Source organism: Mesorhizobium sp. M1C.F.Ca.ET.210.01.1.1 (assembly GCF_004791585.1).
Taxonomy (GTDB): domain Bacteria; phylum Pseudomonadota; class Alphaproteobacteria; order Rhizobiales; family Rhizobiaceae; genus Mesorhizobium.
On record NZ_SRUU01000016.1, the window covers coordinates 55,544 to 142,191 of the forward strand.

An 86,648-nucleotide genomic window follows, 5' to 3' on the forward strand; every position below is an offset into this window, starting at 1 on the left:
CGCGCCGAGATCGCGCGCATGGCCGGCTGGCGCGACCGGCTCGACCGCACCAGCAACTGGTCGATCACGGTCGTTGCCGCGATGCTCTCGGTGTCGCTGTCGACGCCGAGCGCCCATCACGGCGTGCTGCTCTTCGCCATGCTCTTGATCACGCTGCTCTTGTGGATCGAGGCGCGCCGCTACCGCTTCTTCGACGTCTACCGGGCGCGGGTGCGCCAGTTCGAGCGCTACTACTTCGCGCAGATCTTCTCGCCGCAGCCGGACTTCGCCTCCAACTGGCTGGCGATCCTCGGCGAAGGCCTGCGTTCGCCGCGCTTCCTCATCTCGCAACGCGCGGCGCTGATCCGCCGGCTGCGCCGCAACTACATCTTCATGTACACGATCCTGATGCTCGCCTGGGTCTTGAAGATCACCACGCCCAGCCTGTCGCGCGAAGGCTCGCCGATCGGCTTCGGCGCCTCGCTTCTCGACACCTTCCGGGTGGCGACGCTCGGTCCCATCCCCGGCATCGTGGTGGTGTGCGGCGTCGCGGTATTCTATGTCGGCATGCTCGCCGCGGCCTTCCTGATCAGCGCCGACGACGGCGAACTGTCCTTCGGCGATGTGCATGTGTGAGCGGCGAAAGCCGCAATCCAACTCAAACCGGCCGGAATGCCCGTTTTCGCGTGAACCAGGCGCCGCCCGATACGTGCCGGGACAACCTCCGGGCCGGGCCGCCGTTAGCACGTTAATAAGCATTTGGTAATAAAAACCGATGGATGAGAGATAGGCCTCGATCCGCAAACGGAAAAGCACCGCGGCCGGCGCGGCATCGCCATGCGCATTAGGAGCCAGATCATCCTCAGCATGGTCAGCGCCGCGGCGCTGATCGGGCTGGTTGGCGGCGTCGCCATATTCACGCAGATGACGGCGACCAAATACCTCGGGCTGACCGAAGCGACCAATGTCGCGCGCGAGCTCGCCGACACCATCGTCTTCAAGCCGTCCGACGGCACGCCTTCGCTGCTTGATCGGCCCGAGGCGCTCACGCAGTTCCTTGAGCAGCAGCATCGGCGCGCGCGGCGGGATTTCATCGTCGTCGACCGCAACAAGCTGATCGTCGCCCATGCCGCCGACGAGGAACACAAGGCCGGCGACAAGTTCAACCACGACCCCGGAAACGAGGTTGGCCAGACGCTGGCAGACGGCTTCCCGCGCAAGTTCGTCGATCCGAACGAGGTGAACGCGATCCTGGCCGTTCCGATCGAGCAGGGCGAGGACAACATCGTCGGCGCCGTGCTGCTGGAATACGATCCCGTGGTCAACGCCGCCGAACAGCGCACCAATGGCCTGCTCTGGCTGGTCGGCCTCAGCACCGCCGCCGCCATGCTGGTCGCGGCGGGTTTCGCCTGGATGCTGCTCAGCCGTTTCGGCTCCGGCCTCAAGGACATGATGCGCGGCATGCAGGCTTTGGCGCAGGGCGACGCCATGACCCGCATCGGCCATGCCCGCAGGGACGAGTTCGGGCAGCTGGCCGAAGGCTTCAACACGATGGCCGACCAGCTCGCATCGGCGCGGGCGCATATCGAGGACATCGTCGAGACGGTGGCCGAGGGCATCGTGGTGCTCGACGGCGACGGCCGCATCGTCAGCGCCAACCCGGCCGCGACGACGATGATCGGCCGGCGCGCCGACAAGATCGTCGGGCTGCAATGGGACGCGGCGGTGAAGCTGCACGACGCGAAGGGCGGCGACTTCACCGGCGGGACGTCGCCCATCGAGATCGCTCTGGCCACCGGACGCCAGCACCAGGGCGAAGTGCGCCTGGCCAGGCTGGACGGCTCGCAAACGCCCGTCATCGCCAGCTGCAGCCCGCTGAGCCGGTCGGAGGGCGGCCTGGTGCTGACCCTCAACGACATCAGTGAATTGCGCCGCGCCGAAGGCATCGTCAACGAGCGTGCCGATCAACTGGCCATCCTCAATCGCGAGCTGCACGAGAAGTCGGAGACGACGACCCGGCTGGTCAAGCTTGGCGAATTGCTGCAAGCCTGCGTGACCTTCCCCGAAGCCTTCTCGGTGGTCGGCACGGCGATGACCGAATTTCTCGGGGGTTTAAGCGGCAGCGTGCATCTGACCAGCGCCTCGCGCAACCTGGTCGAGGAGATGGCGCATTGGGGCGATGTCCGCTCGAGCATCACCCAATTCGCGCCGGAAGATTGCTGGGCGCTGCGGCGCGGCCAGGAACATGTCGCCGGGCCAGGCATGCTGACGCCGCGCTGCGCGCATATCACCGAGAACGGCAAGAAGGGCTATGTCTGCATGCCGCTGGCGGCGCAGGGCGAGACGCTCGGCATCCTGCACCTATGCGAGCCGAACGCGGCCGAGAAACCGCAATGGCTGGCCGAGCGGCAGCAGATCCTGCGCGGCGTCGTCGACACTCTCGCCCTGGCGCTGGCCAATCTGCGCCTGCGCGAGACGCTCAGGCAGCAGTCGATCCGCGATCCGAACACAGGCCTGTTCAACCGGCGCTATCTCGAGGAAACCAGCAGCCGGGAACTGAGGCGCATGGAGCGCTCGGGCCAGCCTCTGACGATCATCATGCTCGATGTCGACCACTTCAAGCAGTTCAACGACACCTTCGGCCACGAGGCCGGGGACCTTGTGCTGAAGCAGGTCGCGGCGACGCTGATCGAGCATGCGCGCGACAGCGATGTCGTGTCGCGCTACGGCGGCGAGGAATTCGCCTTGGTGATGCCGGGATGCTCGCTCGAGGAGGGCGCTGAGCGCGCCGAAACGCTACGCCAGGCGATCAAGAATCTGCATCTGGCGCATCGCGGCCGTACGCTGGGCACGGTCACGGCCTCGTTCGGCGTCGCGGCCTATCCTGAGCATGGCTCAGGCTGGGCCGAACTCACCAATGCCGCCGACCATGCGCAATACGATGCCAAGGCCGAGGGACGCGACCGCGTGGTCGTGGCCAGGAACACCCCGCCGGGCGAGCGTCCCGCGATCCAGCTGGTGCCGTCGAAGAAATCGGGCGCGCCGACGTAAAGGGCTGAGGCCGCCGGTAGCGCAGGGCTTACCGGGCTGCCCGCCAGTCGTATCCGGTCGGCGATGACCCTGGATGCGCCGCCTGCTCACAATCCCGGCGGCCTGACGAAGCCGTCGGTGAGGCGCGCCAGCGCCTTGGCGGCGGCGAGCAGCTTCATGTCCGAATGGCGGCGGCCGACGAGCTGGGCGCCGATCGGCAGGCCCTCGCGGTCGAGGCCGATCGGAATGACGGCGGCCGGGTGCCCGGTCAAGTTGAAGCGGCAGGCGTGGCTCAGCGCGCTCCAGTATGGCGTCTCGACGCCGTCGACGGGGATCGGCGCGCCCGTCTCGCGGTGGCGGAAGGCGGTGCACATCATAGCCGGGCAGACGAGCACGTCCCAGTCGTCGAAGAAGCGCTCCCAGGCGTGGATGAATCCGTCGCGCCGGTTCAGCGCCTCGAGATAGGCCGAGAGCGAGGGCGAGGCTTCGCGCGGCGCCACGAAGGCCTGCGAGTACCAGGTGATGAGATCGGAGAACAGCGCCCTTTCCGCCACGAAATCATGCTGCGGCAGTGCCTCCCGCACATGCGCTCCCCCGACCTCGATGGCGCCGGCGAAGCCTGCAATTGCCTCGGCGATGTCGAACGCGGTCGGCACGCCGGGGAATTCCGGCGCGAAGGCCACCCGGAGCCGGCCGAGCGGCGGCTCCGGCGCCTCGTCGGCCGCCACCGGCGGTACCTCGGTGTCGAGGCCGTCGGCGCCGGCAATGATACGGTGGGCAAGGATGAGATCGTCGACGTCGCGGGCCAAGGGCCCGATGTCGAACAGCAGGCGGAAGCTGCGCGGCATGTCGGGCGGATCGGCGTAGCTGCCGGTGATCGGGACGGTCGCCTGCGTCGGCTTGAAGCCGCAGATGCCGGTGAGATGCGCCGGCACTCGGACCGACCCGCCGGCATCGCTGCCGATCTCCAGCGGCACCAGCCCGGCGGCGACGGCCGCGGCGGCGCCGCCGCTGGAGCCGCCCGGCGTGCGGGTGACGTCCCAGGGATTGACGGTGCGGCCGAAGATCGGATTGACGGTCTGCAGGTCGCGCAGCCTCGGCGGCACGTTGGTCTTGCCGATGATGATGGCGCCGGCCTTGCGCAGCCTGGCCGCGACGGTGCTGTCGGCAGACGGAACATAGTCGGCCCACGCCGTCAGGCCGACCGTGGTGCGCATGCCGGCGGTGGCATGGCCGTCCTTCAGCGTGACCGGCACGCCATTGAGCGGACCGAGGGCATCGCCGCGCGCGACCGCCAGATCGGCGGCCTTCGCTCCGGCGCGGGCCGCCTCCTCGTCGAGCGTGACAATGGCGTTGAGGAGCGGATTGACCAGCGCGATCCGGGCAAGCTGCGCCTCCATCGCCTCGACTGCGCTGACTTTCTTCTCACGGATCGCCGCCGCCAGTCGCCTGGCGGTCAGGAAGGTGGTGTCGGAGTGGGGCATGGTGGGATTCTCCCTAGGGAATAGGAAGCAGGGAAAAGATCAGACCGCCCACGCATCCCTATTTCCTATTTCCTATTGCCTACCCCCTATTCCCAACGAAAGCGCCGTGCGGAACTCCTTCGTGGTGTTGCGGTTGGGATAGGGCTCGGCCGGCACCGGGACGCCGAGATGGGCGCAGAGCGGCTCCCAGCCGTCGCCAAGCTTGTGGACCAGCAGGCGTTCGGCGGGCACGGACTCGAGCACCGCCTCGACATTGGCCTCGTAGACGGCGATCGCATGCGCGCGGTCATGCGGGCGACCGCCGAAGACCTGATTTGAGACGAGGGAAATGCCGAGCGCCTCCTGATCCTGGATGTTGCTGATCGCCGGTAGGATGGTCTTTGCGAAACTCTCCCACCAGCTTTCGGGCGAGCGCCAGGTGAGGATGACGCGCGCTTGCGGATAGGCTTCGATCAGTTCGCGCCAGTAGTACGCGGAAGGCCAGTCGACGCAGGACTTGTAGCCGGCGAAGAGCCGATCCCAATCCGGCGCCGCGCCCCTGGCGAGCGCCCGCCAGAGCCGCTTCTGCTCGTCATGCGCCATCACCTCCGACATGTGATGACACGGCCCGAAGCCGAGCGTCGTCAGCGCCTCGCGCATCGAATCCGTGCCGGTGCGGCCGAAGCCGGTTCCCATCACCCTGATCGGCATCTTTCCCCTCCCCTCTTCGTCCGTGGGTCCACTGCCGCGCGGTCAACTTTGCCGAACGACGAGCCGCAAGCGATTGCCCTCCGGATCGGCGGTCTCGATCGCGCCACTGGTCCTCTTCACCGGCACGCTGGCGGCGTCGAGCCTCAGCGCCACGGCGTCAAGCTCCTCCGCCGAGGCAAGCTCGACCGTGAAATGGTCGAGGCCGGCGGCATCCGGCGGCGGCTCGCGCAATTCGTCGCGCGCCCAAATGTTGAAGGCGACCATATGCGGCCGGCGGCCGGTGCCGCAGTCGAACATGCCGAAGGTCCTGGACTGGATGTGGGGCCGGAAGCCGAGCACGCCGACATAGAATTCCATGAGCTGCTCCGGCGCGCGCGTGCGCATATGGATATGGCCGATGAAGGCGTTCGCGGCCATCCTTGGTTCGACATGGCCGGAATTGCCGAGGTCGCGCAGCAGGCCCGGGACGTCCAGCGCCTCGAGCCCGGAATGCGCGCTGCCGTCGGTGGCGATCAGCGCGACGCAGCCGTCGGCCGACACTTCCCGGCGCAGGAAACGCTGCGGCGTGTCGAAGCAGATCTCGATGCCGTTGCCGGACGGATCGGAGACGTAGAGCGATTCCGAAATCAGATGGTCCTGGGCGCTGTATCGCAAGCCCGACGCCTTCAGGCGGGCCGCGGCATGGGCAAGATCGCGGCGGCTCGTGACATGGATGGCGACATGGAAGAGATCGCGCGATTTCTGCGGCAGGGGCGTCTGCGCTCCAGCATGGAGCACAATCAGCGTCCGACCGCCGGCGCCGAGCTCGGCGACGGCGTCGTTCTCGCCGATCAATTCGAGTCCAAGGGTATCGCGCCAGACAGTCAATGCCGCCGGGATATCGGTCACCTTGAGATGGACCGGCCCGAGGCAGGTGGCTTGAGACAGCAATCTTTCGTCCATTGTCTTTATCCGATTGCGGTCGCGAACATATTAGCCCTGAATGATATTTCTGTCTTGCGCCAAGTTCGGGTTGACCCCTCCCCGGCGGGCGGCGACTATCGCCAAAAGGCGATTTGTTCTCACGCAATTCCGGACGGAAAGCCGCTGCACTTTTCCTGGAATTGCTCAGGCAGGAGGAATTCAAATGGACGAGCCCGAACGCTGGCGCAACATGGCGAGCGCGCCGAGGGACGGCAGCCGCATCCTGGTCACGGTGCGCTCGTCCGAGCAGGGACCGGCCGAGGTCGACATGGCCTACTGGTCGCGCGCCGACCAGTTCGGCGCGGAAGGCTGGCGGGCATCCGATTCCTCGCCCGGCCGCGTCGTCGAATATGCCGAGCCGGAGCTCAGATGCTGGATGCCCCTGCCCACGGCCGGACGCGGGACGATGCCTACACCGTGGGAAGAGGATGAGGTGCCGCTGGTGGATGGGGAAGGGATTTAGGCGGGTCGCCCTCTCCCTCCGCCGGCGATTTCGCCAATCGCCATAGGATTCCTACCCCACCGCCACCAACACCTCCCCCGCCTCGACCTTTGCCGGATAGGTGCGGAGGTTGATGCACGGCGGCAGGCGCTTGGCCGCTCCGGTGCGGTAATCGAAGGCGCCGGAATGCTTCGGACATTCGACCTCGTAGTCCATGACCAGGCCGTCGGCGATGTGCACGGCCTCATGCGTGCAGAGTCCGTCGGTGCAGAACACCTCGTCGTCGGGGGAGCGGAAGACGGCATAGGTCTTGCCGCCATGGTCGAAGCGGCGGGCGCCTTCCTGTTCGATGTCGTCGAGGCCGCAGGCCCTGATCCAGCCGGTCATGTTTCTCACCTGTAAGTGCGATTGCGGCGAGCCTCCGGGGCTTGCCCGGAGGCTCAGTCCTGGGTCAGTTCTTGCCGAGGTACTCTGCCGCATTCGCGGGCGTCACCAGCTCGAACGGCACGTAGACGACGCGGTCGACCTTCTCGCCCTTGGCTAAGGCAAGTGCTGCATCGACACCGCCGCCGCCCTGCCCCTTGGCATTCTGGAACACCGTCACCGAAAGCTCGCCGGCCTTCATCGACTGCAGGCCGTCCTGCGTGGCGTCGATGCCGCCGACCACGACGTTCTTCATGTCGACGCCATTGGCCTTCAGCGCCAGGATGGCGCCGATGGCGGATTCATCGTTGTTGGCGATGACGGCGTCGGGCGCCGGACCGGCGGTCAGCCAGTTGGTCATCAGGTTCTGCGCATTGTCGCGCGACCATTCCGACGACTGCTTGTCGGTGACCTTGATGAAGCTGCACATGTCGGTCGAAAAGACCTGCTCGACATCCTTGGTGCGCTGGAGCGCCGCCTGGTGCACCAGGCTGCCCATGACGATGTAGGCACTGGCGCCGGAGGACTTGCCTTTGGCGCGCAGCATCTTGCACACCTCGAAGGCTTCCAGCGTGCCGGACTCGACCTCGTTTGAGCCGACATAGACCTGTTTCTCAGGCAGCTTCGCCATGTCGACCGGCTCGAGATTGACGAAGACCAGCGGAATGCCGGCCTTGGCGGCCTCTTCGCTGATGGTCTTGGAGGCATTGGTGTCGACGAGGGTGACGATGATGGCATCGACGCCTGAGGCGATGAAGTTCTTGACCTGATCGAGCTGCTTGGCGACGTCGTTCTGGGCATCCTCGACCTGGATGTCGGCGCCCTTCTCCTTGGCGCGGTCCTGCATGCCGTGCATCAAGAGCGTCTGGAAATTGTTGTCGAAATTGACGATCGAGACGCCGAGCTTGGCGGCGAATGCGTTGGTCGACATCAGCGCAGCCAAAGCCGTCGAGATGAGAAGTTTCTTCACGGGGTTCCTCCCTTTGGACTGGAGCGCCGGGTCACTCCGCTTCTGATTTTCCGGCCCTTTCGGGATGGCTTGGGTGGAACGCCGAAGGCGTTCTCACCGGGTGGAAGGCCCAAGGCCTTCTCACCGGTGCACGGCCGAGGCCGCTCACATGGTCTGTCGGCGTCATTTCGCAGCCGCGTTGGCGCGCGCCTTCTTCTTCTCGTAGCGGGCCTGCATGCGCGCCTCGCCGTCCTTGCTGCCGTCGTGGAAGGTGCCGAACCAGCGGTCGAAGGGGATCAGGCCGTCGCCGTAGTTCACCTCGAAATATTTGTGGTGGAGGTAGTGGATGTAGGCGTGGCTATCGACGGTTCTGTCCTCGGTCAGCTCGATCTTGTCGAAGCCGACATGGCCGGGAATGGCGCCGAAGCCCGCATAATGGAGCTGGTAGAGCGCCAGCAGCGGGTTCGACGGGATGATGAGATGCCAGAACGCCACGCCGAGATAGCCGAGTTGCTCGACCGGATGCATCGACAGGGACGACCAGGGCGACGGGTTTACCGAATTGTGGTGCACCGAATGCACCCATTTGTAGAGCGGCCCCCAGTGGATCGTCCGGTGCAGCAGGAAGAAATGCGTCTCGTGGATGATCGGCACCACAAGCGCCAGCAGGAACAGGTAGAGCGGGTGCTCGGCGAAGGTCAGCCACGGTACATAGCCATTGGCGTAGGCATAGAGGATCGCGACCTCGATCGCTGTCCAGATCGGCATGCCGGTGCCGAAGGTGCGCAGCATGTTGTCGAGGTTCTGGTTCTCGAAGAAGAAGGCCTTGCTCTTCTGCTCCGAAGGCCATTTGCCGTTGTATTTGAAGCGGTTGCCCTGGGCTCTCAAGATGTAGAGCCGAAGCTCGAAGACGCCGAAGAAGGCGAGCAGCGCCGCGCAGTTGACGATGAAGAGGCGCAGGATCCAGCCCCAGGACAAAGTCTTCATCACCTCGACGTCGGGCAGCACGAAGCGCCACCACGCCACCGCCAAGAGCGCGAACAGCAGATTGTAGGGCAGGAAATAACCCGGCAGCCATTTGAGCAGCGCCAGCGGGCGCGGCGGAAAGACGAAGAGTGGCGCGGTGCCGGCCGGTTCGTTCGGCGCCCAGTCACCTCTTTTGTTGCGCGTGCCGTATTGAAGGTCGTCCATGGCTGGTCTCACAAGGCCCCCATTTCACAAGGATTGTGCGAGGGTGAGGAAGCGGTCGTAGGCGGCATCGTCCATATCCACCTGGTGCCTGGCTTCCGGGTAGCTGCCTTCGGCGACGTCACGGCCGAAGGCGCGGAAGGCACTGATGCGCTTTTCCTGCAGCTCGGCCTCCAGCGTGACGAAGTCGGCATAGCGCTTGGCATGGCGCGGGTAGTGGCCGGTGTGCGTCCCCAGCACATCGCAGGAGAACAGGTACTGCGTGTCGCAAGCCGTACCGCAGCCCATGCCCATGGTGATCAGCGGTGTGCCGCGTGTGATGTGCTCGGCGAGGCGCACCGGCACCACTTCGACCTCGATGCAGGCAGCACCAGCATTCTCAAGATCCTTTGCAGCGCGCAGCACCTTGAAGGCTTCCTCCGCCGTGCGGCCGATGGCGCGGAAATTCGTCCAGGTGGCGCGGTTCGGCACCAGGCCGACGTGGCCGGTGACGGGAATGCCCTCGGCCGCCATGGCCTCGATGAAGCGCGGCGAGTGCGAGCAGTAAACCGCATCGGCGCCGCGCTTCATCATGGCGAAGCCAAGCCGCACCGCCTCGTCGGGCGAAGCGACCGCGCCATGCGGCATGCCGACGGAGAGGAAGGCGAAGGGTGCCGCCTGGCGGATGGCTTCCAGATTGTGGTCGGGCTCGCAGGAGAGGATGACGATGTCGCAGGCCACCGCGGCGGCCGCCTCGGCCGGCGTGTCGACGTGCAGCTGCAGCCATTTCCTGCTGCCCTTGGCGTTCCGCAGGTCATAGGCCGTCAGCCGTCTTGTCACTGGTGATCCTCCGTTTTGCGGGCGAGACGATCACGGCTGGAAAAAGTCCCCCTCACCCGGATTGCCACCTCTCCCGGCAAGAAGAGGATGCCGCCGGCGTCGGTGCTGCGCGGCGGCCGGATGAGGGGGAGATTTCACACGCGATCGTCTTCCCGTTCACGGCGAGTTAGCACCGCGATTGCCGCGAAGGCTCGCGCTTCCTTGATCAAATCAGATCAAAGGTTCTCGGCAGTGAAGGTGATGAAGCGGATCGGCGGGTTGTCGACCGGCAGGTCGTGCAGATTGAGCGCTGCCAGCACCAGGTCTATGGCGCGACGCGCCTGTGCTTCCGGCGCCTGGTCGAGCACGACGTCCATCGTGCCCTCGCGCAAGGCCCGCGCGCTGCGCTCGGTCAGCTCATGGCCGACGAAGAACATCTCGCGGCCTCTCACGTTGCGGCGCAGCACCTCGTTCAGCGCGGTGTTGGCGCCGCCGGCATTGTAGAGGCCGGCAAGGTCCGGCCAGCGCACGAACGCCTCGTGCAGTTGCTCGGCGTTGCGGTCGCCGTCGTCATGGCCGAAGAGCGCCGCGACCGGCTCGAAATCGTGGGCCTCCTCGATCAGATAGTCGAAGAAGCCGCGCACGCGGTCGCGGTGCACGCGATAAATCTGGCTGTGGCAGATCGCGGCCACCTTGCCAGGCCGCCGTTGCATCTTCGCCATCAGCAGCCCGGCCATGCGGCCGGCGGCGTAATTGTCGATGCCGACATAGGTGCTCTTGGTGCCGGAGATCTGGGTGACGATCTGCACGGTCGGGATATTCTCCGCCTCAAGCTTGCGCAGCGCCGCGCTCACCAGCGGATGATCGGGCACGGCGAGGATAAGGGCAGCGCGCCGAAGCTCAGGTTCGAGGATGCGCCTGGCGATCGCCGCCGGGTTCGCTTCATCGAGGAAGGTGCGGTGGACGGCGATGGTGCGGTCGAGCGTCGCGGCGATGCGCTCGAAGGCGCGCGACAGCCGCGCGAAGAAGGTCGCGTCCGGCCTGACCAGGATCACCTCGATGCGGATCACGCCGCGATGCGCCTCCGGCAGCCGGCGCGGATAATCGAGCGAGCGCGCCGCCGCCACCACCTTCTCGACGGTCTGCGGCCGCACCCCGCCCCTGCCGTTCAGCACGCGCTCGACGGTGGCCGTGCCGACGCCGGCGCGGCGGGCGATTTCGAGGAAGGTGGGCTTTGGAATGGTGGGGCTCCAGCGACTGACAGCGCGCAAAGCCTACCGGTTCTCTTCCTGCTGGAGAAGGCGGGAAGCCGACCGGCCGCGCGCCAAGCAACCGATTTTAGATACTTGCGACGGAACTAAAATACCCACAGCCGCTTTACCGGACGCCGCGTTGGACGGCCGACCCGCCTGGTAGCCGGCCCGATGCGGAGGGCGGCGGCATGCCGCCCGGACGGGTGGAGGCGGATTTGGCGCTTGAAGATGCGGCGCGGGCGAACAGCGGCATTCGCTTCATGGTCATCGCGGTGGCGGCGGTGCCGCTGCTCTTCGCCCTGAGCGGCCTTGCCATCCGCTATGCCGCATTTGCCTCGGTGTCGGCGGACCCGAGCTTCGCGGCCTATGCCCGCGCGCTCTGCAGGTGGGATTGCTCATGGTATGTGAACCTTTCCGAACAGGGTTATGAGCGTTTTCCTATCCCGAACCACAGCAATGTCGGACGTTGGGGATTCTTTCCGCTCTATCCGATGCTGGTGGCAGCCATCCGCTCGGTTCTCCCCTTCCCCACCATCGTGATCGCGACCATGGCATCGGTGGCGTGCAGCTATGCTTCGTGCCTCGTGGCATGGCCGCTGCTGGAGAAACACATGCGGGCCTATGTGCTCTATTGCACTTTCCTGCTGAGTGGCCCGTTCTCCTTCTACTTCGCCACTTTCCTGACCGAACCGCTCTTCGTGCTTTTGACGTCCTGCCTTTTTCTTGCGCTCAGGCGCTCGAACTATCTTGCCGCTGGCCTATCATGCGCGTTGCTGTCGGCAACGAGGCTCGTGGGCGTCCTTGCGGTCTTCGCGATCGTCATTCGCATGTTCGAGGAGCATCGCCAGAAGGGCGGACCGGCCGTCGCCTTCCCACGCTGGCTGCTGAGCCGTCCGGATCTCATCATCGCCATATTGATCTCGCCTGCCGGATTGTTCGGCTACATCCTCTTCCTGCATGTCACGGTCGGGGACGGCTTTGCCTTCGCCCATGTCCAGCGCGCGTTCGGACGCGTCGCGGGCGATCCGCTGCTGTTCGTGTGGGACGGCCTCTCCTACCATCCGAAGGCCGGGTGGCTGCCCACGGCGCCGCAATGGAGCGCAATGGCGGCGATTGCCGGACTGGCGCTTTCGGGCGTGCTCGCGGTCCGCAGGCAATATGGCGCGGCCCTGTTCTGCGCTTTGGCCATCATCCTGCCCCTGACCACCAATCTGGCCTCCATGGTGAGGTATGTCGTCGGCCTTGCGCCGCTGACGATGTTGACGACCTCCCTGCTGTCGGCATCGAGGCCGACCTTCGTGGCAGCCATGATAGCCCTCCCAGTCGCCTGCTTCTTCATGACCGTCGCCTGGCTCGGAGGCTATCTTGCCCTGGTCTGAGCCAACGCAATCCGCCAGGCCGGCAGTCTTGCTCGGCGGCTACGGGCTGGCGGCCGCTCTTGCCGCGGCCGAACTCGCCATCCTCGCGCTTGCCCTCAATCCAAACGTCAACAACGACTACCGCGCCTATTACATCGACAAGAGCACGACCTGCCTCAACCGCGACGCCGTCGGGCGCTACACGCCCGGCCGCACGGTGTCGTTCCGCTCCGATGGCGCCAGAGAGGCAACCGCCATGATGGTCTGCGGCTGGTCGGGTCCGGTGGCCGACGGCACCCACTCGCTGGGCGAGACGTCGCGGCTTCGCCTCGCGCTGCCGTCGCCGCCCGGCGAGGGTCTCCTGGCCACGCTGCAGATGGCCGCCGTCATCCGCCCGCCGCAGCTCTCGCAACGGGTCGTCATCTCGGCGAACGGCATCCGGCTGCACCAGGCGACGCTGTCCGGTCCCGCGCCGACGACCGTGACCCTCGCCATTCCGCGGGCAGCCCTGCCCGATAGCGGGATGCTGGAGATAGAATTCGACTATCCCGACGGCATCGCGCAGAGCCCCGCCGCAAGCAACATCTACAACCGCTCCATCAAACTGATCTCATTCCGGCTGGATGCGCTTTAAGTCTTTGTTTTATGCATGTCGTTTCCCAAAACCGCTGTACACTTTTGGGCGACATGCATCTGGCTTCACGCGGACGTTTTGTCCCGCCGACCACGCCTCGCGAACACCCATCGGTCGAGCATCAGGAAATTGAGCGCCGGAATGACCAAGCAGGTGAGCAGGACGGGAACGAAGAGCGGCAGTCCGAAAAGCTCGGTCAGCAGCGACGGCGCCGCGTAGGCGACGGCAAGGCCGGTCGCGGTCAGCAGGAGGAAACGCGGCGCTTCCGTCCGGTGCGAGCCGGCCGACATGAAGGTGAAGAATTTGTGGGCCAGGTAGGAAAACACGGCGGCGGCGGCGTAGGCCGCGAGCGAGGCCTTCACGGGCGCAAGGCCGATCCATCCCGATCCGGCAAAGACGGCGACCAGGGCAGCGTAGAGGATCGTCGCGACGATGCCGACCGAGCCGAAGCGCGCCAGGAGCCTCAGGCTGGCGACGAAACGATGCTCAGGCACGCGCGACACAGGCATACTGCGCTCCGAGCGGCAGGCGCGCGAGGGCGCGCTCCAGCTTCCTGGCAAGGTGCCTCGCCGAGGGCAGAAGCAGAAAATGCTCGCAGCGGATGTCGCTGAAGCCTGCTTGCTCGAAAAGCGATGCCGCCTTGCCGGCGCCGAGCAAGACAGCATCCTCGTCGAACGGGCACCTCAACACCGCTATGCGGGTCAGCGGGTTGTAGGGGTTGTGCTCGATGATGCAGGCGAGCCCGCCTTGCCGAAGGACGCGCCGCATCTCGCAGAAGAAGCCCTGCCACGACGCAGGCGGCACGTGGTGGACGACGCAGCTGGCAAAGGCCAGGTCGAACACGCCGTCGTCATAGGGCAGGCGCGAGGAGGTGCACGCCGTGTAGGCGACGCGCGGATTCTCCCGGCCGGCGCGCGACAGCGATTCCTTCGACACGTCGCAGCCGTCGAGGCGATCGAAGGCGTCCTCGAGATAGGGATGAAGCGACCCGACACCGCAGCCGACATCGAGCGCGCGCAGGTCTGCCCGACCCTGGCGACGGCGCTGCTCGAGCGCCAGGCGCCGCAAAAGCTCGGCCTTGGCAAGCAGGAAGAAATCGTGCCGAAGCCCGGAAAACCGGATCGATCCCTGAACCAGCTCGCCGTAATTGGATTTATAGCTGTCGAAGCGTTCGGACATCCGCCGGAACCCCGTTGCCGGACTTGCGGAATGGCGGACGCCTCTCGCGGGAGGCGACGCGCGCAGGCCGGTCGAAGCCGCTCAGCCTGTTGATGACGTAGAGCGGGCGCCGTTTCACCTCGGCATGGATACTGCCGACATAAAGCCCGACCACACCGGTCATGAAGAGATTGATGCCGATGAGCAGCGACACGATCACCACCGTGGACGTCCAGCCGGCGATCACCCCGGCTTCGAAGATCCAGGCGAGGATCGCGTAGGCGCCATACACCACGGCGAGAGCGGAAACCGCCAACCCGGTCCAAAGCGCCAGCCGCAACGGTTGCTCCGAGAAGCCGATGATGCCGTGGAGCGCAAGATTAAGCATCTTCCAGAAAGGGTATTTGGTCTCGCCCAGGGTGCGCGCCGGGCGCTCGAACGGCACCGCCGCCTGCTTGAAGCCCATCCAGCCGAACATGCCCCGGACGAAACGGTCGTGCTCGGGCATGCGCTTGAACGTCTCCAGCGCCTTGCGGCCCACCAGGCGGAAATCGCCGACATCGCGCGGGATGTCGACCGGCGTCATCTTCTCCAGCAGGCGGTAGAAGACGCTCGCGGTGAAGCGCTTGAACCAGGATTCGCCCTCGCGCCTGACACGCCTTGCATAGACGATTTCGAAGCCTTCCTTCCACTTCGCCACCAAGTCGAGAACGACTTCGGGCGGGTCCTGCAGGTCGGCATCCATGACGATGACCGCGTCGCCGGCAGCCGCTTCCATGCCTGCAGTGATGGCGATCTGATGCCCGAAGTTGCGGGAGAGCTCGATCAGCCGGAAGCTCGGTTCAGCTGTGAGCATGCGGCGCAGATACCGCACGCTTTTGTCGCTGCTTCCGTCGTCGACGAAGATGACTTCGGTCTCTCCGTCCAGCCGCGCGACCAGCGCGCTGATCCTCTCGACCAGCAGAGGCAATACTTCTTCCTCATTGTATATCGGCAGCACCAATGAGTAGCGTGGGGATAGCACGTTTGCCCGCGTCCGGATGCCGTGGACAGAGTCTCGCATGTCGTTGAAAATGAAAGATCCGCCACAAAGTTCCATGAGAGATGGCTAATTTAGAAATGTTTTCCTACCGGCGTGCCGATAGCGTCGCCTCGCCGCCTTCTCCCCCACCTGCGGGGAGACCAGCCGTTCCGTCCTGGCTGCGAAATATTAGAAAATCCTAATTGACAGCCCTCCGGAAGCGGCGCTCATTCGACGCAGCAAGGATCGCAGCCAAGGCGGGCGATTTCGACCCGCCGACGCCACGTTGGGAGGCCTCAAATGCCTACGATCATCGGCTATCACGACATCAGCAAAGACGTGAACCATTGGCTTACGTCGCCCAAGCGCAAGGAGCTGTTCGGCCCGCTCGGGATCACCAATATCCGCACCTTCGTCGACCCGCAGAACCCGAAACGCGTCGCGGTGATGATGGACGTTCCGGACATGGACAAGCTCACGGCCGTGATGCAGAGCAAAGCGGCCGCCGACGCGATGGCCTATGACGGCGTGGTGCCGGAGTCTCTGGTGATCGTGGTGGAATCGAACGGGTAGGCGAACGCCCTCTCCTTCTCCCCTTGCGGGAGAAGGAGAGCCTCTTCCTCAGAACAAGAACGCCGCCGTGGCCGGGTCGGGCCCCGTCCGTCCGTCGCGCGCATCCATGCCGCGGATGGTCTGCATGTCCTCGCTGTCCAGCTCGAAACCGAAGACGTCGAAATTGGCGGCGATGCGGTCCTGGCGGATCGATTTCGGGATGACGATCAGCCCCTCCTGCAGGTGCCAGCGGACGATGACCTGCGCCACCGACCTGCCGTGCTTCTTCGCAATCCCCTCCAGCGTCGGATCGGCGAGCAGCCGGCCGCTGCCCAGCGGGCTCCAGCTTTCTATTCTGATGTTGTGCCTGGCGTGGAAGTCGCGCTTGTCGCGCTGCTGGAAGCGCGGGTGCAATTCGATCTGGTTGACGACGGGCGTGACGCCGGTCTCGCCGATGATGCGCTCCAGATGGTCCTGGTTGAAGTTCGAGACGCCGACCGACTTGATGCGGCCGGCTTGCTTGAGCTCGACGAGCGTCTTCCAGGCCTCGACATATTTGTTCTGGCTGGGCACCGGCCAGTGGATGAGGAAGAGATCGATCCGGTCGATGCCGAGCTTTCGCATCGTGTCGTCGAAGGCGCGCAATGCCGCATCGCGCTGGTGGCCGCCATTGCGCAGCTTCGAGGTGATGAACAGCTCATTGCGAGGCACGCTCGTCGCGCGGATCGCCTCGCCCACGCCCTCTTCGTTGCGGTAGCCCTCGGCGGTGTCGATCAGGCGATAGCCGGCGTCGATGCCCCAGCCCACGACCTGCGACGTGATGCCTGGGTCGACCTGCCACACGCCGAGCCCGATCTGGGGAATGGAGGCGCCATCGTTCAAGGTGAGCTGTTCGGGCATGGTGGGATCCTTATGCGGGGTGGGAGGTGCCGACTATGTAGGCTGCGGGTCGGGGAATGCTAGGCGGTGACGAGGGAAAGTGGATCAGCGCCGGCTCCGTTCTCGCAAGGGGCGAGCGCTACCCCCTCGCCCCGAACCGCAGCCCGTCCATCAGGAGCTTCACCAGCCGCCCCGACCGCTCGCGCCAGTCGGGCGTGTTGGGGGCGGAGTAGATGCCGCCCAGCGCATGCATCACATCGGAGGCGTCGACGTCGGCGCGGATCTTTCCCGCGGCGGCGGCCGCCTCGACCAAGCGCCGCATCGCGCCCGAGACGCGACCCGAGGTGTCGGAGAACAGCGTCGAGTTGGTGCTGAGCAGTAGGCGCAGGCTGGTGGCGAGCCCCCGCTTGGTGGCGATGTAGTCGACGAAGCGCTGCATCCACAGCTCCAGCGCGACGTCGGCCGGATGATCGCGGGCAAGCTCCTCGGCCGCCTGGCAGAGCCCCTCCACCTCGCGGCGATAGACCACCTCGACCAGATGCTCGCGCGTCGGGAAATGCCGGTAGAGCGTGCCGATGCCGACTCCTGCCCGCTTCGCGATATCCTCCAGCGAGACGTCGACGCCGTCGGCCGCAAAAGCCTGCGCCGCCACCTCGACGAGCTTGTCGCGGTTGCGCTGCGCGTCGGCGCGCAGCCGCTTCAGCGCCGGCGTTTCCGGCTTTTCGGCGGTCTCTGGCGACTGTCCGGTCAGTTTTTTCTCCACTCTCGCAATATGGGGCTTGAACCCATTGGGATCAGCCCCCACGTAAATAAACGGAGGCGCCTCCGTTTTAGTGGAGTCGTCTTATCATATAATCGGGGGAAGCGGTATGTCACGTGTTCGAGAACGGAAAGCTCACCCTGTCCGCTGGGGAAGGGCGGCGCTTTTCGCGACGCCTGCGAACAACGACTTCGCCCGGAAGCTCGTCATCCTAGGGCGGAGCAAGGAGCGAAGCGACGCGGCGCAGACCCCAGGATCCATGCCGTTACCTGCGAGCGCGGCTGCGGTGCAGAATTCTGGCCCGTTGCGACCCTCGGCGACCGTCACGGCATGGATCCTCGGGTCAAGCCCGAGGATGACGAATGCAGAGGCCGCCTCCTTGCAACCCTATCCCTTGCCCCTCCTCTCCCAAGCCCCATTTCCATCCCCCTAGCGTCCAGCAATTGGAGCCCGACGCCTCATGACAAGTCAGACCCACGCAGGCCAGACCATCATCGATCCTCCCGAAGACGGCCAGTTCAGAAACGGCCAGGCCACCAACGGCTCAACCCCCAGTCCCACCACCCTCTCCCTCCATCTCACCATCAACGGCCAGACCCACGCGCTCGAAGTCGAGCCGCGGGTGACGCTGCTCGACGCGCTGCGCGAGCGGCTCCACCTCACCGGCACCAAGAAAGGCTGCGACCAGGGCCAGTGCGGCGCCTGCACCGTGCATGTCGACGGCGAGCGCGTGCTCGCCTGCCTGACGCTGGCGGCGCAGGTCGAAGGCCGCTCGGTCACCACCATCGAAGGGCTGGCCGGCGAAGACGGAACGCTGAACGCCGTGCAGGCCGCGTTCCTCGAGCAGGACGCCTTCCAGTGCGGCTATTGCACGCCGGGACAGATCATGTCGGCAGTAGCCTGCATCCGCGAGGGCCATGCCGGCTCCGATGAGGAGATCCGCGAATACATGGCCGGCAATCTCTGCCGCTGCGGCGCCTATCCGCACATCGTCGCCGCCGTCCGCCAGGCAGCACAGGAGCTCCGCTCATGAGAGACTTTTCCTACCTTCGCGCCGACAGCGTGGAAGCCGCGCGCAACGCCGCAGCGCTGCCCGGCGCCATGCTGCTTGCCGGCGGCACGACGCTGGTCGACCTCGCCAAATGCGGCGTCGCCGAACCCTCGACCGTCATCGACGTCAGCCACATCGAGGGGCTCAATGCCATCGACGTGAATTCCGACCGCGCGATCATCGGCGCGCTGGCGAAGATGAGCCATGTCGCCGACCATGCCGCGGTGAAGAGCCAATTCCCGGCCGTGTCGGAGGCGCTCTGGCAGGCGGCCTCGGCGCAGCTTCGCAACATGGCGACCATCGGCGGCAACCTGATGCAGCGCACGCGCTGCCCCTATTTCCGCGACCCCGCCAACTTCCCGGCCTGCAACAAGCGCGCGCCGGGCAGCGGCTGCTCGGCGATCGGCGGCATAACGCGCGGCCATGCCGTGCTTGGCACTAGCGAGGCCTGCATCGCCACCTATCCGGGCGACCTGGCGATCGCGCTCGTCGCCTTCGACGCCGAGGTCGATCTCGGCGAAAGGAGGCTGAAGATCGAGGACTTCTTCCTCGCCCCCGGCGCCACGGCCGAGCAGGAGCACGACATCCGCCCCGGCGAGATCATCACCGCGATCGAGATCCCCGGCTCTGCCGCCGCCAGGCGCTCGACTTATCTGAAGGTCCGCGACCGCCAGTCCTACGAATTCGCGGCGGCGAGCGCGGCGATAGGGCTGGAGCTCGAAGCCGACGGCCGCACCATCCGCGACATCCGCGTCGCGCTCGGTGGCGTCGCGACGAAACCGTGGCGCGCGCGGTCGGTGGAAGACGCGCTGAAAGGCAAGGCGCTCGACGAAGCCAGCGTGCGCAAGGCGAGCGAGCTCGCCATGGAGGGCGCCGTCGACCATGGCGCCAACCACTACAAGATCGCATTGGCGCCGCGCGTCATCGCGCGCGCCATCCTCAAATTGGGAGAGACGGCATGACCGTTCATGACATGAAGCACGCAGCCTCCGACAGCGCGCGCCTCGAAGCGGTCGGCGGGCGGCTGTCGCGCGTCGACGGCCCGGCCAAGATCACCGGCAAGGCGCATTACGCTTTCGAGCAGCAGCTCGAAGGGCTGACGCATGCGGTTCTGGTCAGCGCGACGATTGCCGCCGGCAAAGTCATAGGCATCGACACCCGCGCGGCCGAGACCGCGCCGGGCGTGCTCGCCGTGCTGACGCCCGACACCATCATGGTGCTCAAGGGCGCATCGGACTGGCTCGGCAACCCGCCGGCGCAGCCGACCTACAACCCGCTTGCCCGCGAGGTCACCTTTTCCGGCCAGCACATCGCGGCGGTCGTTGCCGAGACCTTCGAGCAGGCGGTGGCGGCGGCCGCGCTCGTCAAGGTCAGCTATGACGAGACGCCGGCCATCGTCGACCTGAGCGACGGCACCGACGGGATCCCGATCGAGGCCATGACCAAGGAATGGGGCAACGCTGAAGCCGCCTTCGCCGCGGCGCCGGTGCGCGTCTGCGCGGCCTACAACACGCCGCGCGAGTTCCAGGCGGCTATGGAGCCGCACGGGCTGATCGCGCGCTGGCAAGGCGATGAGCTGACCATCTGGGAGCCCAGCCAATGGGTCGACGGCATGGCGCGCACCTATGCCGAATGGTTCGGCGTACCGTTCGAGAATGTGCGGCTGGTCTCGCCTTATATCGGCGGCGGCTTCGGCTCCAAGGCGCTGGCGCTTGCGCACAGCGCGGTGGCGGCGGCAGCGGCAAAGATGCTCGGCCGTCCGGTGAAGCTGGTGCTCAACCGGCCGCAGAATTTCACCTCCTATGGCGGCCGCGCCGCGACCCGGCAGACGGTGGCGATCGGCGCCGACAAGGCGGGCCGCATCCAGTCGATCGTGCATCGCGGCGTCAACGAGACGGCCGTCGACGGCATGTGGGTCGAGCCGCTCGGCTCCGTCACCGCGATCATGTACGCCACGCCCAACTTCTCCTCGAAGCAGAACGTCGTGCGGGTGAACACGGTGGTGCCGGGCGCAAAACGCGCGCCGGGCGAGAACCCCAGCGCCTTCGGCATCGAATGCGCCATCGACGAGCTTGCCTATGAGCTGGGCATCGATCCGCTTGAGATGCGGCTGATCAACTATGCCGAGCAGGACCCGCAGGTGAAGAAGCCGTGGTCCACAAGGCAATTGCGCGAGGCCTTCGCCGCCGGCGCAGAGGCCTTCGGCTGGGCGAAGCGTTCGCCCGCGCCGCACTCGATGCGCGACGGCCGCCAGCTTGTCGGCTGGGGCGTCGCGGCCGGCACCTATCCGGTGCGGCGCGCCTATGGCGAGGCGATGGTGAAGATCCTTGCCGACGGTTCGGTCGAGGTCGAAAGCTCCTCCATCGACATGGGCCAGGGCACCTACACGATCCTGGCGCAGACCGCGGCCGAAACGCTCGGCGTGCCGGTGGAGCAGGTAACGGTGAAGCTCGGCGATTCGCTTCTTGCCCGCGCCGGCGTCACCGGCGGCTCGCGGCTTGCCGGCGTCATGACCGGCGCCGTCTACAAGGCCGCAAGCCAGGCGCTCGACGAGCTGGTCGGGCTGGCGCTCTCCGATCCGCGCTCGCCTTTCCATGGACTGCAGGCGAACACGCTTGCCGTGAAGGACGGACGCATCGCCTCGCCGCGCGGCGAAGGGCCGGAGCTGTCGATCGCGGAACTGATGGGCATGCTTGGCCGCGAGCGGATCGAGGCCAAGGGCGACACCGTTCCGGCCGGCTTCACACCGGAGCAGCGCTACAACAACTACACCACCATCGCCATGGCGCTTCCGCACACCGAGGGCGATTATTCGCGCCATTCCTGGTGCGCGCATTTCGTCGAAGTGCGTGTCGATGAGGACTTCGGCACGGTGCGCGTGTCGCGCGTGGTGTCGGCGCTGGATTCCGGCCGGCTCTACAACCCGAAGCTGGCAGAGAGCCAGTGGAAGGGCGGCATCATCATGGGCATCGGCCAGGCGCTGCTCGAAGAAGGCATCGTCGACCGCAGGCACGGCCGCATCGTCAACGGCAATTTCGCCGACTACATGCTGCCGACCAATGCCGACATCCCCGACATCCAGACGATCTCGGTCGGCATCCCCGACCCGCACTCCTCCGCCCTTGGCGGCAAGGGCGTGGGCGAGCTTGGCATCGTCGGCGTGGCGCCGGCGATTGCCAATGCTGTGTTCCACGCTACCGGGAAAAGGGTACGGGATCTGCCGATCACGCTGGAGAAGTTGATTTAACGCCGGCGCTGGAACTGACGATCTCCCCCCTGGGGGGAGATCACTCGCTCGCGCGCTTTCGCCAATCTCGCTATGATCCCGCCGCATCTCAACGGGGGAGCGATCATGAAAACCGCATTGGCGACATTCATCCTGGCGCTGGCAACCACCCTCCCCGCCCATGCCGCGTCCTGCGCCTGGTCGGCCAAGATGGAAGAGGACGAAGGAGGTAGCGTGCTGATGGCCTCGGTCTGCGGCGGGCCGAAGGGCGATGCAAGCCTGATGCTGGCCTGCTTCGACAGGCCGGTGCTGAGCTACGATCTGGGCGGCGCTGGCGGGCAGCTCGAGCCGGGCACCCGCGGCTCCTTCACCTTCAAGGCCGGAGGCAAGAGCGTGACCAAAAACCTCGTGCTGGAGGCGATGTACAATTATTTCACGGCGGACCTCTCCGGCCCCGCCGACCCGCTGCTGGCGCTCTTGCGCGGCAAGGGCGAGGTGACGATCAGCGCCGACAAATATGGCGCGGCGAGCTTCCCGCTGACGGGATCGAGCGCGGCAATCGGCAAGGTGCTGGCCGAGTGCGGCAAGGGTTCGGGCGAGGCGAATTGAAGCTCCCCGATCTCCCTGCCAGGGAAATCTGGGTCAGGGAAATCGGGGCAAGGAAAATCGGGTCAGGGAGATCGGCAGTTTCATCGCTTTCGCCGATCTCCGGCGGCACACTTCCTACCACTCCAGGCCGAACACCAATTTGCCGAAATGCAGGCCGCCTGCGGCCATGTGGGTGTAGGCTTCTGTCGCATCGTTGTGTGAAAACACCTTGTCGACGACCGGTTCGATGCCGGCGGCGCCGATGGCGCGGGCGGCGTCGCGCAGGTCGGACACCGAACCGGTGTTGTTGCCCACCACCTTCAGCGCCTTGATGATGATCGGCAGCAGGTTGACGGTTGCCTCGGCGCCGGTGACGAAGCCGATGGTGAACAGCGTGCCGCCGGGCGCGGTGGCGTTGACGGCGCGCGCGAAGGTGGCGGTGCCGCCGGTTTCGACGACCAGGTCGGCGCCGAGGCCGTTGGTCAGTTCCAGTACCTTGCCGTCCCAGTCCGGCGTCGCGCGGTAGTTGATCAGGTGGTCGGCGCCGAGCGCCTTGGCTCGCTCCAGCTTCTCGTCCGAAGACGAAGTGATGACGACGGTGGCCCCGGCCGCCTTGGCAAGCTGGAGGGTGTAGATCGAGACGCCGCCGGTGCCGAGCAGCACGACCACCGAGCCAGGTCCGACATCGGCGGCGCGGATCGCGTTCCAGGCGGTGGTGCCGGCGATGGGCAGCGTCGAGGCAGCCTCGAAGGAGAGGTGCGGCGGGACCGGCACGACCGAATTGGCCGGCAGGGCGACATATTGGGCAAGCGACCCGGGGAGCGAGATGCCGCGCATCTGCGTCATCTCGTAAGGCCGCGGCCGGCCGCCGATCCAGCGCGGCTTGGCGTGGGCGACGACGCGGTCGCCCATGCTGAAGCCTGTCACGCCCTCGCCGAGCGCGACGATCTCGCCGGCGCCGTCGGCAACCGGAATGAGCGGGAAGACCGGTCCGGGGTAATTGCCGCTCGCGACAGCGACATCGACGAAATTCAGGCTCGCCGCGCACTGGCGTATCAGCACCTCGCCGCGCTGCGGTTCGGGCGTGGCGACGCTGGCGGCGCGGAAGGCGTCCAGCCTGGGCTGGCTGAGTTCGATGGCTTTCATGGGTTCACTCCGTGGTGTCGATTGACGGGTTGAGCGAACCTATCTGCTGCGCTATCAAGCGATAATTATTGAATTTCACATTTTAGTATTGCAAACCATGCAGCAATCCCATGAACCGGCGGCCCTTGCCGAAATGGCGGCCTTCGCGGCCATCGCCGAGGCGCGCTCCTTCACCAGGGCGGCGGCGCGGGTCGGACGAGACGCGACCATCCTGTCGCGCCGCCTGCAGTCGCTGGAGGAGCGGCTGGGAGTGCGGCTGCTTCACCGCACGACCCGCAGCGTCGCGCTGACAGAGGCGGGTGCGGAATTCCTTGTGCGTGTGCGCGCCATCCTCGCCTCGGTCGACGAGGCGGAAACCGCTGCCGCCGCGCATGCCGGCGGCCGGCCGCGCGGGCTGCTCAGGCTGGCGCTGCCCGGCACGTTCGGGCGCATGTGGATCGGGCCGTTCCTGCCGCAGTTCCTCGCCGAGTTCCCGGATATACGTATCGAGGCGGAATTCTCCAACCGCTTCACCGATCTCGTCGCCGAGAATTTCGACGTCGCCGTGCGGCTGGGCAGCCTGGAGGATTCGCGCCTGGTGGCGCGCAAGGTGGCGACGCGGCGCCGGCTGCTGTGCGCCGCGCCCTCCTACCTCGCCCGAAGGGGCAGGCCGGAGACGCCGCAGGCGCTGCTCGAACATTCCTGCCTCGGCTTCACTGGCTTCCAGACCTTTCCGGCCTGGGAGATGACCGACCGCGAGGGCCGGCGCGTGCGCGTCGAGGTTTCGGGGCCGCTGGTCAGCGACGACGCCGAGGTGCTGGTCGAGGCAGCCGTGCAGGGCGTCGGCCTGATGATGAGCACGGACTGGCTGGTCGGGCGCGAGATTGCCGACGGCCGGCTGGTGCCGATCCTGGAGGACTGGACGCTGGCCGACGAGGGCGCGGTCTACGTCGTCATGCCCTCGGCCAAGGGCCAGGCCGCCAAGACCCGCGCCTTCGTCGACTGGATCGGCAAGCGATTTTCGCCCGAGCCGCCGTGGCGGCTCACTTCTCCTGTCCCTTAAGGAACTGGCTGAGCAGATCCACCGGCAGCGGGAAGACCACCGTGGAGGAGCGCTCGCCGGCGATGTCATGCAGGGCCTCGAAATAGCGCAGCTGCATGGCCTGCGGCTCGGCCGCCAGCATGCGGCCGGCCTCGACGAGCTTTGCCGCCGCCTGCTGCTCGCCGTCGGCATTGATGACCTTGGCGCGCCGCAGCCGCTCGGCCTCGGCCTGCTTGGCGATGGCGCGGATCATGCTCTCGTTCAGATCGACATGCTTGATCTCGACATTGGAGACCTTAATGCCCCAGGCATCGGTGCGCTGGTCGAGGATCTCCTGGATGTCGCTATTGAGCTTGTCGCGTTCGGCCAACATCTCGTCGAGCTCGTGCTTGCCGAGCACCGAACGCAGCGTGGTCTGCGCCAGCTGGTTGGTGGCGGTCATGAAGTCCTCGACCTGGATGATCGCCCGCTCGGCGTCGACGATGCGGAAATAGAGCACGGCGTTGACCTTCACCGAGACGTTGTCGCGCGAGATGACGTCCTGCGGCGGTACGTCCTGCACCACCACGCGCAGATCCACCCGCACCATCTGCTGGATAAAGGGAACCAAGAGGATGAGGCCCGGACCCTTGACCCCGGTGAAGCGGCCCAGCGTGAACACCACGCCGCGCTCATATTCCCTCAGGATGCGGATGGCCGCCGACAAGAACATGATCGCCAGCAGCGCGAGGACCAGATAGGCGACATAACCGACTGTCATTGTTTTGCTCCGTCGTTTCCCACACCGCGCCGCCGCACCGTCAGCACGAGGTCGCTGACGGCGGTGACCTCGACGTTGTCCCCGGGCGCCACCGGATCGTCGGCCCTGGCCCGCCAGCGTTCGCCAAGCGCCAGCACATGGCCCTCGCGGCCTTCCCAGTCGAGGATCTGGGCGGGCTGGCCGCGCATCGCCTCGCCGCCGATGCGCGGCGGATTGCGCCGCGCCGCCCAGAGGTAGCTGCCGGCGAGCAGCGCGAGCCCCAGCGTCAGCGCCACGGCAGGGCCGATGACCGCCCACGATATGGCGAAGCCGGGCCCCTCGATCTTGAGCAGCATGGCGGCGCCGAGCAGGAAGGCGGCCGCGCCGCCGACTCCCAGCACGACAGTCGGATTGAAGGCCTCGACGATGAGGAAGGCGACGCCGAGCAGCATCAGGGCAAGCCCGGTATAGTTGATCGGCAAGAGATCGAGCGCATAGAGGGCGAGCACGAGGCAGATGGCGCCGATGACGCCCGGCGCCACCGCGCCGGGGCTCGTGACCTCGAAGACGATGCCGTAGAAGCCGATCAGCATCAGCAGCACCGCGACGTTCGGGTCGGTGATGACGGCGAGAAGCCGGATGAACCAGCCGGGATCCAGCGTCTCGACGGCCAGGCCCTTCGTCGCCAGCACTTCCTTCCTGCCGGCCATGTCGACGGTGCGGCCGTCGGCCAGCTGCAGAAGCTCGGTCGTGTCGCGGGCGATGAAGTCGATGACATGTTGCTGCAGCGCGGCGCTGGCCGAGAGGCTTGCCGCCTCGCGCACGGCCTTCTCGCCCCAGTCGCCGTTGCGGCCGCGCAGCTCGGCGAGCGAGCGGATCAGCGCCACCGCGTCGTTGGTCACCTTGGCCATCATCGCGTCGCCGGCCGGCCGCCCGCTGGCGTCCTTCTGGTCCTTGTCCTTCTCGCCGCCGGGAAGCGAGGGCAGCCCGCCGAACTCGACCGGCGTCGCCGCGCCCAGATTGGTGCCCGGCGCCATCGCCGCCACATGGGTGGCGTAGAGGATGTAGGTTCCGGCGCTCGCGGCATGGCCGCCGGCCGGCGCGACATAACCGATGACGGGAACGCGAGAGGCCAGGATATCGGCGATCATCTCGCGCATCGAGGTGACCAGGCCGCCCGGCGTGTCGAGCTGGAGGATGAGGACCTCGGCGTTGCGCTCTGCCGCGACCTTGAGCGCCTCCTCGAGCTGGCGCGAGCTCGCCGGGCCGATGGCGCCGTCGATCGCGATGCTCAAGGCGATCCTCTGCCCAGCCGTCCCGGCCGGGGAGAAGGGGAGAAGGACCGCGGCGGCCACGAAGGCCGCTGCCAGAAGGGCCACCCGCGCGAGTTTCACGCTCAAAGCTCCTTCGATTCAATATGGGGTTGTGTCGGGCGAAGTCCAATGAGGACGGAAGCAGCGCTACGACCCTCCCTTCTCCCCTTGTGGGAGAAGGAGAGGCGCTTTCGCTCCCCGCACGATTCCACGGCATTTTCGACGCCGGTTCCAACGCTCGCTCCGTCGCCCGTGCCGCATTGTCCGCATCGACGACGCGAAGGAACGCGTCCGCAACCGATGGAGATGACGATGACCACTTTTGACCACGCAACCTGTGAAACCAGCGGCACCGGCTTCACCCTGCCCGGCTTTGCCGGCCGCGCGTTGCGGCTGGCCTACCACGCCATGCGGATGCGCAGCGACCGCGCCGCGCTGCGCGCCATGCCGGACTATCTCTTGAAGGACATGGGGATCAGCCGCTCGCAGATCGAATACTACACGTCCGCGCGCAGCGCGCTCGCCGAAGCCGACAGGACGGACGCCTGAAGCGGGATGACGGCCGGCCGGAAGGCCTGGCGAAAACCCCGGCGTCGCCGGGGTTTTTCGCGTCTGGCCCCCCGCTGACCGGCCTTCCGACGTTGGCTTCCCGCGCCGAATGTCCGCCTCAAATGAAACGGGCGATGCAATTTCCACGGTGGGCGCATCAAAAATTCCACGCCCGCACCCACTCTCGCTCAAACGCCCGACGGTCAAAGAAAGGCCGTCACGGCAACCAAGCCGCAAACCAACCTTTTGGGAGAAGACAAAATGCAACCGAACACCAAACCTGCGCGACTTCCGCTCAATGGCGTCGACACGCCGAACCTGTTGGCCACGATCAATTTCGTCGCCGGCCAGCCGGAGCTGGCGAAGTTCCAGTTCCGCGCCCACAATGAATGGATCGAGGGCACGCACAGCAAAAGCGTCATGCACGGCTTCCACGGCGCCGGCCAGGAGCAGAAGCACGAAAAGCCCTTCTATGCCGACAGCGACCATCCCGCGATCCTGTGCGGCGCCGACAACGCGCCGACCCCGGTCGAGTGGCTGCTGCATGGGCTGGCGAGCTGCCTGATGGCGGGCCTTGCCAACATCGCCGCGGCGCGCGGCATCAAGCTCAGCCGGGTCAAGTGCTCGGTCGACGGCGACATCGACCTGCGCGGCATCCTCGGCATCTCGGACGAGGTCCGCAACGGCTTCCAGAACATCCAGGTTTCGTTCGAGGTCGAGGGCGACGCGCCGGCCGAGAAGCTCCAGCAACTTGTCGAGCAGGCCCGTGCGCGCTCCGCCGTGTTCGATGTGCTGACCAACGGCGTGCCGGTCACGGTCGGGATCAAGACCATCCAGTAAGGCAGGGCTGACAGACGGTCCGGGGAAATCCGGACCGTCTCTTCCCAAGGTTTCGGAACAGAGCCATGAAACATGCTGACGTCGTCATCATCGGCGGCGGGCAGGCCGGGCTTGCGCTCAGCCATTGCCTTGGCCGCGCCGGCATCGACCATGTCGTGCTGGAGCGCGGCCGCATCGGCGAGCGCTGGCGCGCGCAGGCCTGGCAATCGCTGAGGCTGCTTACGCCCAACTGGCTGAACGGCCTGCCCGGCTCGCCCTATGACGGCCCGGACCTCGACGGCTTCAGGACGAAGGACTGCTTCGTCCGGGACCTCGAAACCTATGCCAGGAACTGGCAGGTGCCGATCGAATGCGGCGTCGAGGTCTCCGCCTGCAGGCGGACCGGCAGCGGCTTCACGCTCGCCACCGGCGCCGGCGACTGGACGGCAAAAGCCGTCGTGGTGGCGACCGGCCATTGCGACCGGCCGGTGATCCCCTTTGCATCCGCGACAATGGGCGGGCGGCTCAGCATCCACGCCTCGCAGTATCGGTCCCCCGGCGAACTGCCGCCCGGCGGGGTGCTGATCGTCGGCGCTTCCTCCTCCGGGGTGCAGATCGCCGACGAGCTTAAGCGCGCCGGCCGGCGTGTCATGCTTTCGGTCGGCAAGCATACGCGCCTGCCGAGGCTGTGGCGCGGCAAGGACATCTTCTTCTGGCTCTGCGAGATGGGCCTGATGGCGCAGCCGCTCGACGGCCTCGCCAACCCCGAGAGCGCCAGGCGCCAGCCCTCGCTGCAGCTTGCCGGGCGGCTGGACAAGGCCGATGTCGACCTCGCCACGCTGCAGGCGCTCGGCGTCGAGCTGGCGGGCCGTGTGCGCGGCATCGCCGATCGCGAGGTCGCCTTCGCCGACGACCTTCCGGCGCAGATCGCGGCGGCCGAGGCGAAGCAGGCGCGCCTGCTTGCCGGGATCGACCGCTTCGCCGGCGCCGCGCGGCCGGCCCGCCGCGAGCCGGTGACAGTGCCTTCGGTCCGCCCGATGCGGCTGTCGCTGACGGACGGATCGATCCGCACGATCATCTGGGCGACCGGCTATGCCCGCTCGTTCGACTGGCTGGAGCCGCTGGCGCTCGGCGCCGACGGCGAGCTCGCGCATCAGGGCGGCATCACCAGCGTGCCCGGCCTCTACGGGCTCGGCTTCCGCTTCCTGCGCAAGCGCGATTCCAACTTCATCGGCGGCGCCAGCGTCGACGCGCAAGCGATCGCCGCCGAGGTCTCCCGCTATCTCGACCGCAAGGGCCTGAGGGCCGCCTGAGGACAATGACGATGCCAGACATCCAGAATCGCCCGCTTCCAGCCGCGCCGAAACGCCGCCACTACGACGCGATCATCGTCGGCGCGCGCTGCGCCGGCGCCTCGACCGCGCTGCTGCTCGCCCGCGCGGGGCTGAAGGTGATGGTCATCGAGCGTCGGCCCTATGGCTCCGACACGCTGTCGACGCACGCGCTGATGCGGCCGGCCGTGCTGCAATTGTCGCGCTGGGGCCTGCTCAAGCCGCTCATCGAGGCCGGCACGCCGCTGATCGAGGCGACGACGTTCCACTATGGCGACGAGGAGATCATCATTGCGCTCGATGCCGGGCCGGACCTGCCCGGCCTGATCGCGCCGCGGCGCACCGTGCTCGATCGCATGCTGGTCGATACCGCGCGCAAGGCCGGCGCCGAGTTCCAGCATGACATGGCCGTCGCCGACCTCTTCGCCGATACACAGGGGCGCGTGCGCGGCGTCGAGATCCGCAGTGCCGGCCGCGACGTCTTGCAGGTGAGCGCCGGCATTGTGATCGGCGCCGACGGCATCGGCTCGCTGGTGGCCAAGCGCAGCAACGCTCGGGTGTTGCGACAGGGAGCCGTGTCGGCCGCCCATGTCTACGGTTACGCGCCCGTCGAGCCAGGCGCGGGCTACCACTGGTATTTTCGCGACGGTCTCGCCGGCTCGTTCATTCCGACCAATGACGGGCTGGCCTGCATCGTCGCCTCGGTGCCGACCAGGCTGTTCGACCAGCGCTTCCGCGCCGACCATGCGCGCGCCCGCATGGCGGTGCTGGAAGCGCTCTCGCCTGCCCTTGCCGCGCAGGCCGACCGCGCGGCGAAGGATGCCCGCCTGCAGGCATTTCGCGGCGTCCCGGGCTATATACGCCAGGCGTATGGGCCGGGCTGGGCGCTGGTCGGCGATGCCGGCTTCTTCCGCGACCCGCTCACAGCGCACGGCATCTCGGATGCGCTGCGCGATGCGGCAGGCCTGGCGCACGCCGTCCTCGACGGATCCGAGGCGGCCTTCGCGGCCTGGCAGCGGGAGCGCGACCTCTTCGCCAACCAGATCCTCGACACCACGGACGCCGTTGCGGGCTTCGACTGGACGCTCGCCGACATCGGCGAGCGGCACCGCCGTTTCAGCGCCGTTATGAAGGCCGAGGTCCAGGCGCTCGCCGGGCAGCCGATGCCGGTCCGCGCCTCCGCCAAATACCGGGCGGCGGGCCTAAGGGCGCCGGCAAACGACGCCAATCCACCGGCCGCGGCCGGTTCGATCACGCAACGCAACCGAATGGGGATGAGACCATGACCGCACATATGAAGGACGGATGGATCGGCATCATCAAGGGGCGGCCGCAGGTGGGCGCCTCCGCCGAGCGCTCGCGGCGCACGCGGCCGCAGGATATCGACGCGTTCGCGGACATGACCGGCGACCGCAACCCGCTGCACTACGACAAGGCGCTGGCCGAGGCTTCGGTCTTCGGCAAGCTCATCGTGCAGGGCGGCGTCACCTCGGGCATCCTCAACGCGGTGGTGGCGGAAGACCTCCCCGGTCCGGGCTCGGTGTTCCTGGAAGTCTCATGGAAATTCGTCAAGGCGGTCGGCGTCGGCGAGCTGATCACCGGCCGTGTCGAGGTCACCGAGGTGCGTTTCGACAAGCCGATCACCAAGCTTGCGACCTCGGTGCGCAACGAGGCCGGCGAGATATGCCTCACCGGCACAGCGACGGTGTTCTCCGTGCCGCTGGCCAAAGCTTAAAGGCACAAATGATGGCCGGCAAAGGCCGGGGGTTCCGGCCCGGCTCTCGATCGCTGAGCCGGGCCGAATGCGATCAATAGTCGGAGCCGCTCTCGACCACGACGGGACGGCGGTAGTAGCGGTGATGACGCTCGATGGAGCCCGTGACCACGACGGTGTCCGGGCGGTGATGACGATGCCAGGCGCGGCGGCCGTGATCATAAAAAGCGACCGTGCCGTGTCGGCGATGATGGAGACGCTGGCCTTCGTCATTGATGACGACGGCGGTGCGGTGATGATAGTGCCGGTGGTGCGTCCTGATGACGACATCGGCCTCGGCCGCGGAAGCAACCGCCGGCGCGGCGATGCAAAGCGCCAAGGCTGCAAGAACCACTGTTTTCATTGCGCTATTCCTGATTTCTAAAACATCCCTTCGCCGGATAAACCGCAATCTGCGGCATTGGTTCCGGGCCAATCTTGCGGGGGGCGCCCCGGCGATCGGACGACAGGAAGGCGCTGCGGCCGCTTCCAGGAGTCAGCTCCCGCGCTCGCGCCTTAACGCTACGTATCGGAGGTAAGTCGTGGCCGCGGCGTCACAGGCCCGCCGCGCGGGGCCGTTCGTCTCCAGCATGGTTTTGGCGAGTTTCCTGGGCAGGCCGTATTTCATGGCGAAGAATTCCGTTTCATATGGTTCGTCTTCCGACTGGGCGGCAGGTCTATCCAGGCTCATGTCGGCTCCCCTACGGATTGGCGATGGATCGGCGCGCTGCAAATGCGAAAGCGCGACTTTGGTTGCCGCCTTCGGCCCTCTCCGTCGGCCGTTGAGACTTCAGTCGGATATCGATTTCAGACCGTGGCCTTACCGGTGGAACGAACGTTCCTTGGTCCCGTTTGCCGGCGAGCAATTCGACAACAGGAGCAACGGATATGGACGACCCGCGCAATAGTGTCCTGGAGGCCCGCTGGCTTCTTGCCGTGCCCGCTTCGATGATCCTCACCGTGCTCCTCGCCGGCTTCCTGCTCGCATAGGCGGCCGATGAACCGGCTCCTCTTTGTCGCCGCCGATTTTCTGTCCCGCCCGCCCGGCTTCTACGTCGTCGTCGTCGCGATGGCTGCCTGCACGCTGCTTGTGCCGTTCGGCCTCACCAGTGCGGTGACCTACGCGCTTTCGGTCGCGGCTATCATCATCACCGGGGTGGTCCTCATCCAGGGCTACCGGGACACAGCGGCCATTCACGCCAAGCTCGACGAGATCGTCATCGCCCTGCAGCAGACGCGCAATGACGTCATCGGGCTCGAGCATGCCGACCCGGAGGAGATCAAGTCGAAGCTGATCGAATTGGAGAAAGAAGCGGAGGCCGACGCCTGGCGGCCGGAAAACCTGCGGACTGGCGCGAAAGAGGCCGGCACCACAGCGGGCGGGGGGCGTTGGGGTAGCTGAGGCACCGGCCGGAGGAAGGCGGGATGGGTACCGCCGTCGCTTAAAAATAGACCTGGCGCGCGGCAGCGAAATTACGCGATCGCGGAAGCGCCTACGATCCCGCCGTCTCGGCCATGAACGCCCGGACGTGGGCGATGAACTCGTCGAAGGCCGGCTCGCCCTCGAGCAGGATGTGGTTCTGGCTTTCAAGTTCGAAGAAGCGCGCGCCGGGAATGCCGGCCGCCATGGTGCGCCCGGACTCGACCGGCGCCACGTTGTCCTCCCGCGCGTGCAGCACCAGGGTCGGCACCCGCACCTTCTCCAGCAAGTCGCTGACATCTATCACCGAGAAGGCGCTTTGCAGGCGGAAGGCATCGTCCGGCGACACGGTGCGCAGCATCAATTCGTCCATCCAGGCGAAATGCTCGTGCGTGGCGCCGGGGATGAACATGGAGCAGAAGACCTGGCGGAACATCGGGTTCTGCTTGCCCCAGCCCTCGCGCATCAGCGTTGCGATCGCCTCGCGTGTCGCGATCTCGCCGGCGTCGCCGCGCGCGCGCCAGCCTTTGACATAGCCGCCGTAGAGGATCATGCCCGAGACCTTCTCGGGATGGCGTATGGCGTAGGCGATCGAGACCGCGCAGCTCTGCGACAGGCCAAGCAGGGTGAAGCGATCGAGCCCTGCCGCCTCGACCACGCATTCGAGGTCCGACACCATGGTGTCGAACGAGACGTCGACCACGTGGCGTTGCGACAGTCCGTTGCAGCGCTCGTCGTAGCGTACGAGCTGGTTCTGGCGCGACAGCTCCCTCATCCAGTGCCGCCAGATCGGGCTGTCCCAGTCGAAGGTGAGATGCGACATCCAGTGCGCGGCGCGCAGGATGGGCGCACCGCTGCCGGTCATGGCGTAGGCGAGCCTCGTGCCGTCGCGCGCGCGGCAGAAATGCACGGCGCGGCCGGGATCCTGCGCGGTTGCCGGGCTCTTTGCGGGCGAAGGCGATTGTGCCGGGGCCGCGGCGGGTTGCGGAGAGCGCGACGTCGGCTGGGCGGCCGCCGCCCTCACCTTCTCCTCCAGCGCCTCCATTTCTTCCGCCAGCCCGATATCCTCCGGCAGCAGGCGGCTCAGGCGCCGGGCAATCGGCAGCGCCCGCCTCGGCTCGCCGGCCAGCCGTTCGACCAGTTCGCGCAGGATGCCGAGTTCGGCGAGCTCGACCTCGCTGGCGAGGGCCTTGCGCCAGGCCTCGTATTGGAAGCAGCGGTCGAGCGAGAGATCGGAGAGGAAATCGCCGCGGATCGAACCGGCGACGGCCTCGAGCTCGTCCGTCGGCAGCAACGAAAGATCGCCCTTCACCATCGGCAGCAGCCGGGCATAGTCCGTCTCGACCTTGAGCGAGACGCTGTTGCGGTCGGCGACCAAGGCGGATTCGTCAGCGCCCAGCACCAGGCGGATCTTGGACAGGCTCCAGCGCAAAGCGCCGCGCGGATCGTCGGGAATGTCCCAGAAGATCTCGCAAAGCCGCTCGCGCTGATGCGCCCTGCCGGTGACGGCGAGATAGGCAAGCAAGGCTCTCGTCTTCCTCGACGGCGGCAGCTCGACGAGTTCGCCGGCGCGGCCCACCTGGAAATCACCGAGCACGCGCATCTCCAGCAGCCCGGCTTGCGGACTGTCGGTCATGCGGCCGCGCACCCTTCCACTGCCACTACCCCCTTCGTTTCCTCATCGGCTCGGCGGGAGGAACCACTCCGCAATATCAAAATCAGCTAAAATGCGGAAGTCTCACTGGCCGACTACGACAGAACAGGCGCGCAGACTGTGCGATGGGTTACATTGGGCGGAGGTGAGGCGCGGCGCGGAAGCTGCTGTCCCCCCGTGGGGGAGGTGTCCGGCAGGACGGAGGGGGTGTGAAGGAACGCAACCTATCGCCTTCTTCATCCTAGGGCGGTCCAGGGAGCGAAGCGACGCGCGCAGACCCTGGGATCCATGCCGTGACGCTAAAGTGTTGCAACGGTTAAGAATTCTGCTCCGCCGCGCCCCACGATCAAGGTCACCGCATGGATCCCAGGCCCGAGGATGACGAAGCGTTGGCGGAGCCGGGGAACCTCGTGCCGAGACGCCGGCGGGACAGCGCCCCCCTTCTGCCTTGCCAGGCTTTCGTCCTTCGGAAAGCCAAGCAATTGACTTTCCGTCCGCTTTGCGGACCAACCTCAACAAGGGAGATTAGGCGCTCCGGCGCTTTCGCAAACCTCCAACCGCCGCAATCGCCACCGCCGCCACCACCAGCGCCGCCGCTACCGCAAATGTAACGCGCATCCCGCCGGCCACCGCCTGCGGCGCGGCGCCCGCGATATCCTTCGTCCCCACGGCGAAGGCAAAGACCGCGCCCATCGCCGCCGTGCCGGTGATCAGGCCGAGATTGCGCGACAGGCTCAGCATGCCTGAGACCACACCGCGCTGGCCCTTGCCGACATCGGCCATGACGGCGGTGTTGTTGGCCGCTTGGAAGAGCTGGTAGCCGGGCGTCAGGATGACGATCGCCGCCGCGTAACCGGCGACGCCGCACAGCGCCGGCAGCACGGAGAGAGCGGCGCAGCCCACGGCCATCAGCGCCAGCCCGGCGACGACCATCGCGGACGCGCCCCACCGGTCGACGATGCGGCCGGCGACGACGCCGCACAGCGCCGACACGACCGGGCCGATCGACAGCACGGCGCCGACCAGCGCTTCGCTGAGGCCCAGCGCGCGTGACAGGAAGAACGGCCCGACCACCAGCGTCGCCATCATCACCGTCGAGACCAGCGCGTTCATGGCAAGGCTCGGCGCCAGCACCGGGTCGCGGAACAGCGCCGGTTTGACCAGCGGCGAAGCCACCTTGCCCTCGGCATGGAGGAACAGGCCGGCGCCGAGGACGGCCATGCCGAGCAGCGCGACGTTCAGGCCGCCGAAACCGCCGCGCGCAAGAGTCATCGCCAGCGCGTAGGCGGCGAGCGTCAGCGCCAGCAGCACCGTGCCCAGCATATCGAAGCGAGCGCCTTCCCTTGTCGCGCCGCGATCCTGCCCCGCCTCGCCCGGGGGCAGGAAGCGGCGGGTAGCGAGCATGGCCGCGATGCCGAGCGCCGCATTGACGAGGAAGATCGAGCGCCAGCCGAAGGAGGCGATCAGCACGCCGCCGAGCGACGGCCCGAGTGCCGTGCCGATCGCCGACATGGTGCCGAGCAGGCCCATGGCGCTGCCGGTGCGTTCCTTTGGCACCGTCTCGCCGACGAAGGCGATGGTCAGCGCCATCATCACCGCCGCGCCCAGGCCTTGCGCGGCGCGCGCGGCGATCAGCAGCGGCAGGGTCGGCGCCAGCGCCGCCGCCAGCGAGGCGGCGCTGAACAGCGCGAGCCCCGCCACCAGCAGCAGCCTGCGGCCGACGAGATCGCCCAGCCGCCCGACGCTGACGATGAGCGCGGTGATGGCAAGCAGATAGGCAAGCACCACCCATTGCACCGCCGGGAAGGACGCGGAAAAGGCCTCGCTCAGCGTCGGCAGCGCGACATTGGCGATGCTGGTGCTGAGCGAGGACAACAGCATCGCCAGCGACAGGCTGGCCAGCGCGCCGGTCGCCGAGCGGCTCACTTCTACGGCACGTGGATCTGCGATATCGGCCATGGTTCTTCTCCGGCTGGCGTGAAACCTGCCGGGAAAATAGGCGTGCGCCCGATATGGCGGAATGCGCAGCATTTGCATTTTATTCGTGCATGGAACGCCATGCCACTTTGCCGGAAGCGTGCTAAGGTCGCGCCATGTCGCGACCCGATCTCAACCTGCTCGTCACGCTGGATGTGCTGCTTGCCGAAGGCAGCGTCGCCAGGGCCGCGCGGCGGCTGAAGCTCAGCCCTTCGGCGATGAGCCGGGCGCTCGCCAGGCTGCGCGAGGCGACCGGCGATCCGCTTCTGGTGCGCGCGGGGCGCGGCCTTGTGCCGACGCCGCGTGCCATGGAACTCAGCCTGGAAGCCGGCCGGCTGGTGAAGGAAGCGCAAGCCATGCTCAGGCCCGCTGAGCGGCTCGACCTGAAGCGCCTGGCGCGCAGCTTCACGCTGCGCAACAGCGACGGTTTCGTCGAGAATTTCGGCCCTGCCCTGCTGGCGCGCGTCGCCGCCGAGGCACCGGGCGTGCAGTTGCGCTTCGTGCCGAAGCCCGACAAGGACAGCGGACCGATGCGCGAGGGCAGCGTCGATCTCGAGACCGGCGTGGTCGGCGGTTCGACCGGCCCGGAGGTGCGGGCGCAGGCGCTGTTCCGCGACCGTTTCGTAGGGGTGGCGCGCGTCGGCCACCCTTTAAGCGAAGGCAAGATCACCGCCGCCCGTTTCGCCGCCGGCCGGCACATACTGATCTCGCGCCGCGGCCTCGACCGCGGGCCGGTGGACGACGCGCTGGAGCCCGCCGGGCTGACGCGGACGATCGCGACCGTCGTCGGCGGCTTTTCGGAAGCGCTGGCGCTTGCCCGCGGCTCCGACCTCATCGCCACCGTGCCCGAGCGCTACACGGGCAAGCTGCGCGAAGGCCTGGTCACCTTCGCGCTGCCGGTAAAGCTCGCCCCGCTCACCATCTCGCTCATGTGGCACCCGCGCCTCGACGCCGACGCCGCGCACCGCTGGCTGCGGGGCGTGGTGCGCGAGGTGTGTGGGGGGCAGAGGCATGGCAACCCGCAGAAGCTGCCAACTCCCCTCTTGTGGGGAGATCGGCTGTCGCCAAAAGCCGGCGGGAAACTTTGACCCGCTAGAGCGGTTCAACGTTTCACGGAATCGCCGAACCGCTCTAAGTATTTGTTTTTACGCTATTCCGGACGGAAAACCGTTACACACTTTTCCTGGAATTGCTCTAAGTCAGCTTCGAGTCAATTCGGTTCGACCCATATGAAAAAGCCCGCCGCCGTGTGGGGGGAACGGGCGACGGGCCTTTGCTTGGGGACTTAAATGCTGGCAGCCCTTAAAAGAGGATAACGACCGCCTTTCTGCTAAATGGCGGGATCAGCGTTCGGTTCCAACAATTTTCCGGCGATGGTCCTCACCGTGAGTTAGCGGATGGCGCCGTCTTGCCGTCAACGGCCGACGGCATGCTCCTGGTCGAGGCGCCCGTCTGTGTGTCGGTGGCCGGCACGGTATGGTCCTCACCCGACAACGGACTACCTCCGCCCGGCACAGCCTCGGCTGTAGGAGCCGTGTTGTTTATGCCGTTCTGGAATGGTTGGCTGGAGGTCGTCAAGCCGCCTGCCGCTGTGGCGGTGAAGAGGTGATCAGCTGCCGACGCAGGGCCGGCGAACAGCGAAAACGCTGCAAGGACAATAAGCGTTCGCATGGTGGGATTCTCCAATGATTGCACGGTTTAACGCCCATCCGGCGCCAGACCTTAAGCAACTTTGGAAGGTCTACAGCGTCAGGGACGGCAGTCCCTTCATGGCTTCAACGCCCCGCTTCATCGCCATGTTCCCGAAAACATGAGCGAACGGTGAGCATCGGCGGCAATGGGCAGGTCGTCACTCGTCTTCGCGAAAGTCCTTCAGCGAGGCGTGGCGGAGCTTCTCCTCGCCCTTCAGGAACTTCACACGGCCGACGAGCCCAGGCTTCAGCCATTCGGCTTTTTCCTTTGCCAAGCCGTTTGGCGGTGCGGCGCCGGCCTTGCCCTCGACGCGGGCCCATAGCGCCTGGCGCTTGTCGGCTTTAAAGGTGACGAACGCGCCGCCCATGTAGCGACCGTGGTCAGCCATGAGCACTATCGCGGGCTTACCGGTCTCGCGTTTGACTCCGATGATGTCCATTTCCTTCTCGACATAGCACTTGATCTTCCGCCAGTTCATCGTCGAGCCGCTGCGGTACACGCTATCCAGCCGCTTCGACACGATGCCTTCCAAGCCCGCTTCGCAAGCAAGGTGGTAAACGGCGTCACCTGTGCCAGGCAGCGCCTCGCTGAATTGGATGCGACCGCCGGCCGCAATAAGTGCCTGCAGGATTTCGCGCCGATCCTCGAGCGACATGTCGCGCAGATCGTGGCCATTGAGATGCAGCAGATCGAACGCGACCAGGTAAAGATCCTGCGGCCGGCGCGTGATGGCCGAGCGAAGCGCATGGAAGTCGGACAGCCCGGTCTCGTCCGTGACGATCGTTTCGCATTCGATGATGAAGCTTTCCGCTTCGAGCGCCGCGGCTTCCTTCGCGAGAGGCCGATACTTGGCCGTCCAGTCAATTCCAGTCCTGGTGTAGAGGCGGATTCCGTCGGTGTCTTTGATTACCTGTGTCCGGTAGCCATCGAATTTCACTTCGTGGCTCCAGCCTTCACCTTTGGGCGGCTGCTCGACCAGTTCAGGCTCCATTGGACGAATGAAGGGCAGCCGGGCGCCTCTGCCAGGCTTACGCATCGGAACTCCACGAAACGCGAAACTTTGATTCAAATAGCTTGGAACGCCTTCCGCTCCATTAGCAAGTGCTGGAACAAATGGCGGAGCGAATTTGTTATCCGTCCGATGTTCGAGGGTCGGATGAGAGCGAAGCTGCTCGCACAGGGCTTGTCGGAAGAACGGCTTGCCGAAGCCGACTACTATGCCCGCAAGTGCGGCATAACCCGCGACGAAGTGCTGCGGATCATAGAAGCCGCCTATAGCGCCAGTCTCAAATCCAGGAAGAAACGCAAGCACGCAAAACGCTGAACGGGAACCTTTGGGCGTCATCCAGCTTTCTGGCACCTAGGGAGGATCAGCCATGACGGACGACAAGGCCAAGCGCGATTTTCGGGACCGCGACCGCGTGTCGGCGGATGAAGATTACGAGGTCCGCTACTTCGCCAAACAGCATCGGATCACGCCGGAGCAGGTGAGAGAGCTGATCAGCGAGCATGGCAACGACCGCAAGACCTTGGAACGCGAAGCCCGGAAACTTCACGGTTGACAAAGCTTTCGGATCTCGGGCCGCCGATCACCGGGACGCGTCATGGCGGTGAGCCGCCATGCGAGTTCGATCATTTCTATCGCTGCAAGGGGTGCGGGCAGCCCGTCGATCGCCGCGACCTGCGTCAGGTGATCTGGCATGAAAAGCCCGATCACAAGCCTCTCGAGATGGATGGCTGAAAGAAAAGAAGCCCGACGGCTGGGCCGGCGGGCTGAGTTCGGTTGGAGTAGCCCGGCGGCGCGCGGAGGGGTGTGGGGGTATGCCGAGCACCGTCCGGCATCATTCCAACGGGGCTTTGAGACTGTTGTTCCGTCGGAATGTCGAAATACCTTCGTGCGCGCTGGTCACCGGCGGCAAGTTGGCTGGCCGCGGCGTCTTGCGGTCGAGGATAATCACTTCGCGGAAGTCCTTCCCCTGGCCGCGCCGAACCGTATGTCAGCGGGCCGCCGATCAGCTCGAACTCGGAGAAAATTTCTCGGATCTCCGCCCTGTCGTTCAGCGTAAAACGCCCTTGGGTCGCCGTCAGCTTTGTGTGCCGTCACCGTAAAGCCGGCCCGTGCAAAGACGCCGCTTCGTCCTTATGGATGCATTCCAGCAATATTAGCAAGAGCGTATATTCTTCGTTAGCCGGTGCCGTGTCTCGCCCCCGAGCCCCGCCGGCTAGGCCCGGCGTTTGCTGGCCTACCCCGCCAGCCTGCCGGGCCGCTCCCTTGTCGGGTCTTCCTCCGCGGCGCCCAGCAGAAGTCCTGCGCCTAACTTATTACCGAGCCATGCGGCGCTTCGAAAGGGACTGCCACAGCTCGACCTCGTCGGCGAAGCCATTCTCGAATGCCTGGATGACCTCGCGGGCGAGCTCGTCCCTTTGCTCTCTGTCCTTGAGGGCTAAATGGCGCTCCCTGCAGAGCTGGTCAAAAACCCTCTGGAGAAGCGCCAACTCGGTCGGCGTGAAAACGCCCACGTATTTGTTGAGAGCCATGACGCATCCGTCCCCTCAAATGGGCGAAAGCGCGAATCTACTCTTCCGAGCGTCCGTGTGCCTCGGCTAGGTGCGGACGACACCATCATTTTACACCCGACACCACTCCTGGGCGAATCCTTCATAGTCGTAGTTCGAGAGTCCGCCCCCGCCCCAATTTGAATTAGACTTGACGACCCATGGCGGCTTTCCCTTGCGCTCCTCGACAAGCCCCTGGAGGGTGGCGGTCAGGGCGGCAAGGCGTTCGAAAGGCCGACGAAGGAAACCGCCAGATTCGAAACGCAGCTCCCACTGACGAGGGCTTTGATGCGGGCTGGCAGATCCGTCTAGCGCCCGCTTCATGGCTCAAGCCAGTCGAGTCCGTCCGTCGCGAACGGCACGGTCCTAGTGGACGCGCCTCGAAGCGACCAGAGCGGCCTTCATGTCATCGACGTCATTAATGCCGCTGACGAAAAGCACCATGACAAGCCGCGCGATATCATCCCGCTCGGCGTCGGCGGAAATGCCATAGGCGTCGCAATGGTCCTTCAATGCCTGGGTGAGCATGTCCAGATCGTCAGAGCCTAGGTAGGCGGGGAAAGGCATGGCATATTCCTCACCCGGGGGCGCGTGGAGCACGTCCCCTTCTCTGCCGCGACGGAAGTAGCTCGTCGCGCCTCGATCCCACTTCACTTTTATTTGGGTGTCGGTAGCCTCGACTACCGTGCCGTTCTCAATGCCCCTCTTGCGGACTACCCGCTGGCTTAACTGCAAGGTCGCGGTGGCTGGGGCACCCCGGTGGGGACGCCTGCATTCTGAGCGCATTACGCTCTCCTTCCCTCGGTCGGGCGAAAGCGTGATGAACTCTTCCAAACGTCCGCGTGCCTCGGCTGGGTGCGAACGGCATAAAGAAATCCAAACAAGGCGGCCTTGGTTCCATTTCTGGGCAACAAAAGCCCGCCGCCACTTGGGAGAAATTGGCGACGGGCATCCTAAGGAGAGTTGGCAACCGCTGAAGGGTTCAACCACTTGAAAATCAATTCCCAGGAGAGCGGCCGGTCCTGTCAATCTATGCCACATTAGAGAAATCTTAATGAAGCTGCGGGCCGCACCAGACTCCCGGTATGGCCAAGGGCAGGATCAATATCGGCGACGGAGTCGGGATCATCGCGACCATGCGCCGACGCGTCACAACGAAGCCGCGTTGACCGGGCGCTTCTTGCCTTCGGCGCCGGCCCGCATGAGCTTCTCGTTTCGACGCCTAAGCGCCGGCGCCGCCCATAAGACCGGCAATCAAAGTCGCCACGAAGACAAGCAGGCCCAGCGCCACCCTGTCCAGCCAGGATTTGCGCCTGGCAAGCACCTCGAGCAACCGATCGCCCATGGCACCCTCCCTCGCTCGAACAGGCTACTATAGCACGCCTCAATGAGAGCATCATGAAGCTGTTCACGGAAAGCCGCCTATCTCCCCCAAAGGAGGAGATTGGCGGTTTCGGCGTCTCCCCCGGCCCCCATTGTTGCGCTGCGGAAATGCACCCAAAAAAAGTCAGGTTGAGAACCGGAACCCAAAACACCTTGAGCCGGCGAAAAACGAACCTATTCAAGCGGATAGGCAAATGGGCTCGCGCCGGCTCAAGAGCTGGCCGAAAAGCCCGGAAATCCGCCATTTCCGGGCTTTCGCCAACCGCAACGGCGCGATCGCGGCAGGGCGATTTCGGCACTGCGGGACGGGAAAAACGCCCGCCGCAAGGCCCTGCGGCCGGCGTTGACAGCAAGGCCCGCCAATGGCACTCCGCAGTGACTGGTCACGCCATGACCGTTGCTGTTGGGGACGGACGGGGTTTCAGCAGCTTGGCGGCGGCGCCGGACGGGCGGGCACCTGCGCGGTGTACCGCCCGCTCCTGGCCAGGAGCGGCGAGGCTTCGAAGCGGGGCCCGGAAACGCCGGCTGGAGCAATTCCTCAAAAAAATGCGTAGCGGTTTTCCGTCCGGGATCGCCGAACCGCTCAAACCGCGATGGATGCGCCGTTGCCGGCCGTGACGGCGGAAAGCTTCCCGCGCTTTTCAAGCGTCGGCTTGCTGTAGACCTTCTTCATCGAGATTCCCCCTGAAGACAACGCGCGCAACATGGGCGCCGCGCAGCGCGCTTGTCAAGCTCGACCGTCCTCAGAATGAGAAGCCGGATGACGGCGTGGCGGCGGTCGCGGCCGAGAGCCTGTCGCGCTTTTCAAGCCTGGGCTTTTCGTAGGTCTTTTTCATCGTCCGTTCCTGCGCAGGTCAACGACCGGCGCAGGTGAACGCGATGCGGCCGCGCTGTCAAGGTCGCCGGGATGCCGGGATCAGCCCGCGTGCTGCAGCCAGTGGCGGTCGAACACGTCGAGGATGGCGCGGAATTCGGCCGGCGGGATCTGGTTGACGCCGCTGTCGCTGTCGGCGCTGAGGAACCGCTCGAGTTGCCGGTCGACCGTTTCCGGGTGCTCGATCACGATGCCGAGGCTCGCCAGATCGGCGGCGATCGAGGTGCCTGGCGGCAAATACCCGCCCCATTGTTCGGCGGCGGGCGCATCGCGCAGCCGCACCAGGAGGATCCTGGTGATCGACGGCTGCGCCTCGGGCCCGATGATGGCGGTGCCGCACATATAGCCGCCGAGCACGCTGACCGGCTGCGTGTGCGGGAACAGGCAGAGGAAGAACTGCGCCTCGCCGCCGACCTCCCTCAGATGCAGGTAGAGGCTGCGCTTTGCCGGCGTGACCGGGCCGCCGAGCTGCAACTGGCCGGTCGGCAATGTCTCGCGATAGATGGCGCTGAACCCATGCACGCCCGGCCCGGCCCCGATCGACAGGCGGCCCCTGATCAGCTGGCCGCGATAATAGGGCGACCAGGCGCGCGAATAGCAGGCATAGGTACCGGCAAGCGCCGGGCCAACGCTCTTGTCGTCGTGCCCGGGCGAGGCCTCGGACTGCGCGCTGGCGCGGCGTTCGAGCTCCGCCGTGTCGATGCCGTGCTGGGCCGCGACGGCGGCCGCGAAGCTCGGCAGATCGCTTTCGGCGATCCAGGCGCCTGGCCGTTCGAGGCGCAGCACTTTCGCCCAGTCTTCATAGACGCTGTGCTCGCGGGGCTGGGCGCGGCCCTGCAGCCATTTGTCGGCGCGGCCAACATCGAAAGCCGTCTTCGGGTTGACGGCGCGAAACGCCGCCGCCAGGTCCTTGCGGGTGGCGGTTCCCAGCACGACCGAAGTCAGTCGCAACTTCTGCGCGATGTTCAATGCCATCCGGCTGCACCTTCTCCATCCCGATAGAATCGGGACTGGCTCCTCATTCGAGCGAAGACCGTGCCTTCAGGCCCGTCGCAAGGCCACCGTGTGCTGCAGCCAACCAAGCAGGCCATCTCGCCGAATCCATGCCCCATCGCCTTATCTCTACAGGCTAATATTCCAGGAATTCCAGAGAATTCCACGCCGTTCCGCACGCGCCCCCTTTTCGCACCATCGACCAGCGCTAAGCTCGCCCTGGGCAAGGGGCAGACCGTCAGGGAAAACGCGCTGAATGTGGGGCTTGAGCTCCCCTTCCTTCGTAGAGCAGTGACACGCTCGATTTCGAGCAACGGCGAAACCCGGCTTCAAGAGACGGGAACAACCGAACCGTGAGCCACCTCGTCAAGAAGGATCAAAACATGACCGCTTCTCCCAAATTGACCCTCACCATGCTTGCCACAGGATGCATCGCCCTGGCGTTGCTCTTTGCAAACGCGCCAGACGGAGGATTTCCGTCGAAATATGTCAAGGCGCCTGCGGTGCAGGCTCTTCAACCGACGCGCATTGCCATCGACAACGAGGCGCATGCGATACGCTTCTACATCGACGGCAAGCAGGTCGCCCTGCTCGATGCGTCCGGCTTCAAGCAATGAGGCGGCCGCCGAGCCGAGAGGGAACACGGTCATGAAAATCATCCTGCCAGCGCTTTCGGCGCTGCTGCTCACGCTTGTGCCGCCGCAAGCCGCTCCGGCCAAAGCGAAAACGCTGGTGACGGAGTGCAATACCGACAAACACCGGCCGTTGCTCGATGAAAAAGCCACCGGCGGCATCGTGCCTTCGCCCGGCCAGACGGCGAAGGCCGCCGAACCAGGCCAGGCCTATCCGCCGCCGCTGGACCTGCATTTCTAGCGCCGTTTCCGGAAGGATCGTGGCGGCGATCTTTCCCGGGAACGCTCGAGCCGCCCGGCCAGCCTGAGGGTTGGGAGGCTTGGCGCCGCCGCGGGGGCAGGCGCCCGTCCGCACGGACCGCAAGGCGACGCGGTCCGTGCGGACCATGCCCGCCGACCCGCTTGACGAAAGGACAACGAACCGGAAAGCTCTGCATGAGGTCGCGGGCATGACGCTGGAACAGCGCCGCGCGACGATGCGTCGAGGGGGCCGCGCCATGCCGGGTGCCGATGAACGACTTGCCGCGCTGGGCATCGTCCTGCCGCCGCCGTTGAAACTGCCGCCGGACGTGGTGCTGCCCTTTCCCTGGGTGAATCTGCGCGGCGACCGCGCCTACATCTCCGGCCACGGACCGCAGGAACCGGACGGCACGCTTGCCGGCCCGTTCGGCGTCGTCGGCGTGAGCGTGTCGCTTGAAGAGGCGCGCGCATCGGCCCGCAAGGTCGGGCTGTCGATGCTCGCCAGCCTCAGGCGCGAACTCGGCAGCCTCGACCGGATCACCGGCTGGTGCCGCGTGCACGGCATGGTCAACGCGGCGCCGGGCTTCACCCAGACCCCGGCGGTGATGAACGGCTTTTCCGACCTCGTCCTCGAGATCTTCGGGCCGGAGGTCGGCCGCCACGCCCGCACGGCAATCGGCGTCGCCACCCTGCCCTTCAATCTCCCGGTCGAGATCGAGGCCGAGGTGATGATCGGATTGGCTTGACCAGGGCGTCGCCGGCGCGATAGGCGGGCGCACGCCATCCAACCGATGAAAGACCCGCCATGACAGACGCCATCGTGAAAGACAGCAACGGCACGCCCCTGAAGGACGGCGACTCCGTGACCCTGATCAAGGACCTCAAGGTCAAGGGCACCTCCGAGACGATCAAGCGCGGCACGCTGGTCAAGAACATCCGCCTCACCGGCAATCCCGGCGAGATCGAATGCAACACCAAGCAGGTGAAGGGCCTGGTGCTGAAGACGGAGTTCTTGAAGAAGGCGTGATTGCGGGCCTCGATTGTCCGGGAGTTGTCCGGCACAGCGGCGCGGAACGATGCCCTACCGCATTCAGCTCGCGGCCGCCCGCAGTTCCTTCTTGCGGGCCGGACGTCGCCGGCGCGGGCGGCGCTGGGCCGCGAGCGTGAGCGGCACCGCCGGTTCGTTCGAGAGGGCGCCGGTCACTGCGTCGACCATGCCATAGGCGAGGAAATCGGCATTGAGGTCGCTCGCCAGCTTTGCGGCGGCCTCGGTGTCGCCATTGCCGATTTCCGACCAGAACACGATGCCGACCCGGAGCTTCGGCTTGAGGCGCTTCAGCCGGCGCACCATGAAGCGCGCGTGCTTGGTGGAATCGCGGTTCAGGAAGCCGATGACCGCCGTGTCGATCGAGCCCAGCTCGAGCCGGCGGATGGCCGAGGGTTCGAGGGCGGTGAAGCTTGCCCGCGACGCCCCGGCGCCCTGCACTTCAAGCACCTGCGCCAGCATGGCGGCGGCGGCATCGTCGAGCTCGCCGCGCCCGCCGGCGCAAAGCACGGAAATGCCGGAGCCGTCCGGCAGGTCGACCTCGTCGGCCTCGCCGTCTGCCTTGCCTTCAGTTGCCTTGCCTTCAGCTGCCTTGCCTTCGGCGGCTTTCTCCTCGTCCGAAGCGGCGGCCTGTTCATCCTCCTCCGCCTCCTCCTGGGCGCTGTCGTCGAGATTGGCGACCAGCGTCAGCGCGCTTTCGGCAACCTGCCGGCGCTGCTCGTCGTCCATGACACCGCGCATGCGGTCCTGCTCGCCGAGCAGCAGCGCGGGAATGGCCACCTGGTCGTAGAGCTCGAACAGGTATTTCTCCTCGAGCAGTTCCTCGGCATGGTCGGTCGCCTCCTCCGGATCGCCGGCGAGCAGCCGCTGGTAGAGCCTCGCATGCGGCTCCAGCACCGGCTCGTTGCCGAACAGCACGTCGAGGAACTCGAATTGCGGTACATGCCGGCCGAGAACCACGAGGCAGACGGTGAGCGGCGTCGACAGCACCAGGCCGATCGGGCCCCAGAGCCAGGTCCAGAAGATCGCCGCGACGATGATGGCAAGCGGCGACAGGCCCGTGCGGGAGCCGTAGAGCCAGGGCTCGATGACATTGCCGGTGATCAGCTCCATGACGACGAACAGCGCCGCAGTCCACAAAAGCAGCGACCAGCCGGGTGCGACCGCAAGCGCCAGAAACAGCGGCAGCAGCGCGCCGATGACAGGGCCGATATAGGGAACGAAGCGAAGCGCCAGCGCTAGCATGCCCCAGAGCAGCGCATTGGGAATGCCCAGCACCCACAGCCCGATGGTGATCGGCACCGCGTAGACGATGTTGACCACCATCTGCATCAGAAGATACTGGCCGACCCGCTTGCCGGCATCCTGCAGCGCCTGCGTCGTGCGGTGGAGGTCGCCATAGCCGACGAGGCGGATGAAGCGGTCGCGCAGGTCCTCCCGCTCCAGCAGCATGAAGATGACCACGACGATGACCAGGCCGGCCGAGGCGAGCGGGCTGAGCAGCGGCGCGACCAGGTTCTGCAGCACTTCGAGCGGCTTTTCATGGGCGATGATCTCGACCGGGATCGGATCGCGCTTCGGCGCCTGGGCGGCCGAAGGCAGCTGCGGCTCCTGGCGGTCGATCTCCTGGCCGACGCGCTCGATGACCCCGCTCAAGCGCGAGATGATGCCGCCGCCGAGGCCGCTTTCCTTCAGCGCGCGGATCTTTGTCAGGATGTTGATCTGGTAGACGGGGATGTTCTGGGCGAGATCGCTGACCTGGCTGGCGACGACGAAGGAAAACAGCGCCAGCGCGGCGAAGGCCCCAAGCACGCTGGCTATGACGGCGGGAAGGCGCGGAATGCCGATCCGCTTCAGTGCCGAGACGACCGGGGCGATGGCGAAGGTCAAAAGCAGCGCGACCGCGATCGGCAGGAACACCTCGCGCCCGAAATAGAGCGCCGCGACCGTCGCGACGACGGAGGCGACCGTCGGCAGTGCCGTGCGCGGATGGCCTCGCGAGGCGGCGAGCAGGCTCGCCAGCCCCGGTTTCGACGCGCGCGCCCCATTTTGCAGATTGCCCGCCACCTTCAGCCTCCACCCTGCCTGAACCATGATTGGCGATATTTCACCGGCGCGCAACGCGCGGAAGGATGGATGGTTGCGGGACAGGTCGGAGATTGGCGAACGCAGACGTGACAGCCAGTCTCCCATGCGCGGAGATCGGCCGTTCCGGCTCCCTTCTTCCTCCCTTTATGTTGCACTGCGTTAGATTTGTTGCATTGCGGTATAAGCCCGTAGGCGCAACTCTTTACCCAAGGCGGGATGCGATCGACCGTTGCGAGGTTCGTCTTCGTGTCAGCAGCATCGCCGGAGTTCCGGCCAGACATCGAAGGGTTGCGCGCGCTGGCAGTGGCCGGCGTCGTCGCCTTTCATTTCGGCCTCACGGCGCTGCCGGGCGGCTTTGCCGGCGTGGACATCTTCTTCGTCATCTCCGGCTATCTGATCACACGCCATCTGACGTCCGAGATTTCGCTGACCGGCCGGCTGGACTTCCTGCGCTTCTACGCCCGGCGCGCGCGCAGGCTCCTGCCGGCGGCGCTCTTCGTCATCGCCGCGACGCTTGCCGCGGGCGCCGTCATCCTGTCGCCGGAGGAGCAGGCGCTCTATTCCAAGGGCGCGATGTTCGCCTCAGCCTATATGATCAATCTGTGGCTGATCCGCTGGTCGTTCGACTATTTCGCCAACGACGCCGCCAACAATCCCTTCATCCACTACTGGTCGCTGTCGGTGGAGGAGCAGTTCTATCTCGCCTGGCCGGCGCTGTTGATGCTGGCGGCCTGGCTGAAGCCCGGCAAGCGGACGATCATGCTTGCGATCGGCGTTGCCGGCCTCGCCTCCTTCGCTGTCTGCGCCTGGCTTACCCCCATATCGCAGCCCTGGGCGTTCTATTTCTCGCCGCTGCGCGCCTGGGAGTTCGCCGCCGGCGGGCTGGCCTCGATGGCGCCGGCCTGGCTGCTCGACAAGCGCCCGCGGCTCGGGGCGGCGTTCAGCCTGGCCGGGCTGGCGATGATTGCTTTCGCTTACCTGACCTTCAGCGAGGAGGCTCCCTTCCCCGGTTTCCTGGCCCTGGTGCCGGTTGCCGGCACTGTCCTTCTGCTGCTGGCGGGCGCGGCCGGCGCGAGGAGCGGCCCAACTGCGCTCCTCGCGCTGCCGCCCTTGCAATGGACCGGCAAGCTCTCCTATTCGCTCTATCTCTGGCACTGGCCGGTCATCGTCTATGCCGGCATGCTGGTGGAAGAGCTGACTTTTGCCCAGCGCCTCGCCTGCCTCGGGCTGACGCTGGCGCTTTCGGCGCTCACCTACCATCTCATCGAGAACCCGATCCGTCGCAACGGCTGGCTTATGGCCAATGCGGCGCGGGCGCTGGTGCCGGCCCTCCTCCTGACCGGCACCGGCGTCGCAGCCGCCTACGGCAACGCAGCGCTTGCCGTGCGCGACCTCGACCCCGAGCAGCGGACGATCGCGGCAAGTGCTGCCGAGCCCGCCACGGCGCGCGCCAAAGCCTGCGTGGAGGGCTACGACAGCGTGGCGCCGAGCCCTTGCGTGTTCGGCACCGGCCAGCGCGCCATCGCGCTGTTCGGCGATTCCCACGCCGACCACTGGTCGACGCCGCTGGTCGAGGCGGCGAAGAAGAACGGCTACCGCGTCGAGACCTGGCTGAAGAGCTCGTGCCGCGCCTCGCGCTACAGCTTCTTCGTCGCCAAGCTCAACCGCGACTACCGCGAATGCGACCAATGGCGCGAGCAGGCGATCAAGGAGATCATCGCGGCGAAGCCTTCGCTGGTGGTGATCTCGGAGCTGGCGCTGACCTCCTCGCGCAAGATGGCGGCCGGCAAGGGCGAGCCGGACACGTCGGATGCCGCCTGGCGGGCGGGCCTGCGCTCGACGCTGGTGAGCCTGAGCAACGCCGGGCTGAAGATCGCCTTCATCCGCGACGTGCCGTTCAACGACGAGAACGTCGACACCTGCGTGGCCAGAGCGCTGTGGCGCAACAAGACGCCCTCGCTCTGCGACCAAACGCGCAGCTATGCCGCCAACGACGCCATGGCCGCGGTCGAGCGCGAGATCGTCGACAGCGTGCCCAACGCCTCCTACGTCGACCTCACCGACCGCTTCTGCAACACCACCACCTGCCACGTCTTCATCGACGGCAAGCTCGCGTTCCGCGACCAGCACCATCTGGCGACGCCGTTTGCGGAATCGCTGGAGCCGGAGGTGGAGAAAAGGGTGATCTCGAAGGTGGGCAGGTGAAGCTGCTAATCTCCCCCCTTGTGGGGGAGATCAGAAGCTTCGCCGATAGCGCTGTATTACCCCACCACAACCACAAAATGCTTGGTCACCGGCTCGAGGATCTTCCAGGTGCCTTTGAAATCCGCCTCGACCACGAAGGCGTCGCCGGGGCCGACCTCGACGGGCTCGCCGCCGTCCGGCGTGATGATGATGCGGCCGGCGATCATGTGCACGAATTCATAGTCGGTATAGGTGGCGTGGTAGGTGCCGGGCGAAGCGCGCCAGGTGCCCGACATCACCTTGCCGTCGGCGCTGGTGTGCTGGACGGCGGTCTGCATGGTCGGCCTGCCCTCGACGACGACCCAGCCCGGCAGGTCGCCGGCCTCGGCATGCTCGACGGCGCCGAATTTGAGAATGGTGGGCTTGGTCATGGGAAGCTCCTGCGGTTGCCGGGATTGGCTGGGCGATTGAATAGCGGATTGCGCCGCATCGAGATGCGCGGCACCGCGACAAGAGGTGGCGGTATGGCGACGGGGCGTGGCCTCAACGTCAGAAAGGCCCAGAACTTTCCCTGGAACACCAGCCACCCCAAAACCGTTTACCCCCCGAAGGGGCGTAAATCGGAACCTTAAAGAGGAGGCAGCGATGAAAAAGCTTCTGCTTGCTTCGGTGATCGCCATCGCCTCGGCGTTTGCGATCGCGCCGGCCAGCGCCGGCAGCGTTGAGTTCGGTATTGGCGTCGGCCCGTCCTACGACCCTTACTATGGAGACGACTACTATGGCGGGTATTACCCTCACCGCTATTACCGACACGTCTACGATGACGACTACTACGCTCCCTATCGTGAGCGTTATGTGATGCGCTATCATAACCGGTATTATAACGATAATTGCCGGATTAGGATCGTGAAACACTGGCGCCATCACCACCGCGTCATCGAAAGAATCCGCATCTGCGAGCGCTGACCGACTGGCGCGCGACTGGCTCATCTTCCCCGGAGGGAGATGAGCCGGAAGCGACAGAAAGGACTCGAATCCGGACAAATTCCTCGCGCGCCTAGCGCCGGGCCGCTCTTCGCGCCCGTAGCCGCCCGGTCGCGACGACCTTCTCCTCCAAGACATCGGCAAGCATTAGCTGTCGGGAACATAGGCCTCCCGCGGTGCGTTTAGCCGATGATCAGCCTTCAGGAGGAGGTTGCCATGAAAAAACTGCTACTTGCTTCTGTGATCGCCGTTGCCTCCGCGGCAGCCACGGTCGCCCCGGCGGATGCGCAAGGATTGGGAATGTTCGGTCCCGCTTTTGGTCCGTTCGGCGGCTTCAGTCCGTTCTACGGCGGCCCGTTCGGCGGCCCGTTCTATGGCGGCGGACCGTTCTACGGCGGCGGACCGTTCTACGATTATCGCGGCCGGTATTACGGCCCGCGTTATTACCGTGACTATTATCCCGGTTACATGGTCCGCTATCCGCACCGCTACTACTACTACCGGCACCATTACCGCCATTGCCACGTGAAGTGGGTGAGGCACTGGCATCATCACCGCCGGGTGCTGGAACGCGTGCGGATTTGCCGTTACTGACAAGGCGGAACGAAGGCCCTCACGCATCGTCATCCTCGGGCTTGACCCGAGGATCCATGCCGTTACGCCAGTCGTACAATGCGGCGGATCAGAATATTCCGCCGTCGCTGCAACGCTCGAAAGTCACGGCATGGATCCTAGGGTCTGCGCCGCGTCGCTTCGCTCCTTGCTCCGCCCTAGGATGACGACCGCGACGCGCTTGTGGGCACCACCTCCTCCACCTTGCAAATCCCACCCCTGCCATCTACCTCTGCGTTATCCACGGAGACAGACGCGTGACGCAGCGAAGCGGCAGCGCCGACCTGCCGCTGCATGGCGGGCGGGTCCCGAAATGGCTGGGCGATCGGATGACGAAGCTCGGCGCTGTGCTGTGCGAAGCGATCATCCACCATTACGGCCGTGACGAGCTTTTGCGGCGCTTGGCGCATCCCTTCTGGTTCCAGTCTTTTGGGGCCGTGATGGGCATGGACTGGCATTCCTCCGGCATCACCACTTCGGTCATCGGCGCGCTGAAGCGGGGTCTCAACCCGATGTCCGGCGAGCTCGGCATCCATGTCTGCGGCGGGCGCGGCGCGCATTCGCGCAAGACGCCGGGTGAGCTGCTGGCGATCGGCGACCGCGTCGGTCTCGACGGCGCAGCGCTTGCCACCGCCAGCCGGCTGGTGGCCAAGGTGGACAGCGCCGCCGTGCAGGACGGCTACGACCTCTACCTGCACGGCTTCATCGTCACCGATGACGGGCGCTGGGTGGTGGTGCAGCAGGGCATGAACGGCGACGCCCGCCAGGCGCGCCGCTACCACTGGCTGTCGGAGGGGCTCAAAAGCTTCGTCGACCAGCCGCATGCGGCGATCGAGGGCGAGCGCCAGGGCGAGATCGTCAACCTCACCGACCATCGGGCCGAAAAAGCCCGCGGCGGCCAGATCGCGCTCTTGAAGACCATGAGCCCGGAAAAGATCCTGAGCGAGCTTGCCGTGCTGGAGCCGCAACCGGAGCCTGAACCCGCCGCGCAGCCGCTGCTGCCCAACCTCGTCATGCCCGCGCATCACGACGTGCGCGAGAGCGACATCGTCATGCGCCGCCTGCACGGCAACATCGCCTCGGCGATCGAAAGCGGCCCGAAGGATTTCCCCGAGCTGCTTCTGGTGCCCGGCGTCGGCCCGCGCACGGTGCGCGCTCTGGCCATGGTCTCGGAAGTGGTGCACGGCGCGCCCTACCGCTTCTCCGACCCGGCGCGCTTCTCGCTCGCCCACGGCGGCAAGGACCGCCACCCTTTCCCCGTGCCGCTGAAAGTCTATGACGAGGCGATTTCCGTGCTGAAATCGGCGGTGGGCAAGGCCAAGCTCGGGCGGGAGGAGGAGTTGCAGGCGCTCAAGCGGCTGGACGGCGAGTCGCGACGGATGGAGCGCTACGTGACGGGGCCGAGCTTGAAGGAGATCGTGGCCGGCGAGATGGACCTGTCGCATCTGCTGGGCTGGCGGAGTGTGTTTGGGTGGGAGAAGGGGCCGGAGGGGAAGTGAGGCGGAATAGCGGAAGATCGAGAGAACGACTCCTGCGCTGCCTACTCTATCGCACGTTCAAAGTGAGCGATCAGCTATGACTTTTGCTTCTACCGCCCAAGAAAGAAACCTGCTTATAAACTCTTCCGAGATATCAATTTTCTGATCACTCCAGCGGAAGCTCTTATCTTCGGCTGATAGGCCGTCGTGAATAGTGCGTTCGTTCCCAGCTTCTTCGATCTTTTTAGCGCATTCTTTCGAGAGCCATAGAGCCGATCCTCAATATGCTCGAAATGATCCCTTGCTCTTTTGTATCCCGAGAGGTCAAGAGTTCCCACATGGCGAACCATTTCGGCGCCCAAGACGTTTGACGCCAAGACAATTCCATCCTTTACCCTGTCGATAGCAATCAGAAAAAAGTGCAGCTCTACCAGAGCGCGTTTGTATCTCTTCTGCCGCCACGCATCGAATATCAGAGCATGTTGTCGCTCGACAGCTTCGAGGTATTTGTCAACCAACCCCAGGCCATCATGCAACTGACCAGTTGGGTCCGCAGTTAGGTAAGCAAACAGCTTTTCAGTTTCTTCGTTCATGGGATGAACAATAGTACCTTCGGCAATACATGCTAGGCGCCATCACCCCGCCCGCCGCCCCATCATCCCATAATGCACCGCCAGCAGGTCCAACCCCACCTTCAGCAGCTTCACCACCACGTCGCGCCCGTCGCCGGTGCGTTCGGCGATCGCCTTCACCGACTGGCCTTCGAGGCAGGTTTTTCGCACCACCTCGGCCACCTCCCAGTGGGCAAGCGCGGCGGCGGCGTGGGCATGCGCCCGGCCGGCTGACAGCACGCGGTCGGGGATGCCGCCGCCGACCCGGCCGCCGTCGACGCGCTCGCTCCAGGATTGCGGCTGCAGGCCCTGGCGCTCAGCGCTCTCGAAATCGTCGCGAAAGCGCCCTCCTGCCTCGCGCTGCTGGCGGGTGAGTGAGGTGATGCCGGTGAGCGGATCGACATTGCGCAGGCGCACGATGCCGCCGGTGGAGGTGTAGCCGCCGTTCGACACCTCGTAGACGCGGCGCGCCTCGGCGGTGCCGGGGGTCAGGCGCTGGCGGCCGAAGCCGTCGGCCTTCAGCGCGAAATCATGGCCGATCTCGCGGCGGATGCGCACCTGCTCCGCCTCGCCCTTGGGGAGCTTTGGAGGTTGGGGTTTTTTGACGGGTTTGCGGGGCATGGGCGGGTCCTTGTTCAATGGGATGGCAATTGGAAAGGCCGGCGGACAGCACCCCTCTCTGGCCTGCCGGCCATCTCCCCCTCAAGGGGGGAGATCAATCTCTTCGCGGCTTTCGCCAATCACCGACGCTGCAGGAAAAGCGCCACGGGCGAAGCTGCCAATCTCCCCCCTTGAGGGGGAGATGGCCGGCAGGCCAGAGGGGGGTGCCTGGCGCCGACCTCACTTTCATTATCGGCGGTGCTCCCCCGCTCCGTCGCGGCTGCGCCGCGCCACCTCTCCCCCGCGTCCCGGGGGCGAGGAAAGGAGCCCTTCCCGCTTCGCCATCAGCTCCCGCATCAGCCGGCGCTCGCGTACCTCGATCGAAAGCTGGGCGCTCGACGGGCAGAACTGGGCGTTGTCGACCTTGGCCTCGCCGCGGATGAAACGCTGGATGGCGGCCTGCACGTCGCCAAGCTCGGCATCCTGCACGGCGGCCAGATAGCCGCGCAGCTGCATCTCGGCGTCAGCGAGGGCGGATTGCGGGAAGCAACTGAACATCGCGGCCAGCGCTTTCGCCGCCTGCTGCAATTCGGCTGCGGTCATTGATCTCCTCGATGATCTTGTTGGCGGCATCGACATGGGTCTTGCGGCGATGCCATTTCGGCCCGGGCGCGGCATCCCGCCCCGGAACAGCTTTCCCGTTCCTGCTCCGCGAAGCCCGAGGAGAAAAGGCGGCAGCCTTTTCTCCGGTTGGAATCCTGGTTTCTGGATTCATGGCTTCTGGACTCTGGGGCTTATCCCCCCGCTTATCCCCTGCCTTAACCCCTCCCTTATCCGAGGGCGAAAAAACCCTTTCCTTCGAAAGGCTTGGGCTGCCGCCCCTCAAGCCGTTGCGGCGCGCCACACGTGCCTTGCGGGCATCCGCAGTCATGCGCCGCGAAAAGATGCGGCCGTGACGGTCGCGCGAGAAGACGCGGTTCTGCTCGAGCTCGGAAAGCAGCATGCCAAGCTCGTTCTCCGCGCAGCCGGCAAGGCGGGCAAGGGCGGCCTCGTCCAGCCGCTTGCCGGCGATCGCGACATAGCCGACCGGCTCGTGCGCGGCGGCAATGCACAGCATGCGCATCCACAGCCCTTGGGCTGCCAGCGAGCAGAGGCGCAGGTTCGGATCGGACTCCCAGTCCGACCAGAAGAATTTCGACCAGACCGTGCCGCTCATGGGGAGGGCTCGCTGGCCGCACAGCGAGGGCCAAGGCGAATGGCCGATCTCCCCCCTTGTGGGGGAGACGTCCGGCAGGACAGAGGGGGGCGCTGTCCCGCCAGCCTATCAGCCAAGGGGAAGCACATCCCTTGGGTATCAGCGAATGCACGACATGTGAGAAGTTGGCATTCCTTCGCGCCCCCCTCTGCCCTGCCGGGCATCTCCCCCACTTGGGGGGAGATCAGCAGCTCCACCCTCACATCCCCCTCCCGCGATGGCCATGGAACCTGGCATGGTGATGCGCGCAGTACGATCGCGCGCCGGTCGTGCGCAGGCCGCAGCAGAGCATGTCCGGCCCTGGACGCGCGCCCGGCGGTTCGCCTTCCGCATCCCCGCGCAGGGCGAGGTCGACCGGGGCGCGGCAGCGGCCGAACAGGCAGTCGAGGAAACGCATCGCCGCGACATGCGGCTGGCGGCCGGGCGGCACGGGCGGCGGCGGCGCCGGGAGCTTGTAGCGCTGCGCTTCGGATTTCTGGCGCTCGCCGGCGAGCCAGGCCGGCGGCAGCGTGCGGGCTGGTTTGCGCGGCTTGGGTTTCTTGGGCTTGGGCGTGCGGCCGTCGTCTGTCGGCGAAGAGTTCCCATCACCGGATATGTCGGCGGGACAGCATCTGCCCTGCCGGGCATCTCCCCCGCAAGGGGGGAGATCGGCAGCTTCGGCGCCGGCGCCCTCCACCAGTTCGATATGTCTGGAAAGCATTGCCGGTTCCGAGAGCGTGACACCTCCGGCCGCCACCCTGCCGCGCCGGCCGGGACGATCCGGATACGCATGCTTCCGCGGCCTTCCGCCGGCGCGGCCGCCCTTCGGGTTGGCGAAGCCGATGGCGCTCAGGCCCGCATTGCGGTGGACGATGCCGATGATGGCGTTGCGCGAGACCGGACTGCCGCGCAGCGCGCTGAAGCGGCCGGCGATGCGCGAGGCCGAGAGCCCCTCCTTCAGCAAGGCGGCGATCTCGTCGATTTCCTGTTCGGTATAGGCGGCTGCCATCGTGTCGTTCCATTGCTTGGGCTTGCGAAGGGCTTGGGAAGGCTTGGGGCTTGGGAAGGCTTGGGGCTTGCGAAAGGCCTGGCTGAAGGCCAAGCGCCAGGGTTCGGCCGCGAGGCCGCATGTCAGGTCAGCGAAAGGGTGAAGGTCAGGCGGCGCCGGTCAGCCGAAGCAGGGCCGCCTCGGCCACTGCCCGCGTCAGCCCCGACACCGCCCGGCCCGTCGCCGGATCGAACAGGATGACGGTGCCGTCCTCGGTGCGGATGCAGCTTGGGCCGGGCGAATTGGGGGCCGGAGCCGGGGGAGGAGCGGCTCCGGCCGTTCCGGTGAACCGGGGTGCGGGCGGTTCGACCGGATCCGGGGCGAGCGCCCCGGAATGCGTCCGGACCGGGGACAGTCCGGACGATTGGAATTCATGGGTCGAGGCAAGCGCGTTCATGCCGCCTCCCCTTGCATGGCGGCTGCGGCGCGGCCGGCCAGCCATTCGTAGCTGACGCCGGCAATGCCACGCCTGCGGCTCGCCGCCACCACATGCGGCCAGTGCTGCGGCGCGATGCGGCCGCGGCGGCGCATCTGGCGGGCGGCTTCATAGCCGCAGCCGACATCGGCGGCGAAGGCGCCGATGCTGTGCCAGCGGTTTATCAGCCCCGAGATGCTCACGGGCGATGCGGAAATGCTTGCGGGATGCTCATTCATGCGCTAAGCGTACGTTATGTACGAAAGAGTCGCAAGCGAAATCGTACACAACGGACGACAATTTTCAGGCATTTTGTACGATGATGGATTCTCGGCACAGATTGCAGCAGGCGCGCGCCCAGGCCGGCTATGCCTCGCCCAGCGATGCCGCGCGGGCGCTGCGCGACATCAACAAGAACACGCTGATCAGCCACGAGAACGGCAACCGGCCATTGTCTCGGAAAGCTGCGGAGAAATACGGCCGGCTGTTTGGCGTCGACCCCGGCTGGCTCTTGTTCGATGGTGGTTTGGGGGCGGACGGCGCCGACGCGGCGTCGGTGCACCTTGCCCCCTCGCCCGTCACCGTCGACGTGCCGATCGTGTCCTGGATCAGCGCCGGCGAGCTCGGCAGCCAGGAGGGCGTGGTCAACCTCTCCGACTATCCGACCATCCCCACCGCCGATCTCGAGGAAGGCGAATGGATCGCGCTGCGCGTCGACGGCCCGTCGATGAACAAGATCTCGCCGCCGGATTCGATCATCTTCGTCAACCTGCGCGACAAGCGGCTGGTGACCAATGGCTGCTACGTGATTTCGGACGAGACCGGCCGCGCCACCTACAAGCGCTACCGCCCCAACGACACCCCGCCCTTCCAGCCGGCCTCCTATCTCGACATCCCGCCGCCGGAACTCGAAGGCGCGATCACCATCATCGGCCGGGTGAAAAGGTCGATGATCGATATGTGAGGGGCGATATGCGAGGGCTCAACAGCACTGCAGTCGTGTCCCTATCCCAAAGAACAAAAAAAGAACTTTGGGACTTGTACTTGCCTCGAAAATCCCCTTAGATCACGGTTGCGTGAGGGTTGGGGTTCCCGTTTGCCGGGAGGGGGTCATGAACACATCGATCAGGAAGCACCTGGTTTTCATCCTGTTGGCGCAGACCTGCTTGCTGGCGGAGCCGGCCGTCCTGCATGCCGAGGATGCGGACTATCATCCGCAGAATTTCACCCAGCCGCTCAGCGCCGCCAGGGGCACGATCGCTCCGGCTGGCGGCGGCGCCGTCTACCTGAAGCCGGAGGACAGGTGCAATCTGGTGGTGAAGGAGTTCGGCTGGGACCGTGACCAGTGCGGCACGATCGACCAGCTGATCTTCGGCTTCACGCCGGAGATCGACAACCTCACCGTCGAACAGCCGGTGTCGGACGGCTATGTCAGCCTGGCAGACTGGGACAGCGCCGGCCGCGACGAAGAGATCGGCGCCATCGAGCAGAGCTTCAAGGAATCGGTGAAGGCGCAGTCGCAGCGGATCGGGCAGGAGATCCGCTTCGACGGCTGGCTCGTCTATCCGCAAATCGACAAGGCCAGGAACATCCTCTACTACGCCAACATCCTGAACTGGGGCGGCGACAGGACGATCAACATCTCCGTCTCGATCTTCGACCGGCAGGGCTATGTCCCGATGAAGATCGTGCCGGTCAACGGCAATATCGCGGCGGAGTCCGTGCAGAAGATCGTCGAGGCATCGGCCGCCGCCTACAAGCCGAAGGCGGGCTCTTCCTATTTCGAACATTCGAGCGGCGACAAGGTGGCCGGCTACGGCGCGCTCGGCGTCCTGGCGGCGATGCTCGGCGTCAAATTCGGCAAGGCTGCAGGCGTCGGTCTCATCGCCCTTGCCCTGGTGGTGCTGAAGAAGGGCGCCTTCCTGCTGCTCCTGCCGCTGGTCTGGCTCAAAAAACTGTTCAGCCGGAACAAGGCGGGCAGTTGATCCCCGGGAGGCCGGCAAATGGCGAGCGGGGCGGATGGAAGCCCGTTGATACGGCTGGTGCGAAGATGGCGCCTGCCGCTGTTGCTGTTGCTGGCCGGCCTTGTCGCGCTCGACGTCCGCGGCGCCATGGGGATCGCCGCCAACCTCACCTACGCGGCCTGCATCGGCAATGCCGCCGACCCGGCCCGCCGGCTCGAAGCCTGCACGCATATTGTCGAGGACGAGGCTGCTCGCCCCGACGAACGCGCGATAGCCTACTTCAAGCGCGCCTATGCCTGGGCGGCAAAAGGTGATTATGACCGCGCCATCACCGATAGCGACGAGGCGATAGACATCAATCCGAAATATGCCGTCGCCTATTACAATCGCGGCATCTTCTGGTCGGACAAGGGTGACGACAGCCGGGCCATCGCCGATTTCGGCCAGGCAATCAGCTTCGGTTTTGACGGCGCCGATGTTTACCAGAACAGAGGCGCTGCCTGGGCATCCGAGGGCAATTTCGAGCGCGCTATCGCCGACTTCAATCAGGCGATCGACATCGACCCGAAACAAGCCAGTGCCTATTACGCCCGGGGCACGGCCTGGGGGCAGAGCGGCAACTACGATCGCGCCATCGCCGATTACACACAGGCAATCGGCGTCGGCCCGACAGGTGGCGATGCCTACGCCTACTATAGCCGAGGCGTCGCCTGGTCATTCAAAGGCGACGACGACCGCGCCATCGCAGACTACGCCAAGGCCGTAGACCTCGATCCGAAGCTGGCCGACGCCTATTACGCGCTGGGCCTCGCCTGGGCGCACAAGGGCGACCAGGACCAGGCCATCGTCGACTACGACAAGGCAATCGCGCTCAATTGGAAATCGGCGGATTTTTACAGCGCCCGAAGCAACTCTTGGCAGGCGAAGGGCAACCACGAACGCGCCGAGGCGGACCGGAAGAAGGCGGTTAGCCTCGGGGCGAAGTAGATAGCCTGGGAAGCCCGCGTTCCTTCACGCTTCCCTGTCCTGCCGGGCATCTCCCACACTTCTCCCTCGCTTCTCCCCCGCCTGGGGGCAGCTTCGACTCCCTGCTCGTCCTTCGCACCGTTAGCGACCGGCGGAAGGCGGCCGGCTTCTCCCAGCAGGAGGAAAGGGAGCCTTGCGTTATAAGATTTTCACTATTTTCTTATAATGACCTTGCAATTCAGCGCGACAGCGCGCAGTTATAAGAAAACTGTGAACTTCTTATAACGCTGCGCGCGCCCCGGGAGCAGGCCCGTGAAAACCATCGATCTCGCCTACCGCACGCTCTACGCCGAGTTGGTGCAGCGCAGCCTCGACGCTTCCTTCGAGACCGACTTCTCGACGGCCGGCAATTTCGTGCGCGTGCCCGTGAAAGGCCGCGACTACTGGTATTTCGAGGAGACCCGTCCGCAGAAGTCCAGGCGTTATGTCGGCCCGGCCGAGGATTCCGAGATCGCCAAGCGGGTCGCGGCCTTCAAGGAGATCAAGGGCGATCTCAGAAGCCGCCGCAAGCTGGTTTCAACGCTGGTGCGCGACGCCGGCCTGACGGCGCCCGACCCATTCACCGGCGACGTCGTCGAGGCGCTGGAGAAGGCCGGGCTGTTCCGGCTGCGCGCAGTGCTCGTCGGTACCGTCGCCTTCCAGACCTATGCCGGGCATCTCGGCGTGCGGCTGCCCGGCGCCGCGTTGCAGACGGGCGACGCCGACTTCGCCCAGTTCCATTCCGTCTCGGCCGAGGTCGACGACAGCATGGCGCCGGTCATCGACGTTCTGCGAACGATCGATCCGACATTCCGCGAAATTCCGCACCGGACGGATGCCGGGCGCACGACCCAATACGAGAACGCGACGCGCTACCGCATCGAGTTCCTCACCCCGAACCGCGGCAGCGAGGACCATGCCGACCACGCCAGCCCGATGCCGTCGCTCGGCGGCGCATCCGCCCAGCCGTTGCGTTTCCTCGACTTCCTGATCCGCGACCCCGTCAGGACGGTGTTGCTGCACCGTTCCGGCGTGCCGGTCCTTGTCCCCTCGCCCGAGCGCTTCGCCGTTCACAAGCTGATCGTGGCGGCGCGGCGCGAACGAAGTGCCGCCGCCAAGCGCGAGAAGGATCTCGCCCAGGCGAGCCTGCTGGTCGAGGCGCTGGACACCACGCGCCGCGGGGACGATCTTGCTTTTGCCTTCGCCGAAGCGTGGGGACGAGGCGAGAGCTGGCGCGAGGCGCTGCTGAAGGGATTGCATCTTCTCGGTCCGGACAGGCATGAGATGGTCGATCTGGTCCTCGGGAAGGCGCTGGACGAAGCGCATATAGATCTCGAAGGCTTTCCGATGCGCTAGGGTAATTTCCCCTCGAGCGTTTCAGCGATTCATAGAATCGCCGAACCGCTCTAAGTATTTGTTTTTACGCAATTCCGGACCGAAAGCCGTTACACACTTTTCCTGGAATTGCTCCAGAGAGGGCGCTGCCGCCCCAACGACACCCCGCCCTTCCAGCCGGCCTCCTATCTCGACATCCCGCCGCCGGAGCGCGAAGGCGCGATCACGATCATCGGCCGGGTGAAGCGGTCGATGATCGATATGTGAGGGGCCGCGATTGGCGAAAGCGACCGACGCCAATCTCCTTCGGCGATCGAGAGGAGATTGGCGGCGGCTGACTGCGGACCGTTACGGCCGCCGAAGTTCGGGTGGTTCGACAGCCCGGCGCGCGTTCGATGTGGAGCTTACTGGACCTTGATGGTCGCCCACATGCCGTTCATGAAATGATCGGGGATGTTGCAGAAAACCGCGTAGAAGCCCGGCTTGAGATCGAGCGTCAGCGAACCCGCTTTGCCCGGATCGAGCTCCGAAACCTCACCGAGATGGCCGGCCGCATCCTCGTCGACACGGTTCTCGTTCGAAACATAAGGCAGCGTCGTCTTCTTGGGGTCGGCCACCGGCACGACGATCATCTCGTGGACGGTGCCCTTCGAGGTGTTGGTGACATCGAAGGTCACCTTGCCCGCCGGCACAACCTTCTTGTCGAGTTGGATCTTCATCACGGCCATGCTCATGTTCGCCGGCATGCCCATGCCCATCTTGGCATCGGGTTTCATGTCGCCGTCCTTGTCCCACAATTTGACGTTGACCGTGGTACCCGCGAATGCCGGCGCCGCAACGGTCAGCATGGTCAATGCCAGTCCAATTCTCAAAAAATGCATAGGGGTGCTCCTGGCCGCCATCTGGCGACCTCAGGTGGCGGACTGCTATGGAATCAGGGTCGGTCGCAGGCGCTGTTTAAGAGAACAAAGCTGACAGCCAGCTGACAGGATGACGGCTGCACGCAACATCTATCGTTCAAATTGTACGAATCCCGCTTGACCAAATTTCGTACATAAAGTACGATCTTCCCTTTCTTTGAGGGGGCTTGCTTGAACACCGCGAACCATGCCGCTTTCGCCGACCTCTCCCATCCAATCCTGTCGCCATTGCCGTTCGCCGAGCGCGAGCGCCTGGCCGGCGCCTGGCGCATGGCCAGCCAGGACATCGCCGACGACATCCGCTTCATCCGGCAATATCTGAAAGTGATCGCCGAGAAGGACGAGCGGCTGTCGACCGGCACGCTGGTGCATGGCCGCGCCTACGTCGAAGCCTGCGCCGCCTGGCTGCCGGAGACGGTGGCGCGGTATCTGAGGAACCTGCGGCTGATCAGCGAATGCGAGAGCGCGATGATCGCGGCGGGCGTGCGGTTCGCCAGGTCGAGCGATGCGTGGTGATGCTTTCAGCCGGCGAACTTGTCGGGAAACTGTTTGGCGATGCCTTCCGTCAGCATGTCGGCAAACTTCAGCATGTGATCATGCCCTTCGTCATAGGACTTGATATCTGCCGCCCAATTCTTCTCCAGCCGGCCAACCACTTCGCCGGTCGTCAGTTCCAGATGCTTGTGAAGCATCTCTTGTAGGGCCTTTTCGGACCAGTTCGGATTGGCCTTGGCGAGAAACATCGCAATGTCGTCGGCATTGCCGCTCCATTTTTTCTGAGCGGCCGCGAGCTTGTCCTTGCTGCCCGATTTTGCCGCCTTGACCACTTCCGTCGCGATCTTGATGTGGTCCTTCAGCAGCGAAGCCAGTTTTTGACCGGCGGCCTCACCGTAATAGGGGCTTACCGCGACGCCGATGTCGTCCTGGTTCTTGAGGAGGCGCGAGGCGACGTCGTCCGCATCCCGCAGACCAGCGAGGGCGCTGATGATGTAGTTTCGCGTGTAGGTGATATGGTCTTCCCAGAGCTTTCGCATTGCCGCTCGAAGCTCCGCCGCCGATTGCTGCTCGGCGGCGCGGGCGGACGGCGGGGACAAGGACCCGGCGGCCGCAAGCGACACTGCCGTGAGGGAGGAAAGGATCATAAGACGCCGGTTCATGGCTCGATCTCCGAATGTGCGACAATCGCGCGGCACCAAATGACCTCGATTGAGTTCGGCCCGATCGGCGGCCCAGTCCATGGCGATGTTCGCGTCGGAAGATCAACATTAGCAATAGCTAAAGGCTCCACCCCGCAGGGCATAAGCGCAGCATAGGCTTTCATTCCTGCAACCGCCGCAGCCCGGCATGAGGAATGGAACGTTTCACACAATTGCAAATTGGTGGACGCGGGCGAGCGGCGAGGAGTTAAATCCCTCCCAGGCTAAGGAGGGTAGAGCCGCATACCAGGGAGGAATTCGTTTAATGGACCAGCAAATCGACATTGGCACATTGCCGGACGACCAGCCTTACGAAGTCACCTCATTCGCCAAGAAGCATGGCTTGACCATCCCCGTCGCGGACGCGGTCCTCTTCGCCAAGGGCCCGTCGCCGTCGCGGAGAGCCTGCGATACGGCTGCGCTTGCCTTCCTCTGCGCGGTCGCCCAGTACGCCAAGAAGCAGGGCGCGCATTAGCGGTTTCAGCGCCCCTCCCTTCTCCCATTGGGAGAAGGGGAAGCCTCATCCTACCAACTGAACTGCAGCCCCGCATTGCCGCCGACGACATTGCCGGAGAAGGCGATGCCCAGCGTGCCGGTCAGGCGGCCGCCATGGGCAAAGCCTTCGCTCAGCACCGCGGCGCCGGTGATGCCGAAGGCGTCGGCGTCGCCGGCATTGCCCCAGTTGACGCGCAGGCCGAAATGCTCGCCCTGGACGAGGTCGGGCGCGGCAAGGGCGGCCGAGATCGAGGCGTTCTCGAAGGCGCGCGTGACGCGGTTGTCGATGTCGTCGACGTGGGCAGCCAGCGCCGTCTTGCCGGTGACGGTGGTGAACCCGCCGTTGCCGTCGTCGACCTTCCGGTTGGTCACGCCGGTGTCGGCGTTGATGCAGGTGTCGGTGCCCGGGCTGTAATAGTAGTTGGCCCCATAGGCCGAGCAGACCCTGACATATTCGACCGCGGCCTGGGCCGGCGCGGCCAGCAGCGTTGCCGCCCCGAGGATTGCCGGCGCAAGGAAATATCTGAACATGATTGCCCCCTGGTCAACGCTTACCAGGTGAGCTGCAGGCCGGCGTTGCCGCCGACGGTCTTGCCAGAGAAGGCGACGCCGGCGGCGCCCGCCAGCCGGCCATTGCCGCCGGCGAAAAGGCCCTCGCCCAGCACGGCCGCGCCGGTGACGCCCATGGCGTTGGACTGGCCGGCATTGCCCCAGTTGACGCGCGCGCCGAAATGCTCGCCCTGCACCAGGTCCGGGCTGGTCAGCGCCGAGGCCACCGAGGCGCCTTCGAAGGCGCGCTGGACGCGGGCGTCGATGTCGTCGACCTTGCTCGCCAGTGCCGTCTTGCCGACGACCACGCCGTCCTCGGTCAGGCGGCGCGTCTCGCCGGTATTGGCGTTGATGCAGGTGTCGGTGCCGGGGCTGTAGTAATACTGCGCACCGTAAAGCGAGCATACCTTGACGTGCTCGACCGGCGCGGCCGAACCCTGTGCCGCAACGCCGCTTGCCGCAGCCAGAAACGCAAACGAAATAAGACGGTTGATGCCCCGCATACCCTGCCCCCAAGTTGGATTGAAAAAGCCCTTGCGCGAAAGCACCATTGGAGCGCGAACCGCGTCAACGGGAGTTCCGGGCTCAATACCTGACTTTTACTGGGATCATTTCGAATGAACGCGCGCTGTTGCCGCAACGTCACAGTGGACTGGCCGACCTATCCAGCAACCCGCGATCGGGCGAGGTCTATTTATAAAGGATAGCTAATTTTAGCCTAAACTAATACTATTCGCACCTACGCCATAGGCGGCGCAAGTTGCTGCATATCCATGCGCGTTAAAATCTATCAGGCGCGAGCTTGCCCGCGCCCTCGTTCACAGTTGTGGGGATGGACCGGCGACGCTGGTCGCCGGAAATCAGCCCTTGGCTTTCGGCTTGGCGGCTTGCTTTGCCTTGCTTGGGGCCTTGCTTGCTGCCTTGGCTGGGGCTTTGGCGGGCGCCTTGGCCTTGGCGGTGGCGGCCTTCTTCGGCGCGGCCTTCGGCTTCGGCTTCGCAGCGCCGTCGATCTCGGCGGCCGCCTGGTCCCAGTGCTCCATATGCGCGCCTTCCGGCCGCCCTGCCTGTTCCCAAATCTCGTGCGCCCGCCGGCGAATGCGTTCCTGCCTGTCGTCCGTCACTGTCGCCTCCTTTGGATGGGGCCGTTGCCCCGACGGAAACATTAGCGGAATTTTCCGGTTGCGTCTTGCGCATCGGACGCGTGGGACGTGAACTTACGCAACGATTTTCTTCAGTGCGCGCCGGAGACGACGGCGACGCCCAGATACGCTGCCTTTTTTGTAATCAATGCGGCTAAATCCGCGTCAGAGCGGTCGGTTCCGGTGCTCTTGCGCAGGATGGTGATCGCTTCATCCATCGACAGCAGGCCGGTGCGATGTTCGGCCAACAGCTTGTCGACGGCCTTTGCGCAATCGGCTGATTCGACATGGGGATGGTGCATGGTTGCGACTCCTTTCTAGGAGCCGGCATCCTCCCGCCGGCATGGCGGGAGGATCGGGGCTCGTAAGCACATAGGTTACTCGATAACCTGTACCACTCTGCGAGTGCTCGGGTCGACCAAAACCGCATGGTCGTTGACGACCACATACCTGTACTGAACGTCCGGCACCGTCTGCAATTCGACCGTGTCAGGCACCGTCGAGCCAATGCCGAGCTCCAGCCCCAGGATATTGACCGAGGCGACCGGATGCTTGTGGACGTACTCCTTGACGATGGTCTGCTGCTGCGGTGTGACGATCACCTCATCCGCAGCCGCAAAGCCTATGCCGGCGATCAGAGCTAGGCCGGCAACAGCAGGAATAAGGGTGGTTTTCATCATAAGTCTCCTGTTGTTTTGGCGAGCTCCGCCCTGCCTCCGCGCGGAAACCAGGCAGAATCGAACATAGGAGCTCCCGGGGCAAACGCCTCGGGAACGCTGTTGTTCCGTCGGCGGCTAAATGATCCGGCTCCGCCGAGCGAGCCCGGGAACCGTCGCGGCGGCTTTGCATTGTTTGCTTTGCACGATCAGGCAAGCCGAAAGCCCGCCATGCATAGAGTTCTCGTCAGAAGCGACATGGCCTTTCGCCGCCCGGTGGCGATCGCCGTCGGCGCCGGCTTCAAGCGCGAGATCGCTTCGCTGGCCGCGATGGAGAATTTCCTCACCGAATGGCCGCCGGCGATGCGGGGCGACTGCTATCGCGCGGCAGTGCGGGCCTGCGATGCAACGAGGACGGGAGACGTGAAGCTCGAGGAAGCGCGGCGGACCTTCCTCGCATTCGCCCAGAAGGCCGGCATCCTATGGACCGGCATCGATCCGGTGACGGCGCTGCGCGAAGCCAAGATCAGGCGCGTCAGAGCCAGGCGCGAGAACCAGCCGAGGCTATGAAAGAAAAAGCCCCTCGCTACTCGGCGAAGGGCTCTTTTTTCGAGGAAGGCCCTCGATACCGGATCAATCGATGACTTGCTGCGAGGTCGGAACATCGGCCGTCACCGCGGACAGCTTCTCGCGCTTCACCAGCACCGGCTTTTCATAGGTCCTTTTCATGTTCACCCCCTTTTGCTCGCTTGGCTTGCGCAGGTTCACGCCACAACCATGAAGTTGTCAATCGCACGGGCATCGCATGGCGAAGCGAACTTTGCCGGTGCCGGTGTGGGCCATGCGCAACGCCGCTCGCTGCCGCCCTATTCCGGGCGGCAGCCGGTCGACATCGAATGGCTGGGAGGTGCTGGCCGCCTCAGGTCGGCGATGTTTCGCTGAGCGCCTCGCTGAGGAAGGATGCGGCGATCAGGTCGTCCGCATCGATGCGTAGGGAGCCGTCGCCGCCCCCCATGATGGCCGCGACCTTCTGGAAGGTCTTCATCTCGTGTTCGGTGATCCTGGCGTCCTGCATCCGGGCTTTCAGATCGGCGACGCGCATCCCGAGCGAGCGGGATGTTCCGATTTCTCGTTTCGACATGTTGACTAGTCCTCCTCGCCCCCAGCCCGGGCCTGTTATCGCCGCCGCCCGAATCCACATGCTGCCCGTACTTTGTGTTGTCTATGTGTTGTCTGTGAGACAGGGCGAACCAGAGGCGGCAACGCGCGCTCCGGCGGAAGGTTCCGTTAGCATCTGGTAACAAAATAAAACCGGTCAATGGTCCGTCGCCCGCAAACGGACGACGGACCATTCCAGCGCGACCCGCCGGTTTTATTGGATCACTTTGACGACCTTGCGAGTACCGGGATCGACGATAACGGTCTTGTTGTCGACCACGACGTAACGGTATTTGACGTTCGGCACTTCGTGGAGTTCTACCGTATCGGGGAGCGTGCTGCCGATACTGAGCTCGACGCCGGGAACCTTCACCGAAGCCAGCGGCTGCTTGTGCACATATTCGCGGATGACCGTCTCCTGCTCGGGCTGGATGATGACGTCCTGAGCGGCGGCGGCGCCTATGCCGACGAGAAGCAGGAGGCCCGCGGCGGCTGTGGTGAGATGCATCTTCATGGTCGTTTCCTTTCGTGGGTGACGTTCGCCTCCTACGCTGCGCCTGCGATCTCCACAGCCGTCGGCACTCGCCCAACGCGGGCCGCCAATCCTTGTTCCTGCAAAACTTCCGTCGGCGTTTCCACAAAACGTCACCGGAGGTTCGAGGAGTAAATTCGGAACAATGGCTTTTACGTCGGGTTTATCCGAGTGAAGGGACCGACTCTCCGAGGAGAAATCAGATGAAACACCTGCTGATCACGAGCATGATCGCGCTCGGCGTCGGTTGCGGCGCCGCGATGGCGCAGACCGAATCCGCGCAGCCGAGCGGCGACAACAACTGTGTCGCCGGCCAAGCCGACTGTCAGAAGGGCGGCAAGGCGGGCGAGAAGGCCCAGGGCAAGATGAAGCCGCAGACCGAGCAGAAAGCCCAGGGCAAGGCCGGCGCCAACACTGAAGAGCAGGCCCAGGGCAAGACCAAGTTGAAGACCAATGAGGCCCAGGGTCAAGCCGGTACCAGCACCGAGCAGCAGGCTCAGGGCAAGCCGAAGATGAAGACCGCTGAGCAGGCTCAGGGGCAGGTCGGCACAAAGACCGAGGAGCAGGCTCAGGGTACGGCCAAGTGCCAGACCGGCATGGCCAACTGCCCGAAGGGCTCGAAGACGAACGAACAGGCCCAGGGCAAGACCAAGTTGAAGGCCACTGAGCAGAACGCCCAAGGGACGACCGGCACAACGACGGAGCAGAACGCCCAGAGCAAGACCGGCACAACGACTGAGCAGAATGCGCAGGGCACCACCAAGATGCAGACCCAGCAGAACGCGCAGGGCAAGACGGGCACGAGCACCGAGCAGAACGCTCAGGGCACCGTCCAGACCGACCAGAACAAGACGGCCTCGATCACCAACGTGACGGTCGAGCAGAAGACGCAGATCACGCAGATCATTCACGAGACCCACGTCCAGCCGGTTCGTGATGTCACCTTCGACATCTCGGTCGGCGTCGAGATCCCGCGGCACAAGATTCGCCTGCACCGTGTTCCGGCCCGCATCGTCAAGATCGTCCCGGCTTATGAAGACTTCGAGTACTTCGTGTTGGCCGACGGACGCATCATCATCGTCGATCCGGACACGTATACGATCGTGGCGATCCTGGAGGCCTGATCCGGACGTCATCGCGACAAACGAACCCGCCGCGCCGCGAGGCCTGGCGGGTCCTTTTTGTTTTCCTGCGCCAGCACGCTGCCGAAGCCACGTTGCCTCCCGGACGCGGGGCACGCCAATCGTACCCGGCGAAAGATCGGGGCAAAGTCATATTCGGACAGCGGATCCCGGACAGCCCGACCTGCTTATCGTGATGACACAGGACTTCGCCGACCGGGCTGTGTCCAGCAGTTGAGGGACGACCAACTATCTGGATCGCCTTGCAGCCTCCGCATATCGGCGGCCGGCATCCGGAGAAACGACAAACCGGCCCCGCCGCCTTTACAGGAAAGCAGCTGGGTCGGCCTCCCGCCGATGAAGGGACGTTTTCGGCGGTCGTCGGGTTGCGGAATCGCGACGGTTCTAGTTCAGCAGGATTCCGGTGGCGGCAACGACGACGAAAAGGTCGAAGACGGGCGCAAGAAGCCACCGCGCCTCGTAGACGCTGCGGCCCATCAGTTCCTCCTGATTAACGCGATGAATGGGAACGGATCGGCCCTGGCTTGGTTCCTGAGGCAGAGGTCCCGGACCGTTGGCCGTGATGGCACGGCCTTAAGGTCTATGGCATGGAGACTGCCTGAAGCCTTGCGGTCCTCGCGGAAAAGGTGCAAGGGTCGAGACGGGTAGAAAAACGGGCGAGATCGCCGGAGCCGAAACGGGTTGCGGCGCTCGGTAGGGCAAATGTATTTTCCGCAGTTCCTTGTGGGAATGACGGCAACGCTTCTGGTGGTCCTTGGATGGACCTACGGATCCACGGGATCGGTCTGGGCATCGCTGGCCTGGACGTTCCTGGCGGGCGTGGTGCTGCAGGCAGGCTATTTCGTGGCCGTGCTGTGGCTCGTGCACGCCGAAAATCGCGTGATGGACGAGACCACGGCGAGCGACGCCAGCCCAACGCCGGCCAAGCTGCCCGGCCCGTTCGAGCGGGACGGCATTATCCATGCGCTGATCTCGCGGCTGTTCCCGAAGCTGCTGCCCTAAAGTCGTTACGGCGAGCCGCTCTGACAATCGTCAGCGCCGCCTTCGGGAGCGGCCCGGTGTCCTTGATTTCGGGGAGCAAGAGCCACCGGGCCTAACCAGCGGGGACCTTACGGGGACTTAGCTACTTGGACGCGCCGGCTGGCGAAGAAGAGTACGCTCATGCCGATGTAGTCGAAACGCATCCATAAGGACGAAGGTCGGGGTAGCTCGTCATTCGGGTGCTGGAACAGCGCGATTGCAACCGCCCGGACGCATAGCGGGCTTGCGACGATATTCGGGCCCAACCGGCGCGCGGGCCGATCCGGAAGTCTGCAGCTCTTCCACCCGTGCCGCGGCCGAGCGGCGAGCGGCCGCCCGGCGATGGCTATCGATGTTCAGCGCGCCGTGGCAGCCGCCGTGGAGCGCACCGCTTCGGCGGGCGAAAAGACGACGAAGGCAAAGACCAGCACGGCGGCGGCGACGACCAGCGAGCCGATAGCCACGACCGGCTCGATCCCCGGATGGCCTCCCGCCAGCAGCCAGTAGAGCGCCGGCAGCATGATGACGAGGCCAACCGTGTAGAGGCCGTAGTGGATCATGGCGACGCGGCGCTCGGCCTTGGCCGGATTGAGCGCATAGTAACCGCCGAAGATCGCGCTGGTGACCCAGCCGAGAAGGTTGATGTGGGCATGCGCCGGGAAGGCGCCGTGGTCGCCCGAAATCGCCATCTGCAGCCCGGCGGCAATGCCCAGGATGAGAAAGACGACGGCAGTTTTAAAGAAAAGCTCCGAAACCCGCGGCATTTTGTTGTCCTCCCAATGCCCTGTGAAACCCTCACCCGCTAACTCTACACGCCGCAAGGCATATTAGCCATGACGCGCGGGGGCGGCGGCGCGATTTGGTGTGGATGAAATCTTCTTCAAGCCGGCGGGACACTTCTAAAAGGCGATCGAGCCGGGCTCTCAGGTCGTCGTCATTGGTTACGGGATCGGCTGGATGAGTGGCGATAGCTGCATCCCTCTAATCGAACACAAGACCGGGCTCGGCGTTGGAGAAACGCCGAAGCAAAAACCAGTCTGCATCACAAGAGAATGCTGCTCTTGGCTACGCGGATGGGCACAAACGCGAAAGGTCAGGATGCGGCTTCGGCTCCAGCCCGGCAACGCCTAAGTCTTTCGGAGAACTATTATCCTTGCGATGGAAGACTAAAGTAAAATCGCAAAAAGGGGGTGGTAACATGGCGACTGAAAGCACAAAACATACAAAGCGGATACCTGAGAGTCTGGTTTCAGAGGCTCGAGCGCGCCGCGATTTTCTCAAGAAGGCCGGTCGCTTCGCGGCAATGACGCCGCCAGCCATAACGCTTCTGCTCGGCACGAGTCTGAACTCCACGGCAATTGCCAAGTCGGGTGGATCGCGTCCCGGCAATGGACAGGGCGACAAGAAGCACATCCACCGCGGCCCGCCAGGTCAGGGCTACCTGTCCGGTCGCGGTCAGTCCGACAGCTACGGGGGCGGATCACACGGCGGCTCGAGGGCCGGTGATCCCAACTAGCGCTGGCCTTGCCACGTCTGGTGATTTTCCTTCGGCCTTAGAGCCGTTTCAGCGATTCATAGAATCGCCGAACCGCTCTAAGTATTTGTTTTTACGCAATTCCGGGCGGAAAACCGTTACACACTTTTCCTGGAATTGCTCTCGCGGTGCCGGCGCTCAGCTCTCGCGGCAGTGGCGGCGATCGTCCACGACGCGCGCGAGCACCTCGGTCGGGTCGTGGTCGACAGGCAGCGCGAGCGCGTTTTCGATGTCGAAGGCGGTGAGGCCGATGTCGCGGCGCTCGCATTCGCTCATGGCGGCAAGGGCTGCGAGGTCGTTCCGCGCTCTCCAGAAGCGCGGCAGCCACAGCAGGGACGACGTCACAGCGGCCAGCAGCCGGAAAAGCCGCGAGGGAGAAGCATGCGACAGGCGATCGGCTGCGAGGCCGATGAAAGGAACCAGCGTGGTCATGGTGTGGTCTCCGTCCTCGAACTGTCCGTGAGCGACAGCGAGGATGAGGGTAGCCGGCACCCGGCCGGAGATCGTGAAGCCCCGACGAAACTGCGCGGAAATTGCGGCGAAATCGGCGGGCGGGCGCCAGCGCTAAGGCATGTCTCTCGAAAGTGGGAACCGGTTTCGGGACAAAGACATGCGTAAAATCAAAACCCAAAGCGCATGGAGCGAATCTGAAAGATCGCGACGCGCTTTAGGGCGGCCGGTTCTAGATCACTCCGGCAGGCCGGCCTCGCGCAGGCCGGCGGCGATGCGTTCACTCGTGCCCGCGTCGAAGGGCGAGGCGTCGCCAACCCTGGCAATGGTGAGGCCCGGGTAGGTTTCCATGAGCCTGCGGCAAGCGTGCCGTGCTTCGTCCTTGCGACCGGCATGAACCAGCGCCGTGACCAGCAGGCGCAGTCCCCACCAGGCGCCCGGCTGCTGGCTAAGGCCGCGCTGCGTCAGCGCCACCGCCTCGTCATAGCGCGCGGCGACGAAATGCGCGGCGCCGATGCCGATCTCGGCCATGTAGCCCATCGGGTCGCGCGGGCTCAGCCGTTCGAAATGCTCGAACTTCTCGATCGCCGCCTCGGGCCGCTCGCGATAGACGTCCAGCCAGGCGCTGCGCAGCCAGGCCCAGGCGGAATTCGGATCGAGCGCGCGCGCCCGCGCCAGATGCATGTCGGCGACATCGTAGTCGCGGGCAAAGGAATGCGCCGCGCCGAGCACGGCGAGCACCATCGGGTCGTCGCCGGAGAGCGTCGCGCCCTTCTGCGCCAGGCGCAGGCCCTCCTCGCGGGAAGCGGCCGGCGTTTCGGTCCAGCGGTAGCCCGCGCGCTGCAGGTGGCACCAGGCGAGCAGCGAAAGCGCCAACGGATAATCCGGCTCGATCGCGATCGCCCGTTCAAGCAGCGTGCCGGCCTCCTCGTTTTGCGCCCGCTCGAGCGACCAGGTGAGCGGAAAGGCGCGCAACACGTAGTCGTAGGCGGCGAGGCTTTCCGGCCGCTTGCGCCGCGAACGCTCGATCTCGGCCGACAGGATGGACGGCTGGATGGCGCCGACGACACTCGCCGCAAGCCGGTCCTGCAGGTCGAACACATCGGCCATGGTGCCGTCGTAACGGTCGGCCCAGATCGTCTTGCCGGAAGCGGAGTCGATGAGTTGTCCGGTGAGGCGGATGTGATCGGCGGCCTTGCGGACGCTGCCGGTCAGCACGTAGCGCACACCGAGCTCGGCTCCGGCCCGTTTCACGCCGTCGGCCTCGCCTTTGTAGGCGAAGCTCGAATTGCGGGCGATGACGAACAGCCAGCGCATGCGCGACAGCGCCGCGGTGATCTCGTCGACCATGCCGTCGGCGAAATAGTCCTGCGCCGGGTCGCCGCTGAGGTTCTCGAAGGGCAGCACCGCGATCGACGGCTTGTCGTCGGCCGTCCCCTCCCCGGCCGCGGTGGCAACCCGATCCTCGAGGCGGCGCACGCGCTCCTCGTCGATCACATAGCCGCGCCGCAACACGGTGCGGATCAGGCCATCGGCCTCCGCGCCGAGCGCCTTGCGGATGTCCTTCATGCATTGGGTGAGCGAATCGTCGGAAACGGCGATGTTCGGCCAGACCGCATTGACCAACTCGTCCTTGCCGATGACGCGGCCGGCATTCTCCAGCAGGTAAGTAAGCAGCGAAAGCGATTTGGCGCGCAGGTCGACGTCGTGCCCGCCCCTCTGCAGCCTGCCCCTGTGCAGATCGAGCCTGTGGCCGGAGAATTCGAACGTCGTCATGTCGCCCCTCGAGGAGACGTCACACAAATTCGGCCTGCACGCGACGGCTTAGCCGTCGGTCAACATCCTTGCACGCTCGAAGACATCACGACTGCCCCGCGACATCAAGGCTTGCGTCCGCTGAAGATTGCATGGCCGGCGAAGAGCCAGATGCAGTCGACCTCGGTGAAACCGGCCTCGGACAGCCAGGCAAGCTGCTCGGCCAGCGAGGACGGCTTGTCGATCGGCTCGCCGTCGGGGTTGCGGAAATAGTTCCAGCCCAGCCGGTTGAACTCGGCGAAGGCCGCAAGGTCGCCGTCGATCGCGAGCGAGCGCGAACGCACCGCCTCGTCCCATTGCCGCGCGGCGATGCCGAGGCCGGCCGCGCTCGGCGGCCGCACGATGTCGGCCACCACCAGCACGCCGCCGGGGCGGAGCGCCGCTGCAAGGTCCGCGAACAGCATCTGCTTCTGCCGGCCGTCGAGATGGTGGATGGCGAGCGATGAGACGATCGCCTGCGGCGGCTCGGAAAAGCTCCGCCAGCCGCGATCCGCCAGCTCGAAGACACTGGTGGTCAGCCGAGTGGCATGATCGCAGCAGGTTGTCTGCGTCCGCTCGAGCATGCGCTGCGAGCCGTCGAGCGCCAGCACCCGGCTGTCCGGGAATCGCTCAAGCAGGGCGCGGCTGAGCAAGCCCTCGCCTGGGCAGAGCTCGACCAGCAGGCCGCCCGGCGCGGCCGGGATAAGGTCGGCGATCATGTCGATCTGGCGTTCGCGTTCGGGAACGAAGTAGCGCCCATAGTCGAGAAAGCTGCGGGAATTGTTCTCGTTCCAGTGCCGTGCGCCTTGCGTGTCCGCCATGATGCGTTCCTTCCTTTTCGCTCATCCTGCCCGAAGCCCTGTCCGCCGGCGTGATGCCCGGCTGAAATTCGGCTGAAATCGGCGTGAGGCGGCGGACCGCCGATCCCGCTCAGGGGGCTTGCAAGGGGAGATCAATGTCACCAACGAAAATGCCGCCGGGCGGAAGCCCGGCGGCATGGCAAGTTCACCCCTCTGGCAGGCTCGCGCCTTACGGCGTCGTCATCGTGGCGGCTGCCTGGTCGATCTTGTCGGCCAGCACGTCCTTGGCCCAGTCCGTGACCTCCTGATCGACCGGCTTGTTGGCCATGTCCTGGAGGGCCGCGTCGAGCGAGGCGTCATCGGGGGCGGGGTTAGCGGCCACCGTGGCCTCGGCATCCGTGACCGCCTGGGTGTCATCGGTGATCGCCGTGTTCTGCGCGTCGATCTGGTCCTGCACGTCGGCGATCTGCGCGTCGAGATCCGCCTGCTGTTCGGGCGTGAAGCCGGTCGTGTCAGTCGCGTTGAGGTCGGCGAGCTGCTGGTTGAGCGCGTCGAGCTGGGCCTGGTCGGCGGCCAGCTTGGCGTTTGCCGCGTCGAGCGCGGCCTGCGCGTTCTGGGCCGTGGCCGCCTGAGTCACATAGGCCTGGACGGCAGCGAACTTCGGGCTCTTGGAGTTCAGGTAGGCGTTGATGTTGCGCTGCAGCGAGTTCAGCCGGCCGAGCTTGGCGTGGAGGTTCTTTTCCTTCGGCGTCGCGGCCACGGTGGTGTCGTCCTGCGACTTCGCCAGTTGACCCGGAGCCGACGCCTTGCCATGCGTGCCGCTGTTGCCCTTGCCGCCGCCGTTGCCCTTGCCGCCGCCATTGCCGTTGCCGCCGCCATGGCTGCCGCCGTTGCCGCCGCCATGGCCGCCACCGTTGCCACCGGCCCCGGCAAGCGCCGGAGCAGCCGCGAGCGCCAGGATGGCCAGTGATGCCAGGAGTGTCTTTCGGATTGTCATAACCTATCTCCGCAGGTGAATCTCACTACTGCCCAACCGCTAGGCCGCGTCATATGAGAATTTCCTAAGGGCTTGGAGTAACTTTTAGACAAATACCGCCACGGCAGCGGAGCAAGCCGGCAAAACAACCTCGACGCCGGTCGAAAATACATTTTAACTTATTGAAATCATTACATAAATAATTCGACCAAGCGCGGGTCCGCCCTCTGGAACAATGAAGGCCCACGCCGCATCGGACCATCGGCCCAACGCCGTGCGGCCTGGGTCGGCAGAAGAGCTCCAAAGTCTTGTTTATGCATCGGTTTTCGCAAAAAATGCTGCACCAGGTGCTTGGCGTGATGCATTGCGCCGCCGGCATCCGGCCGCTAGGCGCGCCGGCGGTTCGTTTCTACGCAATCGCGAGCGAATACCAATATATACTTTTATATAGCTTTGCCGGGATCGGCCTAACCAACTCACGCAATTCCGGACGGAAAAACGCTGCGCAGCGAGCTCGACGGTCGGCCGATCGAGTTGCGGCTATGTCGGGCAAGCTCCCTTCACGCTGTTGAGCAGCGGCACGTTCACCGTGGTCGACTGGCTGATCGGAAAGTCGCTGAAAAGCGGGAAGTCGATGACGAAGGCATAGCTGGCGTTCACATGCGCGATGCAGAAGCCGCCGCTCGGCTTATCGGTGGCGATCGTGACGGTTACATCCTGCAGGCCAAGCGCCTGCAGCTTCTGCGTCGCGATCGCCTGGATCTGGGACTGGGTCATCGTGTTGTTGAGCTGCAGCGAGCGCGCGGAGGCCTCCAGCGCGTAGCGCACGCTGGACATGTTGTTCATCGACCAGCCGAAGGCGAAGATGCCGAACAAGAGCATGATCAGGAAAGGCACGACCAGCGCGAATTCAATCGCGGCCCCGCCCGAAGCGTTGGCAGCGAACGCCTTTGCTCTTTTGTCAACGAACACGGACCACCTGCTGATGGGCGAGCCCGCTGTTGTGCGGGAAGACACCGAAGGTGAAAGGGGGCACCCAGGTGCCCGACGCCTGGATCTGGACATAGATCGAGGGATATTTGGACCCCGCGCACATGGTCGACGCCGACGCGACCACGGTCGTTCCGCACTTGTAGCTGCGGGAAATCGCGACCGCCGCATCGTCGGGCTTCTTTTGCCAGCTTGCGAGCGCGGCGGCCTGGACGGCGTTGTCATCGGAGGCGCCGGCCAACAAAAGGTTCGCCGCCGTCTTCACGCCGGACCGCATCGCCAGTGAGCTGGTGACGTAGGACCAGCCGTCGGCGATGCCGAAGAGCGCGGCGCACAGCACCGGCAGCACGAGCGCGAATTCCACCGCGGCGGCGCCGGAGCGGTTCTTGCGGAAGCGTTTCGCTGCCGGCCCCATGCCGCTACTCGACGATCGCAACCGACGCCGCCGCAGGGATATTCCTCATCCCGAGGCTCGTGCAGTCCTGCTTGATGGTCGTGCTGCCGGACCATTGGATGGTGTCGGCAACCACCTGCGTGCAGCCGCCCGACCCGGAGAAGTTGCCGAGATAGTTGACCTGCTGCTTGGGGAAATAGATGGCGCCCGTCAAAAGTGAATTCGCGGTGCCGTTGAAGGTGCTTTGCGCCGCGGTCCCGTTCCTGTCGCCATAGAACAGCACGCCGGAATAGTTGCCCGAGGTCGGCGCGCTCAGGTTCACCGTGGCGTTGCCGTTCATGCTGACGGTGTTGCTGCCGGACATGAAGATGGTCACGCCGGTGCAGGGCGAGGCGCAGGTAATGACCGCGTTGGCGTTGATCTTGAAAGCGCCCTGCACGACATAGGTGCCTGACTGGAGCGCGACATTGCCCTTGAGGTCCATGCCGCTGCAGTAGGTGCCGGACTGCAGCGTCTGCGAGCTCTTGTTGCCGTTGACATTCTTGCATGGGCTGGTGGCCGCTGGCGTCGGCAGGTCGGAGAAGGGGTCAGAAGCGGGCAATGCCTGGGTGATCGGGGTGGCACAGACGGTGGTTGCCGGAGTGTTCAGCGACACGCCGCCAACCGAGATCAGGCAGTCGACCGAGAGCCCGGCCGATCCCTGCGACTTGATGGCATCGCTGGCGGTCGAATTCGCCATGACCGAGCAGCCGACAAGGTTGACGTTGGTGTTGCCGGCAAACAGCGCTGACTGCGAGGCTGACGGATTGAGCGCCTCCACGCAGGCCTTGGAAGCATCGATGATCAGCGCCACCGCCCTCGCCTTCTCCGATACCTTGCTCTGGGTGAAGATGGCGGTGAACATCCGGTCGAGATTCTGGTTGAGGATAACCTCGACAGCCTTGTTGCCGGTGTTCGGCCCCGTGGTGGGCGGCGTGTGGACAGTGATGGTGACGTTACCCAGCCCGTTGTCGGTCGCCGACTGCGTGGCGGCCGCCGTGATCGCCGCGGCATCGGACCCGGCGACCTTCTCCAGCGCGCCGGCATAGGCGGCGGCGTCGGCCGTCGCCTGCAGCTTCAGGCTCGAATAATACCAGTAGGACGTCTCGACGCCGAGCCCCGCCCCGCCGACCACGACCGGCAAGGCAAGCGCGAAGATGGTGGCGACATTGCCGCTCCTGTCCCTTCGCAAGCGACAAGTGAGGAACTGTTTGAATATTCGACTGAATGAGGCCATGGCCAAGCGCGCCCAAGCTATCCCGACCATTACGTCAAACACCCGCCGATAAACGAATGACTAATTTTTTTGCTCGACTTACGCCGGTCGGACCCCAGAGGGCGCTTTCGCCCCTCATGCGGCAAATGGATAAGACTTAAGGCCCTAATCCATTCAGACTAAAGGAGTAACCATTAGAAAATGCTGCTATTTTAGCATTCGCTGCATTTTATCTTTTTCGGAAATCGCTCGTAGAGACGGCTGGGATATCTGTCTGTGATTTACGGCGAGGGCGGCTCCCATGATTGGACGGTTCTGGGCTTCGAAGGGCGGCAATTTCGCGCTGGCGACCGCGCTCGCCATGGTGCCGCTGATGCTCGTCGTGGCCGGTGGCGTCGACCTGGTGGGCACCAGCAACGACGCCGCGCAGTTGCAGAACTCGCTGGACGCGGCCGGGCTCGCGGTGGGCACGAAATACCAGCCGACCATGTCGGCGAACGACGTGCGGCAACTCGGCCAGACCTTCTTCGCCGCCAATATGAGCGCCGCCGACGCCGGGGAATATTCGGGCAGCCTCGACGCCTTCCAGGCAACGGCCAGCGGCGATCCGAGCGCATATTTTATTTCGCTGTCGTCCAGCATCAGCCGGCCGGCCTTCGTCAGCGGCGCGCCCGCCTGGCAGGCGATCCGCTCGGCTTCAGTCGAGGTCAAGCCCGGAGCGCAGGCCTGCGTGCTGGCGCTCGATCCGCATGCCGGTGACGCGGTCGACCTGCAGGGCTCGACCAATGTCGCGATGAACGGCTGCGTGATCGCCGCCAACTCGGACGCGGCCAATGCCGTCAACCGGGGCGGTTCGGCCGTGGTCAGCGCCGGATGCGTCTCGACGGTCGGCGCGACCTCGGGCATGACGCCGCCGAGCGCCACGCTCTCCTGCGGCGCGCCGCTGGAGAACCAGTATGCGTCCTTCGATCCGCTGGCCGACGTCACGCCGCCCCCCTTCGGGCTCTGCACCACGATGCCCAACGGCAAGACGATCACGCTCTCGCCCGGCACCTATTGCGACAAGACCTGGTCGGGAAAGATCACGCTCAACCCGGGCATCTACGTCCTGCGCAACGTCGTCATAAAGCCCGGCGGCAACGGCAGCCTGACGGGCCATGGCGTGACGATCTTCCTGATGGAGGGCTCGCAGCTCATCATCAACGCCAACGAGACGGTTGACCTTTCGCCGATGACCAGCGGCCCTTACGCCGGCATCACCATCTTCCAGGCCCACGGCAACACACAGGCGCTGACGCTGAACGGCGGATCCGGCTCGGTGGTGAGCGGCTTCATCTACGCCCCCGATGCGACCATGACCTATACCGGCAATTCCGACATGAGCGCGCAAGGCAGCTGCCTGCGGCTGGTCGGCAATACGGTGCAGATGACGGGGAACTCCGCCGTGAAGGCGGACTGCACGGCCGAGCTCGGCAACCGCGAGATGTATGCGGGCCGGATGATCACCCTGGTGAAGTGAGAGATGGCGGGGCGCCACTCTCCCCGCTGAGGGGAGATGGCCAGAGGGGGCTGTCTCCGCTTGGAGGCGGCCCCCTCTGTCGCCTTCCCTCGAGAGGCGGAGATCACAATTCGCCGACAATGTCGGCGCCCGGCTGTTCGTCGAAGAGCACCGCGCAGCCGCGCTCCAGGGCGACCTGGCTCAAGGCATTCGCCGCCGCCTCGTCCGACGAGACGAAGTCGCCGGTCAGGACGCGCAGTTCCTCGACGGCTTTCGACATTGAGATAAGGTAGCCGGCCGCGCGATCGCTTGCGCAGGCATCGACGACGCAGAGAAGATCGATGAGTTCGAAGCTGTTCATGGCGGCCTCCGCCCACAGCATCCCTTCGGGGGACTCAACGGCGCGACCGGCGATAGGGTTCCTCAGAGTTGGTCCGGTGATGGCCTCGGCGGCGCGCGCTCGAGATCGAAGCGGGACGGCAGGCAAGGCTCGAAGCAGGCGCCGCGCACCGAGCCGGTCGTCGTCGCATCGGTCGGGAAAAGTACCGTCATCTGGGCCCGGCGCTCCGGCCAGGGCGACCTGCCGAAGGCGAGAAAGACGCCGGCGATCACCGCTGCCAGCAAAAGAGCGGCGAACAGGTTCGCGATAAACTCGCCGAGTTGCATAACAACACCCTTGGCAGGAAATGCAGAACCGCTCTGGCAGGCTATGGAGCTGCCCGCCACGTCGCAGGAAATGGCGGGCAGCTCCCTTTGAGCCGCCGATGAAGGGACTTTGTTCGACGACCTGTCAGGCAATGAACTGGCCACGCACTTGTTTCCAGAAATCCGGATGGTCGGGCCTCTGCGTTGCAAGGTGAGACTTCAGTCCGCCGGCACATGGGACCGTAGCCCGGTCGCAACGTGTTGCGCCCAACCAGGCGCAACCAGTTGGCCGCAAGCGCGTTGGATGAACGGCTACTCCAGCTTCGGCCCGCGCATTCATTCCGGAAGACGCGGGCCTTTTTTCATTGGCCTGAACCCATTGGCTCCGCGTTATATTAGCAATTACTGATTGCAAGGCGTATGAATCCGGCGGCGGACGCCGATGATCACGGCGTCAGGCTCCGCTGGGCTCTTGCAATCTGGGAGGATGCCATGGGCCGAAGCGCCAATGAACGTCACCAAACTCGAATCCAAATCGCACAACAACCCCGACGAGGTCCGCTCGCCCGCCAAGACGCGCGTCGAGATCGTGCGCCTGCCGGGCTTCACGCTCGGGCGCCTCAACATGCAGCCGGGCTGGAAATGGTCCGAGTGCGTGAAGCCGGTGGTCAAGACCGACAGCTGCCAGGTCTCGCATGTCGGCTATGTGGTATCCGGGACGATCACCGTGCGGATGAACGACGGGACCGAGAAAACCTTCACCGAGGGCGTCCTACACGATCCCGCCCGGCCATGACGCCTGGGTGGTGGGCAACCAGCCATTCCAGTGCATCGAGGTGCTCAGCGCCGAGCAATACGCCAAACCGGCATAATGGCAGCCGATCTCGCCTCGTGAGGGAGATCGGCGGCTTCTGCATTGCGCACAACCCCTCCAAACGCCTCGGTTGTATCCGGTTGCAAGTGTTCTCTTGTGCAGCGCGGCGGCTTGACAAAAAACCGGTTTTGTTCTCTTTATGTTCCTAAGGACACCGCTTGCAACAGTCGCTGCTAATGCTGCGACGCCGCAAAGCGGACGGGAGACTGGAGCGCGCGATGCCCGCCATGAACGCCGCTTCGACCGCCACCATCCTGCATGCCGATCTCGACGCTTTCTACGCCTCTGTCGAGCAGCTTCTCGACCCATCGCTGCGCGGCAAGCCGATCGCCGTCGGCGGCGGCGTGGTACTTGCCGCCTCCTATGAGGCCAAGATTTTCGGGGTGCGCGGCGGCATGCCCGGCCGCAAGGCGCGCGAGCTCTGCCCGCAGCTCATCTTCGTCGGCGGGCGCTTCAGCGAATACCAGCGCCTCGGCGACGCCGCGATCAAGGTGCTCGACGATTTCACGCCGCTGGTCGAGCGCATCTCGATCGACGAAGCCTTCGCCGATGTCGCCGGCTGCACGCATCTGTTCGGGCCGCCGGAGGAGATCGCGAAAACCATCCGCCGCCGCGTGAAGGCCGAGCTCGGCCTGCCGATCTCGATCGGCGTGGCGCGCACGAAACATCTCGCCAAGATCGCCTCGCAGGTGGCCAAGCCCGACGGGCTGGTGGTGGTCGAGCCCGGCACCGAGCTTTCCTTCCTGCACGATCTGCCGGTCACGCTGATGTGGGGCGTCGGCCCGGCGACCAAGGCGAGGCTCGCCGAGATCGGCGTCGAGACGATCGGGCAGCTGGCGCGCACGCACAGCGGCGCGCTGCAGCGGCTGATCGGCCAAGCCGCCGGCCAGAAGCTTGCGGCCCTTGCCTGGAACCGCGACCCGCGCCGGCTGGAGACGCACAGGCGGGCGCATTCGGCCGGCGCGCAATCGGCGCTCGGCCGCAAGCCGGCGCTGCCCAGCGTCTTCGTGCCGACGCTCCTGCATCTGGCCGATCGCGTCGCCAGCCGCCTGCGCGCCAAGGACCGCCCCGGCCGCACCGTGACGGTGCGCGTGCGTTTCGCCGATCTGCGCGCCGTCACCCGCGCGGTGACGCTGGAGCAGCCGATCTCGGCCACCAAGATGCTCGCCGAGATCGCCGAGGAGCTGGTGCGCGGCGTGCTCGCCGCCCATCCGGGCGAGCGCGAGATCTCGCTGCTCGCCATCTCGGTCTCGCATCTGGAAGAGCACGCCGAACTGCAGCTCGAGCTGCCGCTCGGCCTCGCCGATGAGAAGCTGAAGCCCGGCAGCCGCAAGGGGCTCGCCCGCTTCGGCGCCGACCGCGCCATCGACAAGATCCGCCAGCGCTTCGGCAAGGAGGCGGTGGGCTACGGCACGGTGGCGCTGGAAGCCGCGCGCTCGGTGCCGGACGAGTTCAGGGAGCTGGCGGAGAAGGAGCTGTGAAGGGGGCATCGAGAATCGAAGGAGATTAGCGAAAGCCGAGGCGACGTCCGATCTCCCCCCTCGTGGGGGAGATGTCCGGCAGGACAGAGGGGGGCGCTGTCCCGCCAGCGTCTCAGATCGGACCAGCCAATCCCGCCGTAATAACAATGTGCTGACAGACATTGTCGATGTCGCGGATGACCTCGTCGTTCCAGAAGCGCAGGACGGTCCAGCCGTCCTGTTGCAGTCGATTGGTTCTGGCCCCATCGGCTCCTGCCCGGCCGGCTTCGCCGTGCTGTGACCCATCCACCTCCACAACCAGCCTTTTCTCCGGGCAGGCGAAGTCGACAATGTAACCTGCGATTGGAAACTGCCTGCGGAACCCCAGGCCCATCAGCCGATGCGCGCGGAGTTCGTTCCACAACTTCAACTCGCATCAGTCATGACCTTGCGCATCGATTTCGCCTTGGCGCGGTGTCTTGGTGGCGGACGCGTATGCGGCATGGTCGGAGTTAGGACGCTGAGGTTTGGGTCGCCAACGCTTCTACTCTATGGCGCCCCCCTCTGTCCTGCCGGACATCTCCCCCACTTGGGGGGAGATTGGACGTCGCCTCGGCTTTCGCCAATCTCCAGCACTTCAAGAGTGGCGCGCCTTGGCCGAAGGCGCCCATCCCCTCACCGAGGGAGATTTCGCGCCGCCGGCGCGCCTCAATCGGTCTCCACCACTTCCCAGTCCAGCCGCATCTCGGCGCTCATCGTTTCCCCATCGTCAAGCGGCGTCAGCCCTTCGCCGTGATGCGCGTCGACCGCGTGCGAGACCGGCTCGAAGCAGAAGAAGCCGGCGTCCGGCGACGGCGAATAGAGGATGTAGACATCAAGTTCCGGCGAGGCGGTCAGCGTGATCTTGATCCCGTCCTCGAACTGCACGATCGAGGCGCGGCCGTCCCAGCCGTCGAAGCCGTTGTTCACCCATTCCGGCGGCAGCGGGATTGGGCGATCGAAATCCCACCCTGGGCGCTCGCTCACCGGCACCACGCCGACGGGCAGATGGCGTTCGTCCTCCAGCCAGACGCGCTTCGCCCTCGCCTTCAAAAGGGTCGTGTCGCCGCGCGGGAACCATGGGTGGAAGCCGAGGCCGTAAGGCAGGCGCATGCCGGCGCGGTTCTCCACCGTCAGGCGCGCCTCCAGCGCGCCGTCGCGCAGCGCATAGGTGACCGACGCCGCATAGCGATAGGGTCCGATGGCGCCCTCCTCCAGCACCAGCTCCGCCTGCGTGGCGGTGCGGCCGGCGAGCCGCCACGGCTTCTGGAACCCGTCGCCATGGATCGGGAAGGCTTCGCCCGGCACGTTCGGCAGGACGGCATGGAACCGGCTTTCGAAGGTGAAGCCGCCGCCCGAGATGCGGTTCGACCACGGCACCAGGAGCTGGCAGCCGGACATGCCTGTGCCGTCTCCTGGCTTCAGCAGCGGGACAGGCGCGCTGTCGATCGGCAGCGCGTCGTAGCGGGCGATCGCCGCACCCTTCTCAGGTGCCAGAACAAGGCTCGACCGCCCGTCGTTCAGCTCGACCATGCCGGGCATGCGCCGTTCTCCTTTCTCAGTCTCGAGAACCACACGGCAGACGGAAAAATCCCATCCTGCGGGGCATGCACATGCGGCATTTCAATTCACTTCATACTTTCCCCGGACAGCCCACAAGGGGGAGATTGCGCGCTTCCGACGATGGCGGATCTCGCCAGGCGGCATCGGCTACCGAACATCGCCGTTCTGCCGGCGAAGGCTGGCGGCGAAAAATCTCCTCCATCGATGTCGGGCTGGCCAAACGCCGTTCGTCATAGGAGCATAGACCGGCAATCATGAGGAGAAACGATATGCCAAGCACTGTCCGTCTGCACCGCGTGCTCGCCACCAAGCCCGAGAAAGTCTACCGCGCCTTCATCGAGGCGGACGCGCTGGCGAAGTGGCTGCCGCCGAACGGCTTCACCTGCACCGTCCATCACTTCGAGGCAAAGGTCGGCGGCAACTTCAAGATGTCCTTCCGCAACTTCACCACGGGCGAAAGCCATGCCTTCGGCGGCGACTATGTCGAGCTCGTCCCGGGCGAGCTCGTGCGCTACACGGACAAGTTCGACGATCCCAACCTTCCCGGCGAGATGCAGGTGACCGTGACCCTGAAGAAGGTCTCGGTCGGCACGGAGATGGAGATCACCCAGGCCGGCATCCCGGACGCGATCCCCGCCGAGGCCTGCTATCTCGGCTGGCAGGAGTCGCTCAAGAACCTGGCAAGGCTCGTCGAGCCCGAGATCAATCAGTAGAGGTTTCATCCCCCTGTCATAATGATGATGCAGATTGGTAGCCGCCGAACGAATGGCTCCGGTCGGCAGATCCCAAAGCCTTCTTGCCCGGCTTGCGACCGGGCTTTCTTTTTCCAGAAAGGCCGGCACGCGGCCCGATTCCCAATCTGTGAAGTTACGCGTTTCCGCCGCTTGCCAGAACGGCTGCACTGGGCTGGAGTGAGCAAAGCCGAGCTCGAATGCGCCGAACGGACAGACAGAGGGGGCCGCGATGGAGCCGATTCCGGCAGTATCATCACCGGATGACGACAAGGTCGAGCGTTACGATCTCGGCCTCTGCCTGTCGGGCGGCGGCTACCGCGCCATGCTGTTCCATGCCGGCGTGCTCTGCCGGCTGAACGAGGCCGGCCTGCTTCAAAAAATCGATATGGTGAGCTCGGTCTCGGGCGGCTCGATCGCCGCCGGGCTGCTGGCGGTGGTCTGGCCGCGCCTCACCTTCGCCAATGGCGTCGCCGGCAATTTCCGCGAGCTTTACCTCACAAAGATCCTCGCCTTCTCGCAGGTCTTCCTCGACGCGCCCTCGATCCTCAAGGGCCTGCTCAATCCGTTTTCGAGCGCGGCGGCGGAAGTCGCGGCCTGCTACGAGCGCCACCTGTTCAATGGATCGAGGCCGATGCTGAAGGGCCTGACCGGGCGTCCCTGGTTCGTGTTCTGCTCCAGCAATCTCAGCACCGGCTCGCTGTTCCGCATGTCCAACCGCTATATCGCCGACTACCGGATCGGCGTCGCCTACCATGCCGACCTGCCGGTCGCGACCGCGATCGCGGCGTCCTCGGCCTTCCCGCCGTTCCTGTCGCCGCTGAGGCTCGACCTGACGCAATTCGAGTGGCAAAACGACAAGCTCGACGCCAGCGTCGGTCCTGCGGTTCCGGCCGGCCGCGCCGTGCTCACCGATGGCGGCGTCTACGACAATCACGGCATCGAGCCGGCGCTGAAGCGCTGCCGCTGGCTGCTGGTCAGCGATGCCGGCGCGCCCTGGCGCGCCTCGGGCTCCGGCTACTGGAACTGGTTCTCGCAGGTAAACCGCGTGCTCGACACCACCGACAACCAGGTGCGGTCGCTGCGGCGACGCGATCTCATCGCCCGCTTCCAGGCCGCCAAAGACGCCGACGCCACGGGCCTGCCCAATGACGCGAGCCGCCCCGCCTATGCCGCCACCCGCGGCGTCTACTGGTCGATCGCCAGCAGGCCGGACGCAACGGACCCGACCTTCGTGCAGAGCGCTGCGACAGCGCCCGCCGATATCGCCACCTCACTGCACTTCCTGGGAAGCGAAGAGACGATCGATCTCGTCAACTGGGGCTACTCAGCCAGCGACCAGGCGCTGCGCAGCTGGTACGAGCCGGCGGTGCCGGCTGGAAATGGCGTGCCGCTGGCGGCGGGCGCGGTAGAGCCCGGCCGCTGCGCGGTGGTGTCGAAGGCGATCATGAGCGCCATCAAGATTTGAACGCGAGCTGCCAATCTCCTTGAGGGGAGACGGCGGGCAGGCCAGAGGGGGCGAAGGATCACGGTCTGTCGTCTTCGTCATCCTAGGGCGGAGCAAGGAGCGAAGCGACGAGCGCAGACCCTAGGATCCTGTGTGTTGGTTCGGGTGTATGGTTGAAGTGGGAAGGAGGCCGAGAGGATCCTGGTCGTCCTTTCGAGGACAGGCCGCGGCATGGCTCGGTCCCTTCCCACCAATGAACCATCAACCTGA

The 86,648-nt window shown here is 65.3% G+C and carries 97 protein-coding genes and 3 pseudogenes (1 of these 100 cut by a window edge); 44 read left to right on the plus strand and 56 right to left on the minus strand.

The genetic code is table 11. The features are described from left to right. Nucleotides 1-615: the 3' portion of a DUF2270 domain-containing protein gene (locus tag EN853_RS18910; protein WP_127859699.1), read on the plus strand. The gene continues 117 nt to the left of window position 1, outside the view; 615 of the gene's 732 nt are visible here — the last part of the coding sequence; the start codon falls outside the window, past its left edge; the stop codon is at nt 613-615. A 201-nt stretch (nt 616-816) separates the two neighbouring features. Beyond that, a complete protein-coding gene (locus EN853_RS18915) occupies nt 817-3,030 on the plus strand; it encodes a diguanylate cyclase (RefSeq protein WP_127859700.1) in 2,214 nt (737 codons plus the stop codon). Between the two features lie 86 nt (nt 3,031-3,116). On the opposite strand, the gene EN853_RS18920 is transcribed toward EN853_RS18915, so the two are convergent. The 3 genes from EN853_RS18920 to EN853_RS18930 form a co-directional block, all read right to left on the minus strand. Further along, nucleotides 3,117-4,493 (minus strand): amidase family protein, encoded by a 1,377-nt coding sequence (locus EN853_RS18920; RefSeq protein WP_127859701.1) that lies wholly within the window; start codon nt 4,491-4,493, stop codon nt 3,117-3,119. Between the two features lie 72 nt (nt 4,494-4,565). Next, nucleotides 4,566-5,183 carry a sulfotransferase family protein gene (locus EN853_RS18925; protein WP_127859702.1) on the minus strand — a complete coding sequence of 206 codons (618 nt, stop codon included), beginning with the start codon at nt 5,181-5,183 and terminating at the stop codon, nt 4,566-4,568. A 42-nt stretch (nt 5,184-5,225) separates the two neighbouring features. Continuing rightward, entirely contained in the window at nt 5,226-6,125 is a 900-nt protein-coding gene (locus EN853_RS18930) for a VOC family protein (protein ID WP_127859703.1), read from the minus strand. 184 nt (nt 6,126-6,309) lie between these two features. Between EN853_RS18930 and EN853_RS18935 the strand changes: the two genes are divergently transcribed. Continuing rightward, entirely contained in the window at nt 6,310-6,609 is a 300-nt protein-coding gene (locus tag EN853_RS18935; protein ID WP_127859704.1) for a hypothetical protein, read from the plus strand. A 51-nt stretch (nt 6,610-6,660) separates the two neighbouring features. On the opposite strand, the gene EN853_RS18940 is transcribed toward EN853_RS18935, so the two are convergent. The 5 genes from EN853_RS18940 to EN853_RS18960 form a co-directional block, all read right to left on the minus strand. Beyond that, the gene (locus EN853_RS18940; protein ID WP_126100817.1) at nt 6,661-6,975 is read right to left on the minus strand and encodes a MocE family 2Fe-2S type ferredoxin; all 315 of its coding nucleotides are present in this window, start codon (nt 6,973-6,975) and stop codon (nt 6,661-6,663) included. 64 nt (nt 6,976-7,039) lie between these two features. Beyond that, nucleotides 7,040-7,981: a sugar ABC transporter substrate-binding protein gene (locus EN853_RS18945; protein ID WP_127859705.1), complete on the minus strand. Its 942-nt coding sequence runs from the start codon at nt 7,979-7,981 to the stop codon at nt 7,040-7,042. A 162-nt stretch (nt 7,982-8,143) separates the two neighbouring features. After that, on the minus strand, nt 8,144-9,151 hold the full coding sequence (locus tag EN853_RS18950; protein WP_127859706.1) for a sterol desaturase family protein: 1,008 nt from the start codon (nt 9,149-9,151) through the stop codon (nt 8,144-8,146). 24 nt (nt 9,152-9,175) lie between these two features. After that, nucleotides 9,176-9,967 carry a 3-methyl-2-oxobutanoate hydroxymethyltransferase gene (locus tag EN853_RS18955; protein WP_127859707.1) on the minus strand — a complete coding sequence of 264 codons (792 nt, stop codon included), beginning with the start codon at nt 9,965-9,967 and terminating at the stop codon, nt 9,176-9,178. A 215-nt stretch (nt 9,968-10,182) separates the two neighbouring features. Beyond that, nucleotides 10,183-11,187, minus strand: coding sequence for a LacI family DNA-binding transcriptional regulator (locus EN853_RS18960; RefSeq protein WP_127859789.1), 1,005 nt, complete (start codon nt 11,185-11,187; stop codon nt 10,183-10,185). 200 nt (nt 11,188-11,387) lie between these two features. On the opposite strand from EN853_RS18960, the gene EN853_RS18965 reads away from it, so the two are divergent. Both EN853_RS18965 and EN853_RS18970 read left to right on the plus strand, forming a co-directional pair. Next, nucleotides 11,388-12,578 (plus strand): hypothetical protein, encoded by a 1,191-nt coding sequence (locus tag EN853_RS18965; protein ID WP_245517105.1) that lies wholly within the window; start codon nt 11,388-11,390, stop codon nt 12,576-12,578. Beyond that, the gene (locus EN853_RS18970; RefSeq protein ID WP_127859708.1) at nt 12,565-13,191 is read left to right on the plus strand and encodes a hypothetical protein; all 627 of its coding nucleotides are present in this window, start codon (nt 12,565-12,567) and stop codon (nt 13,189-13,191) included. The genes EN853_RS18965 and EN853_RS18970 overlap by 14 nt, the downstream gene beginning before the upstream one ends. 65 nt (nt 13,192-13,256) lie before the next feature. Here the strand turns inward: EN853_RS18970 and EN853_RS18975 are convergent, their stop codons facing one another. Genes EN853_RS18975 through EN853_RS18985 form a run of 3 tightly spaced genes read right to left on the minus strand, consistent with a single transcriptional unit; the run spans nt 13,257 to nt 15,412 of the window. After that, complete coding sequence (locus EN853_RS18975) at nt 13,257-13,700, minus strand: GtrA family protein (RefSeq protein ID WP_127859709.1); 444 nt, start codon at nt 13,698-13,700, stop codon at nt 13,257-13,259. Further along, nucleotides 13,678-14,370, minus strand: coding sequence for a class I SAM-dependent methyltransferase (locus EN853_RS18980; protein WP_127859710.1), 693 nt, complete (start codon nt 14,368-14,370; stop codon nt 13,678-13,680). The genes EN853_RS18975 and EN853_RS18980 overlap by 23 nt, the downstream gene beginning before the upstream one ends. Beyond that, nucleotides 14,345-15,412, minus strand: a complete 1,068-nt coding sequence (locus EN853_RS18985) for a glycosyltransferase family 2 protein (protein ID WP_127859711.1) — start codon at nt 15,410-15,412, stop codon at nt 14,345-14,347. Before EN853_RS18985 ends, EN853_RS18980 begins: the two co-directional genes overlap by 26 nt. Nucleotides 15,413-15,670: 258 nt before the next feature. On the opposite strand from EN853_RS18985, the gene EN853_RS18990 reads away from it, so the two are divergent. Continuing rightward, nucleotides 15,671-15,943, plus strand: coding sequence for a hypothetical protein (locus EN853_RS18990; RefSeq protein WP_127859712.1), 273 nt, complete (start codon nt 15,671-15,673; stop codon nt 15,941-15,943). A 48-nt stretch (nt 15,944-15,991) separates the two neighbouring features. Here the strand turns inward: EN853_RS18990 and EN853_RS18995 are convergent, their stop codons facing one another. Together EN853_RS18995 and EN853_RS19000 are read right to left on the minus strand one after the other, a co-directional pair. After that, nucleotides 15,992-16,822, minus strand: a complete 831-nt coding sequence (locus EN853_RS18995; RefSeq protein WP_127859713.1) for an aldo/keto reductase — start codon at nt 16,820-16,822, stop codon at nt 15,992-15,994. 118 nt (nt 16,823-16,940) lie between these two features. Beyond that, nucleotides 16,941-17,552: a TetR/AcrR family transcriptional regulator gene (locus EN853_RS19000; protein ID WP_127859791.1), complete on the minus strand. Its 612-nt coding sequence runs from the start codon at nt 17,550-17,552 to the stop codon at nt 16,941-16,943. 592 nt (nt 17,553-18,144) lie between these two features. Between EN853_RS19000 and EN853_RS19010 the strand changes: the two genes are divergently transcribed. From EN853_RS19010 to EN853_RS19025, 4 genes are all read left to right on the plus strand, one after another. Further along, entirely contained in the window at nt 18,145-18,594 is a 450-nt protein-coding gene (locus EN853_RS19010; RefSeq protein ID WP_348631587.1) for a (2Fe-2S)-binding protein, read from the plus strand. After that, a complete protein-coding gene (locus tag EN853_RS19015; RefSeq protein ID WP_127859716.1) occupies nt 18,591-19,574 on the plus strand; it encodes a xanthine dehydrogenase family protein subunit M in 984 nt (327 codons plus the stop codon). The genes EN853_RS19010 and EN853_RS19015 overlap by 4 nt, the downstream gene beginning before the upstream one ends. Then, nucleotides 19,571-21,859, plus strand: a complete 2,289-nt coding sequence (locus tag EN853_RS19020) for a xanthine dehydrogenase family protein molybdopterin-binding subunit (protein ID WP_127859717.1) — start codon at nt 19,571-19,573, stop codon at nt 21,857-21,859. The genes EN853_RS19015 and EN853_RS19020 overlap by 4 nt, the downstream gene beginning before the upstream one ends. A gap of 105 nt (nt 21,860-21,964) precedes the next feature. Next, entirely contained in the window at nt 21,965-22,447 is a 483-nt protein-coding gene (locus EN853_RS19025) for a hypothetical protein (protein WP_245517107.1), read from the plus strand. A 114-nt stretch (nt 22,448-22,561) separates the two neighbouring features. On the opposite strand, the gene EN853_RS19030 is transcribed toward EN853_RS19025, so the two are convergent. Then, on the minus strand, nt 22,562-23,572 hold the full coding sequence (locus EN853_RS19030) for an NAD(P)-dependent alcohol dehydrogenase (RefSeq protein WP_127859718.1): 1,011 nt from the start codon (nt 23,570-23,572) through the stop codon (nt 22,562-22,564). 97 nt (nt 23,573-23,669) lie between these two features. On the opposite strand from EN853_RS19030, the gene EN853_RS19035 reads away from it, so the two are divergent. Next, entirely contained in the window at nt 23,670-24,614 is a 945-nt protein-coding gene (locus EN853_RS19035; protein WP_127859719.1) for a LysR family transcriptional regulator, read from the plus strand. Here the strand turns inward: EN853_RS19035 and EN853_RS19040 are convergent. Together EN853_RS19040 and EN853_RS19045 are read right to left on the minus strand one after the other, a co-directional pair. Further along, nucleotides 24,595-25,353 carry a slipin family protein gene (locus tag EN853_RS19040; protein ID WP_127859720.1) on the minus strand — a complete coding sequence of 253 codons (759 nt, stop codon included), beginning with the start codon at nt 25,351-25,353 and terminating at the stop codon, nt 24,595-24,597. The two genes, EN853_RS19035 and EN853_RS19040, sit on opposite strands and share 20 nt — an antisense overlap. After that, complete coding sequence (locus EN853_RS19045) at nt 25,350-26,726, minus strand: nodulation protein NfeD (protein WP_127859721.1); 1,377 nt, start codon at nt 26,724-26,726, stop codon at nt 25,350-25,352. Before EN853_RS19045 ends, EN853_RS19040 begins: the two co-directional genes overlap by 4 nt. Nucleotides 26,727-26,957: 231 nt before the next feature. Here EN853_RS19045 and EN853_RS34005 point away from each other — a divergent pair, with 231 nt between their 5' ends. The 5 genes from EN853_RS34005 (at nt 26,958) to EN853_RS19070 (ending at nt 31,079) form a co-directional block, all read left to right on the plus strand. Continuing rightward, complete coding sequence (locus tag EN853_RS34005; protein ID WP_167524522.1) at nt 26,958-27,194, plus strand: DUF1127 domain-containing protein; 237 nt, start codon at nt 26,958-26,960, stop codon at nt 27,192-27,194. Nucleotides 27,195-27,455: 261 nt separating this feature from the next. After that, the gene (locus tag EN853_RS19055) at nt 27,456-28,034 is read left to right on the plus strand and encodes an OsmC family protein (RefSeq protein WP_127859723.1); all 579 of its coding nucleotides are present in this window, start codon (nt 27,456-27,458) and stop codon (nt 28,032-28,034) included. Nucleotides 28,035-28,099: 65 nt separating this feature from the next. Beyond that, complete coding sequence (locus EN853_RS19060) at nt 28,100-29,326, plus strand: NAD(P)/FAD-dependent oxidoreductase (RefSeq protein WP_127859724.1); 1,227 nt, start codon at nt 28,100-28,102, stop codon at nt 29,324-29,326. An 11-nt stretch (nt 29,327-29,337) separates the two neighbouring features. Beyond that, nucleotides 29,338-30,630 (plus strand): NAD(P)/FAD-dependent oxidoreductase, encoded by a 1,293-nt coding sequence (locus EN853_RS19065; protein WP_167524523.1) that lies wholly within the window; start codon nt 29,338-29,340, stop codon nt 30,628-30,630. Next, nucleotides 30,627-31,079: a MaoC family dehydratase gene (locus tag EN853_RS19070; protein ID WP_127859726.1), complete on the plus strand. Its 453-nt coding sequence runs from the start codon at nt 30,627-30,629 to the stop codon at nt 31,077-31,079. The genes EN853_RS19065 and EN853_RS19070 overlap by 4 nt, the downstream gene beginning before the upstream one ends. 73 nt (nt 31,080-31,152) lie before the next feature. Here the strand turns inward: EN853_RS19070 and EN853_RS19075 are convergent, their stop codons facing one another. After that, nucleotides 31,153-31,461 (minus strand): hypothetical protein, encoded by a 309-nt coding sequence (locus tag EN853_RS19075; RefSeq protein WP_127859727.1) that lies wholly within the window; start codon nt 31,459-31,461, stop codon nt 31,153-31,155. A gap of 633 nt (nt 31,462-32,094) precedes the next feature. On the opposite strand from EN853_RS19075, the gene EN853_RS19085 reads away from it, so the two are divergent. Next, nucleotides 32,095-32,499 (plus strand): low affinity iron permease family protein, encoded by a 405-nt coding sequence (locus tag EN853_RS19085; protein WP_127859729.1) that lies wholly within the window; start codon nt 32,095-32,097, stop codon nt 32,497-32,499. A 91-nt stretch (nt 32,500-32,590) separates the two neighbouring features. On the opposite strand, the gene EN853_RS34630 is transcribed toward EN853_RS19085, so the two are convergent. After that, entirely contained in the window at nt 32,591-34,153 is a 1,563-nt protein-coding gene (locus EN853_RS34630; protein WP_245517108.1) for an alpha/beta hydrolase, read from the minus strand. A 543-nt stretch (nt 34,154-34,696) separates the two neighbouring features. Beyond that, nucleotides 34,697-36,130 carry an MFS transporter gene (locus EN853_RS19095; protein ID WP_245517109.1) on the minus strand — a complete coding sequence of 478 codons (1,434 nt, stop codon included), beginning with the start codon at nt 36,128-36,130 and terminating at the stop codon, nt 34,697-34,699. A 134-nt stretch (nt 36,131-36,264) separates the two neighbouring features. Between EN853_RS19095 and EN853_RS19100 the strand changes: the two genes are divergently transcribed. After that, nucleotides 36,265-37,236 carry a LysR family transcriptional regulator gene (locus EN853_RS19100; RefSeq protein WP_127859731.1) on the plus strand — a complete coding sequence of 324 codons (972 nt, stop codon included), beginning with the start codon at nt 36,265-36,267 and terminating at the stop codon, nt 37,234-37,236. Between the two features lie 761 nt (nt 37,237-37,997). Here EN853_RS19100 and EN853_RS19105 read toward each other — a convergent pair. Beyond that, a complete protein-coding gene (locus EN853_RS19105; protein ID WP_127859732.1) occupies nt 37,998-38,876 on the minus strand; it encodes an RNA ligase family protein in 879 nt (292 codons plus the stop codon). 340 nt (nt 38,877-39,216) lie between these two features. On the opposite strand from EN853_RS19105, the gene EN853_RS19110 reads away from it, so the two are divergent. Together EN853_RS19110 and EN853_RS19115 are read left to right on the plus strand one after the other, a co-directional pair. Next, the gene (locus tag EN853_RS19110) at nt 39,217-39,402 is read left to right on the plus strand and encodes a DUF3606 domain-containing protein (RefSeq protein ID WP_127859733.1); all 186 of its coding nucleotides are present in this window, start codon (nt 39,217-39,219) and stop codon (nt 39,400-39,402) included. Next, nucleotides 39,399-39,581, plus strand: coding sequence for a hypothetical protein (locus tag EN853_RS19115; protein ID WP_127859734.1), 183 nt, complete (start codon nt 39,399-39,401; stop codon nt 39,579-39,581). The genes EN853_RS19110 and EN853_RS19115 overlap by 4 nt, the downstream gene beginning before the upstream one ends. A gap of 581 nt (nt 39,582-40,162) precedes the next feature. Here EN853_RS19115 and EN853_RS34010 read toward each other — a convergent pair. The 5 genes from EN853_RS34010 to EN853_RS19135 form a co-directional block, all read right to left on the minus strand. Next, nucleotides 40,163-40,378 (minus strand): hypothetical protein, encoded by a 216-nt coding sequence (locus tag EN853_RS34010; RefSeq protein ID WP_189343897.1) that lies wholly within the window; start codon nt 40,376-40,378, stop codon nt 40,163-40,165. A 384-nt stretch (nt 40,379-40,762) separates the two neighbouring features. After that, the gene (locus EN853_RS19125) at nt 40,763-40,963 is read right to left on the minus strand and encodes a hypothetical protein (RefSeq protein WP_127428933.1); all 201 of its coding nucleotides are present in this window, start codon (nt 40,961-40,963) and stop codon (nt 40,763-40,765) included. A 655-nt stretch (nt 40,964-41,618) separates the two neighbouring features. Continuing rightward, nucleotides 41,619-41,741, minus strand: coding sequence for a hypothetical protein (locus tag EN853_RS35125; protein ID WP_281061506.1), 123 nt, complete (start codon nt 41,739-41,741; stop codon nt 41,619-41,621). 621 nt (nt 41,742-42,362) lie between these two features. Next, nucleotides 42,363-42,452 carry a lasso RiPP family leader peptide-containing protein gene (locus EN853_RS19130; RefSeq protein ID WP_127859735.1) on the minus strand — a complete coding sequence of 30 codons (90 nt, stop codon included), beginning with the start codon at nt 42,450-42,452 and terminating at the stop codon, nt 42,363-42,365. Nucleotides 42,453-42,695: 243 nt separating this feature from the next. Then, nucleotides 42,696-43,628, minus strand: coding sequence for a hypothetical protein (locus EN853_RS19135; RefSeq protein ID WP_127859736.1), 933 nt, complete (start codon nt 43,626-43,628; stop codon nt 42,696-42,698). 371 nt (nt 43,629-43,999) lie between these two features. On the opposite strand from EN853_RS19135, the gene EN853_RS19140 reads away from it, so the two are divergent. The 4 genes from EN853_RS19140 (at nt 44,000) to EN853_RS19155 (ending at nt 45,545) form a co-directional block, all read left to right on the plus strand. Beyond that, entirely contained in the window at nt 44,000-44,263 is a 264-nt protein-coding gene (locus EN853_RS19140) for a hypothetical protein (RefSeq protein ID WP_245517110.1), read from the plus strand. A 31-nt stretch (nt 44,264-44,294) separates the two neighbouring features. Continuing rightward, nucleotides 44,295-44,519, plus strand: a complete 225-nt coding sequence (locus tag EN853_RS19145) for a hypothetical protein (RefSeq protein WP_127859737.1) — start codon at nt 44,295-44,297, stop codon at nt 44,517-44,519. 256 nt (nt 44,520-44,775) lie between these two features. Next, complete coding sequence (locus EN853_RS19150; RefSeq protein WP_127859795.1) at nt 44,776-45,264, plus strand: RidA family protein; 489 nt, start codon at nt 44,776-44,778, stop codon at nt 45,262-45,264. A 59-nt stretch (nt 45,265-45,323) separates the two neighbouring features. Further along, entirely contained in the window at nt 45,324-45,545 is a 222-nt protein-coding gene (locus EN853_RS19155) for an alkylphosphonate utilization protein (protein WP_126094618.1), read from the plus strand. Between the two features lie 63 nt (nt 45,546-45,608). Here the strand turns inward: EN853_RS19155 and EN853_RS19160 are convergent, their stop codons facing one another. Further along, nucleotides 45,609-47,630 (minus strand): AI-2E family transporter, encoded by a 2,022-nt coding sequence (locus tag EN853_RS19160; protein WP_245517111.1) that lies wholly within the window; start codon nt 47,628-47,630, stop codon nt 45,609-45,611. A 237-nt stretch (nt 47,631-47,867) separates the two neighbouring features. On the opposite strand from EN853_RS19160, the gene EN853_RS19165 reads away from it, so the two are divergent. Then, entirely contained in the window at nt 47,868-49,856 is a 1,989-nt protein-coding gene (locus tag EN853_RS19165) for an acyltransferase family protein (RefSeq protein ID WP_127859739.1), read from the plus strand. Between the two features lie 56 nt (nt 49,857-49,912). Here the strand turns inward: EN853_RS19165 and EN853_RS19170 are convergent, their stop codons facing one another. Continuing rightward, nucleotides 49,913-50,266, minus strand: a complete 354-nt coding sequence (locus tag EN853_RS19170; protein ID WP_127859740.1) for a cupin domain-containing protein — start codon at nt 50,264-50,266, stop codon at nt 49,913-49,915. A 214-nt stretch (nt 50,267-50,480) separates the two neighbouring features. Between EN853_RS19170 and EN853_RS19175 the strand changes: the two genes are divergently transcribed. The 3 genes from EN853_RS19175 to EN853_RS19185 all read left to right on the plus strand — a co-directional run bounded on the left by EN853_RS19175 (nt 50,481) and on the right by EN853_RS19185 (nt 52,930). Then, a complete protein-coding gene (locus EN853_RS19175; RefSeq protein ID WP_127859741.1) occupies nt 50,481-50,801 on the plus strand; it encodes a hypothetical protein in 321 nt (106 codons plus the stop codon). A gap of 234 nt (nt 50,802-51,035) precedes the next feature. Further along, nucleotides 51,036-51,413, plus strand: coding sequence for a hypothetical protein (locus tag EN853_RS19180; RefSeq protein ID WP_127859742.1), 378 nt, complete (start codon nt 51,036-51,038; stop codon nt 51,411-51,413). Nucleotides 51,414-51,688: 275 nt separating this feature from the next. Continuing rightward, entirely contained in the window at nt 51,689-52,930 is a 1,242-nt protein-coding gene (locus EN853_RS19185; RefSeq protein WP_127859743.1) for a DUF763 domain-containing protein, read from the plus strand. A gap of 113 nt (nt 52,931-53,043) precedes the next feature. Here the strand turns inward: EN853_RS19185 and EN853_RS19190 are convergent, their stop codons facing one another. The 7 genes from EN853_RS19190 to EN853_RS19220 all read right to left on the minus strand — a co-directional run bounded on the left by EN853_RS19190 (nt 53,044) and on the right by EN853_RS19220 (nt 57,056). Then, nucleotides 53,044-53,502 carry a hypothetical protein gene (locus EN853_RS19190; protein ID WP_127859744.1) on the minus strand — a complete coding sequence of 153 codons (459 nt, stop codon included), beginning with the start codon at nt 53,500-53,502 and terminating at the stop codon, nt 53,044-53,046. Between the two features lie 42 nt (nt 53,503-53,544). Then, nucleotides 53,545-54,141, minus strand: coding sequence for a DUF6456 domain-containing protein (locus EN853_RS19195; RefSeq protein ID WP_127859745.1), 597 nt, complete (start codon nt 54,139-54,141; stop codon nt 53,545-53,547). A gap of 228 nt (nt 54,142-54,369) precedes the next feature. After that, entirely contained in the window at nt 54,370-54,723 is a 354-nt protein-coding gene (locus EN853_RS34015) for a hypothetical protein (RefSeq protein WP_127859746.1), read from the minus strand. Further along, nucleotides 54,644-55,336 (minus strand): hypothetical protein, encoded by a 693-nt coding sequence (locus EN853_RS19205; protein ID WP_127859747.1) that lies wholly within the window; start codon nt 55,334-55,336, stop codon nt 54,644-54,646. Before EN853_RS19205 ends, EN853_RS34015 begins: the two co-directional genes overlap by 80 nt. A gap of 238 nt (nt 55,337-55,574) precedes the next feature. Beyond that, complete coding sequence (locus EN853_RS19210; protein ID WP_127859748.1) at nt 55,575-56,363, minus strand: GcrA cell cycle regulator; 789 nt, start codon at nt 56,361-56,363, stop codon at nt 55,575-55,577. 145 nt (nt 56,364-56,508) lie between these two features. Then, nucleotides 56,509-56,799: a hypothetical protein gene (locus tag EN853_RS19215; protein WP_127859749.1), complete on the minus strand. Its 291-nt coding sequence runs from the start codon at nt 56,797-56,799 to the stop codon at nt 56,509-56,511. Then, a complete protein-coding gene (locus tag EN853_RS19220; protein ID WP_245517112.1) occupies nt 56,796-57,056 on the minus strand; it encodes a hypothetical protein in 261 nt (86 codons plus the stop codon). The genes EN853_RS19215 and EN853_RS19220 overlap by 4 nt, the downstream gene beginning before the upstream one ends. 80 nt (nt 57,057-57,136) lie before the next feature. Between EN853_RS19220 and EN853_RS19225 the strand changes: the two genes are divergently transcribed. The 5 genes and pseudogenes from EN853_RS19225 to EN853_RS34635 all read left to right on the plus strand — a co-directional run. Next, on the plus strand, nt 57,137-57,781 hold the full coding sequence (locus EN853_RS19225; RefSeq protein ID WP_127859750.1) for a S24 family peptidase: 645 nt from the start codon (nt 57,137-57,139) through the stop codon (nt 57,779-57,781). A gap of 148 nt (nt 57,782-57,929) precedes the next feature. After that, a complete protein-coding gene (locus EN853_RS19230) occupies nt 57,930-58,802 on the plus strand; it encodes a DUF2167 domain-containing protein (protein WP_127859751.1) in 873 nt (290 codons plus the stop codon). Between the two features lie 18 nt (nt 58,803-58,820). Continuing rightward, nucleotides 58,821-59,768 carry a tetratricopeptide repeat protein gene (locus tag EN853_RS19235; RefSeq protein ID WP_127859752.1) on the plus strand — a complete coding sequence of 316 codons (948 nt, stop codon included), beginning with the start codon at nt 58,821-58,823 and terminating at the stop codon, nt 59,766-59,768. A 291-nt stretch (nt 59,769-60,059) separates the two neighbouring features. Then, nucleotides 60,060-61,142 carry a GSU2403 family nucleotidyltransferase fold protein gene (locus tag EN853_RS19240; RefSeq protein WP_127859753.1) on the plus strand — a complete coding sequence of 361 codons (1,083 nt, stop codon included), beginning with the start codon at nt 60,060-60,062 and terminating at the stop codon, nt 61,140-61,142. Between the two features lie 123 nt (nt 61,143-61,265). Further along, nucleotides 61,266-61,388, plus strand: a pseudogene (locus tag EN853_RS34635) (transcriptional regulator); the annotation flags it as partial. Between the two features lie 137 nt (nt 61,389-61,525). Here EN853_RS34635 and EN853_RS19250 read toward each other — a convergent pair. Beyond that, complete coding sequence (locus tag EN853_RS19250; protein ID WP_245517113.1) at nt 61,526-62,002, minus strand: plastocyanin/azurin family copper-binding protein; 477 nt, start codon at nt 62,000-62,002, stop codon at nt 61,526-61,528. A gap of 210 nt (nt 62,003-62,212) precedes the next feature. Between EN853_RS19250 and EN853_RS19255 the strand changes: the two genes are divergently transcribed. Further along, nucleotides 62,213-62,557 carry a hypothetical protein gene (locus tag EN853_RS19255; RefSeq protein WP_127859754.1) on the plus strand — a complete coding sequence of 115 codons (345 nt, stop codon included), beginning with the start codon at nt 62,213-62,215 and terminating at the stop codon, nt 62,555-62,557. 5 nt (nt 62,558-62,562) lie between these two features. On the opposite strand, the gene EN853_RS19260 is transcribed toward EN853_RS19255, so the two are convergent. Continuing rightward, on the minus strand, nt 62,563-63,279 hold the full coding sequence (locus EN853_RS19260) for a hypothetical protein (protein WP_210234802.1): 717 nt from the start codon (nt 63,277-63,279) through the stop codon (nt 62,563-62,565). Nucleotides 63,280-63,502: 223 nt separating this feature from the next. On the opposite strand from EN853_RS19260, the gene EN853_RS19265 reads away from it, so the two are divergent. Then, the gene (locus EN853_RS19265; RefSeq protein ID WP_127859755.1) at nt 63,503-63,712 is read left to right on the plus strand and encodes a hypothetical protein; all 210 of its coding nucleotides are present in this window, start codon (nt 63,503-63,505) and stop codon (nt 63,710-63,712) included. A gap of 407 nt (nt 63,713-64,119) precedes the next feature. Here the strand turns inward: EN853_RS19265 and EN853_RS35305 are convergent. The 5 genes and pseudogenes from EN853_RS35305 to EN853_RS19290 all read right to left on the minus strand — a co-directional run. After that, a pseudogene (locus EN853_RS35305) lies at nt 64,120-64,263 on the minus strand (porin); the annotation flags it as partial. A gap of 20 nt (nt 64,264-64,283) precedes the next feature. Continuing rightward, the gene (locus tag EN853_RS19275) at nt 64,284-64,784 is read right to left on the minus strand and encodes a porin (RefSeq protein WP_167524526.1); all 501 of its coding nucleotides are present in this window, start codon (nt 64,782-64,784) and stop codon (nt 64,284-64,286) included. 357 nt (nt 64,785-65,141) lie between these two features. Next, nucleotides 65,142-65,402 (minus strand): DUF2934 domain-containing protein, encoded by a 261-nt coding sequence (locus EN853_RS19280; protein ID WP_127859758.1) that lies wholly within the window; start codon nt 65,400-65,402, stop codon nt 65,142-65,144. Between the two features lie 110 nt (nt 65,403-65,512). Then, the gene (locus EN853_RS19285) at nt 65,513-65,722 is read right to left on the minus strand and encodes a hypothetical protein (protein WP_127859759.1); all 210 of its coding nucleotides are present in this window, start codon (nt 65,720-65,722) and stop codon (nt 65,513-65,515) included. Between the two features lie 75 nt (nt 65,723-65,797). Continuing rightward, nucleotides 65,798-66,097, minus strand: a complete 300-nt coding sequence (locus EN853_RS19290) for a DUF1236 domain-containing protein (protein WP_127859760.1) — start codon at nt 66,095-66,097, stop codon at nt 65,798-65,800. 210 nt (nt 66,098-66,307) lie between these two features. Here EN853_RS19290 and EN853_RS19295 point away from each other — a divergent pair, with 210 nt between their 5' ends. Continuing rightward, nucleotides 66,308-66,646 (plus strand): DUF982 domain-containing protein, encoded by a 339-nt coding sequence (locus EN853_RS19295; protein WP_245517114.1) that lies wholly within the window; start codon nt 66,308-66,310, stop codon nt 66,644-66,646. Nucleotides 66,647-66,709: 63 nt separating this feature from the next. On the opposite strand, the gene EN853_RS34020 is transcribed toward EN853_RS19295, so the two are convergent. The 3 genes from EN853_RS34020 to EN853_RS19305 form a co-directional block, all read right to left on the minus strand. Beyond that, nucleotides 66,710-66,805, minus strand: a complete 96-nt coding sequence (locus tag EN853_RS34020; protein ID WP_189343898.1) for a putative RiPP precursor — start codon at nt 66,803-66,805, stop codon at nt 66,710-66,712. A gap of 190 nt (nt 66,806-66,995) precedes the next feature. Next, on the minus strand, nt 66,996-67,217 hold the full coding sequence (locus EN853_RS19300; protein WP_127859761.1) for a hypothetical protein: 222 nt from the start codon (nt 67,215-67,217) through the stop codon (nt 66,996-66,998). Nucleotides 67,218-67,448: 231 nt separating this feature from the next. Then, on the minus strand, nt 67,449-67,748 hold the full coding sequence (locus EN853_RS19305) for a DUF1236 domain-containing protein (RefSeq protein ID WP_127859762.1): 300 nt from the start codon (nt 67,746-67,748) through the stop codon (nt 67,449-67,451). A 221-nt stretch (nt 67,749-67,969) separates the two neighbouring features. Between EN853_RS19305 and EN853_RS19310 the strand changes: the two genes are divergently transcribed. Further along, the gene (locus EN853_RS19310) at nt 67,970-68,890 is read left to right on the plus strand and encodes a DUF1236 domain-containing protein (RefSeq protein ID WP_127859763.1); all 921 of its coding nucleotides are present in this window, start codon (nt 67,970-67,972) and stop codon (nt 68,888-68,890) included. A gap of 720 nt (nt 68,891-69,610) precedes the next feature. Further along, nucleotides 69,611-69,910: an exopolysaccharide production repressor protein gene (locus EN853_RS19315; protein ID WP_127859764.1), complete on the plus strand. Its 300-nt coding sequence runs from the start codon at nt 69,611-69,613 to the stop codon at nt 69,908-69,910. 374 nt (nt 69,911-70,284) lie between these two features. On the opposite strand, the gene EN853_RS19320 is transcribed toward EN853_RS19315, so the two are convergent. Next, the gene (locus EN853_RS19320) at nt 70,285-70,692 is read right to left on the minus strand and encodes a hypothetical protein (RefSeq protein WP_127859765.1); all 408 of its coding nucleotides are present in this window, start codon (nt 70,690-70,692) and stop codon (nt 70,285-70,287) included. Between the two features lie 434 nt (nt 70,693-71,126). Here EN853_RS19320 and EN853_RS19325 point away from each other — a divergent pair, with 434 nt between their 5' ends. Continuing rightward, nucleotides 71,127-71,444 carry a hypothetical protein gene (locus EN853_RS19325; protein ID WP_127859766.1) on the plus strand — a complete coding sequence of 106 codons (318 nt, stop codon included), beginning with the start codon at nt 71,127-71,129 and terminating at the stop codon, nt 71,442-71,444. Nucleotides 71,445-71,600: 156 nt separating this feature from the next. Here the strand turns inward: EN853_RS19325 and EN853_RS19330 are convergent, their stop codons facing one another. From EN853_RS19330 to EN853_RS19365, 7 genes are all read right to left on the minus strand, one after another. After that, nucleotides 71,601-71,894 carry a hypothetical protein gene (locus EN853_RS19330; protein WP_127859767.1) on the minus strand — a complete coding sequence of 98 codons (294 nt, stop codon included), beginning with the start codon at nt 71,892-71,894 and terminating at the stop codon, nt 71,601-71,603. Nucleotides 71,895-72,149: 255 nt separating this feature from the next. Then, entirely contained in the window at nt 72,150-73,688 is a 1,539-nt protein-coding gene (locus tag EN853_RS19335; protein ID WP_127859768.1) for a winged helix-turn-helix domain-containing protein, read from the minus strand. Between the two features lie 104 nt (nt 73,689-73,792). Further along, on the minus strand, nt 73,793-74,527 hold the full coding sequence (locus tag EN853_RS19340; protein WP_127859769.1) for a class I SAM-dependent methyltransferase: 735 nt from the start codon (nt 74,525-74,527) through the stop codon (nt 73,793-73,795). 208 nt (nt 74,528-74,735) lie between these two features. Next, complete coding sequence (locus EN853_RS19345) at nt 74,736-75,503, minus strand: hypothetical protein (RefSeq protein ID WP_189343899.1); 768 nt, start codon at nt 75,501-75,503, stop codon at nt 74,736-74,738. 519 nt (nt 75,504-76,022) lie between these two features. Then, nucleotides 76,023-76,454: a TadE/TadG family type IV pilus assembly protein gene (locus tag EN853_RS19355; RefSeq protein WP_245517115.1), complete on the minus strand. Its 432-nt coding sequence runs from the start codon at nt 76,452-76,454 to the stop codon at nt 76,023-76,025. Continuing rightward, nucleotides 76,444-76,887, minus strand: a complete 444-nt coding sequence (locus EN853_RS19360) for a TadE/TadG family type IV pilus assembly protein (protein WP_127859772.1) — start codon at nt 76,885-76,887, stop codon at nt 76,444-76,446. Before EN853_RS19360 ends, EN853_RS19355 begins: the two co-directional genes overlap by 11 nt. Before the next feature lie 4 nt (nt 76,888-76,891). Beyond that, nucleotides 76,892-78,097 carry a pilus assembly protein TadG-related protein gene (locus EN853_RS19365; RefSeq protein WP_245517116.1) on the minus strand — a complete coding sequence of 402 codons (1,206 nt, stop codon included), beginning with the start codon at nt 78,095-78,097 and terminating at the stop codon, nt 76,892-76,894. 325 nt (nt 78,098-78,422) lie between these two features. On the opposite strand from EN853_RS19365, the gene EN853_RS19370 reads away from it, so the two are divergent. Then, complete coding sequence (locus EN853_RS19370; RefSeq protein ID WP_127859774.1) at nt 78,423-79,640, plus strand: TadE/TadG family type IV pilus assembly protein; 1,218 nt, start codon at nt 78,423-78,425, stop codon at nt 79,638-79,640. 103 nt (nt 79,641-79,743) lie between these two features. On the opposite strand, the gene EN853_RS19375 is transcribed toward EN853_RS19370, so the two are convergent. Together EN853_RS19375 and EN853_RS34640 are read right to left on the minus strand one after the other, a co-directional pair. Then, nucleotides 79,744-79,980 (minus strand): hypothetical protein, encoded by a 237-nt coding sequence (locus tag EN853_RS19375; RefSeq protein ID WP_127859775.1) that lies wholly within the window; start codon nt 79,978-79,980, stop codon nt 79,744-79,746. A 62-nt stretch (nt 79,981-80,042) separates the two neighbouring features. Then, nucleotides 80,043-80,474, minus strand: coding sequence for a hypothetical protein (locus EN853_RS34640; RefSeq protein ID WP_245517117.1), 432 nt, complete (start codon nt 80,472-80,474; stop codon nt 80,043-80,045). A gap of 298 nt (nt 80,475-80,772) precedes the next feature. On the opposite strand from EN853_RS34640, the gene EN853_RS19385 reads away from it, so the two are divergent. Both EN853_RS19385 and dinB read left to right on the plus strand, forming a co-directional pair. Then, nucleotides 80,773-81,060 (plus strand): cupin domain-containing protein, encoded by a 288-nt coding sequence (locus EN853_RS19385; RefSeq protein WP_245517118.1) that lies wholly within the window; start codon nt 80,773-80,775, stop codon nt 81,058-81,060. 296 nt (nt 81,061-81,356) lie between these two features. Beyond that, nucleotides 81,357-82,619 (plus strand): DNA polymerase IV, encoded by a 1,263-nt coding sequence (dinB, locus tag EN853_RS19390; protein WP_245517119.1) that lies wholly within the window; start codon nt 81,357-81,359, stop codon nt 82,617-82,619. 112 nt (nt 82,620-82,731) lie between these two features. Here the strand turns inward: dinB and EN853_RS19395 are convergent. Beyond that, nucleotides 82,732-83,054: pseudogene (locus tag EN853_RS19395) on the minus strand (endonuclease domain-containing protein). A 252-nt stretch (nt 83,055-83,306) separates the two neighbouring features. Beyond that, the gene (locus EN853_RS19400; protein WP_127859777.1) at nt 83,307-84,179 is read right to left on the minus strand and encodes an aldose 1-epimerase; all 873 of its coding nucleotides are present in this window, start codon (nt 84,177-84,179) and stop codon (nt 83,307-83,309) included. 290 nt (nt 84,180-84,469) lie between these two features. On the opposite strand from EN853_RS19400, the gene EN853_RS19405 reads away from it, so the two are divergent. Together EN853_RS19405 and EN853_RS19410 are read left to right on the plus strand one after the other, a co-directional pair. After that, a complete protein-coding gene (locus EN853_RS19405; protein ID WP_127859778.1) occupies nt 84,470-84,913 on the plus strand; it encodes an SRPBCC family protein in 444 nt (147 codons plus the stop codon). Between the two features lie 250 nt (nt 84,914-85,163). Continuing rightward, nucleotides 85,164-86,399 carry a patatin-like phospholipase family protein gene (locus EN853_RS19410; protein WP_127859779.1) on the plus strand — a complete coding sequence of 412 codons (1,236 nt, stop codon included), beginning with the start codon at nt 85,164-85,166 and terminating at the stop codon, nt 86,397-86,399. Nucleotides 86,400-86,648 lie beyond the last annotated feature (249 nt).

What these genes read in the sequence shown, in the direction of transcription:
- EN853_RS18915 (WP_127859700.1), top strand. Translation starts at nt 817, where the DNA reads ATGCGCATTAGGAGCCAGATCATCCTCAGCATGGTCAGCGCCGCGGCG.
- EN853_RS18920 (WP_127859701.1), bottom strand. Translation starts at nt 4,493, where the DNA reads ATGCCCCACTCCGACACCACCTTCCTGACCGCCAGGCGACTGGCGGCG.
- EN853_RS18925 (WP_127859702.1), bottom strand. Translation starts at nt 5,183, where the DNA reads ATGCCGATCAGGGTGATGGGAACCGGCTTCGGCCGCACCGGCACGGAT.
- EN853_RS18930 (WP_127859703.1), bottom strand. Translation starts at nt 6,125, where the DNA reads ATGGACGAAAGATTGCTGTCTCAAGCCACCTGCCTCGGGCCGGTCCAT.
- EN853_RS18935 (WP_127859704.1), top strand. Translation starts at nt 6,310, where the DNA reads ATGGACGAGCCCGAACGCTGGCGCAACATGGCGAGCGCGCCGAGGGAC.
- EN853_RS18940 (WP_126100817.1), bottom strand. Translation starts at nt 6,975, where the DNA reads ATGACCGGCTGGATCAGGGCCTGCGGCCTCGACGACATCGAACAGGAA.
- EN853_RS18950 (WP_127859706.1), bottom strand. Translation starts at nt 9,151, where the DNA reads ATGGACGACCTTCAATACGGCACGCGCAACAAAAGAGGTGACTGGGCG.
- EN853_RS18965 (WP_245517105.1), top strand. Translation starts at nt 11,388, where the DNA reads ATGCCGCCCGGACGGGTGGAGGCGGATTTGGCGCTTGAAGATGCGGCG.
- EN853_RS18975 (WP_127859709.1), bottom strand. Translation starts at nt 13,700, where the DNA reads ATGCCTGTGTCGCGCGTGCCTGAGCATCGTTTCGTCGCCAGCCTGAGG.
- EN853_RS18980 (WP_127859710.1), bottom strand. Translation starts at nt 14,370, where the DNA reads ATGTCCGAACGCTTCGACAGCTATAAATCCAATTACGGCGAGCTGGTT.
- EN853_RS18985 (WP_127859711.1), bottom strand. Translation starts at nt 15,412, where the DNA reads ATGCGAGACTCTGTCCACGGCATCCGGACGCGGGCAAACGTGCTATCC.
- EN853_RS18990 (WP_127859712.1), top strand. Translation starts at nt 15,671, where the DNA reads ATGCCTACGATCATCGGCTATCACGACATCAGCAAAGACGTGAACCAT.
- EN853_RS18995 (WP_127859713.1), bottom strand. Translation starts at nt 16,822, where the DNA reads ATGCCCGAACAGCTCACCTTGAACGATGGCGCCTCCATTCCCCAGATC.
- EN853_RS19015 (WP_127859716.1), top strand. Translation starts at nt 18,591, where the DNA reads ATGAGAGACTTTTCCTACCTTCGCGCCGACAGCGTGGAAGCCGCGCGC.
- EN853_RS19020 (WP_127859717.1), top strand. Translation starts at nt 19,571, where the DNA reads ATGACCGTTCATGACATGAAGCACGCAGCCTCCGACAGCGCGCGCCTC.
- EN853_RS19025 (WP_245517107.1), top strand. Translation starts at nt 21,965, where the DNA reads ATGAAAACCGCATTGGCGACATTCATCCTGGCGCTGGCAACCACCCTC.
- EN853_RS19030 (WP_127859718.1), bottom strand. Translation starts at nt 23,572, where the DNA reads ATGAAAGCCATCGAACTCAGCCAGCCCAGGCTGGACGCCTTCCGCGCC.
- EN853_RS19035 (WP_127859719.1), top strand. Translation starts at nt 23,670, where the DNA reads ATGCAGCAATCCCATGAACCGGCGGCCCTTGCCGAAATGGCGGCCTTC.
- EN853_RS19040 (WP_127859720.1), bottom strand. Translation starts at nt 25,353, where the DNA reads ATGACAGTCGGTTATGTCGCCTATCTGGTCCTCGCGCTGCTGGCGATC.
- EN853_RS34005 (WP_167524522.1), top strand. Translation starts at nt 26,958, where the DNA reads ATGACCACTTTTGACCACGCAACCTGTGAAACCAGCGGCACCGGCTTC.
- EN853_RS19055 (WP_127859723.1), top strand. Translation starts at nt 27,456, where the DNA reads ATGCAACCGAACACCAAACCTGCGCGACTTCCGCTCAATGGCGTCGAC.
- EN853_RS19060 (WP_127859724.1), top strand. Translation starts at nt 28,100, where the DNA reads ATGAAACATGCTGACGTCGTCATCATCGGCGGCGGGCAGGCCGGGCTT.
- EN853_RS19065 (WP_167524523.1), top strand. Translation starts at nt 29,338, where the DNA reads ATGCCAGACATCCAGAATCGCCCGCTTCCAGCCGCGCCGAAACGCCGC.
- EN853_RS19070 (WP_127859726.1), top strand. Translation starts at nt 30,627, where the DNA reads ATGACCGCACATATGAAGGACGGATGGATCGGCATCATCAAGGGGCGG.
- EN853_RS19075 (WP_127859727.1), bottom strand. Translation starts at nt 31,461, where the DNA reads ATGAAAACAGTGGTTCTTGCAGCCTTGGCGCTTTGCATCGCCGCGCCG.
- EN853_RS19085 (WP_127859729.1), top strand. Translation starts at nt 32,095, where the DNA reads ATGAACCGGCTCCTCTTTGTCGCCGCCGATTTTCTGTCCCGCCCGCCC.
- EN853_RS34630 (WP_245517108.1), bottom strand. Translation starts at nt 34,153, where the DNA reads ATGACCGACAGTCCGCAAGCCGGGCTGCTGGAGATGCGCGTGCTCGGT.
- EN853_RS19095 (WP_245517109.1), bottom strand. Translation starts at nt 36,130, where the DNA reads ATGGCCGATATCGCAGATCCACGTGCCGTAGAAGTGAGCCGCTCGGCG.
- EN853_RS19100 (WP_127859731.1), top strand. Translation starts at nt 36,265, where the DNA reads ATGTCGCGACCCGATCTCAACCTGCTCGTCACGCTGGATGTGCTGCTT.
- EN853_RS19105 (WP_127859732.1), bottom strand. Translation starts at nt 38,876, where the DNA reads ATGCGTAAGCCTGGCAGAGGCGCCCGGCTGCCCTTCATTCGTCCAATG.
- EN853_RS19110 (WP_127859733.1), top strand. Translation starts at nt 39,217, where the DNA reads ATGACGGACGACAAGGCCAAGCGCGATTTTCGGGACCGCGACCGCGTG.
- EN853_RS34010 (WP_189343897.1), bottom strand. Translation starts at nt 40,378, where the DNA reads ATGGCTCTCAACAAATACGTGGGCGTTTTCACGCCGACCGAGTTGGCG.
- EN853_RS19125 (WP_127428933.1), bottom strand. Translation starts at nt 40,963, where the DNA reads ATGCCTTTCCCCGCCTACCTAGGCTCTGACGATCTGGACATGCTCACC.
- EN853_RS35125 (WP_281061506.1), bottom strand. Translation starts at nt 41,741, where the DNA reads ATGGGCGATCGGTTGCTCGAGGTGCTTGCCAGGCGCAAATCCTGGCTG.
- EN853_RS19130 (WP_127859735.1), bottom strand. Translation starts at nt 42,452, where the DNA reads ATGAAGAAGGTCTACAGCAAGCCGACGCTTGAAAAGCGCGGGAAGCTT.
- EN853_RS19135 (WP_127859736.1), bottom strand. Translation starts at nt 43,628, where the DNA reads ATGGCATTGAACATCGCGCAGAAGTTGCGACTGACTTCGGTCGTGCTG.
- EN853_RS19145 (WP_127859737.1), top strand. Translation starts at nt 44,295, where the DNA reads ATGAAAATCATCCTGCCAGCGCTTTCGGCGCTGCTGCTCACGCTTGTG.
- EN853_RS19150 (WP_127859795.1), top strand. Translation starts at nt 44,776, where the DNA reads ATGCCGGGTGCCGATGAACGACTTGCCGCGCTGGGCATCGTCCTGCCG.
- EN853_RS19155 (WP_126094618.1), top strand. Translation starts at nt 45,324, where the DNA reads ATGACAGACGCCATCGTGAAAGACAGCAACGGCACGCCCCTGAAGGAC.
- EN853_RS19165 (WP_127859739.1), top strand. Translation starts at nt 47,868, where the DNA reads ATGCGATCGACCGTTGCGAGGTTCGTCTTCGTGTCAGCAGCATCGCCG.
- EN853_RS19170 (WP_127859740.1), bottom strand. Translation starts at nt 50,266, where the DNA reads ATGACCAAGCCCACCATTCTCAAATTCGGCGCCGTCGAGCATGCCGAG.
- EN853_RS19175 (WP_127859741.1), top strand. Translation starts at nt 50,481, where the DNA reads ATGAAAAAGCTTCTGCTTGCTTCGGTGATCGCCATCGCCTCGGCGTTT.
- EN853_RS19180 (WP_127859742.1), top strand. Translation starts at nt 51,036, where the DNA reads ATGAAAAAACTGCTACTTGCTTCTGTGATCGCCGTTGCCTCCGCGGCA.
- EN853_RS19190 (WP_127859744.1), bottom strand. Translation starts at nt 53,502, where the DNA reads ATGAACGAAGAAACTGAAAAGCTGTTTGCTTACCTAACTGCGGACCCA.
- EN853_RS19195 (WP_127859745.1), bottom strand. Translation starts at nt 54,141, where the DNA reads ATGCCCCGCAAACCCGTCAAAAAACCCCAACCTCCAAAGCTCCCCAAG.
- EN853_RS34015 (WP_127859746.1), bottom strand. Translation starts at nt 54,723, where the DNA reads ATGACCGCAGCCGAATTGCAGCAGGCGGCGAAAGCGCTGGCCGCGATG.
- EN853_RS19205 (WP_127859747.1), bottom strand. Translation starts at nt 55,336, where the DNA reads ATGAGCGGCACGGTCTGGTCGAAATTCTTCTGGTCGGACTGGGAGTCC.
- EN853_RS19210 (WP_127859748.1), bottom strand. Translation starts at nt 56,363, where the DNA reads ATGGCAGCCGCCTATACCGAACAGGAAATCGACGAGATCGCCGCCTTG.
- EN853_RS19215 (WP_127859749.1), bottom strand. Translation starts at nt 56,799, where the DNA reads ATGAACGCGCTTGCCTCGACCCATGAATTCCAATCGTCCGGACTGTCC.
- EN853_RS19220 (WP_245517112.1), bottom strand. Translation starts at nt 57,056, where the DNA reads ATGAATGAGCATCCCGCAAGCATTTCCGCATCGCCCGTGAGCATCTCG.
- EN853_RS19225 (WP_127859750.1), top strand. Translation starts at nt 57,137, where the DNA reads ATGATGGATTCTCGGCACAGATTGCAGCAGGCGCGCGCCCAGGCCGGC.
- EN853_RS19230 (WP_127859751.1), top strand. Translation starts at nt 57,930, where the DNA reads ATGAACACATCGATCAGGAAGCACCTGGTTTTCATCCTGTTGGCGCAG.
- EN853_RS19235 (WP_127859752.1), top strand. Translation starts at nt 58,821, where the DNA reads ATGGCGAGCGGGGCGGATGGAAGCCCGTTGATACGGCTGGTGCGAAGA.
- EN853_RS19250 (WP_245517113.1), bottom strand. Translation starts at nt 62,002, where the DNA reads ATGCATTTTTTGAGAATTGGACTGGCATTGACCATGCTGACCGTTGCG.
- EN853_RS19260 (WP_210234802.1), bottom strand. Translation starts at nt 63,279, where the DNA reads ATGGACTGGGCCGCCGATCGGGCCGAACTCAATCGAGGTCATTTGGTG.
- EN853_RS19265 (WP_127859755.1), top strand. Translation starts at nt 63,503, where the DNA reads ATGGACCAGCAAATCGACATTGGCACATTGCCGGACGACCAGCCTTAC.
- EN853_RS19275 (WP_167524526.1), bottom strand. Translation starts at nt 64,784, where the DNA reads ATGCGGGGCATCAACCGTCTTATTTCGTTTGCGTTTCTGGCTGCGGCA.
- EN853_RS19285 (WP_127859759.1), bottom strand. Translation starts at nt 65,722, where the DNA reads ATGCACCATCCCCATGTCGAATCAGCCGATTGCGCAAAGGCCGTCGAC.
- EN853_RS19290 (WP_127859760.1), bottom strand. Translation starts at nt 66,097, where the DNA reads ATGAAAACCACCCTTATTCCTGCTGTTGCCGGCCTAGCTCTGATCGCC.
- EN853_RS19295 (WP_245517114.1), top strand. Translation starts at nt 66,308, where the DNA reads ATGCATAGAGTTCTCGTCAGAAGCGACATGGCCTTTCGCCGCCCGGTG.
- EN853_RS34020 (WP_189343898.1), bottom strand. Translation starts at nt 66,805, where the DNA reads ATGAAAAGGACCTATGAAAAGCCGGTGCTGGTGAAGCGCGAGAAGCTG.
- EN853_RS19300 (WP_127859761.1), bottom strand. Translation starts at nt 67,217, where the DNA reads ATGTCGAAACGAGAAATCGGAACATCCCGCTCGCTCGGGATGCGCGTC.
- EN853_RS19305 (WP_127859762.1), bottom strand. Translation starts at nt 67,748, where the DNA reads ATGAAGATGCATCTCACCACAGCCGCCGCGGGCCTCCTGCTTCTCGTC.
- EN853_RS19310 (WP_127859763.1), top strand. Translation starts at nt 67,970, where the DNA reads ATGAAACACCTGCTGATCACGAGCATGATCGCGCTCGGCGTCGGTTGC.
- EN853_RS19315 (WP_127859764.1), top strand. Translation starts at nt 69,611, where the DNA reads ATGTATTTTCCGCAGTTCCTTGTGGGAATGACGGCAACGCTTCTGGTG.
- EN853_RS19320 (WP_127859765.1), bottom strand. Translation starts at nt 70,692, where the DNA reads ATGCCGCGGGTTTCGGAGCTTTTCTTTAAAACTGCCGTCGTCTTTCTC.
- EN853_RS19325 (WP_127859766.1), top strand. Translation starts at nt 71,127, where the DNA reads ATGGCGACTGAAAGCACAAAACATACAAAGCGGATACCTGAGAGTCTG.
- EN853_RS19330 (WP_127859767.1), bottom strand. Translation starts at nt 71,894, where the DNA reads ATGACCACGCTGGTTCCTTTCATCGGCCTCGCAGCCGATCGCCTGTCG.
- EN853_RS19335 (WP_127859768.1), bottom strand. Translation starts at nt 73,688, where the DNA reads ATGACGACGTTCGAATTCTCCGGCCACAGGCTCGATCTGCACAGGGGC.
- EN853_RS19340 (WP_127859769.1), bottom strand. Translation starts at nt 74,527, where the DNA reads ATGGCGGACACGCAAGGCGCACGGCACTGGAACGAGAACAATTCCCGC.
- EN853_RS19345 (WP_189343899.1), bottom strand. Translation starts at nt 75,503, where the DNA reads ATGACAATCCGAAAGACACTCCTGGCATCACTGGCCATCCTGGCGCTC.
- EN853_RS19360 (WP_127859772.1), bottom strand. Translation starts at nt 76,887, where the DNA reads ATGGGGCCGGCAGCGAAACGCTTCCGCAAGAACCGCTCCGGCGCCGCC.
- EN853_RS19370 (WP_127859774.1), top strand. Translation starts at nt 78,423, where the DNA reads ATGATTGGACGGTTCTGGGCTTCGAAGGGCGGCAATTTCGCGCTGGCG.
- EN853_RS19375 (WP_127859775.1), bottom strand. Translation starts at nt 79,980, where the DNA reads ATGAACAGCTTCGAACTCATCGATCTTCTCTGCGTCGTCGATGCCTGC.
- EN853_RS19385 (WP_245517118.1), top strand. Translation starts at nt 80,773, where the DNA reads ATGAACGTCACCAAACTCGAATCCAAATCGCACAACAACCCCGACGAG.
- dinB (WP_245517119.1), top strand. Translation starts at nt 81,357, where the DNA reads ATGCCCGCCATGAACGCCGCTTCGACCGCCACCATCCTGCATGCCGAT.
- EN853_RS19400 (WP_127859777.1), bottom strand. Translation starts at nt 84,179, where the DNA reads ATGCCCGGCATGGTCGAGCTGAACGACGGGCGGTCGAGCCTTGTTCTG.
- EN853_RS19405 (WP_127859778.1), top strand. Translation starts at nt 84,470, where the DNA reads ATGCCAAGCACTGTCCGTCTGCACCGCGTGCTCGCCACCAAGCCCGAG.
- EN853_RS19410 (WP_127859779.1), top strand. Translation starts at nt 85,164, where the DNA reads ATGGAGCCGATTCCGGCAGTATCATCACCGGATGACGACAAGGTCGAG.